General features: G+C 49.7%; 105 protein-coding genes, 1 tRNA gene and 1 pseudogene (2 of these 107 only partly in view). 49 read left to right on the top strand and 58 right to left on the bottom strand.

What is annotated here, in order from left to right; genetic code table 11:
* Both OSH01_RS04215 and OSH01_RS04210 read right to left on the bottom strand, forming a co-directional pair.
* Nucleotides 1-360 carry the beginning of an ABC transporter permease gene (locus OSH01_RS04215; protein WP_266122795.1) on the bottom strand. Its footprint begins 627 nt before the window's first position, so only the first 360 of its 987 coding nucleotides appear in the window; its start codon is at nt 358-360; its stop codon lies off the left edge, out of view.
* A gap of 57 nt (nt 361-417) precedes the next feature.
* Entirely contained in the window at nt 418-1,992 is a 1,575-nt protein-coding gene (locus OSH01_RS04210; protein WP_266122794.1) for an ABC transporter substrate-binding protein, read from the bottom strand.
* 622 nt (nt 1,993-2,614) lie between these two features.
* Here OSH01_RS04210 and dinB point away from each other — a divergent pair.
* Nucleotides 2,615-3,751: a DNA polymerase IV gene (gene dinB / locus OSH01_RS04205; RefSeq protein ID WP_266122793.1), complete on the top strand. Its 1,137-nt coding sequence runs from the start codon at nt 2,615-2,617 to the stop codon at nt 3,749-3,751.
* Nucleotides 3,752-3,907: 156 nt separating this feature from the next.
* On the top strand, nt 3,908-5,098 hold the full coding sequence (locus tag OSH01_RS04200; RefSeq protein WP_266122792.1) for an acetylornithine transaminase: 1,191 nt from the start codon (nt 3,908-3,910) through the stop codon (nt 5,096-5,098).
* Nucleotides 5,099-5,134: 36 nt separating this feature from the next.
* Here the strand turns inward: OSH01_RS04200 and modD are convergent, their stop codons facing one another.
* The 3 genes from modD to OSH01_RS04185 form a co-directional block, all read right to left on the bottom strand.
* Nucleotides 5,135-5,992: a ModD protein gene (gene modD, locus OSH01_RS04195; protein ID WP_266122791.1), complete on the bottom strand. Its 858-nt coding sequence runs from the start codon at nt 5,990-5,992 to the stop codon at nt 5,135-5,137.
* Nucleotides 5,993-6,152: 160 nt separating this feature from the next.
* Nucleotides 6,153-8,312: a malate synthase G gene (locus OSH01_RS04190; protein ID WP_266122790.1), complete on the bottom strand. Its 2,160-nt coding sequence runs from the start codon at nt 8,310-8,312 to the stop codon at nt 6,153-6,155.
* A gap of 317 nt (nt 8,313-8,629) precedes the next feature.
* Nucleotides 8,630-9,562 carry an AEC family transporter gene (locus OSH01_RS04185; RefSeq protein WP_266122789.1) on the bottom strand — a complete coding sequence of 311 codons (933 nt, stop codon included), beginning with the start codon at nt 9,560-9,562 and terminating at the stop codon, nt 8,630-8,632.
* Between the two features lie 204 nt (nt 9,563-9,766).
* Here OSH01_RS04185 and OSH01_RS04180 point away from each other — a divergent pair, with 204 nt between their 5' ends.
* Entirely contained in the window at nt 9,767-11,269 is a 1,503-nt protein-coding gene (locus tag OSH01_RS04180) for an AMP nucleosidase (RefSeq protein WP_266122788.1), read from the top strand.
* A gap of 7 nt (nt 11,270-11,276) precedes the next feature.
* Here the strand turns inward: OSH01_RS04180 and OSH01_RS04175 are convergent, their stop codons facing one another.
* The 7 genes from OSH01_RS04175 to OSH01_RS04145 all read right to left on the bottom strand — a co-directional run bounded on the left by OSH01_RS04175 (nt 11,277) and on the right by OSH01_RS04145 (nt 17,679).
* Nucleotides 11,277-12,758, bottom strand: coding sequence for a class I adenylate-forming enzyme family protein (locus OSH01_RS04175; protein WP_266122787.1), 1,482 nt, complete (start codon nt 12,756-12,758; stop codon nt 11,277-11,279).
* A gap of 89 nt (nt 12,759-12,847) precedes the next feature.
* A complete protein-coding gene (locus OSH01_RS04170; protein ID WP_266122786.1) occupies nt 12,848-13,837 on the bottom strand; it encodes a Bug family tripartite tricarboxylate transporter substrate binding protein in 990 nt (329 codons plus the stop codon).
* Between the two features lie 20 nt (nt 13,838-13,857).
* On the bottom strand, nt 13,858-14,454 hold the full coding sequence (locus OSH01_RS04165) for a flavin reductase family protein (protein WP_266122785.1): 597 nt from the start codon (nt 14,452-14,454) through the stop codon (nt 13,858-13,860).
* A gap of 45 nt (nt 14,455-14,499) precedes the next feature.
* Nucleotides 14,500-15,312 carry an SDR family NAD(P)-dependent oxidoreductase gene (locus OSH01_RS04160; RefSeq protein ID WP_266122784.1) on the bottom strand — a complete coding sequence of 271 codons (813 nt, stop codon included), beginning with the start codon at nt 15,310-15,312 and terminating at the stop codon, nt 14,500-14,502.
* Nucleotides 15,313-15,320: 8 nt separating this feature from the next.
* Nucleotides 15,321-16,121 (bottom strand): enoyl-CoA hydratase/isomerase family protein, encoded by an 801-nt coding sequence (locus tag OSH01_RS04155; RefSeq protein ID WP_266122783.1) that lies wholly within the window; start codon nt 16,119-16,121, stop codon nt 15,321-15,323.
* On the bottom strand, nt 16,118-17,275 hold the full coding sequence (locus OSH01_RS04150; protein ID WP_266122782.1) for a thiolase family protein: 1,158 nt from the start codon (nt 17,273-17,275) through the stop codon (nt 16,118-16,120). The genes OSH01_RS04155 and OSH01_RS04150 overlap by 4 nt, the downstream gene beginning before the upstream one ends.
* Complete coding sequence (locus OSH01_RS04145; RefSeq protein ID WP_266122781.1) at nt 17,272-17,679, bottom strand: PhlB family protein; 408 nt, start codon at nt 17,677-17,679, stop codon at nt 17,272-17,274. Before OSH01_RS04145 ends, OSH01_RS04150 begins: the two co-directional genes overlap by 4 nt.
* 148 nt (nt 17,680-17,827) lie before the next feature.
* Here OSH01_RS04145 and OSH01_RS04140 point away from each other — a divergent pair, with 148 nt between their 5' ends.
* Nucleotides 17,828-18,568, top strand: coding sequence for an IclR family transcriptional regulator (locus OSH01_RS04140; protein WP_266122780.1), 741 nt, complete (start codon nt 17,828-17,830; stop codon nt 18,566-18,568).
* Nucleotides 18,569-18,781: 213 nt separating this feature from the next.
* Here OSH01_RS04140 and OSH01_RS04135 read toward each other — a convergent pair.
* Nucleotides 18,782-19,276 (bottom strand): annotated as a pseudogene (locus tag OSH01_RS04135) (SET domain-containing protein); the annotation flags it as partial.
* A 64-nt stretch (nt 19,277-19,340) separates the two neighbouring features.
* Here OSH01_RS04135 and ilvB point away from each other — a divergent pair.
* The 4 genes from ilvB to OSH01_RS04115 all read left to right on the top strand — a co-directional run bounded on the left by ilvB (nt 19,341) and on the right by OSH01_RS04115 (nt 23,949).
* Nucleotides 19,341-21,086 (top strand): biosynthetic-type acetolactate synthase large subunit, encoded by a 1,746-nt coding sequence (gene ilvB / locus OSH01_RS04130; protein WP_266122778.1) that lies wholly within the window; start codon nt 19,341-19,343, stop codon nt 21,084-21,086.
* Nucleotides 21,087-21,176: 90 nt separating this feature from the next.
* Nucleotides 21,177-22,142, top strand: coding sequence for a TRAP transporter substrate-binding protein (locus tag OSH01_RS04125; RefSeq protein ID WP_266122777.1), 966 nt, complete (start codon nt 21,177-21,179; stop codon nt 22,140-22,142).
* 13 nt (nt 22,143-22,155) lie between these two features.
* On the top strand, nt 22,156-22,650 hold the full coding sequence (locus OSH01_RS04120; protein WP_266122776.1) for a TRAP transporter small permease: 495 nt from the start codon (nt 22,156-22,158) through the stop codon (nt 22,648-22,650).
* Between the two features lie 21 nt (nt 22,651-22,671).
* A complete protein-coding gene (locus OSH01_RS04115; protein WP_266122775.1) occupies nt 22,672-23,949 on the top strand; it encodes a TRAP transporter large permease in 1,278 nt (425 codons plus the stop codon).
* 59 nt (nt 23,950-24,008) lie between these two features.
* Here OSH01_RS04115 and OSH01_RS04110 read toward each other — a convergent pair whose 3' ends face one another.
* Nucleotides 24,009-26,597, bottom strand: a complete 2,589-nt coding sequence (locus OSH01_RS04110) for a DNA topoisomerase III (RefSeq protein WP_266122774.1) — start codon at nt 26,595-26,597, stop codon at nt 24,009-24,011.
* Nucleotides 26,598-27,055: 458 nt separating this feature from the next.
* Here OSH01_RS04110 and OSH01_RS04105 point away from each other — a divergent pair, with 458 nt between their 5' ends.
* Nucleotides 27,056-29,581: a GDYXXLXY domain-containing protein gene (locus tag OSH01_RS04105; protein WP_266122773.1), complete on the top strand. Its 2,526-nt coding sequence runs from the start codon at nt 27,056-27,058 to the stop codon at nt 29,579-29,581.
* A gap of 51 nt (nt 29,582-29,632) precedes the next feature.
* Here OSH01_RS04105 and OSH01_RS04100 read toward each other — a convergent pair whose 3' ends face one another.
* From OSH01_RS04100 to OSH01_RS04070, 7 genes are all read right to left on the bottom strand, one after another.
* Complete coding sequence (locus tag OSH01_RS04100) at nt 29,633-30,094, bottom strand: DUF494 family protein (RefSeq protein WP_266122772.1); 462 nt, start codon at nt 30,092-30,094, stop codon at nt 29,633-29,635.
* Between the two features lie 240 nt (nt 30,095-30,334).
* Nucleotides 30,335-32,329, bottom strand: a complete 1,995-nt coding sequence (locus OSH01_RS04095; protein ID WP_266122771.1) for an acetyl/propionyl/methylcrotonyl-CoA carboxylase subunit alpha — start codon at nt 32,327-32,329, stop codon at nt 30,335-30,337.
* A 15-nt stretch (nt 32,330-32,344) separates the two neighbouring features.
* On the bottom strand, nt 32,345-33,952 hold the full coding sequence (locus tag OSH01_RS04090) for a carboxyl transferase domain-containing protein (RefSeq protein ID WP_266122770.1): 1,608 nt from the start codon (nt 33,950-33,952) through the stop codon (nt 32,345-32,347).
* A gap of 95 nt (nt 33,953-34,047) precedes the next feature.
* A complete protein-coding gene (locus tag OSH01_RS04085) occupies nt 34,048-35,229 on the bottom strand; it encodes an acetyl-CoA C-acyltransferase (protein ID WP_266122769.1) in 1,182 nt (393 codons plus the stop codon).
* Entirely contained in the window at nt 35,222-37,093 is a 1,872-nt protein-coding gene (gene aceK / locus OSH01_RS04080; protein ID WP_266122768.1) for a bifunctional isocitrate dehydrogenase kinase/phosphatase, read from the bottom strand. Before aceK ends, OSH01_RS04085 begins: the two co-directional genes overlap by 8 nt.
* A gap of 23 nt (nt 37,094-37,116) precedes the next feature.
* Nucleotides 37,117-38,295 carry an isovaleryl-CoA dehydrogenase gene (locus OSH01_RS04075; RefSeq protein WP_266122767.1) on the bottom strand — a complete coding sequence of 393 codons (1,179 nt, stop codon included), beginning with the start codon at nt 38,293-38,295 and terminating at the stop codon, nt 37,117-37,119.
* Nucleotides 38,296-38,374: 79 nt separating this feature from the next.
* The gene (locus OSH01_RS04070) at nt 38,375-38,767 is read right to left on the bottom strand and encodes a MerR family transcriptional regulator (RefSeq protein WP_266122766.1); all 393 of its coding nucleotides are present in this window, start codon (nt 38,765-38,767) and stop codon (nt 38,375-38,377) included.
* Nucleotides 38,768-38,857: 90 nt separating this feature from the next.
* Between OSH01_RS04070 and OSH01_RS04065 the strand changes: the two genes are divergently transcribed.
* A complete protein-coding gene (locus tag OSH01_RS04065; protein WP_266122765.1) occupies nt 38,858-39,925 on the top strand; it encodes an MBL fold metallo-hydrolase in 1,068 nt (355 codons plus the stop codon).
* A gap of 68 nt (nt 39,926-39,993) precedes the next feature.
* The gene (locus tag OSH01_RS04060) at nt 39,994-41,196 is read left to right on the top strand and encodes a trans-sulfuration enzyme family protein (RefSeq protein ID WP_266122764.1); all 1,203 of its coding nucleotides are present in this window, start codon (nt 39,994-39,996) and stop codon (nt 41,194-41,196) included.
* 50 nt (nt 41,197-41,246) lie between these two features.
* Here OSH01_RS04060 and OSH01_RS04055 read toward each other — a convergent pair whose 3' ends face one another.
* From OSH01_RS04055 to OSH01_RS04040, 4 genes are all read right to left on the bottom strand, one after another.
* Nucleotides 41,247-41,873, bottom strand: a complete 627-nt coding sequence (locus OSH01_RS04055; RefSeq protein WP_266122763.1) for a thiol:disulfide interchange protein DsbA/DsbL — start codon at nt 41,871-41,873, stop codon at nt 41,247-41,249.
* A 62-nt stretch (nt 41,874-41,935) separates the two neighbouring features.
* On the bottom strand, nt 41,936-42,583 hold the full coding sequence (locus OSH01_RS04050; RefSeq protein WP_266122762.1) for an SPOR domain-containing protein: 648 nt from the start codon (nt 42,581-42,583) through the stop codon (nt 41,936-41,938).
* A 15-nt stretch (nt 42,584-42,598) separates the two neighbouring features.
* Entirely contained in the window at nt 42,599-44,284 is a 1,686-nt protein-coding gene (gene argS / locus OSH01_RS04045) for an arginine--tRNA ligase (protein WP_266122761.1), read from the bottom strand.
* 136 nt (nt 44,285-44,420) lie between these two features.
* The gene (locus OSH01_RS04040; RefSeq protein ID WP_266122760.1) at nt 44,421-47,906 is read right to left on the bottom strand and encodes a phospholipase effector Tle1 domain-containing protein; all 3,486 of its coding nucleotides are present in this window, start codon (nt 47,904-47,906) and stop codon (nt 44,421-44,423) included.
* A gap of 97 nt (nt 47,907-48,003) precedes the next feature.
* Between OSH01_RS04040 and OSH01_RS04035 the strand changes: the two genes are divergently transcribed.
* The 4 genes from OSH01_RS04035 to OSH01_RS04020 all read left to right on the top strand — a co-directional run bounded on the left by OSH01_RS04035 (nt 48,004) and on the right by OSH01_RS04020 (nt 50,413).
* On the top strand, nt 48,004-48,360 hold the full coding sequence (locus tag OSH01_RS04035; RefSeq protein WP_266122759.1) for a DUF1840 domain-containing protein: 357 nt from the start codon (nt 48,004-48,006) through the stop codon (nt 48,358-48,360).
* 88 nt (nt 48,361-48,448) lie between these two features.
* Nucleotides 48,449-48,766, top strand: coding sequence for a hypothetical protein (locus tag OSH01_RS04030; protein ID WP_266122758.1), 318 nt, complete (start codon nt 48,449-48,451; stop codon nt 48,764-48,766).
* Between the two features lie 151 nt (nt 48,767-48,917).
* Nucleotides 48,918-49,628 carry a hypothetical protein gene (locus tag OSH01_RS04025; RefSeq protein WP_266122757.1) on the top strand — a complete coding sequence of 237 codons (711 nt, stop codon included), beginning with the start codon at nt 48,918-48,920 and terminating at the stop codon, nt 49,626-49,628.
* A gap of 14 nt (nt 49,629-49,642) precedes the next feature.
* On the top strand, nt 49,643-50,413 hold the full coding sequence (locus OSH01_RS04020; RefSeq protein ID WP_266122756.1) for a hypothetical protein: 771 nt from the start codon (nt 49,643-49,645) through the stop codon (nt 50,411-50,413).
* Between the two features lie 110 nt (nt 50,414-50,523).
* Here OSH01_RS04020 and leuA read toward each other — a convergent pair whose 3' ends face one another.
* Nucleotides 50,524-52,218, bottom strand: a complete 1,695-nt coding sequence (leuA, locus tag OSH01_RS04015) for a 2-isopropylmalate synthase (RefSeq protein ID WP_266122755.1) — start codon at nt 52,216-52,218, stop codon at nt 50,524-50,526.
* A 303-nt stretch (nt 52,219-52,521) separates the two neighbouring features.
* Nucleotides 52,522-53,085, bottom strand: a complete 564-nt coding sequence (locus tag OSH01_RS04010; RefSeq protein ID WP_266122754.1) for a hypothetical protein — start codon at nt 53,083-53,085, stop codon at nt 52,522-52,524.
* Nucleotides 53,086-53,093: 8 nt separating this feature from the next.
* Between OSH01_RS04010 and rpoN the strand changes: the two genes are divergently transcribed.
* The 3 genes from rpoN to bfr all read left to right on the top strand — a co-directional run bounded on the left by rpoN (nt 53,094) and on the right by bfr (nt 55,547).
* Nucleotides 53,094-54,488 carry an RNA polymerase factor sigma-54 gene (rpoN, locus tag OSH01_RS04005; protein WP_266122753.1) on the top strand — a complete coding sequence of 465 codons (1,395 nt, stop codon included), beginning with the start codon at nt 53,094-53,096 and terminating at the stop codon, nt 54,486-54,488.
* Nucleotides 54,489-54,597: 109 nt separating this feature from the next.
* Complete coding sequence (locus OSH01_RS04000; protein ID WP_376918079.1) at nt 54,598-54,867, top strand: (2Fe-2S)-binding protein; 270 nt, start codon at nt 54,598-54,600, stop codon at nt 54,865-54,867.
* A gap of 203 nt (nt 54,868-55,070) precedes the next feature.
* Nucleotides 55,071-55,547 (top strand): bacterioferritin, encoded by a 477-nt coding sequence (gene bfr / locus OSH01_RS03995; RefSeq protein ID WP_266122751.1) that lies wholly within the window; start codon nt 55,071-55,073, stop codon nt 55,545-55,547.
* Nucleotides 55,548-55,635: 88 nt separating this feature from the next.
* Here the strand turns inward: bfr and OSH01_RS03990 are convergent, their stop codons facing one another.
* From OSH01_RS03990 to OSH01_RS03980, 3 genes are all read right to left on the bottom strand, one after another.
* Entirely contained in the window at nt 55,636-56,256 is a 621-nt protein-coding gene (locus OSH01_RS03990; protein WP_266122750.1) for a hypothetical protein, read from the bottom strand.
* A gap of 115 nt (nt 56,257-56,371) precedes the next feature.
* Complete coding sequence (locus OSH01_RS03985) at nt 56,372-57,991, bottom strand: peptide chain release factor 3 (RefSeq protein WP_266122749.1); 1,620 nt, start codon at nt 57,989-57,991, stop codon at nt 56,372-56,374.
* Nucleotides 57,992-58,121: 130 nt separating this feature from the next.
* The gene (locus tag OSH01_RS03980; protein ID WP_266122748.1) at nt 58,122-59,588 is read right to left on the bottom strand and encodes a DEAD/DEAH box helicase; all 1,467 of its coding nucleotides are present in this window, start codon (nt 59,586-59,588) and stop codon (nt 58,122-58,124) included.
* 348 nt (nt 59,589-59,936) lie between these two features.
* On the opposite strand from OSH01_RS03980, the gene OSH01_RS03975 reads away from it, so the two are divergent.
* The 11 genes from OSH01_RS03975 (at nt 59,937) to OSH01_RS03925 (ending at nt 69,584) form a co-directional block, all read left to right on the top strand.
* The gene (locus OSH01_RS03975) at nt 59,937-60,545 is read left to right on the top strand and encodes a LemA family protein (RefSeq protein ID WP_266122747.1); all 609 of its coding nucleotides are present in this window, start codon (nt 59,937-59,939) and stop codon (nt 60,543-60,545) included.
* A gap of 96 nt (nt 60,546-60,641) precedes the next feature.
* The gene (locus OSH01_RS03970) at nt 60,642-61,589 is read left to right on the top strand and encodes a TPM domain-containing protein (RefSeq protein WP_266122746.1); all 948 of its coding nucleotides are present in this window, start codon (nt 60,642-60,644) and stop codon (nt 61,587-61,589) included.
* 14 nt (nt 61,590-61,603) lie between these two features.
* Nucleotides 61,604-62,104, top strand: a complete 501-nt coding sequence (locus OSH01_RS03965; protein WP_266122745.1) for a TPM domain-containing protein — start codon at nt 61,604-61,606, stop codon at nt 62,102-62,104.
* A gap of 12 nt (nt 62,105-62,116) precedes the next feature.
* Nucleotides 62,117-63,520: a DUF2868 domain-containing protein gene (locus OSH01_RS03960; protein WP_266122744.1), complete on the top strand. Its 1,404-nt coding sequence runs from the start codon at nt 62,117-62,119 to the stop codon at nt 63,518-63,520.
* A 2-nt stretch (nt 63,521-63,522) separates the two neighbouring features.
* Nucleotides 63,523-64,935, top strand: a complete 1,413-nt coding sequence (locus tag OSH01_RS03955) for a DUF3482 domain-containing protein (RefSeq protein ID WP_266122743.1) — start codon at nt 63,523-63,525, stop codon at nt 64,933-64,935.
* Between the two features lie 125 nt (nt 64,936-65,060).
* The gene (gene thpR, locus OSH01_RS03950; protein WP_266122742.1) at nt 65,061-65,651 is read left to right on the top strand and encodes an RNA 2',3'-cyclic phosphodiesterase; all 591 of its coding nucleotides are present in this window, start codon (nt 65,061-65,063) and stop codon (nt 65,649-65,651) included.
* A gap of 55 nt (nt 65,652-65,706) precedes the next feature.
* On the top strand, nt 65,707-66,849 hold the full coding sequence (locus OSH01_RS03945) for an MlaE family ABC transporter permease (protein WP_266122741.1): 1,143 nt from the start codon (nt 65,707-65,709) through the stop codon (nt 66,847-66,849).
* Nucleotides 66,850-67,647: an ABC transporter ATP-binding protein gene (locus tag OSH01_RS03940; protein WP_266122740.1), complete on the top strand. Its 798-nt coding sequence runs from the start codon at nt 66,850-66,852 to the stop codon at nt 67,645-67,647. It abuts the gene before it with no gap.
* A complete protein-coding gene (locus OSH01_RS03935) occupies nt 67,647-68,564 on the top strand; it encodes an MlaD family protein (protein ID WP_266122739.1) in 918 nt (305 codons plus the stop codon). The genes OSH01_RS03940 and OSH01_RS03935 overlap by 1 nt, the downstream gene beginning before the upstream one ends.
* Complete coding sequence (locus OSH01_RS03930; RefSeq protein ID WP_266122738.1) at nt 68,561-69,187, top strand: ABC-type transport auxiliary lipoprotein family protein; 627 nt, start codon at nt 68,561-68,563, stop codon at nt 69,185-69,187. The genes OSH01_RS03935 and OSH01_RS03930 overlap by 4 nt, the downstream gene beginning before the upstream one ends.
* A gap of 28 nt (nt 69,188-69,215) precedes the next feature.
* Complete coding sequence (locus OSH01_RS03925; protein ID WP_266122737.1) at nt 69,216-69,584, top strand: hypothetical protein; 369 nt, start codon at nt 69,216-69,218, stop codon at nt 69,582-69,584.
* Nucleotides 69,585-69,586: 2 nt separating this feature from the next.
* On the opposite strand, the gene OSH01_RS03920 is transcribed toward OSH01_RS03925, so the two are convergent.
* Both OSH01_RS03920 and OSH01_RS03915 read right to left on the bottom strand, forming a co-directional pair.
* Entirely contained in the window at nt 69,587-70,279 is a 693-nt protein-coding gene (locus tag OSH01_RS03920; RefSeq protein ID WP_266122736.1) for an HAD family hydrolase, read from the bottom strand.
* Between the two features lie 90 nt (nt 70,280-70,369).
* Nucleotides 70,370-71,374: an acyltransferase gene (locus OSH01_RS03915; RefSeq protein WP_266122735.1), complete on the bottom strand. Its 1,005-nt coding sequence runs from the start codon at nt 71,372-71,374 to the stop codon at nt 70,370-70,372.
* Nucleotides 71,375-71,638: 264 nt separating this feature from the next.
* Between OSH01_RS03915 and OSH01_RS03910 the strand changes: the two genes are divergently transcribed.
* Entirely contained in the window at nt 71,639-72,415 is a 777-nt protein-coding gene (locus tag OSH01_RS03910) for a MurR/RpiR family transcriptional regulator (RefSeq protein ID WP_266122734.1), read from the top strand.
* Between the two features lies 1 nt (nt 72,416).
* On the opposite strand, the gene OSH01_RS03905 is transcribed toward OSH01_RS03910, so the two are convergent.
* Nucleotides 72,417-72,998 carry a helix-turn-helix domain-containing protein gene (locus OSH01_RS03905; RefSeq protein ID WP_266122733.1) on the bottom strand — a complete coding sequence of 194 codons (582 nt, stop codon included), beginning with the start codon at nt 72,996-72,998 and terminating at the stop codon, nt 72,417-72,419.
* 159 nt (nt 72,999-73,157) lie between these two features.
* Here OSH01_RS03905 and OSH01_RS03900 point away from each other — a divergent pair, with 159 nt between their 5' ends.
* From OSH01_RS03900 to OSH01_RS03880, 5 genes are all read left to right on the top strand, one after another.
* Nucleotides 73,158-74,360 (top strand): glycine C-acetyltransferase, encoded by a 1,203-nt coding sequence (locus tag OSH01_RS03900; RefSeq protein WP_266122732.1) that lies wholly within the window; start codon nt 73,158-73,160, stop codon nt 74,358-74,360.
* A gap of 57 nt (nt 74,361-74,417) precedes the next feature.
* Nucleotides 74,418-75,395 carry a TRAP transporter substrate-binding protein gene (locus OSH01_RS03895; protein WP_266122731.1) on the top strand — a complete coding sequence of 326 codons (978 nt, stop codon included), beginning with the start codon at nt 74,418-74,420 and terminating at the stop codon, nt 75,393-75,395.
* A gap of 64 nt (nt 75,396-75,459) precedes the next feature.
* A complete protein-coding gene (locus OSH01_RS03890; RefSeq protein ID WP_266122730.1) occupies nt 75,460-75,981 on the top strand; it encodes a TRAP transporter small permease in 522 nt (173 codons plus the stop codon).
* A gap of 24 nt (nt 75,982-76,005) precedes the next feature.
* Nucleotides 76,006-77,307 carry a TRAP transporter large permease gene (locus tag OSH01_RS03885; protein ID WP_266122729.1) on the top strand — a complete coding sequence of 434 codons (1,302 nt, stop codon included), beginning with the start codon at nt 76,006-76,008 and terminating at the stop codon, nt 77,305-77,307.
* A gap of 56 nt (nt 77,308-77,363) precedes the next feature.
* Nucleotides 77,364-78,188: a creatininase family protein gene (locus OSH01_RS03880; RefSeq protein ID WP_266122728.1), complete on the top strand. Its 825-nt coding sequence runs from the start codon at nt 77,364-77,366 to the stop codon at nt 78,186-78,188.
* Between the two features lie 27 nt (nt 78,189-78,215).
* Here the strand turns inward: OSH01_RS03880 and OSH01_RS03875 are convergent, their stop codons facing one another.
* The 5 genes from OSH01_RS03875 to OSH01_RS03855 form a co-directional block, all read right to left on the bottom strand.
* A complete protein-coding gene (locus tag OSH01_RS03875; RefSeq protein ID WP_266122727.1) occupies nt 78,216-79,169 on the bottom strand; it encodes an NAD-dependent epimerase/dehydratase family protein in 954 nt (317 codons plus the stop codon).
* A gap of 169 nt (nt 79,170-79,338) precedes the next feature.
* Nucleotides 79,339-79,632: an antibiotic biosynthesis monooxygenase family protein gene (locus OSH01_RS03870; RefSeq protein ID WP_266122726.1), complete on the bottom strand. Its 294-nt coding sequence runs from the start codon at nt 79,630-79,632 to the stop codon at nt 79,339-79,341.
* Nucleotides 79,633-79,827: 195 nt separating this feature from the next.
* Nucleotides 79,828-80,646: a MetQ/NlpA family ABC transporter substrate-binding protein gene (locus OSH01_RS03865; RefSeq protein WP_266122725.1), complete on the bottom strand. Its 819-nt coding sequence runs from the start codon at nt 80,644-80,646 to the stop codon at nt 79,828-79,830.
* Nucleotides 80,647-80,672: 26 nt separating this feature from the next.
* Nucleotides 80,673-81,335, bottom strand: a complete 663-nt coding sequence (locus tag OSH01_RS03860; RefSeq protein WP_266122724.1) for a methionine ABC transporter permease — start codon at nt 81,333-81,335, stop codon at nt 80,673-80,675.
* Nucleotides 81,328-82,149 carry a methionine ABC transporter ATP-binding protein gene (locus OSH01_RS03855; protein ID WP_266122723.1) on the bottom strand — a complete coding sequence of 274 codons (822 nt, stop codon included), beginning with the start codon at nt 82,147-82,149 and terminating at the stop codon, nt 81,328-81,330. The genes OSH01_RS03860 and OSH01_RS03855 overlap by 8 nt, the downstream gene beginning before the upstream one ends.
* Nucleotides 82,150-83,275: 1,126 nt before the next feature.
* Between OSH01_RS03855 and OSH01_RS03850 the strand changes: the two genes are divergently transcribed.
* From OSH01_RS03850 to OSH01_RS03835, 4 genes are all read left to right on the top strand, one after another.
* A complete protein-coding gene (locus OSH01_RS03850) occupies nt 83,276-84,520 on the top strand; it encodes a CaiB/BaiF CoA transferase family protein (RefSeq protein ID WP_266122722.1) in 1,245 nt (414 codons plus the stop codon).
* A gap of 54 nt (nt 84,521-84,574) precedes the next feature.
* Entirely contained in the window at nt 84,575-84,796 is a 222-nt protein-coding gene (locus OSH01_RS03845) for an acetyl-CoA carboxylase biotin carboxyl carrier protein subunit (RefSeq protein WP_266122721.1), read from the top strand.
* Nucleotides 84,793-86,367, top strand: coding sequence for an acyl-CoA carboxylase subunit beta (locus OSH01_RS03840; RefSeq protein ID WP_266122720.1), 1,575 nt, complete (start codon nt 84,793-84,795; stop codon nt 86,365-86,367). Before OSH01_RS03845 ends, OSH01_RS03840 begins: the two co-directional genes overlap by 4 nt.
* A 79-nt stretch (nt 86,368-86,446) precedes the next feature.
* Nucleotides 86,447-87,412, top strand: a complete 966-nt coding sequence (locus OSH01_RS03835) for a Bug family tripartite tricarboxylate transporter substrate binding protein (RefSeq protein WP_266122719.1) — start codon at nt 86,447-86,449, stop codon at nt 87,410-87,412.
* Between the two features lie 39 nt (nt 87,413-87,451).
* Here OSH01_RS03835 and OSH01_RS03830 read toward each other — a convergent pair whose 3' ends face one another.
* Nucleotides 87,452-88,138: a GntR family transcriptional regulator gene (locus tag OSH01_RS03830; RefSeq protein WP_266122718.1), complete on the bottom strand. Its 687-nt coding sequence runs from the start codon at nt 88,136-88,138 to the stop codon at nt 87,452-87,454.
* 638 nt (nt 88,139-88,776) lie between these two features.
* On the opposite strand from OSH01_RS03830, the gene OSH01_RS03825 reads away from it, so the two are divergent.
* On the top strand, nt 88,777-90,156 hold the full coding sequence (locus OSH01_RS03825; RefSeq protein ID WP_266122717.1) for an acetyl-CoA carboxylase biotin carboxylase subunit: 1,380 nt from the start codon (nt 88,777-88,779) through the stop codon (nt 90,154-90,156).
* A 773-nt stretch (nt 90,157-90,929) separates the two neighbouring features.
* Here the strand turns inward: OSH01_RS03825 and OSH01_RS03820 are convergent.
* A tRNA-Thr gene (locus OSH01_RS03820) sits at nt 90,930-91,005 on the bottom strand.
* Nucleotides 91,006-91,079: 74 nt separating this feature from the next.
* On the bottom strand, nt 91,080-93,089 hold the full coding sequence (locus OSH01_RS03815) for a BCCT family transporter (protein ID WP_266122716.1): 2,010 nt from the start codon (nt 93,087-93,089) through the stop codon (nt 91,080-91,082).
* 242 nt (nt 93,090-93,331) lie between these two features.
* Here OSH01_RS03815 and cysP point away from each other — a divergent pair, with 242 nt between their 5' ends.
* From cysP to OSH01_RS03800, 3 genes are read left to right on the top strand one after another with little or no spacing between them, the layout of a single operon-like run.
* Nucleotides 93,332-94,330, top strand: a complete 999-nt coding sequence (gene cysP, locus OSH01_RS03810) for a thiosulfate ABC transporter substrate-binding protein CysP (protein WP_266122715.1) — start codon at nt 93,332-93,334, stop codon at nt 94,328-94,330.
* Between the two features lie 4 nt (nt 94,331-94,334).
* Entirely contained in the window at nt 94,335-95,228 is an 894-nt protein-coding gene (cysT, locus tag OSH01_RS03805) for a sulfate ABC transporter permease subunit CysT (RefSeq protein WP_266122714.1), read from the top strand.
* Nucleotides 95,225-96,049, top strand: a complete 825-nt coding sequence (locus OSH01_RS03800; RefSeq protein WP_266122713.1) for a sulfate ABC transporter permease — start codon at nt 95,225-95,227, stop codon at nt 96,047-96,049. The genes cysT and OSH01_RS03800 overlap by 4 nt, the downstream gene beginning before the upstream one ends.
* Before the next feature lie 74 nt (nt 96,050-96,123).
* On the opposite strand, the gene OSH01_RS03795 is transcribed toward OSH01_RS03800, so the two are convergent.
* The 5 genes from OSH01_RS03795 to petA form a co-directional block, all read right to left on the bottom strand.
* Nucleotides 96,124-96,543, bottom strand: a complete 420-nt coding sequence (locus OSH01_RS03795) for a ClpXP protease specificity-enhancing factor (protein ID WP_266122712.1) — start codon at nt 96,541-96,543, stop codon at nt 96,124-96,126.
* A gap of 6 nt (nt 96,544-96,549) precedes the next feature.
* A complete protein-coding gene (locus OSH01_RS03790; protein WP_266122711.1) occupies nt 96,550-97,158 on the bottom strand; it encodes a glutathione S-transferase N-terminal domain-containing protein in 609 nt (202 codons plus the stop codon).
* Nucleotides 97,159-97,301: 143 nt separating this feature from the next.
* Nucleotides 97,302-98,156, bottom strand: a complete 855-nt coding sequence (locus OSH01_RS03785) for a cytochrome c1 (protein ID WP_266122710.1) — start codon at nt 98,154-98,156, stop codon at nt 97,302-97,304.
* A gap of 14 nt (nt 98,157-98,170) precedes the next feature.
* Nucleotides 98,171-99,559 (bottom strand): cytochrome b, encoded by a 1,389-nt coding sequence (locus tag OSH01_RS03780; protein WP_266122709.1) that lies wholly within the window; start codon nt 99,557-99,559, stop codon nt 98,171-98,173.
* Between the two features lie 50 nt (nt 99,560-99,609).
* Nucleotides 99,610-100,251: a ubiquinol-cytochrome c reductase iron-sulfur subunit gene (gene petA, locus OSH01_RS03775; protein ID WP_266122708.1), complete on the bottom strand. Its 642-nt coding sequence runs from the start codon at nt 100,249-100,251 to the stop codon at nt 99,610-99,612.
* Between the two features lie 722 nt (nt 100,252-100,973).
* On the opposite strand from petA, the gene mscL reads away from it, so the two are divergent.
* The 3 genes from mscL (at nt 100,974) to OSH01_RS03760 (ending at nt 103,423) form a co-directional block, all read left to right on the top strand.
* Nucleotides 100,974-101,438 (top strand): large conductance mechanosensitive channel protein MscL, encoded by a 465-nt coding sequence (gene mscL, locus OSH01_RS03770; protein WP_266122707.1) that lies wholly within the window; start codon nt 100,974-100,976, stop codon nt 101,436-101,438.
* A gap of 169 nt (nt 101,439-101,607) precedes the next feature.
* Nucleotides 101,608-102,612, top strand: a complete 1,005-nt coding sequence (locus tag OSH01_RS03765) for a 3-hydroxyacyl-CoA dehydrogenase family protein (RefSeq protein WP_266122706.1) — start codon at nt 101,608-101,610, stop codon at nt 102,610-102,612.
* Nucleotides 102,605-103,423 carry a BKACE family enzyme gene (locus OSH01_RS03760; RefSeq protein WP_266122705.1) on the top strand — a complete coding sequence of 273 codons (819 nt, stop codon included), beginning with the start codon at nt 102,605-102,607 and terminating at the stop codon, nt 103,421-103,423. The genes OSH01_RS03765 and OSH01_RS03760 overlap by 8 nt, the downstream gene beginning before the upstream one ends.
* Here OSH01_RS03760 and OSH01_RS03755 read toward each other — a convergent pair.
* Together OSH01_RS03755 and OSH01_RS03750 are read right to left on the bottom strand one after the other, a co-directional pair.
* Nucleotides 103,413-104,090: a GntR family transcriptional regulator gene (locus OSH01_RS03755; protein WP_266122704.1), complete on the bottom strand. Its 678-nt coding sequence runs from the start codon at nt 104,088-104,090 to the stop codon at nt 103,413-103,415. The genes OSH01_RS03760 and OSH01_RS03755 overlap by 11 nt on opposite strands.
* A gap of 23 nt (nt 104,091-104,113) precedes the next feature.
* Nucleotides 104,114-105,874: an IlvD/Edd family dehydratase gene (locus OSH01_RS03750; RefSeq protein WP_266122703.1), complete on the bottom strand. Its 1,761-nt coding sequence runs from the start codon at nt 105,872-105,874 to the stop codon at nt 104,114-104,116.
* A 117-nt stretch (nt 105,875-105,991) separates the two neighbouring features.
* Between OSH01_RS03750 and OSH01_RS03745 the strand changes: the two genes are divergently transcribed.
* Nucleotides 105,992-106,999 (top strand): Bug family tripartite tricarboxylate transporter substrate binding protein, encoded by a 1,008-nt coding sequence (locus tag OSH01_RS03745; RefSeq protein ID WP_266122702.1) that lies wholly within the window; start codon nt 105,992-105,994, stop codon nt 106,997-106,999.
* 51 nt (nt 107,000-107,050) lie between these two features.
* On the top strand, nt 107,051-107,983 hold the full coding sequence (locus OSH01_RS03740) for a LysR family transcriptional regulator (protein WP_266122701.1): 933 nt from the start codon (nt 107,051-107,053) through the stop codon (nt 107,981-107,983).
* Here the strand turns inward: OSH01_RS03740 and OSH01_RS03735 are convergent.
* Entirely contained in the window at nt 107,980-108,756 is a 777-nt protein-coding gene (locus OSH01_RS03735) for a Nif3-like dinuclear metal center hexameric protein (RefSeq protein ID WP_266122700.1), read from the bottom strand. The two genes, OSH01_RS03740 and OSH01_RS03735, sit on opposite strands and share 4 nt — an antisense overlap.
* Before the next feature lie 24 nt (nt 108,757-108,780).
* On the opposite strand from OSH01_RS03735, the gene OSH01_RS03730 reads away from it, so the two are divergent.
* Nucleotides 108,781-109,902, top strand: a complete 1,122-nt coding sequence (locus OSH01_RS03730) for a S1C family serine protease (RefSeq protein WP_266122699.1) — start codon at nt 108,781-108,783, stop codon at nt 109,900-109,902.
* Nucleotides 109,903-109,958: 56 nt separating this feature from the next.
* Here OSH01_RS03730 and tatC read toward each other — a convergent pair whose 3' ends face one another.
* The 9 genes from tatC to hisH form a co-directional block, all read right to left on the bottom strand.
* Nucleotides 109,959-110,723, bottom strand: coding sequence for a twin-arginine translocase subunit TatC (gene tatC, locus OSH01_RS03725; RefSeq protein ID WP_290459105.1), 765 nt, complete (start codon nt 110,721-110,723; stop codon nt 109,959-109,961).
* Between the two features lies 1 nt (nt 110,724).
* The gene (gene tatB, locus OSH01_RS03720; protein ID WP_266122697.1) at nt 110,725-111,219 is read right to left on the bottom strand and encodes a Sec-independent protein translocase protein TatB; all 495 of its coding nucleotides are present in this window, start codon (nt 111,217-111,219) and stop codon (nt 110,725-110,727) included.
* Nucleotides 111,220-111,240: 21 nt separating this feature from the next.
* Nucleotides 111,241-111,474 carry a Sec-independent protein translocase subunit TatA gene (gene tatA / locus OSH01_RS03715; RefSeq protein ID WP_266122696.1) on the bottom strand — a complete coding sequence of 78 codons (234 nt, stop codon included), beginning with the start codon at nt 111,472-111,474 and terminating at the stop codon, nt 111,241-111,243.
* Between the two features lie 12 nt (nt 111,475-111,486).
* Nucleotides 111,487-111,855 (bottom strand): histidine triad nucleotide-binding protein, encoded by a 369-nt coding sequence (locus OSH01_RS03710; RefSeq protein WP_266122695.1) that lies wholly within the window; start codon nt 111,853-111,855, stop codon nt 111,487-111,489.
* 46 nt (nt 111,856-111,901) lie between these two features.
* The gene (locus OSH01_RS03705) at nt 111,902-112,252 is read right to left on the bottom strand and encodes a phosphoribosyl-ATP diphosphatase (protein WP_266122694.1); all 351 of its coding nucleotides are present in this window, start codon (nt 112,250-112,252) and stop codon (nt 111,902-111,904) included.
* Entirely contained in the window at nt 112,249-112,656 is a 408-nt protein-coding gene (hisI, locus tag OSH01_RS03700; protein ID WP_266122693.1) for a phosphoribosyl-AMP cyclohydrolase, read from the bottom strand. The genes OSH01_RS03705 and hisI overlap by 4 nt, the downstream gene beginning before the upstream one ends.
* Nucleotides 112,656-113,459, bottom strand: a complete 804-nt coding sequence (gene hisF, locus OSH01_RS03695; RefSeq protein ID WP_266122692.1) for an imidazole glycerol phosphate synthase subunit HisF — start codon at nt 113,457-113,459, stop codon at nt 112,656-112,658. The genes hisI and hisF overlap by 1 nt, the downstream gene beginning before the upstream one ends.
* A complete protein-coding gene (gene hisA / locus OSH01_RS03690) occupies nt 113,456-114,196 on the bottom strand; it encodes a 1-(5-phosphoribosyl)-5-[(5-phosphoribosylamino)methylideneamino]imidazole-4-carboxamide isomerase (protein WP_266122691.1) in 741 nt (246 codons plus the stop codon). Before hisA ends, hisF begins: the two co-directional genes overlap by 4 nt.
* Before the next feature lie 70 nt (nt 114,197-114,266).
* Nucleotides 114,267-114,476 carry the 3' portion of an imidazole glycerol phosphate synthase subunit HisH gene (gene hisH / locus OSH01_RS03685; protein ID WP_266122690.1) on the bottom strand. Its footprint extends 435 nt past the window's final position, so the window shows 210 of its 645 coding nt (coding positions 436-645); the start codon falls outside the window, past its right edge; its stop codon occupies nt 114,267-114,269.

Here is a 114,476-nt window from a genome sequence, read left to right as displayed (position 1 = left end):
CGCCGTGTAAACCCCCAAGGGTAAGCCGATAAGTAAAGCCAATAGGGCGGCGGCGACAGACAGTTCCACTGTGGCGGGAAGTCGCTCTTTGAGCAATTGGGAGACCGGTTGGGCTTGGCGCAAAGATAGGCCAAACTGCCCTTGTACGGCCTGCTCAACAAAGCGGACAAATTGTACGGGGGCAGGTTGATCCAAACCGAGGCTGGCGCGTAAATGGATACGGTCTTGCTCGGTGGCGTCTTGCCCTAGCATGATAGTGACGGGGTCGCCGATATAACGAAATAAGACAAAGGCCAGCAAGCTGACCGTTAACATGACAAGAACGGCCTGAATAAGGCGTCGGATGATAAATACCAGCATAGGTGGGGGGCTGTAGCCTTACCGCTATAAATAGGCGGTAAGGCAGTAGAGGTTAGTTTAGTTGACGGTGACCCATTCGGCGGTCAGGCGGTTGTCGGCGCGGTGAATCACGTCGATATTTTTACGCATCGCCCATGGGATGACCTGGTCATGTAAAGGAATATGTCCGAATTCCTGTGCATGAATTTCCAGTGCTTTATGAATGGCAGCATCGCGTTTAGCTTCATCGGTCTCGACTTTGACAATCTCGATGAGCTCATCGACCTCGGGGTTGCTGTAGTTACCAAAGTTAAATGATCCATCCGCCCCCTCTCCTTTGCTATGGAGCAAGCTTTGTAAGGTGTAGAGAGCATCGAAGGTGGGTACACCCCAGCCAAACATATAGGCGCTGCTGTCGTAGGACTGTACTTTGGGGAAGTAGGTCGCGCGTGGCATTGTATTGAGCGAGGCTTTGACCCCTATACGTGCCCACATGCCGACGATCGCTTGGCAGATGGCCTCATCGTTAATGTAGCGGTTGTTAGGACAATCTAACGTAAAGTCGAGCTCATTTGGACCATAGCCAGCCTCTTGTAGCAATGCTTTGGCTTTTTCAGGGTCGTGCGGCAAACGCTTCGCTAACTCTTGCGTCCAACCGTGTACCTGAGGGGCGACCATGGTGCCTGTGGGCAGTGATGAACCGCGCATAACCGCTTTTTTTATCGCTTCGGTATCAATGCCTAGGTATAGGGCTTCGCGCACACGGGGGTCAGCAAAGGGGTTTTTACCTTTTACAGAGCTATATTTAAGCTCAGGACTTTTTTGGTCCAGACCTAAATAAATGGTACGGTACTCGTTACCTTCTAGCACTTTTGCCTGTTGTTTTAGGCGTTGCAGATCTTGTGCCGGAGGATCCAGTACAAAATCAATCTCACCTGATAACAAGGCGGCGGTACGCGTGGCATTTTGCTTGATGGGGCTGTATTCGATGCGCGTGACATTACCGACCTTATCGGCCTTGTTCCACCAGTTCTCGTTTTCATCAAATACGGTGCGGATGTCGATTTCACGTGAAACAAGCTTATAAGGTCCGGTGCCGTTGGTGTTGCGAGCCGAATAGGTTTCTTGATTCGCCGAAAAGTCTTGAGGTTGTGTCGCATTATTAGCCTCAGACCACGCTTTGTTCATAATGAATAAGTTGGTTAGCTGACGTAGTAACACGGGGTTAGGCTTGTCTGTGATGATATCCACGGTCAGGTCATCGACCTTTTCTACTTTTTCTATGCCGTTGGCATAGGCTTTAAAGTGTGACGTGGGTGCCATTGCTCGGCCGATAGAGAAGATGACATCTTCGGCGGTAAAGGGAGCACCATCATGAAACTTGACGTTCTCACGTAATTTTAAACGTAAGCGAGTAGGCTCGATCAGTTCCCAACTAGTCGCCAAGGCTGGCTCAAGGTTGAAGTCTTTATCGTAGGCCACAAGAGGCTCATAGACATAGCTGGAGGCGGCAATGGTCATGCCTTCATTTTGGGCATGTGGGTCTAGCGTCAGGATATCGCCTTGACTGGCCCATTTAAATGTCTTGGCCTGAAGCGCCAAGGGCATCATCATTAGCCCCGCCAAAGCGGTAGCGAGCATAGTTTTTTTCATGCAACAAAACTCCTCGGAGATGTGGAATTGTTCAGAGCACAAAATAGTGCCTGAATAGAGGTATTGGCGTCAATATTAGAATTTTATTTTTAAAATGTGGTGAGCTATATTCTATGTCTTTTAGTAGGTTGGTACATCTCAGTGATTATCATAATGCCTAGATTTAAATTATGTGTGTATCTGTACAGTGTCAGTTAAGATCCAGCCAATACCATTTTTTTATAACGATACGTGAGTACAGCACTTGATTTCCTACTCATGCTGGCATGCCGATTAGGCCCGTGCAGTAAACAGTGTGATGGGTAAGCCTGTTGTAAGCATAAGGTATTACACCGCTCATTCTTTATCTTAATAAACTTAAGTGTAGAAGTAATAAGTGGTTGAGATAAGGCGTTCGTTTTATACGGTTTATTTCATGATTTATTTAGCAGCTTCATTGTTTTTCTCAAATTTGATAATTAGAAAGTGGGCATAGCGTATGGAATACGCTTGTATTCCACATCCGCTCTACTTTTGTTGTGTATGGCTATTGTGTGAGCAAGCAGAGGCGAGCAAGAAAAACCCCAGCTACTAGAATGTTAAGTATGATGGTGGCTGTGTAAATAAACAGTGTTATAAGCGTATGAATCGTCGAATTGCACATGTCGATATGGATGCGTTCTATGCCTCGGTGGAGCTGCTTAAGTATCCTCAGTTGCGTGGGCAGGCGGTGGTTATTGGGGGGCGCAGCACCCCTGCTCCGGTCATCCACTCTGATGGCCGCTGGGAGGCGGCTCGTTTGGCCGATTACGTAGGACGTGGAGTGGTCACCACATCAACTTATGAAGCTAGGCAATTAGGGGTGTTTTCCGCGATGGGCTTGATGAAGGCAGCTCAATTGGCTCCCGATGCCCTACTGTTGCCTGCTGATTTCAATGCTTACAGGCATTATTCACGCTTATTTAAGCAGGCAGTGGCCAGTATTTCTGCAGCCATAGAGGACCGCGGCATAGATGAAATCTATGTGGATGTCTCGTCGTTGCCAGAGGAAAGTTATTTATTAGGCCAAGGTATACAGCAGGCAGTATGGGATGCTACCGGGATGACCTGCTCGGTGGGCATTACGCCCAATAAGCTATTGTCTAAAATTGCCTCTGAACTTCATAAGCCAAATGGGGTTTGCGTGCTCACGCTAGACGATGTCGCCACACGTATTTGGCCTTTAGCAGTAAGTAAAATAAATGGTATAGGGCCCAAGTCACAACAAAAGCTGTACGCCATGGGGATCCATACTATCGGGCAGTTGGCCGCAACACCAGCCCATGTATTACAGAATAGCTTTGGCTTACGTTATGCTTTGTGGTTGAGCCAAGCAGCTCAGGGTGAGGACGACAGGCCAGTTAATACATACTCTGAGCCGAAGTCATTAAGCCGTGAGACAACGTTCGAGCGCGATTTGCACGTACGCCACGATAAAGCACAGTTATCCGCTACTTTTAGGCGCTTATGTAGGCAGCTTGAAGATGACCTGCATAAGAAGCAGTTATGCGCTCAAAGCATAGGCATTAAACTTAAATTTGCTGACTTTAACGTGGTGACGCGCGATAGCAGTTTGCAGCATCCGGTGGTATCGGCCAGTGACATACATCATGCAGCAGGTCAAAACTTGAAGCGTGTTGCACTGAACCGACGCATACGTTTGTTGGGGGTGAAAGCCAGTGGTTTATTGCCATTAGAGCAAATGGCCGGTTCTGGACAAGAACAATTGAGTCTTTTGTGAGTTGTGCAACGGTAAACTTGCCCTGAAAGTAGTATAAAAGGGATAGTCAGAACTTATCATCTGCTGAAAAGGATGTAGCACCAGTTGCTGCGTTAAAATTGCTCTATGTCCAGCCTAGGCTGGTGTTTTCTTTTTTTATCATCAGGGTTTGCCATTATGGAATTTGATCGGGCCGGGGTGCGTGCCTTAATGGAGATTACTCAGCGTCCAGAGCTGGTATTTGTGCGTGGACAAGGATCTTGGTTAGAGGATCATAGCGGTAAGCGATACTTGGATATGATCCAAGGTTGGGCCGTCAATTCGCTAGGTCATAGTCCGTTAAGTGTGGTGAAGGCCATGGCCGAGCAGTCGGCCACCCTTATGAATCCATCGCCCGCTTTTTACAATCAGCCCTCCATTGAGCTGGCCAAACGCATTGTTCAGAACTCGTGTTTTGATCGCGTATTCTTTGCTAACAGTGGTGCTGAGGCGAACGAAGGGGCGATTAAGCTAGCGCGTAAATGGGGGCAAATTCACAAAGAAGGTGCTTATAAAATCATCACCTTCAACCATAGCTTCCATGGCCGTACGTTAGCCACTATGTCCGCATCGGGTAAGCCTGGTTGGGATCGCCTGTTTGCTCCTCAGGTTGAAGGGTTCCCTAAAGCCGAGCTCAACGATCTAGATTCTGTTGCGGCCTTAATTGACAATAGTACGGTTGCCATTATGCTTGAGCCCGTACAAGGTGAAGCAGGGGTAATTCCTGCCACCGATGAGTTCATGCAAGGCCTGCGCGAATTAGCCGATCAGCACAAATTGTTGCTTATCGTCGATGAAGTGCAAACCGGCATGGGACGCACAGGTACTTTGTTTGCGTATGAGCATTCCGGTATACGTCCTGACATCATGACCTTGGGTAAAGGCATTGGTGCTGGGGTACCGTTAGCGGCTTTGTGTGCCCGTGAAGAAGTCTCGTGTTTTCAGCATGGTGATCAAGGTGGCACGTATAACGGCAACCCCGTCATGGCTGCTGCAGGTGTAGCGGTATTTGATGAGCTTACTTCCCCGGGTTTTCTTACCGCTGTTAATGCGCGGGCACAGCAATTGTCCGAAGGGCTAGAAGCGATTAGCGCTAAGTGGGGTATGCATGGCGAACGTGGAACAGGCTTGTTACGCGCTTTGATGCTTGATCAGGATGACGGCCCAGCGCTTGTTAACGCTGCGCGTGAACGCTCACCTGAGGGCTTGTTGCTGAATGCTCCGCGTCCTAACTTATTGCGCTTTATGCCTGCCCTGAACGTTACGGCAGAAGAAGTTGATTTGCTCTTGGCCTGGTTAGATGAGCTACTAACACAAGTGCGTGGTTAGGTTTCGCCGGTACTGCTTAGGAAAAAAGGCGATGCCCTATTGGGCGTCGCCTTTTTCTATGCGTACACCGATGTCAGCGGGTGGCGCATAGTACAAGCTGCTGGTGACCAAAGCATCTACCCCGCTGCAAGCATAGGCAACTGCGTTGTCTAACCGGATGCCCCCAGCCGCCAGGAAGCGTAGGTGAGGATGTAATGGGCGCAGTTGGCTGACCCACTCAGTTAGCTGCGCTGCGGGTACTTTATCAAACTGTAAGGCATCTGCCCCGGCTTGAATGGCCTGCTTTGCCTGCTCCAATGTTTCCACTTCTATAACCACGGTTTTTTCGGCTAACTCGCCTTGGCGTGCCTGCAGGGCTGCTTGTATGTTCTGCCAGTCACCTAATAAGGCACGATGTTGAGGAAAAATTAATACGGTTTCGCTAAGCCCTAGGCGATGGGGCATAGCGCCCCCAGCTAAGGTTGCCTTGAGCGCTAGCTTGCGTAAGCCTGGAGCGTGTTTACGTGTTGTGAGCACAGCGGCTTTGGAGTTGTGATGCTTAACCGTTGTGACCAAAGCATGTGTTTGAGTAGCAATACCGCAAGCGAATTCGAATATGTTTTGACTGACCTTCCATGCGCGCAGTAGAGCATGGGCTGGCCCTGTGCAATGCAAAATAGCCTGTCCCGCATGGCATGAGGTCCCGCTGGGTAGATAGTCAGTGACCTGCCCTTGGCAGTTCGTGATCACACGCATTACCTCTTCGCTACCTGCGACAATATAATTGCCACGAGCAATAAAAGTCATTTGACTTGCTTGGTGGTGTAAGCCCATTACCTGACTAGTTAGGTCTAGTAACGGAGCATCCTCGTTAATCCAGCTATCAATTAAGTTTTGCTCAAAGAATACAGGCATGAGAGAAGGCTATTTAAAAAAATAATGGGTATATGCTTGAGTATATAGCGGTAGGTAATTGTATAGGGCCTAGAAGCGGGTAAAAGTGAAGAATCAAGATAAAAAAAGCTCCTAGTTAGTAGGCTAACTAGGAGCTTTACAGCCAGTTTACGTCAAGCTATTAATGTGCTTTAACGTGCAAACGCCATTGGTGTAACAGTGGCTCAGTATAGCCGTTGGGCTGTTCTAGGCCTTTGAAAACCAAATCGGCTGCAGCTTTGTAGGCCTCAGAGGTTTCCCAGTTACCCGCCATGTTTTTGTACAACGGGTCTCCAGCATTTTGCTGATCAACAATAGCGGCCATGCGGTGTAAGCTAGCTTCCACTTGCTCACGGCTGACTACACCATGCAATAACCAGTTAGCGATATGCTGGCTAGAAATACGCAGGGTAGCGCGATCTTCCATGAGTCCGACGTCGTGAATATCAGGCACTTTGGAGCAGCCCACGCCTTGATCGATCCAGCGTACGACGTAGCCAAGGATACCTTGCGCATTGTTATCAATTTCTTGCTGAATTTCTTCTGCTGTCCACTCTGGCTTGCTTACGACTGGAATAGTGAGAATGTCATCGAGCAGGTTCAGGTTTTGCCCTTCTAGGCTAGCTTGGACTGCTTTTACATCCACTTTGTGGTAGTGCACAGCGTGTAAGGTGGCCGCCGTAGGAGAAGGTACCCAAGCCGTATTGCCACCCGCTTCTAGGTGAGCAATTTTTTGCTCTAGCATTTCAGCCATTAAATCGGGCATGGCCCACATACCCTTACCAATCTGGGCACGGCCTTTCAAACCACATTGCAATCCAACTTGAACGTTATTCCGCTCGTAAGCGGAAAGCCAAGGTTGGTTTTTCATTTCGCCTTTGCGCACGACAGGGCCCGCTTGCATGCAAGTATGAATTTCGTCACCAGTGCGGTCTAAGAAGCCCGTGTTAATGAACACCACTCGCTCCAGAGCCTGAGCAATACATGCTTTCAGATTGACACTGGTACGACGCTCTTCGTCCATGATGCCTAACTTAACGGTATTGGCAGGCAGACCAAGGAACTGTTCGACACGGCTAAAGGTTTCGCTAGCAAATGCAACCTCGGCGGGGCCGTGCATTTTTGGCTTAACTACATAAATGGAACCCGTGCGGGAGTTCTTTTTCAGCTTTAGGTCGTGCATTCCGATCAGCGCAGTGATGGTTGCGTCGAGTAGACCTTCAGGGATTTCCTGGCCATTTTCATCCAATATGGCTGGGTTGGTCATCAAGTGGCCAACGTTTCGGATGAACATCATGGAGCGGCCAGGTAGGGTTTTCTCTTGACCATCTAAACCAGTATAGGTTCTGTCAGCATGCAAGCGACGGACAAATGTTTTGTCGCCTTTTTGTATGGTTTCTTCGAGATCACCAGTGATCAAACCTAACCAGTTGCGGTAGGCCAGAACTTTGTCACTGGCATCAACCGCTGCAACGGAGTCTTCGCAATCCATGATCGTTGTCAGTGCGGACTCAAGCAGGACATCTTTAATGCCTGCTGCATCGGTTTTGCCGATAGGGCTGGTGGGATCAATTTGCAGCTCAAAGCGTAGGCCGTTGTGATCAAACACAATGGCTTCAGGTGCATCTGGCTGACCACGGTAACCGATTAAGGTGCTGGGATCTTGTAGGCTAGCCACTTCGCCGTTATCTAAGATAACGCGCAATGCTCCGTCGGCAATGGTGTAGGACGTGGCTTGTGTGTGTGAGCCCGTGCTTAGCGGTAAGGTGTCATTGAGAAACTGGCGAGCAAAAGCAATGACCTTGGCGCCGCGTACGGGGTTGTACGCACCACCACGCTCTGCACCACCTTCGTCGGAGATAGCGTTCGTGCCATACAAGGCATCGTACAAGCTACCCCAACGGGCGTTGACTGCATTCAAAGCATAACGCGCATTCATTACTGGCACGACCAGCTGCGGGCCACCTTGCTCAGTAATTTCAGTGTCTACATTGCTGGTATTAACTGTGGCCGAGCTGGGAGCATCAACGAGGTAGCCGATGCTACGCAGAAAGCTTTTGTAGGCTTCCATATCGGTGATAGGACCTGGGTGACTGCTATGCCATTTATCTAGCTCGGCTTGCAAGCGATCACGCTCAGCCAGCAGGGCGCGATTCTTGGGGGCTAGGTCATGTATCAGTTGGTCGAAGCCTGTCCAGAAAGTTTCGGATGAAACACCTGTACCGGGTAGGGCTTCTTGTTCGATGAACTGATGAAGCACCTCGGCGACTTGCAATCGCTGGCAGGAGATTCTGTTAGTCATGGTTACCCTTGCTGAAAGTTAAAAAAGTTGAACAGCGGTAAGGGAGCCGGCAGTGTGCATATGCTGAGCGCAGCGGGCACTCTCTCGCTGTTTGAGCTCGGGTACGGTCTATTGTGTTTGTCTGGAGCCGGCTACATGGCCTGACTGATAAAGTGTTTTATCAGCAGGACAAAACAATGGGCGCAAAAGTCCCGAGCTGCTTATCCAATAATTATGAAGTACACAGAGAAACAACATCATATACTTTAAATAATAAGTATACATACTTTTTGTATCTGGTGTTTTGGGGATGTCTTGTATAAGACATATGACGTGACTTACAGCCATTTAGCAATGACGGAGACGCTCAAAATAGAGACTAAGGTTGAGTACAAAATTGCCTTAGATACAACAGCTGCATCCCGCTCAAACAAGGTCGCTAACATGAAGGGGCCGGTTCCTATAGGTAAGGCGGCCAGTAAAACGGCCACTTTTGCCCACAATGGATCCATATCAAAAACCCAGAACACGAGTATTGCGGTCACCATGGGGTGAAGTATTAACTTAAGCGCCAAAATACGCACCAAGATTTTATTTGGCACTTGCCCTGCTTGCTGTGGCTGGGCCAGAAACAAGCCTATGCACACTAAGGCGCAGGGGCTAGCGGCTAAGCTGAGCAGTTCGGCTGTACGATCAATGGCTGTAGGCAACTTTAGGCCTAGTAGTGCGTAGAGCCCCCCAGCAATCGGCGCAATCACCAAAGGATTTTTTGCTAGCGAGAGCCCTACCTTTTGTGCTGTGCTCCAAATAGAACCATGCCGATTACGAGAAAACTCCATAATCGCCAAGGTGCAGGCAAAGAGTAAACAGGCTGTCATTAGTATTGCTAAAGCCACCGCCGGGATACTGTCAGGCCCTAAAAGCATGACACACAAGGGCAAGCCCATATAGCCTGAGTTGGCATATGAGGCACTGAGCGCTTCTAGCGCAATAGTATTGATATCTTTGTTTTGCCTTCGAGCAAATACCCATGCTACGAGGTAAACAATGGCAATCGCCAATACTGAAGCATATAAATAGCCATGTTGGCTGGCTTGTTCTGGTGTAATGGCAGCCATGGAACGAAACAGTACCGCGGGTAAGGCCAGATACACCACGAATCGATTCAGGGAATCAATCGCATGGGGACCTAGTACGCCCAGTCGAGAGACGCCAAAGCCTAAAAAAATCAGAGCAAAAACAGGGAAAACAGCGCTAAGAGTGTGACTCACTGAATAACCTATACCGATAAGTAGCGGAGTTGCACATTATGCGATAGCCCTGAGATGCTGGATAGGTGTAAATGACGCACGAGTAAGGGGCAGGCTGATCTTTTACTGTGGTTAATTGGAACTGCTTTTCTAGACCGATGTAGTAACTATTGTCGTATCTTGTGCGTAGAATAAAGGCCAGCTTTGTTTATCCAGGATCTGTGCATGTTTGAATTACCCAGCTCTACACGTACTATCAATCAGCCTGAGGCCATTGCATTTAAAGGTTATTTGAATGCCACCGAAGCGGTTGAGCAATTAGTGGCGATTTACGATCGCAACATTGCTTATTTGCGTGAGGCGTTTGCGCAATGTCTGACTCAGGGTTACCCAAAAGGGCAACGTTATCGCGCTTGTTATCCTGCCATACGGGTTGCCGTCGATACCTACCAAGAAGTAGATAGCCGTTTATCGTACGGTCATGTGGTGGAGCCTGGGCTATATATGACCACGGTGACCGCCCCTACGCTGTATTACGATTATTTTCGTGATCAAATTGAGTTGCTTTTGCGCAATCATGGCGTACCCGTCGAAATTGGTGAATCAGAGGTACCTATCCCGCTGCATTTTGCGTTAATTAGTGATCAGCAGATAGCCACTGGGATTATTCCTGAGTCGCCAGGAGATACCTTACGGGACCACTTCGATGTACCCGATTTAGCGGTTATGGATGATGCCATTGTGAATGGCACCTGGGAGCGTAAAGGCAACGAGCCCTTACCCTTAGCACCGTTCACCGCCCCGCGTGTGGATTACTCTTTGTATCGCTTACAGCATTATTCGGCAACACGGCCCGAGCACTTTCAGAACTTTGTGTTATTTACTAACTATCAGTTTTATGTCGATGAGTTCTGTCAATGGGCCCGCGACGTGTTGGCAGAGGATCAGCAAGGCTATATAGATTTAGTAGAACCAGGCAACATTATTACTCCTGCTGGCCCGAACGCCGTTACCCAAGGCACCCCACTGAGGCGGGCGCCGCAGATGCCGTCTTATCATTTGCGACGCGATAACCATAGTGGCATTACCTTGATCAATATCGGTGTAGGGCCTTCTAATGCCAAAACCATTACTGATCACGTTGCTGTGTTACGTCCCTCGGCTTGGCTAATGCTCGGGCATTGTGCTGGCTTACGTACTACGCAGCGCTTGGGCGACTATGTTCTGGCGCATGGCTATGTGCGTGAAGACCACGTCTTAGATGCCGACTTACCTACGTGGGTACCGATTCCTCCTTTAGCCGAGATTCAAGTGGCGCTTGAGCAAGCGGTTGCCCAAGTGGCGGGCTTAAACGGCTGGGAGTTAAAGCGCATTATGCGTACTGGAACGGTGGCCTCCATCGATAACCGCAACTGGGAGCTACGCGATCATCATGAGCCGGTGCGGCGATTGTCCCAATCGCGGGCGATCGCCTTAGATATGGAGTCTGCCACTATCGCCGCTAATGGGTTTCGTTTCCGGGTTCCCTACGGCACCTTGCTCTGCGTATCTGATAAGCCTTTACATGGTGAGTTGAAGCTACCAGGTATGGCCAGTGATTTTTATAGCAAGCAGGTGGGGCAACACTTGCATATAGGTATCCGTGCGCTAGAGCTGTTACGTGATATGCCACGTGAGCGCCTGCACTCGCGTAAGCTACGCAGCTTTCTGGAGACGGCGTTTCAGTAGGCGTTTATTACGTTTTATTAAGCTTTTGCAAGACGACGCTTTTGATCTCTTTTTTAAGCACTTTGCCGACTGCGCTTTTGGGTAGATGACTCCAAAAGTCTACCGACTTAGGGCTCTTCACCGAGCCTAAGTGCGCACGGCAGAGTTCAATGATCTGCTCTTCGCTGACCGAGTGCCTTGGCTTGAGTTGGACAATGGCTTTAACCGACTCCCCCCATTTGTCATCGGGCACACCGATAACGGCGCAGTCTTGTACCGCAGGATGGCTCAAAATGACTTGCTCTACATCGGCCGGAAATACGTTGAAGCCCCCAGTAATAATTAAGTCGCGTATGCGATCAACGATATAAACGAAGCCCTCGGAGTCTTTGTAGCCTACATCGCCGGTGTGATGCCAACCAAATTTTTTTGGGTTCTCTAGGCTATCATCGTTCATATAACCTTGCATCACCATGCCGCTGCGGACGACGATCTCCCCCCGTTCTTCTATAGGTAAAAGGTTGCCCTCGCTGTCCATGATTTCAATGCGGGCAAAAGGGGTAGCGCGTCCACAACTGAGTAAGCGATGTTGTAAAGAGGGGGTGTTTTTGATCTCCACATAATCTTGCGGCAGCATACACGTTAATGCGGTCGGGGCTTCTGTTTGCCCATAGCTTTGCGTGATGATAGGACCAAATGTATCCAGAGCGAAGGAGAGCTTATCAGCGGACAAGGGCGCTGCACCAATGAACAAATAGTTTAAGGAAGAAAAGTCGCGCTCATGAATGTCAGGTCGTGCTAAGAGGGTATAAAGGGAAGTGGGGGTCAGGGCTAAAAAATGAATCGTTTCGCGTTCAATAATTTCTAGCATGATGTCCAGATCAGGCTTGGCCATGATATGGATGGTGCCCCCTAAAGCCAGAATAGGAAAGCTCATACTACCCGCCGAGTGTGTCATCGGCATGCAAAGTAAGTAGTTTGGCAGTCCAGTGTATTTATAAAGGGACAGAAAGGTGGCGACGTTGGTGGTGCAGCCTACTTGACTGTGAATAATGGCTTTAGGTGTGCCTGTGGTGCCCCCGCTGGAGGTAATACGGAATATTTCATTACTGGGGTCGTGTTCAGGCAAAGGAAAAGGCTTTAGACATTCCTGATCTACCCAGTTTATTAAGTGGGTTGGGGGAACGTGTGCATCGCTTATGGCTATTGCGCCTTTTAGGGTAGGAACTTGCGCAAAAAACTCGTCAATCTCATGACGATAGTCCGTATGATAGAACAGCCAAGAGCTTCCAGTTCGATTGAGATGGGCAATGGTATCGGCAACAGAGGCACGTGCATTTAACGGCACCCAAATACACCCGGCGCGCTGTATGCCTAACATCGCGACATAACACCAGATATTGTTCGGTGAATAGGTGGCTATGGTGCTTTGCCGGTTGATGCATGAGGCGTTGAGTGCCCAAGCGATCTGATGACTCCATTGCGCTACTTGTGTATAAGTCAACGCCAAGGGGCCTTCTTTTAGGCAGTTTGTACCTTTGGAGATGCTCAGGCCTCGATCAAAGAAATCAATAAGTGTCATAGTGAGAAAAGAGGAAATTAGTTGAAGAACTGAATTTGAGTTTTTTCTATAAGCTCTTTCCAAACCTTGGTTTGCTTGTGTTGCCAAGCAGCTAGTTCATCGGGCGAGCTGCTGACAACTAGGCCAGCACTATTGTTGACTAGTTCAATAATGTCTGGGCTGCCCATTATTTCTTTAATTTCTTTGTTTAATCTTTGAATGACTTCTGGAGCGGTGCCAGCAGGCGCGTATAACGAATTGATGCCGATAGCCTCAAAACCAGGGTAACCCATTTCGGATATGGTTTGAGTATTCTTAAGAAAGGGAAGGCGCTCTAAAGAGCCAACAGCTAGTATTTTTAGGTCTCCACTTTTATCATGTGGAGCAACAGCCATACCGGTATCGAGTACCGCATCTATATGACCACCAATAGCATCAGTGACCGATTGTGCAGGTCCGCTATATGGCACTATTTGAAAAGAAGCGCCTGTCACTTCTGCTAAGTGGGCGATAGTGATATGGTGTGCATTGCTGGGTGCAGCGATGGTTATGGGTGCGTCTGGGCTGCGATTTTTGGCTAACTCGATAAACTCAGCAAAGGTTACGACATTTAGTTGGGGATTGATTGCTAGTACCAGCGGTACAGTTTGTACCAAACTAATAGGCTCGAAATCCCTCACTGAGTCATAGCTCAAATCTTTCAATACTAGGGGGTTAACCACATGGGTTCCAGTCGTACCTGCCGCAAGTGTATAGCCGTCGGGCTTAGCGTTGGCCACTAAAGTTGTCCCTATTGCTCCCCCTGCTCCAGGTCGATTTTCAATAATGACTGATTGCTTAAGAGATTGACTCAGTTTCATGCCCAAGGCGCGCATCATGATGTCTACTGAGCCGCCTGTGGTGAATGGTACGATGATTCGTATAGGTTTTTGTGGCCATTCTTCTTTATTCAGGGTGCTCGCGCTTGCTGTTATTGCCATGGTTAAGGCGGTTATTCCCATCACGACAGTTCTTAAACATCTTTTCATCTTGTCTCTCCGGATTTAATTCATCTAATTTTGAATCTATCTTCTGTCCTGATGTACCATCCTGGACTTTCCATTCGACCAATTAACTTAAGTTTTTCAGTGTTTATATACAGCTTTTCTGGATCGGTAATTGCTTCGTCATTGATGTGTATTCCAACTACATGACCTATTATTAATTTTGCAGTTGTGTCTATACTAATTATTTCTTTTTTTATACACTCTATAGCCACGGGGCTTTCAGATATAAATGGCAGTTTTATTTTTATTCCTTGTTTCGTGTCCAGTCCTGTTTTTCTTAACTCATCTACATCCGAAGAAAATGGATAGGCTGTTTCATTCATTTTTTCAGCTAGGTTTTCAGTAACCATATTAATTATGAATTCTCCTGAATTCATTATGTTAAACAGAGTGTCCTTAGGCTTGCCGTCTTTATAACCAACTCCTAAACAAATAACAGGTGGAAATCCAGAGAAAAAGTTAAAAAAAGAAAAAGGGGCAGCGTTAATTACCCCATTTTTATCTGAGCTGATTACCCAGGCAATAGGTCTAGGAACTACTGTGGAGGCAAGTAGTTTGTAACACTTTTTATAATCTAGTTGAGCGATATCAAAATACATAATAGGTAGTTCCGATTTAAATTAATTGGTAACGAATAAGGTAATTCAAATCATTGTGAACCCACCTGAAATTCCTATGGTTTGTCCTGTGATAAATAGTGATCTGTCAGAGGCTAAAAAAGCGATGAGGCCAGAGATGTCTTCTGGACGAGAAACACGTCCTAGTCCTTTTGCTAAGGGGTAAAAATTTAGCATTCGTTTTAGAACCTCATTGTTTTCTGGTGTTGCATCTGGATGTAAAGGCCCATTGATAATGCCTTCGTGTGACACAGCCCCCAATGCAACGGAGTTCACTGTTATACAGTCTCTACCGTGCTCTTTGGCTAAGGCTTTTCCGAAAGCTGCAATAGCTCCCTTAGCGGCTGAGTACACAGCCAAGTTAGCCTCTCCTACTCGGCCAGCTTCGGAGATAATATTTATAATTTTTCCGTCTTTGTGCTCTACCATTCTGGGTAGTACTGACTTACTACAATACAGCGAACCGTACAGATTTAGATCAATGACCTTGGACCAGTCAGTGATTGGCATTTCTAAAAACCGTGGAGTTTTTCCACCCTTTTCTCTACGCTCTGGCACTATTCCTGCATTATTGACTAGCACATTGATATAGCCGAACGTCTTTTCTGCGTTTTGAACCATGGTCTCAACCTGATCCATGTTGGTAATGTCTGCCGGTGCAGCAATGGCTCTTCCGCCATTTTCAATGATTAGTTGTGCAACTTCATCACAGCGCTCCGAAAATAAGTCGTTCACGATAACAGCCGCACCATCTTGTGCTAACTCGAGAGAAATTGCCCGTCCTACCCCTTGCCCAGCCCCAGTGACAAGGGCCACTTTATTTTGTAATCGTTGATTCATCTTTTTCTCTATTTTCCAATGAAATTGGGTTCGCGCTTTTCGACAAAAGCATTGATACCTTCTTTTCTATCTTCCGTCACCATGAGAATACTTGCTGCATAGCGCTCATAATCTAGACCAGAATTCAAATCTACTTGCAGTCCTGTATTCACACATTTTTTACCTAGGCTAATAGCCATAGATGGCATGCTTGCAATCTTTGTAGCCATTTCCATAGATACCTTCATAAGATTTTCTTTTTTGCTTATTTTGCTAATCAAACCCAGCTTTAGAGCTTCTTCTGCACTAATCATCTCTGCTAAAAAAAGCATTTGTTTCGCTCTGGATGCCCCAATAACCCGTGGTAATCTTTGCGTTCCACCTGCTGCAGGAACCATATTAATTTTTGCTTCAGGTAAACCGAATTTGGCATGCTCAGCGGCGATACGAATGTCACAACAAAGAGCTATTTCGAGTCCGCCACCTAATGCAACCCCATTAATGGCTGCAATCACAGGCTTTTCAAAATTCTCTATTTTTTGCATCAACTCATGAGTTGATTTTTGAGAAAAAAAGAATTGATGAGAGGTTGTTTTTTCTCCCACTCTTTCTTTTAAGTCAGCACCTGCACAGAATGCACGATCTCCGGTTCCTGTAATAACAACAACTTTTACATTTCTGTTATTTCTGGCTCGGTTAAAAAATACTTCGGCTAGATCGGCTTTCATGGTTGAGCCAATAGCGTTTAATCGCTCAGGTCTATTGAGATGAATTACTCCTACGCTGTTTTTTACTTGCCAGGTCAGTGTGCCAATGGTTTCGATATTCATGTGTTTCCTGATTTGCTAAGAATGTGTGCAATGCCCACTGAGCCCAATCCAATCATGTGAGCCATACCTATACGGGGATTAGGGTGTTGTCGTGGTCCTGCCTCACCCCTTAGCTGACGAGTTATTTCAGCGATTTGGCCGATACCTGTGGGTCCAAGGGGGTGCCCCATTCCAATCAAACCACCGGATGCGTTAATGGCGCATTGGCCGCCAATCGCAGAATGACCCTGTTCTAGGTAATGCGAGCCCATGCCGATATCACATAGACCCATAGCCTCGCTATAAATGAGCTCTTCCACTGAAAAAGCATCGTGTAGCTCAAGTAAGTCCAGCTCCTTTGGTTCAATGCCGGCTTGCTTGTAGGCATCGAATGCTGTTTGCTTGACGAGCTCTGTGATGGAGCACTCGACATTCGGGTTGATTTGTTCGCTAGCCGCGACTGAGGCGCGTACGCATATAGCACGTTCCGGGCAAATTCCCATACGTTCTATTGCTTTGCCTGACATGAGAATGACGGCCGATGCGCCTTCGCCGCGCGGGCAGCATTGCTGTGCCGTGAGAGCGCCTGCAACGGATGTTGAGCTCATCACCTCTGCTAAGGTTTTTTCACGTCGATGTTGTGCATAAGGGTTAAGGGCGGCATTTTTGCGGTTCTTTACGGCGACCTTAGCCATGGCTTCCACGGGTAAGTTATGCTGTTTCAGATACTTTTGGGCGAGCAAAGCAAAATGTACAGCCGGTATGGTTTCTGTACTACTTAAGTGCTCGAGCCCATCATAGTCAGCCGCCCGCCTTACATTTCCATGCTTATCTATCCCCGTAACTAAAACGGTGTCATGGGCGCCGGAAATAATGGCGAGACAGGCTTGTCGAAAGGCGTAGGAGCCTGAGGCAGACGCATTTTCTATTTGTACGACCTCAAGGTTGCTAGGTCCTAAGTGTTGCAACATGACTTTGCCGGCCGCCATACCTAAAGAGGTGGTACCCACATAGGCGGCCTGTATGTCACTCCACTTCAGTGCGGCATCCTGTAAGGCTTGGCGTACGGCGGTGAGTCCCAAGACTGTGTAGGGCGTATCGCTTGGAAATTGATAAGCATGCATACCAATTCCGACTACGTAAATACCACCCTGGGCGGTTAAGTCTAGGCTCATGATTCTTCCTTATTCGACGTTCTGAAAACGCAGTCGTAATGATCCGGCTCGTTGCTAGGTACACCGATCGCTTGTAAGGCTTGATCAGGGTACAGAAGGTTGGGATCTATCACGTCTAAGACCGCTTGCCGTGTTATGCCAGGTGCCAGCTCAAGTTCACCAATCAATACAGGAGTCTGGAGCCCAGTGGTCAGAGGGAGGTTCAAACGTATGAATCCTTTAAGTATTCCGACGCCTGAGTGCGGCTCAATTGGACTGTTGGCAAGACAGGTGCCGCACATTGCGCAACCTGGAGCATTAGCAGGGAAGCTGAGTTGCTCGCATTGAGGGCAGCGTTTCATCAGTAGGTTCATAACGGGAGGTGTTTTCGATAAGCCGAAAAGGGTAGGTTTACTCGGTTTCATGGTTCCTAGTAATGATTTTTATATACGGTATGCTGTAGTCTACTTCGGTATATCGTTTATTTGGGCGGGGGTTTTCCCTTGTTTTCAGTGTTTTATAGCAATGCATGCAAAGAAAAGCATAAAATCTCTACGATATTTCGGAGAGCGTATGTCTACTAATTTAGTTCCAGCTGCTGCGCGAGCGATGGCTTTATTTGAGGTGTTTGCCCGTGAGAAGCGGCCTTTGTCAAATTCGGAGCTGGCACGTTTATTGAGTTTGCCCGAAAGCAGTTGCTCGGACTTGGTTCACACCTTATTGCAATGCGGCTTTTTAAGACGTACTGTGAAGTCTCGGAAGCTTTATCCCACCGAGCGTTTGCAAACGATTGCTAGACAGATCGGTGCAACAGATCCTGTGCTGAGTTCTTTGCAAGAGGCCTGTGAGTTGTTGCGTGACCGTACTGGGGAAAGCATCTTGTGTGGTCGTGTGCTTAATGGTGTTGTGCAAGTTATTGTTTTTAGCGATGGGCGACACCCATTACGGTATACAGGGGCTGGAAGCGACAAGTTGAGCTTGCATGTCTCGGCTCTGGGCAAGGCAATTTTGGCGTACGGTAGTCCGGAGGAAGCGCTTCGGCAATTACAACTCAGGCCGTTGCGAAAGGTGGCCTCAGGTACTCGGACGGATTTGGGCCAGTTGCAAGAGCAAATAGCCTTGTTTCGACGACAGGGGTGGGCTTGGGTTGAAAACGAGGGGGGGGAAGACTTGGCTGCTTTAGCGGTTGCTGGTGCAATAGGTGATGAGGTACTAGCGTTGGCTATTGTCGGCCCAGTGGGGCGTTTGAGCCTGCATCAGAGTGAGTACGTCCAAGCATTAAAGTTGATGCAAGCCCAAATTTTTGATGTTTGAACAGGTGAGTTTAGTAGTTCCTAAGCGTGGGCTTTATTGTTTACCCTTCTTCCTTTTTGTCTTTTTATCCTTATCTTTTTTGTTTTTTTTCTCTTTCTTCTTAGTCTTAGCTTTGTCGCCTGGCTTATCCTTGGTGGTGTTTAAGGGGGCATGGCTGGCTTGAGCCATGGCAGCATCCAGTTCCGCTTGTAGCTCGGCAGCGGCGGCTCGAAGTTCCTGAGCGGCCGCCTCCCGTTTATTATCAGGCTCGGGTACAGCGATCATGGTGCCGCGACAACTAGGCACGCCACATAGGCATCGGTAATTTTGCTTGAGCTCTGCGGTGATATCTTCATCAATCACCAGACCGTAGTCATAGAGCAACTCTTCCCCGGCAGCAATGTCCCGCATCGCGACGATATAGACCCGCGTCCCATCGCTGTTCTCATGGCCTTCGCAGTTGGGTTCACAGCAATGGTTAATCCAGCGAGAATCGTTTCCACGCTGGCCGCCATCAATAATTTTCCCCGAGCTTAAGGCAAAAAAGAAGGTGTGAAATGGATCGTCGGGATTCACGGGATGTAATGCATCTGCTTGTTCGGACGTTAGGCGACGGCCTGCATATTGCAGGATGCGTGTCCCAGCAGGAATATCACGCAGGGCAAAAACGCCCTTACCATGAAGAGTCGAGGCTTTTACTAGATGCCAAGGTTGGCGACGTGTGACCATTGGAGTGCCTGTAAAAAGGGATAGAATGTAGATGGTTACCCACAAACATTGAGTGTACAAACATATGTTAGACGATTCGACGGCTCGTAACGGAGCCCAAGTGTTCTTGGATACCCTCCTGGAACTTGGGGTAGACACGATCTTTGGTTATCCCGGAGGGGCTGTGCTGCCTTTGTATGATGCGCTTTATTCTGAATCTCGCCTACGCCATATATTAGTGCGTCACGAGCAAGCCGCGGTGCATGCTGCCGAAGGTTATGCGCGTAGCACAGGCAAGCCGGGTGTCGTGTTAGTGACCTCTGGCCCAGGCATGGCAAACACCACCTCAGGCCTATTGGATGCCTTGTGCGACTCTATTCCAGTACTGTGTATTAGTGGCCAAGTGGCTACAACAGCTATCGGTACGGACGCTTTTCAAGAGTGTGACGCGATCGGTATTTCGCGTCCCGTCACCAAGTGGAATGCCCAGATTCGCCGGGTAGAAGACGTTGCCGCGCTAGCAGCGAAAGGGTATAGGCTGTGTACTGAAGGCAGGCCAGGACCTGTTTTATTGGATTTTCCCAAAGACATACAAATTGCCGCCGTACCCGCTACGGTGAGCCGTGAGCCAGCCGATAGTATTGAAAACGGTGGCGATGTACAAAGCGCTCCTGTTTTAGAAACGGCAGTCAAACGTGCCGCTGCATTGATTGCCAAAGCGAAGCGTCCTGTATTTTACGGGGGGGGCGGCTTAATTAACTCAGGGCTAGATGCTTGCCATGCTTTTACCAGTCTGGTTCAGGATATCGGGGCGCCGTGCACACTGACCTTAATGGGATTAGGGGCCTACCCAGCTAGCGACGACTTGTTTGTAGGAATGTTGGGCATGCATGGCACGCTGGAAGCCAATCTTGCGATGCACCATGCCGATTTAATCATCTGTGTAGGGGCTCGTTTTGATGACAGGATTACCGGGCGTTTGTCCGATTTTTGTCCTCATGCCAGCAAAATACATATTGATATTGACCCGGGCTCAATTGATAAGGTTGTGCGCGCTGATGTTGCTTTAGTAGGCGATTGCTACCCTTTATTGCGGGCGCTGCGTAAAGAACTTAGCACTCATACCATAGTGGCTGGCGCGCTGAGCGATTGGTGGCAACGGATTGAGGTGTGGCGCGCTCAGCAGTGTCTGCGAGTGCAACCTTCTAACGAGTATATTTTGCCGCAACACTTACTGTGGGAACTGAATGCACAGTTGCAAGGCAAAGATGCCATTGTGTCTACCGATGTGGGGCAGCATCAAATGTGGGCAGCACAATATATAAAATTTGATCGTCCACGGCGTTGGTTAACCTCAGGCGGTGCTGGCACCATGGGCTATGGTTTACCTGCCGCCCTAGGAGCGCAGATTGCCCATCCCGGTAAAACAGTGGTGTGTGTGAGCGGCGATGCTTCGGTATTGATGAACATACAAGAACTTGCAACCGCCGTGCAGCATCGCACCCCAGTGAAAGTGGTGCTGTGTAATAACGAACATATGGGTATGGTGCGACAGTGGCAGGAGCTCATTCATGATGGCCGCTATAGTCATAGCTATAACGAGGCCCTACCAGACTTTGTCGCCTTGGCGCGCGCCTTCGGCTGGGGTGCAGCACAAGTGGTTGATCCCGCGCAGTTAAGCGCAGCCTTGCAAGAGTGCTTGGCTTACGATGGGCCTTACTTCCTGGATGTACGAGTGCAGGCGCAAGAAAACTGTTTCCCCATGATGCCTGCAGGCTATGGTCATCAACAAGTGATGTTGTCGGAAGACACCTGGTACGTGGAGGAGTAATTAGGCGAGACAGGCGAAAACCCCTATATGGCTGCCATGCAGGCTGTTTTACAGTGTTTTAGGTCTTATAACGGTCACAAAGGAGACATTATGCGCCTACGACATGGTTTGTTTGCTTTATTGGCAGCTTCCCTATTCACCACTACGACAGCCTTGGCGCAAACGCCACTTAAGCTTGCCTATGCTTTGTCTACCAGTTCACATTACGGTGCTGGTGCAGATGCCTTTGCAGCTAGTATAGAAGACGGCGGACAGTACAAGATCGAAGCTTTTCCTAATAGTGCCTTAGGGGGAGAGCGCGAGGTGATTGAGGGTTTGCAACTGGGCACCATCGATTTAGCGATTGTATCCACAGGGGCGACGTTAAACTTTGTACCTAAAACGGGGGTATTCGATATCCCCTTCTTGTTTCGCGACTTATCGCACGCACGTGCCGTGCTGGATGGCGAGATTGGTCAAGAATTGCTGGCAGAGTTCCCTAAACGCGGTCTAGTGGCCTTGGCGTGGGGTGAGCAAGGTTTCCGTCACTTAACGAATAATAGCCGTCCCGTGGTGACTCCTTCGGATGCTAAAGGCCTAAAAATTCGCACGACGGAAAACCCCATTCATATCGCTGCTTTCCGAGAAATGGGTGTACTGGCTACCCCTATGGCGTGGCCCGAGGTGGCTACCGCCCTACAGCAAGGGACGATTGATGGGCAGGAAAATCCGTTGTCAGTGATCGTGTCTGCTAAGTTACCGCAGTTACAAAAGTACTTGTCGCTCACCTCACATGTGTATGGCCCAGCCCTAGTGTTAATGTCACCCATGGTGTTTGACGGCTTATCCGAGGAAGAAAAAAACCGTTTTTTGAAAGCCGGTCATGATGCCGCCCAGGCCATGCGTGGCTATGTCGATAATATTGAGCAAAGTGGTGTTGAATCCGTAAAAGCCGATGGTATGCAGGTCAATGCGGTAGATCATGCCGCTTTTGCGCAAGCCGTGGAGCCTGTTTACCCACAGTATTACAAACAGTTTGGCCAAGAACTGGTTGAGTCAATACGCAATACACCATAAAGGAGTGTAGCGGATGTGGTTTCTACGCTTTCTGGATCAGGGGCTGTTGCGTGTCGTGTCGGGGCTGGCCCAATTGCTATTGGTCTCTGCTGTTGGGGCGGCTTTCTACCAAGTCATCGCTCGTTTTGTGCTGCAATCGCCGGCAGATTGGAGCGAAGCTTGGTCAAGGGCAGCATTGATTTGGACGGTGATGCTGGGCTTGTGTTTGGCTTTTAGACAAGGAGCTATGTTAAGCGTAGATGCGGTGCGCGGTGTATTAACGCGCCGCCAGCAACGTTGGTTGGATCATACGGTGCTGGTATTGACGGTACTTTTTTTTGGCATCCTTACTTGGGCGGGCATACAAATGGGCTGGCGCGTGCGCTTTCAGACTATGCCTAGCCTCGGGTGGTCTATTTCTTGGATTTATATTGCAATTCCTATTGGCTCTGTCTTAGCCATAGTAGGAGTTATCGCCCGCTGGCTAGAGAATCCTGAGCCTGTAGTGGTTGATGACACTCAATTATAAGTTTCTGGCGGAGCCTAATTCATGTCTCAGTTAATGTTGCTGGCAATGCTATTGTTCTTTGTTATTACCGTGCCGGTGGCGGTGTCGGTAGGCTTGGCCAATATCGTGGGAATTAACTGGGATGGTCGTATGACCATGCTAGTGCTAGCGCAGCAAATGTATGCGTCCATGGATAAATACCCTCTGGTTGCAGTGCCATTTTTTATATTGGCCGGTAACCTGATGGAGGCTGGCGGCATTTCTGAACGCATGGTGGAATTTGCCAAAAGCGTTGTGGGCGGTATGCAAGGGGGATTGGCATGCAGTTGCGTTTTAACCTGCATGATTTTTGCCGCGGTCGCGGGCTCTAGCGTTGCGACCACCTTTGCCGTTGGGGCGATTTTGATTCCCGCTATGGTCAAGCACGGCTATCCGCGCCCTTTTGCCGCCTCTTTACAGGCAACCAGTGCCGAGCTGGGGGTAATTATCCCCCCTTCTATTCCCCTTATTTTATTTGCGGTCTCCACCGACACCTCGGTAGGTGAGTTGTTTATTGCGGGTATTGGTCCCGGTTTGTTAATCGGTGGTGCCTTGATGCTCTACGTGTGGTTATATGCGCGGCGTCATCAACTTGGTACGCTAGACGCTCAACATCGCATGCCTTTATGGCCAGCATTTAAGCAGGCATGGCTCGCTTTATTGATGCCCGTTATTATTCTAGGGGGTATATACGGGGGCGTATTTACGCCCACAGAAGCCTCTGCGATTGCCGTGGTGTATGCGTGGCTAGTGGGCACTTTTGTATATCGACGTTTAGATCACAAGGTCTTAAGGCGTACCCTGCACCGCTCTGTGATCTCTACCGCGGTCATTATGTTTATTATTGCCAATGCCTCTATTTTTGGCTTTTTACTCAATCGGGCGGGTATTCCTAGTGCATTAGGTCATTGGTTAGGGGGCTTGTTTGATAGTCAATTAACCTTCTTGCTGGGGGTGAATGCCGCCCTGTTCGTAGTAGGCATGTTTATCGAGACCTCTGCCTCTATTGTGGTGCTGGCGCCTTTATTACTGCCTGTGGCGATGCAGTTTGGCGTGGATCCTGTGCACTTTGGCATCATTATGGTGGTGAATTTGGCCTTGGGAATGGTGACGCCGCCGTTTGGGGTCAACTTGTTTGCTGCTTGCTCGGTTGCGGGCATTTCCCTTGAGCGTTTGATACGGCCGCTGATACCGTTTGTATTGGTAGTGGTGGCGTGCTTACTGTTAATTAGCTATGTGCCTAGCATTAGCTTATTGGTGCGCGATTGGGTGTATCGTTAGTGAAGCCCACCAGCCCGACAGCTATTAAGTAGCCTGTCGGGCTGGTGGGCTTACTTTTTTCAAGAGGCTGTTTTAGCGACGGCCTTTTTTGCTGCTTTTTTTGCCGCCTTTTTCGCGGCGGTTTTCTTACTAGCCACTTTTTTAGCAGCCGTTTTGGTACTACTTTTTTTCGCTGCTGTTTTGCGCCCTGTTTTTTCCGGTCTAGGCTCAAACTCGAAGCCTACTTTGCCGTCAGCGCCACGAACCAAGAAAGCCTTGAATTTACGGTTAGTACGAGCCGAGACAAAGCCATCAAGTAAGTCAGTTTTACCCTCGTTGAGCAGTTTAGTCATTTGTTCGCGGCTAATATCTTGCTGCAAGATGACCTTGTTGCTGCGGAAGTCACAACTTTTGTTCGCCCCCACTGATTTTTCACATATATAACGCATGCCATGTTCGAACACAGAAGCTTGGCATTTTGGACATGGCCCTAACGTAACGCTGTTGCTAAAGTCTATATCTTCGTCACTGTCATCGTCATTTTGACCGAAATCGAATTCAAGTTTGAACTCATCGGTAATGCGTAAAATAGCGGAAAAAGGGCGGCCCATTTTGCTGATGAAGCCGGGCAAGGGGCCTAGCTCACGTTTTTGCAACAACTCTTCGACTTCGGGTAGTTCAAAGGTGCGACCACCGGGGTGTTTACCAATAGAAAAATCGCAAGCGGTACAAGCATAGCGGCGGTAGTTTTCTTTCACTACGGCGCCACAGTTGGGGCACGGCGTATTTAAGGTGGCGTAGTCGCCAGGTACCGTATCGCGTTCGTATTCTTTGGCGCGCTTGACGATGACTTGAGTCATTTGTTCAATTTCACGCATGAATACGGTGCGATCTAATTGGCCTTGTTCGATTTGTTTGAGTTGATGCTCCCAGCCTCCTGTCAGTTCCGGAGAGGTGAGCTCATTGACTCCCAAGCCAGAAAGCAAGGTCATGAGTTGGCGTGCTTTCGCGCTAGGTACCAGTTCGCGGCCTTCACGACGTAAGTAGCCTTCGTTAAGTAGACCTTCGATAATCGCCGCTCGGGTTGCTGGCGTGCCTAAACCGCGCTCAGACATCGCTTCTCGCAGCGCTTCGTCGTCGACCAGTTTGCCAGCGCCTTCCATGGCTGACAGCAAGGTGGCCTCGGTAAAGCGTGCTGGGGGCTTAGTAGCCAGTTGCTGCAGCTCTATATCCTCGGTACGCACACGCTCCCCTTCTTGCACGGGAATCAGTGAACCTTCCTCATTTTGAGCTTCACGGCCATAAATAGCTAACCAACCGGGTTTGACCAGTACTTTACCTTCGGTTTTAAAGTGATGCCCAGAGACTTCGGTAATGCGGGTAGTAACACGGAATTCCGCTGCAGGGAAAAAGACGGCAAGAAAGCGGCGTGTAACCAGCTCATAAATCTTACCTTCAGCCTCGCTGAGCTCACGTGGAATTTGTAAGGTAGGAATAATCGCAAAGTGATCAGAGACTTTTTTATTGTCAAAGACACGGCGGTTTGGTTTGACCCAACCTTCTTCGCAAACGGTTTGGGCAAAGCTTTGCACTGATGCGGAGGCGGGTGTGGTGCTCTGGGCAAGTGCCTGCATGGTGTCTTTCACCGTGCCAACGTAATCTTCGGGCAAATAGCGCGAATCGGTACGTGGGTAAGTCAGTGCTTTGTGACGCTCGTATAAGGTTTGGGCTAGTGCTAAGGTGGTTTTGGCAGAAAACCCAAAGCGCGAGTTAGCCTCGCGTTGTAACGAAGTTAAATCAAACAGGGCTGGAGAGATTTGAGTACTGGGCTTGGACTCTTCGCTAACGATGCCGGGCTTGTCGCGGCAGGCGGCGACTATTGTTTGAGCAGCGGTCGCGGACCAGAGACGAGAGTCACGCTTTTCGGCGTCTTTTTCGTCTTTTTTGAACTCCGGATCGAACCAACGGCCGTTGTAAAGGCCGGCTGCGGCAACAAATGTAGCGTGGACTTCCCAGTAGTCACGTGAGACAAAGCGACGGATTTTATCCTCTCGCTCGCTGACAATAGCAAGGGTCGGGGTCTGTACACGGCCCACCGGAGTTTTGAAAAAACCGCCGTCTTTACTATTAAAGGCGGTCATTGCTCGTGTGCCGTTAATACCTACCAACCAGTCTGCCTCGGCTCGAGAGCGAGCCGCTGCCTCTAGGGGTTTGAGCTCGGCATCGTCACGCAAGTTTGCAAACGCCTCACGAATCGCGGTTTGCGTCATCGAGCGCAACCACAAGCGTTGTACTGGCTTTTTAGAGCCTGCATATTGCATGATGTAGCGGAAAATGAGTTCGCCTTCGCGTCCCGCGTCACAGGCGTTGATCACTTGGCCAACATCTTTGCGCTTGATCAGTTTAATGAGTAGCTTAAGCCGCTCAGTGGATTTTTTGTCTGTGGGCTGTAGCTCAAACTGGGGCGGAATCACGGGTAAATGGGTGAAACTCCACTTGCCGCGTACGGGATCGTTGGGCGCGATCAGCCCCAGTAAGTGGCCAATACTGGATGCCAGTACATATTGGTCGCTTTCAAAGTAATCCCCGTCGCGCGTGAAACCGCCTAAGGCACGTGATATGTCCAAAGCGACAGAGGGTTTCTCGGCAATAATGAGTGTTTTTTCCATGTGGTTCCAATGACAGCAATTCTGCGGCAGTAGCGCGGATGATACGAGTAGGGTATCAGTCGTTGCAAGTCGTCAGTTGGCATAAGCCTACCTGATGCCCCGCTGGCTGGCGAGTGTTGTGATTAAAAATGCGATGCTCGCGCCAAAAAAATGGAGCTACACCGTCGGATATTAGCAAATATGGCTGCGTTCGGGCTAAGCGATGGCATCTTGCCGCATAAAAGGGGCTGTTTTTGTTTTTTCGATGCGGCCGCTGGCGGGAGTCAGTTTTTGTCAGCGCAGATCGCGTAGTTGTCTTGTTAGCGACCAGCAGTCGCTGTATTGAATGCTCTTGCTGACCGTGTCTGTATAAGTTCAGTTACGTTGTCGTGGCAGATGTTGGGTAAACTTAACAGGCTGGTAAGCAAACTCATCAATTCGAAAAATTCTGCTTGTTACTTTTATGGATTCCTTCCTATATGCCGTTAACCCCCCATTCTTGGCCTAGATTTCTCTGTCGTTGTGCCGGTGGTTTAGGAACATTATTGTTGTCTAGCGGGCTTATTACGTGGATTGCTGCTAACTGGTGGCATTGGCCAGTTTGGTTGCGGTTAGGTTTGGTACAGGCGGTCGTATTGATCTGTTTGGTTCTGGCTTGGCGCTTGCAGTCTTGGCAGAATAAATTTCACGCCGACCTATCCGTCTCTAGCCTATTAAGTAGTCTGGCTGCTGTGGCTGTGGGGGGCTTGCTGGCCTTAATTGGACAAATTTATCAAACGGGTGCAGATCCTTGGCAATTGTTTGCCTTATGGGCGCTGTTAATCATGCCTTTGGTCGTGACGGTACGCAGTCTGTTTTTAGGTCTTTTACAGATTGTGGTGCTCAATCTTGCTTTGTTGTTATACGGTTCGATGCAGGCGGGAGACTGGGTAGAGGGAGCGAGCCTATTTGCTTGCTTAGTATTGAACTTATCACTGTGGGTGCTGGTTAATACGGTGTATTGCGCACGTGAAGATAACTGGCGTGTGTTATCTCGAGTCAGTGCGTTGTGCATCTTTGGCGTGGGTTTAGGTCTGCTGGTCGACTACCCTGCATCGGCAGTAACGCTTGGTTTTGTAGCGTGGTTTTTTGTACAGCGCTATTGGCGCTACGACCCGTTTGTTGCCATTTTGAGTTTAGCAGGAGCGCATATCGCTCTTTTTGTGCTGTTTTTTATGCATATAGACGCATTGCTAAGCTTGTTTTTAGTCTTAGGCATGATGGTGTTTTGGCTTTTGCGATGGCGTGCGATGTTGCCGTATTTGCGTTCCCCTACACATCGTATCCCCCAGACTGAGCAAGTACCCAACCCTATTTCATCCGCTCAGCCTGCCGTCATTGATACTGAAAAGCGCGCTGAAGTAAGCTCAGATTTAACCGACAGTTGGTATGTTCGGCTATTTAAATTAGGCTTTATTTTGGTGTTAGTCGTGGTTGCAGTGGCCTATTTAGCGCTCAGCCTAGGGTTGGATGAGACTGCCTTTGGTTGGCTGGGGCTATTGCTGCTCGCCGCCTCGCCGTTTCTTGTCTCCCGAGCATCGAAACAGAGTGGTGTGGGGGCTGACTTGCTAAGCGTCGTGCAAGTTTTAGGTTTGGTGTTATACAGTGGTGTTAGTTTATACGGCGATGTCTATCCATTTTCTTTGTGGCTCGCATGCGCCTTGGCGTTAGTATGGTCAGTCGTGCTATATCGCTTACCCGGACAAACTTTTTTACTGCGTTGTATTTTGGCTGTATGGGGGATTGGAGCGTCCTTGGTGTGGCTAGGGGAACATGATCCCTCTTGGTTAGAAATCTGGTCGTGGCGTGGAATGGGCACTTTTTGTCTGGTATCCGCCTTAGTGCTGGGCCATGGAATTTATCGCCGAGGTTGGCATCTGGCCCTGTGGAGCCCCTTATGTTGGGTGCTTTTATTGCTGGGCTTGTATTGGCAACATATCTACACAACAGGCTTCCCAGGGCTCAGTGAGAGCCTAGACGGGGGGCTTTCTCTATATCACGTCATGCCGTTCTTGCCGGCTGCTGTGCTTCTGTTCTATTGGCCCCTGCATCGATCCGCTTCGCTGGGGCAATGGATCGCTATTGGCGGTGTGCTGGCTCTATGTTTCTTCTGGAGCTATTACTGGTTGGTTACTGCGGCGCTAACCTGCTTGCTGGTGGGGCATGCGTGGCGTAAGCCGAGCATGGTAGTGCTAGGCTTATTTTCATTGTTGTATGGCTTAGGCAGGTTGTACTACTACATGCCGATTAGCTTGAACTATAAAGCCTATGTGTTATTGAGTACCGGTTTAGGGTTAGTGTTAATGGCTGCCCTAGGAGGCTATGTGCGCTTGGCTGTCAGCCAACGCTCAGAGCCTAGTGTTCCGAAAAAGGCTCACACAGCGACCACGATTGGCGTCGTGCTGTGTTTAGTGGCGAGTTTAGCCACTGCAAATACGTTAATTTATCAAAAAGAAAGTGTCTTACGCAGTGGTAAAAGTGTGGTGCTCGAACTCATGCCCGTGGATCCTCGCTCGTTAATGCAGGGTGACTACATGGCGTTACGGTTTCATGTTCAGCAACAAGTGCAAGATATCCTCAGGGACATGCCTACAGAGCAAAGTATGGCGATACACAAAGCTGGGCAAACGCTTATTATGCTGACCCCCAACGAGGGCGGTGTATTTGGTTTGCGAGCCATACAGGTCCCTGATGCACAGGCGGAACGTTATTTTGCACGCGATGCGCGCTATGAAAACAAAGATAACTGGCCTGATGAAGCAGTGGTGATGCGGGTGAAAAGCACCGGCGGCGCTTGGGGCCTAGGTACCGATGCGTGGTTTTTCCCTGAAGGGCGTGCGTACGACTTTGATCAAGCGCGTTATGGCCTGTTTAAAGTCAATGCTAGGGGTGTGAGTGTCTTGACAGAGATGTTGAATGACAACTTACAGGCTATAGGTCGCCTGCAGAACGTCACGCCGCAATAAAAAGCAATAAGGCAGCCGGTTAGGCTGCCTTATGATCGATTGTGCTGCATTTTAATGGGCAGGCTTGTCTGAATCGTTGCTGAGCAATTCTTCAAAAATTAAATGGTCGATTTCTGCCTCATGACTCCAAAGTACCATGAGAGCGACGATTTTTATTTTTTCCAGTGATACGGGGCTTTCATCGATAGCAATCGCACTTTCGATGAGGATTTCGCGTAAATGCGGAGGGAGTACCCCTGAGTTCTGCAAAAAGGTAATAAAGCCAATGGCTTCTGCGCCTAATAGGTGGTGTTCGTGATCAGCGAAAATACGCCGACTATCGGTGTGTTCTTTTAGCTGTAGTGGCTGACATTGCGAGGAAGTTTCCGACAAGACATGCAACCAGCTCAAGGCTTCGTTAATGTCGTCATCTTCAAAGCCAACAGCGGCCAGTTTATGTGCTAGAACCTCGGCTTTTGGGCAAGCTTGGGGGTTGTAGTACGTTTCAAATAAATAAACTAGGATGTCAAACATGGGTCTAGGTTTGCCGTCCGCATAAGGATTGAAAGCAGGTGACGGGGTAAGCGTCGTTAAAGACTTTACGCTTATTTGCTGGCTGGGGCAAATGCCCAGATGAATGTATAGGCCTAAAACCAATGTTTAGGAGATAGACCCGCTATGTGCAAAGGCGCATATTCTATGCCTTTATTGTGACATAGCGAGTTTTTCGTTTAAATAAGTGTGGTTTATACGCTAGTAAAGAAGGGGCTTAACTTAGTCGGCTGAGCCAATAGTGAGCAAGGGGACTCCATCACTGACTTGATCACCAAGAGCGAAAAAGATTTCTTCGATGACACCATCTTGTGGCGCATAAATACTATGCTCCATTTTCATGGCCTCCATGATGACAACTAAGTCGCCTGCTTTGACCGCTGTTCCGACAGCATGTGGCAAGGCAATAATCTTACCTGGCATTGGTGCAGTCAGACCGCCGCCTTGCTCTTGTTCATCGCTAATGGTGAGCAACATGGGATCTTGGCGTTGGAATATACGCAGGCCGTGATGGCCGAATACATACACCTGCTGTTGATCTAGAATGACGCGCTCTTGTTGGCGCTCCTGATCTAGTTGCACACTGATATTGCCGTTAGGTAGGCATTCCCAAGCGTAAAGAAAGCGGGTTGAGCCGATTTCTAGGTGGAGTTGCTCATGATCAAGGCAAAGGTAAAGTTGATAGTCGTGATCGCCAACAGTAAAGCGGAACTCGCGCCGATAACTACCGCTGAGGCGCCACATGTCAGCTTGTGCCCAGGTGTCTGTGCCGCTGTTTTGTTGCTCGTGGTGCAAAATGCCTGCCACTGCAAGTGCTAGCTCTGCTTCTGATGCCGTATTAGAAGCGGGGAACAGGTGTGTGTGGCGACGTTCTATCAGGCCAGTGTCGAGGTCGGCCTGAGCAAAGGCCTCATCGGCCAGCAGGCGAATTAGGAAGGCAATATTCGTGTGTACGCCCACGCTATAGGTGCCGCGCAAGGCCTGAATGAGCTTTGTGCGAGCTTGCTCTCGGTCTGCGCCATGCACAATAAGCTTAGCAATCATGGGGTCGTAAAAGGGGGAGATAGTATCTCCTGCTTGAACACCTCTGTCGACACGCACACCGTTAGGTGCATGGTCAAACTCGCTATGGGTAGGAAATACTAAATGGCGTAAGGTACCAATAGACGGTAAAAAGTCATTGTCTGGATTTTCGGCGTAGACACGCACCTCTATCGAATGGCCAGTGATTTGCAACTGTTCTTGCGTGACGGGTAGCGCTTGTCCTGCTGCTACTTTCAGTTGCCATTCAACTAGGTCATGGCCGGTAATCATTTCGGTAACGGGGTGCTCTACTTGTAGACGTGTATTCATCTCCATGAAGTAGAACGTGCCATCTTGCTCGGTAATAAACTCGACCGTGCCGGCGCCTACATAAGACACGGCTTTAGCCGCCGCCACAGCGGCTTCACCCATGGCTTGGCGGCGATCAGCCGTCATGCCGGGCGCAGGCGCCTCTTCAATGACTTTTTGGTGGCGTCGTTGGACGGAGCAGTCGCGTTCAAACAGATAGACACAATTGCCGTGGGTATCGGCAAAAACTTGGATTTCTATGTGACGAGGCTTGACGATATAACGCTCTAACAGCACTTTGTCGTCACCAAAACTATTACTGGCTTCGCGTTTGCAAGAGCTGAGTGCATCCATGAACTCAGCCCCGCTGGACACGATACGCATCCCTTTACCGCCCCCCCCTGCACTCGCTTTAATGAGCACCGGATAACCGATGGCATCGGCTTGAGCTTTGAGGAAGTCAGCATCCTGTTCATCCCCATGGTAGCCGGGGACCAACGGGACACCGGCTTTTTCCATTAGGGTTTTAGCGGCAGACTTACTGCCCATCGCCGCGATAGCACTGGCTGGTGGGCCAATAAACTGAATGTTGGCAGCTGCGCAGGCTTGAGCAAAATGCTCGTTCTCAGCGAGAAAACCATAGCCAGGGTGGATGGCTTGGGCTCCGGTAGCTTGAGCGGCTTGGATGATTTTTTGCGCTTGTAAATAGCTTGCTTTAGGTTCCGATGCTCCGATATGCACTGCCATGTCACAGGCTTGTAAGTGACGTGCCTGAGCATCTGCATCGGAATACACGGCAACAGTTTTAATACCCATACGGTGGGCGGTGGCCGCGATGCGGCAAGCAATTTCGCCTCGGTTGGCGATTAGAATCGTATCAAACACCTTCTCTCCTTGTCCTTACATGCGGAACACGCCGAAACGAGTTTCTTTGATGGGTGCATTCAGGGCAGCGGCTAACGCCAGTGCCAGTACGCGTCGAGTATCAGCGGGCTGAATAATGCCGTCGTCCCACAACCTAGCAGTGGCGTAATAGGGGTGACCTTCATGTTCGTATTGGGCTCGAATAGGCGCCTTAAAGGCCTCTTCCTGCTCGGTGCTCCATGTTTCGCCCTGGGCTTCTATGTTGTCGCGGCGTACCGTCGCCAGCACACTAGCGGCTTGCTCGCCTCCCATAACGGAGATACGGGCGTTGGGCCACATAAATAGCATACGGGGCGCAAAGGCGCGACCACACATGCCATAATTACCGGCACCAAACGAGCCCCCTAAAATGATGGTGAATTTAGGGACGGCCGCGGTAGAGACGGCGGTAACCATTTTGGCCCCGTGGCGCGCAATCCCTTCATTTTCGTATTTGCGCCCGACCATAAAGCCGGTAATGTTCTGTAGAAAAACGAGGGGGATTTTTCGTTGGCAACACAGTTCAATAAAGTGTGTGCCTTTTTGTGCTGCCTCGGAAAATAAAATACCGTTGTTGGCGATGATCCCCACAGGCATGCCGTGTATATGGGCAAAGCCAGTGACCAAAGTAGTACCAAAACGAGCTTTAAACTCTTCAAACTCGGAGCCGTCTACAATGCGCGCGATGACTTCGCGGATATCGTACGGCTTACGGGTGTCGACAGGAATAATGCCGTTAAGTTCTTGTGTGTCATACAACGGTTCGGCAAATGGTCGAATTGGCCATGGAGTGGTTTTTTGACGCTTGAGTCGCCCCACCGCTTCGCGCGCTAGTTGTAGGGCATGGATATCGTTTTCAGCTAAATGGTCTGCCACGCCTGATAAGCGGGTATGTACGTCGCCTCCCCCTAAGTCTTCTGCACTGACGACTTCGCCGGTTGCCGCTTTGACCAAAGGTGGGCCACCTAAAAATATCGTGCCCTGGTTGCGGACAATAATGGATTCGTCGCTCATGGCAGGAACGTAGGCCCCACCTGCCGTACACGAACCCATGACTACAGCTATTTGCGAGATACCTTGGGCCGACATTTGCGCCTGGTTAAAGAAAATTCGACCAAAGTGATCGCGGTCAGGAAACACCTCGTCTTGGTTGGGTAGGTTCGCACCGCCTGAGTCGACTAGGTAAATACAAGGCAAGTTATTTTGCTCTGCAATTTCCTGTGCGCGCAAATGCTTTTTGACGGTTAAGGGGTAATACGTTCCGCCTTTGACGGTGGCATCGTTGCAGACGATCATGCATTCTATGCCATTGACGCGGCCTATTCCTGTAATCAACCCTGCGCTGGGCGCCTCATTGTTATAGACGTCGTAGGCCGCTAAAGGTGAGAGTTCTAGGAAAGGGGTGCCTGGGTCGAGTAGTAACTCGACACGGTCACGTGGTAAGAGTTTGCCTCGCCCTACATGGCGCTGACGTGCAGACTCTGACCCACCCTGGGCGACTTTTAATAGTTTTTCTCGCAAGTCTTGGATTAGGCCTTGCATGACGCTTGCATTGTCCGCAAACGCTTGGGAACGGGGATTGATCCTGGATTCAATAATAGACATAGCAGACCGACAGGATAAGAGTGAAGGACTGTCCCAACTACCTCCTTGGTGAGACAGAAGAAGTGCCAGTTGCTTAGCAACTGGCACAAAAGGGCTTAGACGATTTCTACTGCCAGAGCAACCGCTTCTCCGCCACCAATGCACAATGTAGCAATACCGCGCTTACCGCCGGTTTTGCGTAACGCTGCTACTAAGGTAGTGAGCAAACGAGCGCCTGAGGCGCCGATTGGATGGCCCAAGGCGGTAGCGCCACCATGTATATTGACCTTATCGTGAGGAATGTTCAGGTCTTTCATGGCAGCCATCGTGACGACGGCGAAGGCCTCGTTAATTTCATATAGATCAACGTCGTCGGCACTCCAACCGGTTTTCTTCAATAGTTTTTCTATTGCGCCTATAGGTGCTGTAGTAAACCACGCAGGCTCTTGGGCGTGCTCTGTGTGGGCCACGATGCGTGCTAGGGGCGTTACGCCTAGCTCTTTGGCTTTGGATTCGCTCGTGATAACCAAGGCGGCGGCACCGTCGGAAATGGAGGAAGCGTTAGCGGCGGTGATGGTACCGTCTTTTTTGAAAGCGGGCCGCAGAGTAGGTATTTTCTCGGGCATAGCTTTGCTAGGCGCTTCGTCTTTGTCGATAGTGATGTCACCTTTACGCCCAGCAATCACAACGGGGGTGATTTCGTAGTCAAAGCTACCATCTTCACTGGCCTGACGCGCGCGTCGTAGTGACTCTAGGGCAAAGTCGTCTTGCTCTTGGCGCGTGAACGCATATTTGCTCACACACTCTTCGGCGAAAACACCCATCGCGGTACCGCGTTGGTAGGCATCCTCTAGGCCGTCCAGAGCCATGTGATCGTAGACGGTGTTGTGACCATAACGGTACCCTTGGCGCCCTTTGAGGAGCAGGTAAGGGGCATTACTCATGCTTTCTTGGCCACCTGCTACGACAACCTCGGCCGTGCCGGCTTTAATTAAGTCGTGGGCGAACATCGCTGCTTTAAGGCCTGATCCACATACCTTATGGATAGTGGTGCATGAAACGCCCTGAGGTAGGCCCGCACCAAGTGCCGCTTGGCGCGCAGGAGCTTGCCCCTGACCGGCCTGCAGCACGTTGCCCATAATGACCTGATCAACGGCCTCGGGGGGGATGCCTGAGCGCTCGACAGCAGCGCGTATGGCGATGGTTCCTAGCTCGTGCGCGGCCAGATCTGACAAGCTGCCCAGCATGCCACCCATAGGGGTGCGGGCTAATGAAACAATGACAACGGGGTCAGACATGCGATACTCCTGGTAAAGAATGAAGGTGAGTAGACTCTGTATTATTGTCGCTATACAGGCGTCTAGTCATATCGTACGGGAAAATGTTTTCAATTCGACCTTGGCTTACACGGTGGCGGCAAGCTGCCCACCACTGGGGGTCTAATAAGTCTGCATGGTAGTGCATAAAAGCCTTCCTAATGCGTAGATCGCCAAGCAGGAAATAGCCAAACTCTTCGGGGAATACATCGTTTTTGGCAACAGGATACCAAGGCTCGCTGGCCATTTCAGCTTCCTCGTTAGGGGCAGGAGGAATACGCCGAAAATGCATCTCAGTCATCCGTTGAATTTCGTCATAGTCGTAAAAAACAATACGCCGCAGACGTGTGACGCCAAAGTTTTTATACAACATATCGCCAGGGAAGATATTCGCACCCGCCAGCTCCCGAATGGCATCACCGTATTGTTTAATAGCGGCACTCAAAGCATGGTCACTGGCTTTGCTCAGGTAAATATTCAACGGCGTCATGCGGCGTTCAATATAAACATGGCGCAAAATCAAACTGTCCTCATTTTCTTCCAACAAACTAGGGACTTCAGCGCGTAAATGTGCGAGCAAAGAAGGTGAAAACCGAGCCTTAGGTAAAGCGACCTGGGAGTACTCTAGCGTGTCGGCCATGCGCCCTACCCGGTCATGCTTTTTGACCAAACGATATTTGCTCCGCACGGTTTGGTGATCCATATCGGCTTTACGGATGCGATCACGTATCAGCTTGAATACATAAGGGTACGAGGGCAAGGTAAACACGGTCATCACCAGACCCTCGATTCCAGGCGCCAAATCAAACTTGTCATGAGAATGGGAGAGGTGATGCAGGAAGTCTCGGTAGAACAGAGTTTTGCCTTGCTTTTGCAGTCCAATGGCGGTGTAGAGTTCGGCCTTAGGTTTGCGGGGTAATAAACTGCTTAAAAAGTCCACATAGGCGGAAGGGGACTCCATATCCACCAAAAAATACGCCCGCGTAAAACTGAATAAAGTACTTAAATCATCACTGCTTTCTAGCACCGCATCAATATAAATATGTCCAGAGGGCGTGTGTAATAAAGCCAGTGCAAAGGGGTATATGACCCCTTGATTGACGAGCCGCCCTACTGCATAAGCGCCTTTGTTGCGAAAGAACAAAGAGCTCAGCACATGTATTTGGCAGTCACTACTGATACGTTGGCTGGTTTCGCGGGAGACATGGCGATTAAGTAGCCGAATGGCTCGACGGCTAATCTTATGGACATCCCGGGGCAGGTTGTCAAAGGGGGCGGCGAGGCCGAAATCGGCTAGGAGTCGAGTTAAGCTTTTCTGGATACCGTCGCTAGCGGGGTAATACACCCGATAGGCCGGGAGGGCTCCTTCTAGGTATTCGGTCGCGATAGCGGGACGCACAAAAATAAAATCATTGCGAAAATAGTTTCTATGCAGCACCCGGCAGGAGACGGAGTTAAAAAAAGTTTCGGCACACTCTGGCTGCATATGGCCAGGGAGTAAGCTGACAAAGCAGGCTTTAACTGCTAGCCAAAAACTGATTTGAGCTTGACTAAGATTGCAGGTAGGGGCATCGTCCGGTGCTTGGACTACGTCGCGTAACTGTTTGGAAATAAGGGTGGCGCACTCCCGTACCCGAATATCGTAATATTCGATACGTTCGCGCGACAGTTGTTGGATCGCGTGCCAGTTACCTGATTCGTATAATGCCTTAGCGCGTTGGGCACTATAGCGAAACAAAGCGTAATGTCGATTAAAACCGTCCAGCATGGCGTGCGCTACGGCATCTGGCGCCATGCTGTTTTTGGAGGCTGGAATAATTCGCTGAGTGTCGCTAAAGTAGCTCATGGCGCGCCTTACACAGAAAGGAGTTAGGCTGTTTCGTTAAATAGCTCACGGCCTATCAGCATACGGCGGATTTCACTGGTGCCGGCTCCAATTTCATAAAGTTTGGCATCGCGCCACAGACGGCCCGTGGCAAATTCATTGATATACCCATTACCACCTAAAATTTGTATACCTTCGCCTGCCATCCACGTTGCTTTTTCAGCACTGTACAAAATAGCGGCGGCACAGTCTTTGCGTACCGAGCGGGCATGAGCACTGCCTAGCTGATCGAGGTTTTTACCGACGGTGTAGCACAGAGCACGGCTAGCTTGTAATGTGGTGTACAGGTCAGCCATTTTGCCCTGAATGAGCTGAAACTCACCAATGGCTTGCCCAAACTGTTTGCGATCGTGGATGTAGGGCACGACGATATCCATGACGGCTTGCATAATGCCTAGCGGCCCGCCAGCTAAAACGGCTCGTTCATAATCTAGGCCACTCATCAGCACTTTGACGCCTCCGTTCTCGGCACCCAAAATGTTTTCTACAGGTACGAGACAGTCTTGGAAAACCAATTCCCCTGTGTGACTGCCACGCATTCCCAGCTTGTCCAGCTTCTGCGCAACCGAGAAGCCAGGAAAGTCTTTTTCGATGATAAACGCCGTAATTCCACGTGCGTGTGCTTGGGGGTCAGTTTTGGCGTAAACCACTAAGGTGTCCGCATCCGGGCCATTCGTAATCCACATTTTGTGCCCGTTAAGGACAAAATGATCACCTTTGCGCTCAGCACGTAGGCTCATGCTTACCACATCGGAGCCCGCTCCGGTTTCGCTCATGGCTAAAGCGCCTACTTGCTCCCCGCTAATCAGGCCGGGCAAATACTTCTGTTTTTGTGCCTCGCTGCCATTGCGGTGTATCTGGTTCACGCATAAATTGGAATGCGCACCGTAAGAAAGAGCCAAAGAGGCGCTCGCGCGCGATAGCTCTTCCATGGCCAGCATGTGTGCTAGATAACCCATATTACTGCCGCCGTATTCCTCGCTAACGGTGATGCCTAATAAGCCGAGATCCCCCATTTTTTTCCATAAATGCATGGGGAATTGGTCATCTTTGTCCATTTGTGCCGCTAAGGGCGCAACTTCGGATTGGGCAAAATCGTGTACGCTAGCGCGTAGCATGTCTAGGTCAGAACCTAATTCAAAATTTAGGCCGGGTAGGCTCATGGCATCCTCCGCAAGGTGATGGAGCAGCAATAGTAAAGTAGTAAGGATATTACGTTTACGTTAACGTAAACACTAATATTTACCCTAATTTTGCCCGCTTACCGGACAGTAAGGTAGAGCAATGGACAAATTGTTGTTCTATATCACTTAAGGTTTGGTTCAGATCGTGGAGTTGGTGTTCAAGCATGGTTTTGTGTTGCTGTAACACCTCTAAGTAACGCTCTAATTGTGGAATGGTATCGCCTGGAGACTCATATAAATTAATCAGGCTTAGGATTTCCGATAAGGTTAACCCTAGTCGTTTTCCCCGTAGAGCGAGCTTCAGACGCGTTCTATCGCGAGGATGATAAATGCGCTGTTTGCCCTGCCGCTGAGGGCTAACGATGCCGTGGTCCTCGTAAAAACGCAGGGTTCGCGGTGTGATGGCAAACTCTTGGGCTAAATCTGAAATGGTCCAGGTGGTGGTACTCATGATAGGTGACAGTTAACGTTAACGTAAACTATCATGCCACAGGCTAAGATTAAACCAAAGCCTGCTTGGCGCAGGCAGCATGGAGACACTATGAATGCGAACGAGTTGAAGTTGGAGTATCCCTGGCAAGACAGCCTACCTGAGGCAGGTAAAACCATAGCTGTGGCTGATGGTGTGCGTTGGTTGCGCATGCCCCTGCCCTTTGCCTTAGACCATATCAATTTGTGGTTACTACGAGACGAGATCGATGGTCGCCAAGGGTGGACGGTGGTAGACACGGGCGTAGCACGACCCGAAGTAAAAGAGCTTTGGAATCAGATTTTTGAGCGTGAACTGGAGGGCTTACCAGTGCTGCGTGTGTTAGTGACGCATATGCACCCTGATCATGTGGGCTTGGCCGATTGGATATGCAAACGTTGGCAGGCACCTTTATGGATGAGCATGACCGACTATGTGTTGGCGCGCTTATGGTCGGAACCTAGTACGGATGAGTCCGGCCAGGGGGCCAATGGTTTGGCGGCTGAAGCACACTTTGTTCGACATGGCTTACAAGATGAAACGGCCAGACAGCAAATTCGCGCTCGGGGTAATTATTTCCCTACTTTAGTGCCTAGTGTACCAACGCGATTTCGACGTTTGATGCACGGCGATCGTATTGATATAGGTGGCCGTGATTGGCAGATTATTGTGGGTTATGGCCATGCCCCTGAACACTTATCTTTATATTCTGAAAGTTTGCGAGTGCTGATTTCTGGCGACATGTTGCTGCCACGCATTTCTACCAATATTAGTGTGTTTGAGCATGAGCCTGAGGCTAATCCTTTGCCTCTGTATTTGAACTCCTTGCGTGAGTATGACCCTTTGGAAACCGACACCTTAGTGTTGCCTTCGCATGGCAAACCCTTTAAAGGTATGCATGAGCGGGTACGTCAGCAATGGGAGCATCATGCAGAGCGATTGGAGGAGGTGCTCGCCGCCTGTCACCAGCCGCAAACAGCGGCAGACATCTTGCCGGTACTGTTCCGGCGCCAACTAGATACCCACCAACTTACCTTTGCGATGGGCGAGGCGTTAGCGCACTTACATGCTTTGTATTTTGACGGTAAGCTAAAACGCTTATTGGGTGAGGATGGTGTTTACCGCTTCGTGCAGGCCTAAGCGACGTTTTACGCTTGGCTTGTGTTAGCGTATATGTTTTTCTGATACGTGGGCATGGACCGCATACTATGAGCTCTCCTGATACAAAAAAGTTAGATACCTTTCTGCAGCACGCAGGCTTGGCTGACTTTGATCCTATTACCGGATCTGCGCCCGTCGCCCTGCCCTCTGTGCGTACTAGTACGGTACGCTTTAAAAACTTGGCGGCCTTAGATAAAGCCCAGGCCGCTAAGGCAGACTTACGCTTACGTTCTACCACCTATGGACGTAGTGGCATGCAAACGCATGCTGCGCTGGAACAGGTGTTTTGTACGTTGGAGGGCGCCAGCCAAGCCTTATTATCCTCCTCAGGCATGGCGGCGATTTCACATGCCATGCTAGCGTTGCTTAGTAAGGGCGACCATGTGTTGGTCGCAGACTCCGTCTATGGGCCAGTGCGTTACTTAGAGAAAACAGTACTACAGCGCATGGGCATCACGTGTACGTATAGTCAAGCTAGCCCTGATGCGCTGCGGCAGCATCTACGCCCGTCCACGCGCATGCTGTATGTGGAGTCTCCCGGCTCGCTATTGATGGAAATGCTCGATCTGCCCTTGCTGGCGGAGTTCGCCCGCGAGCATCAACTACTATTGGTGACGGATAATACATGGGGGTCAGGGTATATTTATCGTCCGTTGGAGTTGGGGGCACAAGTATCCATTGTGGCGGGCACCAAGTATGTGGGGGGGCACTCCGACCTGATGCTGGGGGCTGTGATGTCAGCCGATCCTCAGATAGATCGGGTATTGTTTGATAATCATTATGCCCTAGGCCACTCGGTCAGCGCTGACGACGTATGGTTGGCGATGCGAGGGGTTCGTACCCTGCCATTACGGATGCGTGAAAGTGCCGCCAATGCGTTGCAGATATGCGAGTTTTTAACACAACGTCCTGAGGTAGTGCGTTTGTACCATCCTGCTTGGCCACAGGACACTGGGCACGCTTTATGGCAGCGAGACTGTACGGGCTCCAACGGTATGTTGTCGGTGCAGCTAGGTGTCACACCTCAGCAAGCGCGTGCCATGGTAGATGCCTTACAGTTATTTGGTATTGGTTACTCGTGGGGTGGATTCGAAAGCTTGGTGCAGTATGTAGACCCTAGCGTATTGGCTGGGCATAGCTACTGGGCAGATCAGCAAAATAGCTTGTTACGTTTGCATATAGGGGTAGAGTCAGCGGCAGACTTGATCGCTGATTTGGAGCAAGCCTTAAATATTGCCGTGGCGTCCTAAAAGGCTGTTTCCTAGGCATGTGATCCTAAGGAAACAGCGTGCCACCAATATTACTTACCTAGCTTTTTGAGTAATGCTTGAGCTTGGGTGATGGTTTGGTCATAGCCTTTGGCCATCGAGGGCGAGGTTACATATTGTCCGCCTATTGCCAAGCTAGGGGTGCCTTGAATCATATAAGCTTGGGTGAGCTGATTGGCTTTATTGACGCGAGTGGCAACCCCAAACGAATTGAACGTTTGTTCAAAACGGGTTTTATCCAGCCCTTGCTTTTCGGCCCAAGCACTCATGTTTTTTAGGTCGAATAAGGGTTTTTTTTCTTGGTGTATAGCTTTAAAGACTTCTGGGTGTAGGTCGGTGCGATCTAAGGCAACCAAGGTGTAATACAGTTTTTGCATATCGGTCATGCCTGCATTAAAACCTACAGGTACTGGATGTAGGACGACATCATCAGGAAGGGTTTTGGCCCAAGCGGCTACCTTAGGCTCAAGTACGGCGCAGTGTGAGCAGCCATAAGAAAAGAATTCCAGCACCTCTGTTTTACCGCTGGTATCGGAGGGCAGCACTTGCGATAAAGTGGTATAGCCGTCTTGGGCTTGTGCCGACGTGGCGGGCAGCAATGTGGCAGCACTTAACGCGGCAATACTAAAAATAGAGGTAAGCAGGCTTTTGAGCGTCATGGTATGTCCTTGTTAATACCTTAATGCGTTTGAGACTAACAGTCTGGCACTAAGTTCCTTTCCTATTGAGAGCGCACAACCGAGGTGTCAATTTTTTCGTCCGACAGCTTGCTGCGGACGCGATTCATTTCATCTAGCCCCTGAAAGGGTCCTAAGCGTACTCGGTGGATACTGGCGCCATTTAGCTCGCCTTTTTGTATGTGGGCATTAAGCCCTAGCATCAGTAAGCGGGCTGCCATGGCATCTGCATCCTGAGTTTTGCTAAAAGCACCTGCCTGCAGGTAATACGTTAAGGTAGGCGCTTTAGCGGCTGGCGCCGGTTTAGGCGGTGCAGGGCTAGCCATAGGAGGCGGTAAGTTAGCGATGAGCTTATTGAGTTCATCGGTGTCTGCTTTGCTAGGTGCACCCGATGGGGGGGGCGCGACTGGCGTAGTGATGGTTGGTGGTGTGACGCTGGGGAGTGTCGTGCCTGGAACAATAGCCGGAGGAGTTTGACTATATAGACTTTGGTTAGGGTCTGGGGCCTGTTGCGCGGGAGGTAGAGTCACCTTTTCGGGTTCGCGACTGAAACGATCCACGAAAGGCAAAGGCGCTTTGGTGACAAATAGCGCTACCAATAAGGCGGCAGCTAGGCCAAGGATTAGGCCTATGAATACCCCAGAAAAGGTGTTGCCTTTAGAGCCGCTAGTTGTTTTACGGGCACGAGCCATGAGTGAGTTCCCTACCTACATACGCTCTGGTGCGGAAACGCCCAGCAGCTCCAAGCCTTGTTTGATGACTTGCGCGCTAGCTTGGGCTAAGCGCAAACGAGCTAACTTAAGCGCTTCATCATCGACGGAGATACGTTCCGCGTTATACCAAGCATGAAAATCGGCAGCGCAGTCACGCAGCCAGAAAGCGATGTGGTGGGGGGCTAGTTCACGAGCCGCTTGCGCCAAAATGGTGGGGTACTCGGCTAAGCGTTGCAGCAAGGTGATTTCACTAGGAGCTATTAAGCGGCTGATATCAGCTTGATTGATATGTTCCAGTAAAGCCGCTTGCTGGCTGAGAATGGAGCAGATGCGGGCATGTGCGTACTGTATGTAGTACACAGGGTTTTCTTCGCTTTTTGAAAGCGCTAAATCGATATCAAAAACGAACTCTGAGTCGGCTCGACGCTGAATCAGGAAAAAACGTACTGCATCTTGCCCAACCCAGTCGATCAGGTCGCGCATGGTAACGTAGCTACCCGCACGCTTAGAGATTTTTACCTCTTGGCCATCGCGTACTACTTTCACCATTTTGTGCAGAATGTATGCGGGGTAATCGGCAGGTATACCGATATCAAGCGCTTGTAAACCGGCTCGAACACGGGCGATGGTGCCGTGGTGGTCTGAGCCTTGAATATTGATGGCATGGTGAAAGCCTCGTTCCCACTTGGCCACGTGGTAGGCCACGTCAGGCACAAAATAGGTGTAGCCCCCTTCCGATTTACGCATCACGCGATCTTTATCGTCGCCGGTATTGAGCTCGGTCGTGCGCAGCCAAAGCGCCCCCCCTTCTTCGTAAGTATGTCCGCTAGCGATAAGGGCCTGTACGGTGTTTTCAACCCGACCAGAGGTATATAACGAGCTTTCTAGGTAGAAATTATCAAATTTCAAATTGAACGCTTGCAAATCTAAGTCTTGTTCTCGGCGTAGGTAAGCGACGGCAAACAGTCGTATATCGTTTAAGGCATTAATGTCGCCGCTCGCCGTCACACTTTCGCCATCCGCTGCTTGTACAGATTTTTTGGCGAGAAACTCTTGAGCGATATCCATAATGTAATCGCCCTTGTAGCCATCACTAGGAAACTCAGGGGCGTCAGGATTAATGCCGCGCGCGCGCGCCTGCACACTGATGGCTAGGTTATCAATTTGATTACCCGCATCGTTATAGTAGAACTCTCGTGTAACTTGATAGCCTTGCGAGGCAAAGACCCGGCATAGGGAATCGCCTAAAGCAGCTTGACGAGCATGTCCTACATGCAAAGGGCCGGTAGGGTTGGCGGATACAAACTCCACCATTAATTTATGGTCGCTGCGGGGAGCATGACCAAAGCCTACGCCTTGGGCTTGTATGGTATGCAACACTGCTTGGTGAGTGGCCGCAGTTAGCCTGAAATTAATAAACCCGGGGCCGGCGATTTCTGCGCTAGCAATGAGTTGGCACGCCTGTTCATTGCTGAGCAGAGTATCGACAATTTCCTGGGCTAGTTCGCGCGGGTTACGTTTGGCTGGTTTGGCCAGTTGCATGGCAATATTGCAAGCAACGTCGCCATGGGCAGCGACCTTGGGTCGTTCTAGTTGAACCTTGGCTTGGGCTTGGGGCAGGCTTTTGATTACAGCGGCCTGTATATGTGCGATTAACTGATTTTCTTGCTCAGGAAGCATAGTGTATACGTTGTGGGGTTAAAGCCGATGACAGGCTTCGCAGCCTGTCATGGATGTCATTGGCGCCATCACGTCATGCGGCGGGTTTAGTACAACATGATAGCTTGATTTTAAGTCAAAGTATGAATTCGAACGTTTATGGTGTCCAGCCATGGGTCTCATCGAGCCATCGCTCATAGGCTTGCTTATCAATCTCACCGACCATTGGGTCAGTGCGGGTTCGCCAGTCTAGGTAGCGTTGGATAATCGGCTCCACCTGTTCTCGGCTCTTGCGTCCGAGGTGCGGATGCAGGTCTTGGTAAGCCAAGTCTTGACCGTGGCCATGGTAGAGCAATTGCCGGTCACCATTTTGCAGATAACGTAGAAAAGCGGGCCTAGAGTCGTGCAAGATAAGTTGGTTCAGGTCTTGCTCTTTCTCGGGCAGGTCATGCAAAGAAAGGCCAGCGGCTTTGGCTTGCCAGTGCATCCACGCTAACGCCACTTTATCCAGATCTGACACGGGTAGGTCATCGGCTAGCGCTCCCCCTCCGATGTCGCCATGGGCTCCGATAAAGGGAGCTTGCACGGTGTTGTGTGCGGCATTGATTGCGCTCAGAGGGAAAAGATGGCGATGTTCATGTAAGGCGACTGCATGAGCGACCCAATGCCAGGCATTGGCCACACCTAGTCTATATAAGTAATTATGCGAACCGTGCAGACCAAATTGCGCGACAGTGTCAAACAACCCTATAAAGCGCAGATCTACACAAGCGCGCAACCAACCGCGCTGGGGATGATGAAATTCAAAGAGCCCAGCATGTGAGTGTTCAAGTATACGATTAGCGAATTCGCGAGCTAAGGCCGCGCCGCGCGAGTAGCCTAATATGTCGATAGCTAAAGGTGAGTTGGTTTGCCCACGGCGTTCTACTGCATTGAGTAAGGACTGCCAATGGTTTTCTAGAATCTGGCGGGCATTCCACGCTACGATGGCATCCCAGTCTAGATAATAGCTATTACCCGGCCCGCGTTGGTAATGAGAGGGCCCGTCGGCATAGAGTTGAGCCAGCTTCCATACATTACTGTTTGAGCTAGAGCTCATGCGGGTGCCATCAAAGGCAAAGAGAATTAACCCGAGCGGATCGACATAGCGTAAAGGTTGTTGTTGGGCATAGCCATATGCTTGTGAACCAGATAAAGGTAGTGGGCCTAGTGGGTCCGCCTCAAGGTAGTGGCCGTGATCAGGCAGGTAGGTGCGCAGTAAATTATCGTGCCAAGTGCTTTCTGTATCGAAGTATTGGCCGGGTAAGCGTAACGGAAAGTCTAGCTTTTCCAGCAGCACCTGAGCTCGGCCCCACGCAGTGTAATCGGCTAACCATACCGTTTGTGCATGGGTATCAGTGAGCAGGCGTGGCGCCCCCATAAGATCGCTATGAATAAAATACAGGCGTGCTGTGTGGTCGGCCTCATAGACTAGCATCGCCACGGGTACATGATGGGCGTAGATATAGCGGCGATCTAGCGCTAGCCGATCGGTTTGAGGGGTGAGCAATGAGTATTCGGCGACTAGTTTATGGTCATGATAAAGGTAGCCGACTTGTGCTTGCTGTGTGTGTTTATAGATACGCTGGCCGAAAGCATCGTGACGATATTGTGCAATTGCTACCTGGTTAGACCATATGCTTTGCAAGCGACGTTGGGCGCCGTAATACAATTGCCAGTCTCCTACGTGGCTGGGTAATTCGGCCTGCTCTGGTTTGGTGGTGCCCTGGTTGGTATTACTTGCGCCCGTAGTTTGCCATTGCCACCAGTGCTCTTGTTGAGTGTTTTTTTCTACAATCAAGCGTAGATCATCGTTATAGCCATAGCGTTTTTCTAGGCTGGGAAACTCGGCATGCCAATAGCGCTCGCGCAGTACCTGACCTTGTTCGCCATAGTGCCTTTCTTGCTCCCATAAAGGGTGGTGGGGGCTATAAATGCTGTGTCGTGCGGCTTGTGCCTGAGCCGATAGCTGCGTGACTGCAGCAACACCGTTACCCCAACGATAACCGGCTTGGTGCCGGCTGCCTTGTATAACAAGTTCTTTTTTTCCTGACGTGCCAGTCCAGTGAATGGCGAGCAACTGCTGATGTGTGCCCCAGGTGTAGTGCAAACTGCCGCCTTCCGGCAAAGAATGCTCTACTAAGCGCTGCTGCTCGTCATAGCGAAAACTTTCTTGATAGTGCAGCGCATGGCGCGCCCGTTCTATTTGGCGTACACGTACATGTTGGTGATCTGGACTGAGCCAAAGCTTTTGAGTTTCCTCGGGGTGCGATATGGTTAAGAGCGTAGCGCCCGCCCAGTGTAGCTTGACCTGCAAGGATTGATCGTCGTGGGCGTAATCAAGTACGCTAGGACGTTGTGCCTGATATTTTATTTTCAGCCAGCTTTGCTGGGAGTAGTGGTGCTCGAGTAGCCTACCTTGACTGTCATAGTGGCGCCGATGCAGACCCAGTGGGGTGTGCCAGCGACTGAGCTGTCCTTGGGGGGTGAAATGTAAACGTAGCTTACCCCAGCCAGAGTCTTCAGCTTTCGCCTGTTGCAAGCTGCCGTCGGCGGCGCGGTCTAGTTGCCAGCCTTGCGCTTGTACCAGTTGGCCAACTGAGTTGTGCGTTTGTGTGCTTTGTTTTAGGGGACAGCTAGGACAGGGTTGTAGTGTGTAGTGCTGTAGCGTACCGGGACTAGAAAACCGCCAGGTTTGCTGCGTTGAGTTCTGGGTAATAGTGCTTTGATTGGCGTCACGATCCAAATGCCAAAATTGTTGCTGTGTACCGGCTCGGCCCGCAATGACTTTGCCATTGGCATATGTCCATTCGTATAGCGGTAGTAATAAGTGGCCTTGGCGCAGACTGATTGCACTAAGAGCGTAATCATGACCCGCTTGTTGTGCAGGGGCATAGGTGTAGGTTCGTTGCATGCCGTCTGGACGCTCGACCGTTTGTAAGCGTCCTTGCGCATCGTACTCATATGAGAAGCGCCCCAATGGGCTTGCTACTTCTGAAAGACGCTGGTGTTGAGTGTCATAATGCAGGCTTAAAGCGGCTGCGTGGCCTACGTAGCGAATTTGCTTAATGGCATGTTGCAAAGGGGGCTGTTTGTGCCGGCTTACGTGAATTTTTGGATGATGGGGTTGGCCCAGATAAATCAGCCAGCCGTCTTGATCAAAGTCTAAGATGGCCCCTTGTGGCGATTGCCACCGCCAGCGTACATCAGTGGTGGGTCGATCGATGAGTTCGTGTGCCGCTACCCAGGAGGTGCTACCGTCCGCATGGTTGATTTGCCAGCTTTGGCCTTGTGGCTGCAACTGTACATCGTAAGATAAATGCCAAAATTCGGAATGCATGCTGGGGCTGGCTGGGCTGGCACGGCTAAGGTAATGGCGGCTGAGCCCGGGCCATAACGTATGCATGGGAAGGTCTATGTCGTGCTGCCATTTGTCACCCGTTTGTAGATGTACTGGATTGCCCCATCCCAAATATGGGCTGCCTGCAGTATGCTGATCGCAGGGGGCGGTGATGGCGGGGGCACGGCAGGTATAGGCGTGACTACAGAGCGGCCATAGCGTAAGAACTATCCCCAGCGATGCCGTTTTAAGCAAAGACCTCATCTGTTTTACTCCAGAGTTTGTCAAACCCTGTTATCTTGTAATACCGTTATGTGGAGAAGGGCGATAAAACGGTTTATTGTCCTAGAGGAGAAACACCATGCTAATTACTTTTAAGACAAAGTCGGCTTCCAGTGTCATGATGTTCGTAGAACATGCCCTGCCACTCTTTACAGCAGGGGGGCGCGTATTTCCAGAGGGTTTTCCCAAGCGTGGCGTGATTACGGCAGAACAGTTATCGACGATGATTCACGGCATAGAGCAAGAGATCGAGGCCAAAGAGCAGCATGAAAATAGCTACCATGAAGAAGACGATGATGATAACGACGATAAGTTGCATCCTATGACGCGGCCTGTCAGTTTGCGCCAGCGTGCTTACCCGTTGCTAGAGTTGCTGCGTAAAGCAGAAAAAGAACAGCATGATGTGCTCTGGGAAGAGACCGACACCTCGTGGTAAGTTGGCGGTAAATGTCTTTATGCTGACAAACTTTAATACGCATACTGAGTAGGCTGTTCTGTCTTATCTACATTCTTGGAGGTTTGCGATGCGTGGTGTGGTTACTGTTATTTTTCCGTCAGGTCAGTCTTTGGAAATTGACACTTCGTTGGACGAGCCTGGGATGTCCGAAGCTCAGGCGCGCGAGTGGTTTGATCAGCAATGGCTAGAGCATGGCTGTGAGCCATTGCGCGCCAGTGGCAAGGTGCTGTTATTAGACAAAATTATGGGTGTGGCCGATGCATTGGGTTACCACGGGTTGCAGTCGAACTCTGATCTTGCACAGCGCTTTGCGCAAGCGTGCGTCAGTGCTGTGCATGCGAATCGGGTTACGGTTGATCTACCCGGTTTGAGTGTGAATTATTAAGCACGGACTGAGTGCTGTGTGCGCACAGACTCAGCAAATCATTTTAAGCTTTAAGGATTTATGTATTGTCTATACCCCATTTAGGGTAGGCTAGCGATCGTCACTTCATAGAATAATTAATCGTCAGAAAGAGGGATGATCAGGGGGCGGTATGCGCACTATTTTATACACCTTGCGTATAGGATGTGTGGCCTTGCTGCTAGGGCAGACAAGCCAGGCTATGGCTGTGGATTGCGATTGCACGCAGCTAGCAGGCAGTTGCAGCGCGAGTTATGAATTGCGTGATATTCGTAACCAGCCTAAGAACAGTGCGGCGACCTTAGTTCTGCGTAGCTCTCATGCCACGTGTTCCAAAATTACTTTCTTCATCGATAACACACCTCATATTACGGTGTTAAAGAGCGGTAACAGCAGCACCGAAAGCTTATTTGGCACAAGCGCGATTGAGCAAAATACGGTGTCGATTGAGTCGTGTCGGGTGTGTGCAAAAAGCGGTCAGGCTAAGCGTGAGGCACGCCCGCCAGACTTGTCTCCAGAGACAGCGCATTTTCAGAACGCGATGCGTGATCCCACGTTTGACTCCACGCATACTGATGTGGCTTTTCAAAACGCCAGTGCTCAGGGGCGCGGTTCGGATCAGTTTTTTAATAGCGTGACCCAAGGGCTGAGCAGCGCGATCAGTGAACTCGGGAAAATGAGTGCTCAGCAGCAGGCGGAGCAGTCACAAATACAACCGCAGGGCAAGTCACAGTGTTGGTACTCCTACTCTCCAGAGGGTAAAAGACGGTACTCTCATTTCCCCTGTCATACCGGCTGGTATGGGTGTGAAGGGGGGCCTGGGCCTAACGACAAGATGTGCTAAATAAAGGAGGCCTTATGAGTAAAACAACGTGGCTGGGTAGTGTGCTGGTGGGTATAGCCATCATGTTGACCGGGTGTGCAACGGCAGAGCCGCCCGCGACGGTGGGTGTAGAGGTGGACTTGCCTCCCGAGTCTGTGCAGGCATCGGTCTGGCATGCTTTGCCCACAGGGCCGGATGTGTCGTTGGGTGTGGTGCTGAGTCAAAATACAAAAAATAATTTACGCTATTTGCAGCAGTATCAGCACGAGGCGCGGGGAGGGTTTGGAAATCCGATGATGGACCCGTCTTTACGTGCTGCAGCGGTGGCGTATTCGGACCCAGACTTCATACCAGGCTGGATGGGGCGCAGCTTTAACAAGCACTTTCCCAATTGGCAGATGTACGAATCGCTGGAGCAATGGCAGCAAGACGCGCCGGATCTTTTGGCTGTGGTGAATGTCCGGTATGAGGTCAGCGCGCAAGAGACGGTAGCCTTGGTGGAAACATATTTTTATGACGCTCAGTTGCGCCCTATAGGGCTGGCAAAAGGAGAGGGGGAAGGACGTTTGAATTTTTGGGCCCGGGCTCCTAACAAAGAAGGCTTAATCCAAGAGGAGTACACGCAGCGTCACCTAGCACGAGTGACTGCTTTGCAGCGCTGGGAGCAGTCGGTGGAGCGTATGCTGGCCAAGCCGGCAATGGCCGCAGCAGGGGCTTTACCCACGGATGACTGTGTACGCGCTGCTTTGCATGTACAGGATCTTGCCTTACGTCAGCAGGCGATACAGGGATGTGGCCCACAATAGAATCAGCCCCTGTGATACAGGGGCTGCTGTGGTCAGCTCAGATCATGAGACTGCTAGGGTGAGCGGCTGAGCTGGCAGGATCACCGCCCGTCGCCGCTAGAGTTAATGGCTTAAGCGGTTGCGGCCTCTTGTTTTTTGCTGGCTTCGTGACGATTCAAGGCACTCAAGATAGCCAAGAAAGAAGACGTTACGATATCGCGATGCACCCCAACACCAAAGCCCGTGGGGCTGTCGCCAATACGCATCTCCACATACGAGGCAGCGCGTGTTTCAGCTCCGGAGCCTATGGCGTGCTCGTTGTAGTCCATAATCGTAATAGACTGGCCCAACGCAGCGACAAAGGCCGAAATAGCACCTTCGCCCTGCCCTTGTAAGCTCACGCGCTCACCGTCACGCTCTATTTCTAATTCAATATTGAACTGTTGATCGCTTTGCTCATGCGGCTGGCTCACAATGCGGTGATTAATCAGTTTCCAGTGCGTGGGAACGTCTAAGTATTCTTCTTTGAAAATGTCGTATACGTTTTCAGGCGTCACTTCTTTTCCTGTGCTGTCGGTGACGCGCTGAATGGCGCGGCTAAACTCAATTTGCAAACGACGTGGCAAGCTCAAACCGTGTTCTTGCTCCAACAAGTACGATACACCGCCTTTACCTGACTGGCTGTTGACGCGAATGACGGCATCATAGCTACGGCCCAAGTCGGCTGGGTCGATAGGCAAGTACGGAACTTCCCAGAGGGCGTCAGCCTGTTGTTGAGTCAGCCCCTTTTTAATGGCATCTTGGTGCGAGCCTGAAAACGCCGTAAAGACTAAGTCGCCAGCATAAGGATGACGTGGGTGTACAGGTAGCTGATTGCAGTACTCCGCACAACGGCGAATTTCATCAATATCAGAAAAATCCAACTCAGGATTCACGCCTTGGGTGTACAAGTTCAGGGCCAGTGTGACCAAGCAAACGTTTCCTGTGCGCTCGCCGCTACCAAATAAACAACCCTCGATACGATCAGCACCCGCCATTACCGCTAATTCGGCTGCCGCCACGGCGGTGCCGCGGTCATTGTGAGGGTGGACGCTGAGGATGATTTTGTCACGTTGCTGTAAATGGGTATGCATCCATTCAATTTGGTCAGCATACATATTGGGTGTGGTGGCTTCTACTGTTGCGGGCAAGTTTAAAATGATTGGCTGCTCGACAGTGGGCGCCCAAGCTTGAACGACGGCATTACAGACATCCAGAGCGAATTCGGGTTCAGTGGTACTGAATACTTCTGGGGAGTACTCATAGCGCCAAGAGGTTTGGGGGTATTTAGCGACCTCAGCTTTAACCAAACGCGTACCGCTCAGGGCTATTTCTTTGATTTGGTCTTTACTCATATTAAAGACGATCTTACGAAATGCGGGTGCACACGCGTTATACAGGTGAATAATGGCTTGCTTGGCGCCTGCTGCCGCTTGCACCGTACGCTCAATCAGGTCTTGGCGTGATTGGGTCAGGACGATGATGGTGACGTCGTCAGGGATGCGATTTTCTTCAATCAGCTTTCGAACAAAATCGAAGTCGGTTTGAGAGGCAGAAGGGAAACCGACTTCGATTTCTTTGAAGCCGATTTTGATCAACTGTTCAAAGAAGCGCAGTTTACGGGCAACACTCATGGGCTCAATTAAAGCCTGGTTGCCATCACGTAAGTCTGTACTCATCCAGATAGGCGCTTTGCTAATGCGCTTAGAGGGCCAAGTACGTTCGGAATAGTCGTGTTCGAACGCCACAAAAGGACGGTATTTTTGAGAGGGGTCGGTCAACATCATGAGGGCACCTGTTGGACAAAAAGAATATTAACTTTTTGCCGCCACTAAGCGTTCAGCTACACGTTTTGTGTTTGCCAGTGACGGCGTAAAACGGGATGTGGCTGAGTATGGCTGCCGGACTACCACGGAGCGCTAGGCCCGGCAACCGATGCTTAGTAGTAGTGCTAGTGCTAAGGTAGTGCGGTAGTGAGCACGCGCGACAACGTTGTCAGCCGAGAACTGGCTGGCGGTCACGTTGTAAGGGAGGGTGGCGTGCTGACTAATCATTATTCTAGTCGAACATAAAATTTGCATCATTGCAAGTTAAATTTCTGGGTCTACGCGTTTGTACTCTTTCTTTAAAAGCTCGATATGTAGTTGAGCTAAATGAATTTTTTCGAATCTACCCGTTTTTATTTCTTCTAGGCTACGTTGCAAAACGCCTACAGTGATAGGATGCATAGGATCTTGCCAGATCCAAAAGATCACCTTTTTTGCCGCTGGGCTAAGTGCTCGGCTAAGGTTGGCGATAGTGGTTTCATCCACAATTTTTTGCCGATTACGCAAAAATACATTAGTGCAAAACTGATAGAGCATGTACACAATAAGTAGGCTAATAAGTGCGACAATCGTCCACCAAAAAAAGGGATTGTATTGTTTCAGACGGGCGATATTCTGCACCCCAAGGCCCTCTAGGCCAGAGTAATCAAGGCTAGTGCCAAAACTGATCAAGCGATTAAGTAATCCCCACCAAATGACGGCAACTACTACAATGGTCACCACAGAAATGATAATGGCTGTTGCATTGAGCTTATGTAAAGCTTGCTTTAATACTTGCGTGTCCTGGCGTAGCTGATGGTCGGGATAGTCGCTTTTCATGGTGTTCATACCTATCTATGCTTGCGCGCCAAATCTTGGATTTACGCCAGCAGCAAAAGCTGGCTCTTACGCCACAGCTACAGCAATCAATTAAATTGCTACAGTTGTCGGGTGCCGAACTGGATCAAGAAATCTTGCAAGCTCTGCTGGATAATCCAATGTTGGAGCGTGTTGACGATCCGCTAGAGTATGGCATTAAAGAGGCGGAGCCATTAAGTCAGAGCGAACCGGAAGTTTTGTCTGTGTTGGATTTTACCAACTTAGGAGCCTCCAGTGGTGCCGAGGATGACCTGGATTGGTTGCAAAATATGGCCCAAAGTGAGGGGCTTAGCGCTTACCTCGAGCGCCAGTTGGCGGCAAAGCACATTGATCAGCGAGAGCGTGCGCTAGCTCAACTGATTATTGCTGAGCTGGATGATAACGCCTATTTAGAAACCAGCTTGGAGGAGCTCTTGCTGTACCTGCCAGACGAGCTAGAGGTGGAGTTATCAGAGCTTGAGGAGGCACTCTATTTGGTCCAGTCGTTAGATCCCGCAGGGGTCGGAGCTCGTGACTTAGCGGAGTGCTTGACGCTGCAATTGCAGCGCGTCCAAGCAAAACACGTGGATCCGATACTGGCGTGTGCTTACGTGTTGATACAAGAGCATTTAAACAGTTTGTCGTCCATGCATAAATTAAAGCACGCGCTGGGTACACGCTACGGGGCTAACGTTTTGCAGGCTGCACATAAACGGGTGTTAGCGTTGGACCCTAAGCCAGGGCGCGCATGGACTCAAAATACCGCCGATTTCATTACGCCGGACGTACTTTTACGTGAGGTGTCTGGGCGATGGCAGGTGCGTTTAAACCCTTGGGCGGTACCTCGTTTACGCTTAGCGCAGATGGATGAACATGCCTTGTTGCAAAGCCCTAGTTTGCAGCAAGCGCGACAAAAAGCGAGCGGGTTTATACGCGGCGTTAGTCAACGTTTTGCCACTGTTTTACGGGTGGCCAATGCCATTGTTGAGCGGCAGCAAGCTTTTTTTTCTGAGGGTCAAACCGCGATGCAGCCTTTGCAGTTGCGTGATATTGCATTGGCTACTGAATTACATGAGTCCACAGTGTCACGTGCCACCCGGCTTAAATATATGCAGACGCCTCTTGGTATGTTTGAGTTAAAGTATTTTTTCTCTACCGCAGTGGCAGGCTTTGGTGCCCAAGCACCCCTCTCAGCGCTGGCCATACGTGCTCACATTGTGCGTTTGATTCAATCTGAACCCGCTCACAAGCCCTACTCTGATCAACGTCTGAGCGATATGCTGTGTCGTCAAGGCATTGATGTAGCACGCCGTACGGTGGCTAAATATCGTGAGTTAGAGGGTATTGAGTCGGCAGTACAACGTAGAATGCGTGCCCACTTAGGGCATTCATAAGTTGATGGCTGGCGGTTCGTGGCGCTTCCTTCGTGGTGTTTATCCATATTTCTTTATTGTGATCAAAAACAACTTGCTTCTTTTATGAATCTTGTTGATAATTGTTCTCATGTATATTTGCATATGTAATGCGATTACCGAGCGTCAGGTTCAGGAAGCTGTTAGCAACGGTGCCAAGAGTCTTTGCGATTTGCAGGGGCAGTTAGGTGTTGCGTCGTGTTGTGGATGTTGTGCTGATACCGCTAAAGAGTATTTGCCGGGCGGTGCGTACCAGGATCAACCCATGATAGCAGCGCCACTGACTCCTATCGTAGAGCCAGCGGCCAACGATACAGTCATTCCTGCTATACCTTTTGAACGCGTTGTGTGTCGCGCTTAATCATTTAGCCCTACTCAAAGGGCGTTTTGCGAATGCTTATTATTTGGTGTGTCACTAACCCAAATAAGCAACGTAAGAGCGCGTGTATTCAGGGGCTTAGGGTCTTTTTCTAATCCTTCATGGTAGTCTTTCTGTTTTAGCGTAGTAGGGAACGCAGCGTAAGCTTGCGTCCGACATGAACAGTCGTACCACAGGAGAGGATTATGGTCCGCGATAAAATCGTTATACAACACCTGAACGCTCAGCTAAAAAATGAGCTGACCGCGATAAACCAGTATTTCCTTCACGCCCGTATGCTGAACCATTGGGGGTTTGAGAAGCTGGGTAAGCACGAATATGAAGAGTCTATTGGCGAGATGAAGCACGCCGATTTACTGATTGAGCGCATTTTTATGCTGGATGGTTTACCCAACCTTCAGGATATGCACAAAATCATGATAGGTGAAAATGTGCCTGAGCTATTGGGCTGCGACTTGAAGTTGGAACAAGCCGCTCACAAAACCGTGGTGGAGGCGATCGCCTACTGTGAATCGGTACGTGATTACGTATCGCGTGACTTGTTTTTGAAGATTTTGGACGATACCGAAGAGCATATCGACTGGGTAGAAACCCAACTTGAGTTGATTGAAAAGGTCGGTTTACCAAACTACTTACAGTCCCAAATGGGCGACCACGACTAATCCGTCATATTTTCAGCTTCATTTATCGATTAAAAAACCTCCGTAACTAATTAAAGTACGGAGGTTTTTTGTATGTGCTGGAAAGCGTTTAAAATGCTTTGCTAGGACAGCCCTCTACGCGGCCCCAAGCATTATTAGGCGCACAATATTTATTTCTGGCCTCCCATGAGCAACTGGGGCGATCAAAGAAGCCCTTATTGCTGCAAGCACGTAGTTCTTGCTGCAATTGCGCTTGCCAATTGCCGTTGTTGTTATAAGGCACTTGTACCTCTTGCGAGGGGGGCGGAGGCTGTGGAATATCGATGACAGAGTCGACATTGTTATTGGTTAAATCCACTTGAGCAATGCCTTGTAGTGATGCGCTTTGCTCTTTCATGGCGATGCTAATGGCTTCCTCTAAAGAGATAGAGGTAGTCGCTAACGAGATAGGGGGATTTTCTTGCTCGAGAGCCGAAGTGCTAATCTGCCAATCCATACTTTCTACGGCTTGTGGCACACCTAAACGCCCGTCAGCCAGAGGCTGAGGAGGTTGTGCGGTATAAGGCCGGCCATCGGCATTTAACAGCGGTATATCGTCTGGGTCGGGTGGTAGCACGACCAGAGATTTTTGTGGTCCGTGTGCAATCAGCCAATTGCCCAGCTCCATGCCGCCCCAAACCGAGGCACCTGCAGCGAGTAAAAGAATGGCAATAATCAAACGCCAAGACATAGATTTCTGGTCTCTAGAAAAAATGACGCTGCCAATGAGAAGCGCCCCATCGTTCTAAAAATACGCGTCCAAGCCCTTATTGTAGCGAATTACGGGCTTGGAGCTTGTGACAGAATTAGACTGCTTCTCCAAATACATGTCCACTATGTTCGCGCATCGCGTGAAACTCTATACCTGGATTGAGGTCTTGAGCAACGCGTAACTGCGCAGGTGAACTGGCTAAAAAAGCGACAGCCTCGACGACATCGTAAGCAATATTGCCCGCATTAGTTTCGATGAATTTTTTTAAGTCTTTGGGGTCTTTAGCGGTTACCCAACGGGCCATGTTAAAGCGCGATGAGGATAGCCGGGCGTCTACCCCATACTCTGTTTTTAGCCTATGAGCGACCACTTCGAACTGTAGTTGGCCTACGGCACCCAACAGCATGACGCCACCAGCCATATGGGGGCGGAACACTTGGATAGCACCCTCTTCACCTAATTGGGTCAGCCCGACGCGCAGTTGTTTAGTGCGCAGGGGGTCTTTTACCTCAACGGTTTGAAACAATTCAGGCGCAAAAAAGGGCAAGCCGGTGAACTGTAGGTTCTCGCCCTCGGTAAGTACATCACCTAGTTGCAGGACGCCATGGTTCGGAATACCAATAATATCGCCGGCGTAGGCATCATCCAGCAGTTCTCGTCGCTGCGACAAGAAAGAAACCACGTTATTAGGGCGGATTTCTTTGTTGGAGCGCGATACTTTTAAGCGCATGCCGCGTTTGAAATAACCGGACGCAATGCGGACAAAGGCAACACGATCTCGGTGGGCCGGGTCCATATTGGCTTGCACCTTAAACACTACGCCACTGAATTTGCTTTCTTCTGGCAGCACTTCACGTTGCAGGGCTTCGCGGGGGCCAGGTGCTGGGGCCAACTCAACCAGAGCATCCAAGACTTCTTGGACACCAAAGTTGTTGATAGCAGAACCAAAAAACACCGGAGTTTGTTTACCTTGTAAGAAGGCCTCCTGGTCGAATTCAGGTACAGCCGCCGAGATGAGTTCGATTTCTTCATGCGCTTTGGCAAAGGTCTCGCCAAAACGTTCAGCAATCACGGGATTGTCCAGACCAGGAATGATTTCGTCTTGATCTTGGCTGTGGCGTTCCTCACCAGCACGGAATACCCGCATATGGTCGTGGCGTAAATCGAATACGCCAGCAAAACGTCGTGCCATACCTATAGGCCATGAAAAAGGAATTGCTTCCATGCCTAGGTGCGATTCGATCTCGGCTAAGAGGTCTAGCGGCTCCTGCACTTCCCGGTCTAATTTATTAACGAAAGTAATAATGGGGGTATTGCGGGCCCGGCAAACTTGGAGCAGGCGTATCGTTTGTGGCTCTACACCATTGGCAGCGTCAATCACCATCAATGCCGCATCTACAGCGGTTAATACGCGGTAGGTGTCTTCTGAGAAGTCTTGGTGACCGGGGGTATCCAAAAGATTGATAACGCAATCCCGATATTCCATTTGCATCACTGAAGAGGCGACAGAAATACCGCGTTGTTTTTCGATTTCCATCCAGTCAGATGAGGCATGACGGCTGGCTTTGCGCGCTTTCACGCTACCGGCAATTTGAATCGCCCCTGCAAAGAGCAAGAGTTTTTCGGTAAGCGTTGTTTTACCGGCATCTGGGTGGGAAATTATCGCAAAGGTTCTGCGTTTTTTAACTTCTGAGCGTATGTCAGGCGCTGACATAAAGTGTCCTCATCTGTGCAGCCTTCATGTAGCTGCCTATCGTTTTTAAACGGTTAATGGTTCTGAAACAGCACCGCCTCAAGACAAGAATTTGACCTGAGGCGGAGTCAGACAAGCACTATAAGCGTTTTTAGTTGCCTATAGCACTATTAGGGCGGCTTTTGCGACCGTCATTACCACCGGAGCGGCGCGCGCCACCACCGTTGTTGGCTTGAGGCCCTTTAGCACTGCCTGCCTGTGGGCGAGCTTTGGCGGGACGACGTGGACGGGTGTCAGCGGCGGCAGCAGTAGTAGCTGCAGGGCGACGGGGCCGCGTGTCTGCTTGACCGCCGCGGTTATCCTTGTGGCCACGCATAGGTCTAGCGCTACGCTGTTTAGGGGCTGCGGCTTCAGCCAGCCTATGTGCCTCGCGGTCAGCGGCTGCTTGAGCACTGAGGGCTTCGGCGCTAGGAGGAGTCCAGCCATCGATCGCGATGCGTTCAACATTGTTGCGTGTTAAACGCTCAATTTGCTTGAGTAAGCGCATTTCGCTGCGATCAACCAGCGATAGGGCAACACCTTCGCTACCTGCACGACCAGTGCGACCAATACGATGCACGTAGTCTTCAGGTACGTTAGGCAGTTCAAAGTTAACCACATATGGGAGCTGGTCGATATCTAAGCCGCGAGCGGCAATATCTGTTGCTACCAGTACGACAACCTTGCCGCTTTTAAAGCCAGCCAGTGCACGAGTACGAGCAGCTTGGCTTTTATTGCCATGTAATGCTTCGGCCGTTAAACCATCGCGTGCCAATTTGTCCGCTAAGCGGTTTGCACCATGTTTCGTGCGGCAGAAAACCAAAACCTGGTTCCAGCCGCTTTCGCGAATGATGTAGCTAAGGAGGTCGCGCTTATGGCTTTGCTCGGTAAGCACCACTTGTTGAGTGATGAGCTCGTTGGTGGTGTTGCGGGCGGCGACGGCAATTTCTTCGGGTGCACGTAGTGAACCACGAGCCAAGTCGCGAATCTCATCCGAGAAGGTGGCCGAGAACAGCAATGTTTGACGTTCAACGGGCATTAAGCTCAGAATTTTGCGAATATCGCGGATAAAGCCCATGTCTAGCATACGGTCGGCTTCGTCGAGAACGAGAATTTCTACGCCGCTAAGGTCGACAGTGCGCTGGCGCACGTGGTCGAGCAAGCGTCCAGGCGTGGCGACCAGTATGTCTACTGGTTTACGCAGTGCATTAAATTGGGGGTTAATATTTACCCCGCCGTACATCACTATCGAGCGTAAGCGCGTGTGTTTGGCATAAAGGCGCACAGATTCTTCGACCTGCGCAGCCAGTTCGCGTGTTGGGGCGAGTATTAAGGCGCGAGGGCGACCTGGTTTGCGATTTTGAGGTGCCTCGTTAAGCAACCTGTGCAAAATTGGCAGGGTGAAACCGGCTGTTTTTCCAGTGCCTGTCTGAGCCGCAGCAAGAAGATCGCCCCCTTGCATGACTTTGGGGATGGCTTGCGCTTGAATAGGGGTGGGGTGTTGGTAACCTGCGTCAGTGATAGCACGCAGCAAGGGCTCTGCCAGTCCAAGAGAGGCAAAAGTAAGATGAGAGTCCAAGAAGAATTCCAGTGTCTAGCCAATTGCTTTTGAGCAATTCCAATCCAGGCTAACGTAAAGGAGGTTGATGGCAACAATGCCTGAGGCAGGACTAGTAAGATATAGCCTGCTGCACCTGACGCAAATGATTGGAGTTTTGCGTGACAAAAGAAACATTATAACGTGAAATAGAGGCTTATCCCTAATTGACGCAACTAAAATACAAAATAAGCATGATCGTTTTGTTGTGCGAAAATAACTAAGCTTACTTACCTGCCCATATTTGATGGGAAACGGTGCGTACAATCGGCCATTGGCGTTCGCTAATGTGCAGTGTTGTGTGTGGCATTGTATGAAGAGAGATACCTTATGACTCGGTGGTTACGTATATGTCTGGCAATGCTAATAGCCTCTATGTTGAGCGCTTGCGGCTATAACGAAATTCAACGCCTAGACGAGCAGGTGAATGCGGCGTGGTCGCAGACCTTGAACCAGTACGAACGACGTGCTGAACTAGTGCCAAAATTAGTCAACTCGGTCAATGCTTATATGGTCAATGAACGGACGGTACTGACACAGGTTACCGAGGCGCGGGCGAAGGTAGGCAGCATTCAGTTGAACGCGGCAGATTTAGATAATCCAGAACTCATGGCACGCTTCCAAGATGCACAAGATCAATTGTCTTCGTCGCTGTCTCGTTTATTGGCCGTGTCAGAAAATTATCCGCAGTTGAAAAGTGATGGCTTGTTTCGCGACTTGATGACTCAGCTAGAGGGCACAGAAAATCGTATTGCTACTGAACGCGGGCGTTATGTAGAGGCCGTGCAGCACTACAACTTATACATTCGCCAGTTTCCTAACTTAATTACCGCGAAAATTTTTGGTTATCAGCCTAAGCAAAATTATGGCGTTGCACGCCAAGGCGAAATTATGCGTGATCCCGAGGTGCGCTTTGATGTGCCTGCTAGTGCCCAATAAGTACTCTTAAAGGGCCTGTAGGTCCTAGGCGGCCGATATTCGCGGATGACTTGATGAAACGGGCGCGCCTGGGTAATAAAGAATTAGGGGTGTGTTATGTACGCTGAGCAACGCTTTGTACCAGCAACTTTGCATCGACGGCAATCCAAGTGGGTATGGATTATTTATTATGGGCTTATAGGGCTGGCTGTCTCTATAGCCATAGGGCTGGCAGCACCCGTGCAGGCGGCGCCAGCGGTACCAGCCGCCACAGCATGGGTCACCGACACAACGGGCACGTTAAGTGCGGCTCAGAGGGAGTCATTGAATCAGCGTCTGGCGGCCCTAGAGAAGGAAAAAGGGGCACAGATTTTTGTCCTTATGGTGCCCAGCACAGGAGAAGACACCATTGAGAGCTATGCTCAGCGTGTTTTTGACGCATGGCGTGTTGGACGTAAGAACATCGATGATGGGGTGTTGGTTTTGGTGGCGAAAGACGATCGCCGCATGCGTATCCAAACAGGTTATGGCCTAGAAGGAGCCATTACTGACTTGCAGGCCGGACGTATTATTCGTGAACAAATGGCCCCAGCGTTTGCGCAGGGTGATTACTTTGCGGGGGTCGAAGCGGCTATCGATAATTTGGTCCTATTAACAGAAGGGGAAGAGCTGCCAGCAGTCGCGTCTTCCGGCAGCACTCAGTATGAAGCTGATGAGCTGACCTGGGAGCCTTTGCTAGCCATACTATTTATGGCGTTTATGATGCCAGCGGGCTTTGCCGCCTTTGCGGGCGCTGTTTTTGCACTGGCGGTGACAGCCAGTATACCCATTGCGCTGGGTGTAGGCATATTGGCTTTTCTAATTAGCAAAATAGGACGAATGTTCGGTGCTGGGGGCCGTGCTAGCTCGGGCCGGGCCTCACGACATGGCAGCGCTATGGGTGGGTTAGGCGGGGGGATCGGTGGCTTCCGTGGTGGTGGCGGTGGATTTGGCGGCGGTGGAGGTGGATTTGGCGGCGGTGGAGGTGGTAGTAGCGGCGGCGGTGGCGCTTCTGGCAGTTGGTAAACCGGAGGACACAAATGAGCAAGCATTGGAAGGTAGTAACGGGATGGTCCACCATTGAGGGACAGTGGTTAAAACGGCGGTATTTCAACACCGAGGTGTTAGCACATCTTGCTGAGCAAATCGGGCAATCGGAAGCAGGCCATACCGGAGAGCTAATGCTGGCGGTAGAGGCTGTTATGCCTGCGCATGAACACGATAGTTATCAGCGCGCTCTAGAGGTATTTGGACGGTTGCGGGTATGGGATACCCCCTTGAACAGCGGCGTATTGTTGTATTTAGCGCTTGATCAACGTCGTATCGAAATTATCGCTGATCGCGGGATACGCGTGGAGGACGCCGAGTGGCAGCAAGTGTGTAATCGTTTACGGCAGGCCTTGGGGCAGCAGCAGTATTTGTCTGGCTTAGTCGATGCTGTACAGCAAATTCAAGAGTTATTGCGGCAGGGCGCACCAAGCGCCAGTCAGGCGTCTGATACCGAGCAGGACCATTTGTCTAACGCTCCTGTTTTGCTCTAGGGGACATTGGGAATGTCTGTGGCAAACTTGTTGGGCGTAGAGCGTTGGCGTTTATTTACCCTGCTAGAGGCTTTGCGCTTACGTGAAACCCTATGGGGGCCGCTGGATGATCTTAGCGAGTCCCGACGCGCTCAGGCCGCGGGAGGCACTTTTGCTCAGCGGCTATTGCATCGTGCCCAGTACGTAGCGCAGCGTGAATCTTGGTGTCAGCTTTGGGATCGTTGGCTTCGAGTGATGGCAGGGCTTAGCTTGCTCTTTGCCCTTGTCGCGGCATTCACCGGTAGTGCGGCAGCTTTAGGCGCGTTGGGTAATGGTACTCGGCCAGTGAATGTGGTGTTGGTATTGCTCGCCTTATTGGGTTTGCACAGTCTTACCTTTTTATTTTGGTTGTTGAGCGTCTGCTGGCCGCGAGCTAAGGTGGCGGCGGCAAGTTGGGTCACAGACTTATGTTTTTATCTTAGCCAACGATTGGTACGCGGCCCTGACGCTGCCTTGATACCCCAAGCTTTAGGTTCGGTATTGGCACGTGCTCAGGCTCGTGTCTGGTGTTTTGGGGTAATGAGCCATTTCTTATGGTTAGTGGCTTTGATAGCAGCTTTTGGAACCACGTTGGCGTTGCTAATGGCGCGCAGCTATCAATTTAATTGGGAAACCACACTGCTTGACCCCACGAGTTTCGTGTGGTGGGCTGAAACCCTTGGCGCCCTGCCCCGTCTACTGGGTTTTGCTATGCCTGATGCCTCGGCTATTCGTTTGAGCGATGGCACTCATGCGCTGGATGCCTCAGTACAGACGCTATGGTCTAGTTGGCTGCTGGGTGTGCTGTTGGTGTATGGCATCTTGCCGCGTCTTCTGGCCTTAGTGCTGAGCATCTGGCGGGTGCGTCGCTTAGCGGTGCAGTTAACGGTGGACGAAAGCCTTCCAGGCTTGGCGACGTTGCGAAGCCGGCTTTTCCCAGCAGTAGAGCCTGCAGGGGTAGATGGGGCTGCAGGGGCAGATTACAGGGTTCACTGGCAGCCAGACGTCCCGAGGATGCTGATGTCCGGCTCACGTGCTATGGTTGGCCTAGAGTGGCCCGTTGATCAAACATGGCCGCCGCCATCCGCTCCCCTAGATGTCTACGATTTAGGACGAGTAGACTCTCGGGCTGAGCGCCTGCAGGTGGTGGCCGCTTTGCAGGCCCAGTCTCCTGCTTTATTGATTATGGTTTGTAATGCCAGCTTGACCCCCGATCGAGGAACGATAGCTACGTTATTGGAGTGGGCGCAATTGGCCCAACAGAGCAAACTGGTTTTATTGGCGGACCGCGTCGCCACGGCGCCCGAACGCTTGAGTAGTTGGCGTAGTCGCCTATTGCAGGCAGGTTTTAGTACCGAGCAAATTCAGACTGAGTTTCACGGACTAGATAGGGAGTAGGCATGAGCGAACAGATGTTAAATTTAGCGGTCGTGGGACACACGAATACCGGTAAAACATCGTTGTTACGCACGCTAACACGAGACCCTACGTTTGGTGAGGTGCGCGATAGTCCTGGTACTACCCGCCATGTAGAGGGTGCCCGTTTACGGGTTGACGGACAGCCATTGCTGGCTTTATATGACACCCCTGGGTTGGAAGATAGCATGGCGTTGCTTGATTATCTCGAGCAGCATAGTGCGAGTGGCGAGCGCCTAGATGGGCCCGAACGAATCGCTCGATTTTTGGCCTCCCCCGTTGCCCAGACAAGGTTCGAGCAAGAGGCTCGGGTTCTGCAAAAGCTATTAGCCAGCGATGCGGGCTTGTATGTGATCGACGTTCGTGATCCCGTCCTGAGTAAGCACAAAGATGAACTGTTTTTATTATCACTGTGTGGTCGCCCCCTTCTGCCGGTATTAAACTTCATGCACAGTGAGCAGGCACGTACTCAAGAGTGGCGTCAGGCACTAGCACGCTTAGGGCTACATGCGTTGGCAGAGTTTGACACGGTGGCTCCTGCTCTAGATGGTGAGGCAGTGTTATATGACAAGTTGGCAGTGCTCTTGGAGACGCATGCGGGGCTACTGAAAACCGTCAAGCTGGACTTGCAGCAGCAAGCCACTCAACGGCGTCATGCCGCCATGCGTTTACTTGCTGAGTTATTGATTGACGCCGCGGCGCTATGCTTGCGTTGTGAAGATGATGAGGGGGCCAGAAACGCTGCGACGGTGTTGCTACAAGAGCGCTTAGTGGCACGAGAAAACACCTGTGTACGGGCGATGTTGCAGTGCTATAACTTTGGTCCGCGTGACGTGTTGACTGAGCTGCCCCATTTTGACGGTCAACACTGGGGCATGGATCTCTTTGATCCAGAGGCGGTGAAAGAGTTTGGTGTGCGTGTTGGCAAGGGAATGGCCGCAGGAGCGGTAGCTGGTGCTACGGTGGATGTGCTGACGGGCGGCTTGAGCTTGGGAATGGGTACGATGTTGGGCGCCGTGGCGGGTGGCATGTGGCAAGGGGCCGAGAGCTGGGGTGGGCGCTTATTGGGTAAATTGCGCGGTGAGGTTGAGTTAAGGGCAGATGAGTCCGTATTGCGCTTATTAGCCGTGCGACAGTTGCGTTTGGTACACGCCTTAGAGCGTCGTGGCCATGCTGCGCAACAGCCTATACAGTTAAGCACAGCTCAAGCAACGTACGACCAGGCTGAACAACTGGGTGAACAAGTAGCATGGCGCGAGCGAACTTTGCCTGAGGCGTTGCGCCAAGCACGTGCTCATCCAGCTTGGTCCACCTTAGATCCTCAGTATGTCGTGGGCGCTGATGAACGTCGTGAACAGGCTATACAGCGTTTATTGGCGCAGTTGTTAACGCCTTAAGTTCGTTTCCTCCTAGCTTAGGCGCTTGAACAGATCAGGTGTAAATGGCTACAACCGCTCGATGAAGGGAATATGAAACAAAGACTGACTAAAATCATAGATGGCTTTAAATAGCCGTTATGCCCATGAGTATGGATACTTATTTGTGGCAGACCTTGCCGCTACATGTGCAACTGCGTTGTTTTATAGGTTTATGGCCCGAACCCAGCGCACTTGGGCATTTAGAACGCTTAGCGGCACAAGCCCAGGGGAAGTATGGGGGGCGAGCTATGTTGGCAGAACATATGCATTTGACCTTAGCCTTTATGGGGGCCTCACCGGTGGGGCGTTTAAAGCAATTGTTGCCAGCACTGCAAACGATTAGTTGGGAGCCCTTGGCGTTACGGTTAAATCGCGTTGGCTTGTTTGAGCGGGCTGCAGTGTTATGGTTAGGGCCAGATGCGGCACAAAGCGATGCGCTCAAGCAGTTGCGTGAACGTCATGAGTTTTTGTGGCAATTACTCCAAGAGCGAGGGTGGAAACGCACAGAGCGTGATTTTATTCCTCATGTCTCGTTGTTGCGCCATTGTCAGGCCGTGACGATTGAGTCCGAACAGGTAGAGCCCGAGGTGCCCATTTATTGTCGGCAGGCCTATTTAATTGCTTCGGTGCCCACCCACCAAGGTAGCCAATATAGGGTGCTATGTCAGTTGGGAACCGCTGTTAATGTCGTCTAATGCGTAGGGGTGTAAATTAAATGCGTAGCGTTATAAATTCCTTTAGACTACTGCCATGCCAAGCGTAACCAATAATTTTCTTCGTTGTAGTGCTCAGTCGCCTTCTTATATTTATGTGCAGGGTGATTGGATTCTTGCTCATTATGAAGAACTAAAAAAAGTGCTTCAGCAGCAAACTTATTCTCCAGAAGCGGGCAGTCAGCTCGATTTTTCTAGTCTTAACACGATAGATACTAGTGGCGCACAATTGTTGTGTGAGTGGTTAGGCAGCGAGCGTGCTGTCCAGGTGTTAAAACAAGCGGTGGGTTTATCACCTGAGCGTCAACGTTTGGTTGACACCGTTGCGCAAGCGGCGATCGACTCCCCAGCACCACCGCCCCCCACTAAATCGCCAGCCACCTTGTATACAGTGGTGGGTCATATTGGTATAGCGACCTTACGCTTTTTTTCCAATGTGCGTGAGCTATTGGGTTTTGTCGGCTTAACACTAGAAACGTGGTTTCTTAACTTTCTTCGTCCGGCGCAGTGGCGCGTTACCTCTATCGTTGCTCAACTAGAACAAACCGGTTTAAATGCCGTGCCCATTATTGCGTTGCTGACCTTTATGGTAGGCGCGGTGGTGGCATTTTTAGGTGCAACGATACTCAGTGATTTTGGCGCCACGATTTATACCGTCGATTTGGTTGCTTTCTCCTTCTTACGAGAATTCGCCGTGCTGTTAACCGCCATTCTTATGGCGGGACGTACCGCAAGTGCTTTCACGGCACAAATTGGTTCCATGAATATTAACGAGGAGATCGACGCCTTACGTGCCTTGGGTTTGAATCCGATTTTATTGCTCGTGGTGCCGCGCGTTTGTGCCTTGCTTATTGCTTTGCCTTTGCTTACTTTCGTGGGCATGGTGTCGGGAATTTTTGGAGGCATGATGGTGTGCGCTCTTACATTGGGAATTTCTCCCACTATGTTTCTGAGCGTATTTAAAGCGGACGTAGGCTTGACTCAGTTTTTCTTGGGTATGAGTAAAGCGCCCATTTTTGCCTTTTTAATCGCTATTATTGGCTGTATGCAAGGGTTTAAAGTTACAGGCAGTGCTCAGTCGCTGGGCGAGCGTACGACCATGGCGGTGGTTCACTCCATTTTTACAGTGATTTTAATAGATGCTATTGCCGCACTATTTTTTATGGAAATGGGGTGGTAAATGAGCCTAGAAAATAGTAGCGACGACATTATTCGTGTACGCGGTTTGCGCAACCAGTTCGGGACCCATGTGGTGCACGAAAACCTAGATTTAGATGTGCATAAAGGAGAGATCCTCGGTGTAGTGGGCGGGTCGGGTACGGGCAAGTCGGTACTGTTGCGCGCTATTATTGGTTTATTGCCTCCCGCTGCGGGCGATATCACGGTGTTTGGTCAAGAGCTGCGGCAACTTCCCACTGCCGAGCGCTCATTGTTAGAGCGCCGCATGGGCGTCCTGTTTCAAGCAGGCGCTTTATTTTCTTCCTTAACGGTGACAGAAAATATTGCCTTGCCGTTGATTGAGCATTTGGGTTTGTCTCGAACCGATGCCGAGCATATTGCCGCGATGAAAATAGGTATTTCGGGTCTACCGACCAATGCAGGAGCGAAGTATCCGGCTGAGTTATCAGGAGGCATGATTAAGCGTGCTGCTCTGGCACGTGCTTTAGCACTAGATCCTGAAATCTTATTTTTGGATGAGCCAACGGCCGGCTTAGACCCAATTGGTGCGGCTGAGTTTGATCAGTTAATTTTGACGTTACGGGCGGCCTTAGGCTTGACGGTGTTTTTAGTGACGCATGATCTAGATACGCTGTATACGATCTGTGATCGAGTCGCGGTATTGTCCGATAAGCGAGTGTTGGTGAATGACACCTTAGCCAGCGTGGAAAAATTTGATAATCCATGGGTTCAGGCATATTTTCAAGGGCCTCGGGGGCGAGCTGCTGCTCGGGCTCAGACTAGACGGGAGAAACAATAATGGAACCGCGTGCTCATCATGTATTGATTGGGCTCTTTACTTTGATTGTGGCCGGTGCTGCCATTTTGTTTGCATTGTGGCTGTCTAAGTCGGGTAATGACGATCAGGTTAAAGACTACGAGGTTGTATTCACCGAGGCTGTGCGCGGCTTATCTCGTGGCAGTGCTGTGCAATATAACGGCATTCGTGTGGGCGAAGTGCGTAGCTTGCATTTGGATCCGCAAGACCTACGTCGCGTCAAAGCGCTGATTAGCGTCCAGACGATGATACCCATCAAGCAAGATACTCGTGCCCGTCTGGCACTAACCAGTATTACGGGGCAGTCCGTCATTGAGTTAAGTGGCGGGTCGCCGGATAGCCCCACTTTAATGGGCAGCGGTGATAACTTGCCCGTCATTATGGCCACACCCTCTCCGATCGCTCAGTTAATGGCCGGTGGCGAAGGTCTTATGACAGATATTTCTACCTTGCTCAATCGGGCCAATGCCATTTTGTCGCCAGAAAATGCCACGCATATTAATGCCAGTCTTGAGCAGTTGCAACAGTTGTTAGCCAAGCTTTCACAAGCCAGCGATGATATTCCAGGGCTGGTAAATCAATTAAATAATGCTAGTGGACAAGCTTCCGAACTTTTTGCTCAGACTCAAGGGCTAGTCGATCAGCAAGGTAAGCAAGTAATGAATGCGATGCAAAGCACCTTAACGAGCTTTAAACAGTTAAGCAGCCAGTTAGATCAATTAGTGCAGGACAACGCAGCCATGATTGGCCGTGGTGCGCAGGGTTTTGCTGAGTTGGAGCCTACAATGCGCGAGTTGCGTCGTACCTTGGCGACGTTGCGCCAAGTGGGTACTAGGCTTGAGGATAACCCCAGTGGTTTTCTTTTAGGTCGTGAACAGATTCAGGAGTTTCAACCATGAACGGTGTGAAGAATTGGCGTGCTGCACTGGGAGCGGCGATAGTGTTGCTGGGGCTGAGTGCATGCTCTATTTTGCCCGAGACGGTCACCTTAACTCAATACCAGTTGCCTGAAAAAACCTTGCCTGCGACGCGTCAGACAGGGCCAGCGCGCGAACTGGTTCTGCGCGTCTCAGCTCCCTATACCGATCAGGCTCACGGTAGTACTCGGATAATCGTACTGCCGGATGGTAATCAAGTGAGCTCTTATGCTGGTGCACGGTGGATGGATACAGCCCCTGTCTTATTACGAAATCGTATTGCCAGCGGCTTTCGAGATTTATCCCAGTTCAGAGGCGTGGTATTGGATGCGGATAATGCTCAAGCCGACATAGAGCTAGATGGCAATCTAGAGGCCTTTCAGGTGCAATATCAACATGGCCAGCCTGTTGTACAGCTACGTTTTGTGGCGCGTTTGAATAGTGATCGTAATGGTAAGATACGCCTCATCGATACTCAGCGCTTTCTGGTAGAGCAAGAAGTAGACGGAACTTCCGTCGAGGCCGTCGTGAAGGCATTTGGTGTGGCTGCCGATACATTAACTCGTGAGTTGGCGCAGTGGGTCTTGGCCCAAGACTTACCTTAATATTGTTATTTACAGTGCAGGACTGTGTATGTACGAAAAAAAGACTCAAGCCATGTTGGGTAAAAAGGCATTTTGGTTTAGAGCCTTTACCCATTTGCTTATGGCTTTAGGGTTTATTACGCTTACTTTGATTATCGGTGCGCTGGGCCATTGGTTCTTCGAGGATGATATCCATTGGCACGAAGCGGCAATTGATGCCGCACTGGTGATTGGGGGGATAGGGGTTAGTAAGCTACCCGCCACGATAGGCGGGCGCTTGTTTTATGCGATGTATGGTGTGTATGTCAGCTTAGCCTATGCGGTTGCTGTCAGTATTGTGGTGCTGCCATTCGCACATCGTATTTTGCATAAATTTCATCAAGACGATGAAAGAGAAAATGATAAGGACGATGAGTAGGTCTAGTTTACTGCATTGTTGTCTTGGACTTGGGTTTGCTCTATTTTTTCGAGCAAGTCCGCTAACTCATCCATACGTCTAAATGTATAGGCGGCTCCCGCTGCACGTAGCTGCGTTTCTTGGCCAGCTGGGCAATAAGCAATAACGGTAGCTCCGGCTGCGACGCCAGCGCGTGTTCCTATGGTACTGTCTTCAATAACGGCACATTGTGTAGCGGATACGCCTAAACCTTGGGCGGCGGCAAGGTATACGTCTGGGTAGGGTTTGTTGCGCGCTGTTTCTGCTCCGCTATAAATATGTCCTTGAAAAAACTCCAGTAAGCCGGTTTGGCCCAACTGTAAATTAAGTTTCGGACGATCAGCACCCGAGGCGCAGGCGATACCATTAGGATAGCGTTGTTGAATGATGGGTAACGCTTCGCGTATGCCGGGAATAGGCATCACCGTACCACTCAAGGCTTGATTGCGACGTTGTCTAAATTGGAGTATCCAGTCCATTCCCAAGTCTTTGCCCGTGCGTTCTCGTATAAGGGCTAACTCATCAATGGTGGCTTTGCCGATAAATAGGTCATAGCATTGGTCATAGCTCATGTTCCAGCCTTGTTCGGCGAGCATGTCGCGCAATACAGTAATCGTAATGGGTTCGCTGTCTACTAATACACCATCACAATCAAACAATATAGCTGCAAACTGCATGAAAACTCCCTCACTCGATTAAACGTACGCGATGAAGTTAATAGGGTAACAGGAATTTTTGATGCTGTTCTTACAGTAGGTGGTTTAGGCCTAAAGGGTGTGGCGCAATGGGGTGCGCTGTAAGCCAGCGACTAAACCTAGGCTAATTCCGTAAGTAAGTAGGCTGAGCACAGGGATGCTCCATAAAGGGTTGAAAGTAATGGCATTGATATCAAAGTAATAAGCGATATCCAGTACTATCGGGTGCAGGAGGTACACGCCCAAAGTCAGCTTACTGAGGGTGTGGGTGAACTGGCTGGTGATAAGGGAGTGATTCCAGTCGCGTAGCAATAAGATAATGCAGGCTGACATGGGAATCACGGTAATGCTTAAGTTATCGTAAAAATAAGTGCCGGTGCTTAGATCCGTGCGCATGGCCAGCGCATAGACGCCGCTGGCCGTGGCGACAATGCAGCTCATAAGGCCTAGCCATAGCCAACGACGCGGAATATTCAATGTCATGTGACGGATGACATGGCCAAGTAAAAAATACGGTATATACAATAAAAACCAGTTAAAAAACCAACTTGAACTGGTGTCCTCCATCTTGGTCAGTGCCGCGTTCAGCGCTGCTAAGGCGAAGCCACAAAGCACCACCCAGTGTAGGTGTTTGGGTTTGCAGCTTTGAATCATCTTTTGAAAAAATGGCGCAAACAAGTACAAAAACACCAACATGTACAGAAACCAAAGGTGAAAATAAGGTTTGCCTGCACTGAGACGCTCCCAGATGTCTATCTCGCTGGGGTCATTGCCATACGCTCCGTGCTTGAGCTTGGCCCAGAGTAGATAAAAGGCGCTCCAAAATAGCAGCGGTAACAGTACACGGGCTGCTCGTTTACGATAAAAGCTGCTTAGCCCCTCTTGACGTGGCTCCAGCAAGAGCGCACCGCTAATCATGACGAATATAGGTACGCACCAGCGCAGGGCAGAATCGTAAATGTTGGCTACCCACCATGTGTTGGAGCCCAGCTCTGCATTGAGCACTGGGTAGGCGGCCACATGCAGCATAACCACCGCAAAAATGGCCACAATCCTAGCATTATTCATCCATTTCATAGGCGTTCCAGCAAAGGTATTTCCCCTAGCGTAGTAGAGAAACTTTACTCAATTGACACAAAAGTACATGCAAAAGGCAGCAAATATTGCAAAGTGTGTAGGGAGTGGGTGGTGCCAATGGTTGCGGAGCGGATACTCGTTTCAAGTTTTAACGGTATAAGGATGAACGCTTGACTTGCTATTTAGTGTTAAGACGGATATTGTTTTTGCCGGCGCTGGTTGGCTTGCCGCATTGGTTGGTAAGGTGGCGTTAAGGAATTATCTATGAACGTAACGACGTCCTCGTTTATACAGCGAGTGATTGAAATTTTGCCGCAGTTACATCCGGCAGAAAAACGCTTAGCGGAATTTATTCGCGATTTTCCAGGTGAGTTAGCCAGTTACTCCTCATTGGAGTTGGCGCAATTGTCGGAGGTATCGACCGCCACGGTGTCACGCTTTATTCGCAGGTTGGGATATGAGGGCTTCGAGGAAGCAAAGCGGCACATGCGGGCTAATCAAGACTCGGCGCTTGTTCGGCCTTTGTTGCGAGGGCGGTCGGCCACATTAAGCCCAGTATTAGCTGAGCATGCGGGATCTTTGCAGCAGCATGTGTACGATAGTTATAAAGATATCACCCCGCAACAGTTGCAGACCATGGTGGCTGCAGTGAGTGAAGCGCGTAAAATTTGGGTGGCTGCTGTCGGACTGGAACAGCCTTTAGCGCACTACTTGGTAGGTAAGTTGTTCGCAGTGCAGGAAAATGTGCAGCTATTACCTGCAGACGACTGTGGCGTAGCCTTGTATTTACCACGCTTACAGGCGTCGGATGTGGTGCTCGTGGTGGCGGCCGGTTCTAGTATGTCGGCGTTGCCCGCTTATTTGGGCAAGCTACTAGGCACCGCCGCCCAAGTTGTGTGTATTTCTGAGTTAACAGTCTTACCTATGACGCTGCATAGCCATTGGCAAGCTCAGGCGGTTGCAGATACTTCTCTACCTTTGCCGGTTTTGGCATTGTGCGACGTGTTGCTGCAGCAACTAAGTGCGGTGTGCAAACAATAAGCTACGCATGCACGACCACTAACAACGCCTTGGCAATTTCTTTCGATTTATTCCGTAACGTGTGCGCTTGATCTGCCGGATAACGAGCGGTTTGGCCCTTTTGTAGCAGTCGACTTTGGGTCTCGGTTTCGATTTCTATGCTGCCGCGCAATAGCGTGATGTGTTCCATCGTGCCGGGGTCATGGGCATCCGATACCAAAGCCCCTTGTGGCGCAAGTTGGAGCTCATACCATTCGAAGCGCCCGGCTAAATCGATAGGGCCCCATACCTTAAGTTGATAACCTTTTTCTTGACTGCCTAAGGTAGGACATTCTTCAGCGTTAAGGATTTTTATGGGCTCTGCTTGATTATCCGTAGAAAACAACTCGTCTAGGCTAATGCCCAAGGCTGTAGTTAGCCGCCAGATCACAGCGATAGTAGGATTGGCGCGATTACGCTCAATCTCGGACAGCATGGATTTTGACACCCCTGCTAAGCGCGATAAATCTTCTAAAGTGAGTTTGCGCTCATTGCGCAAACGTTGTATTTCTTGCCCTACTTTTGGGGGCACCATATTCGTTGCAGCGGCATTAGGGCTGGGCATGAGGGGAGTGTTGTGAATGGTAGTTAGCAAAATATAGGTGTTTGTGCGCAGTATCTTAATTCGATATATTGGAATATAGTCTGTTATTTAGGAATGGCAGAACTAAACCAAGCTTAACTATAGCAGACACTATTGCCATTATTGAGATAGGAATACACCGTGCATAAAAGTCAATTTCAAACCCATTTACAAGCTCAACTGGATGATATTCGTCAAGCTGGATTTTATAAATCTGAACGCGTGATTACCGCAGCACAATCGACAGCCGTGAACTTGCAAGAAGGCAGTCAAGTGTTGAACTTTTGCGCTAATAATTATCTAGGTTTGGCAGATGACGCCAGAATAGTGGAAGCGGCCAAGAACAGCTTGGATAATGTTGGTTTTGGCATGGCTTCCGTGCGTTTCATCTGTGGTACGCAATCCATTCATACTAAGCTTGAACAGCAACTGGCGCAGTACTTAGAAAAAGAAGCAGCAATTTTGTATTCCAGTTGCTTTGATGCGAACGTGGGGTTGTTCGAGGCCCTGCTGACAGAGCAAGACGCGATTATTAGCGACGAGCTCAACCACGCCAGCATCATCGATGGGATACGTTTGTGTAAGGCGAAACGCTTTCGCTACAAAAACAATAATTTGCACGATCTAGAGCAAAAACTGATTGAAGCGGATCAAGCGGGTGCGCGCTTTAAGCTTATTGCTACTGATGGCGTGTTCTCGATGGACGGCATTATTGCTGATTTGTGTGGTATTTGTGATCTAGCCGATCGTTACGGTGCGTTGGTCATGGTGGACGACTCTCATGCAGTAGGCTTCATGGGGGCTCAGGGGCGAGGCACGCCATACTTATGTGGGGTGCAAGACCGGGTTGATATTCTCACCGGAACGTTCGGCAAAGCACTGGGTGGAGCATCGGGCGGATATGTCGCCGCTAGCGACACCATTGTTCAGATCTTGCGTCAGCGCAGCCGTCCTTACCTTTTCTCTAATGCCCTAGCCCCTAGCATTGCCGCCGCTACGCTGCGCGTACTGGAACTGCTGCAAAGCGATGAAGGTGAACAGCGCCGTGAGCAGCTTCATGCAAATAGCCAGTACTTTAGGGAGGCGATGACCAAACTGGGCTTTGAGCTTATTCCAGGCCAGCATCCGATTATCCCTGTCATGCTGGGTGATGCGCGAGTGGCCGCAGAAATGGCTGAGCGCTTATTGCTACGTCAGGTATATGTTGTAAGCTTTTCTTTTCCTGTCGTGCCCCAAGGCTTGGCGCGAATTCGTACTCAAATGAGTGCGACGCACACGCGTGCTCAGTTGGATCAGGCCATTGAGGCATTTGGTATTGTTGGTAAAGAACTAAACCTTATTTGAGAATAACGCTAATATACTTACGTTCGTTACTATTTAAGGTTAAAAGGAGACTCTCACATGCGTATGATTATGACCCCCCTTATGGTGTCGCTCGCCTTGTCTGCTTGGGCAAGCCAAGCGCAAGCAGAAAAATGGGATATGCCTTTGGCATATCCTGCGAACAACTTTCACTCGGAAAATGCAGCCGATTTCGCGGTATGTGTTAAAGATAAGACCGGTGGAGCACTGGAAATTGTGACTCACCCGAATGGCTCTTTGTTTGCTGGTAATGATATTAAGCGTGCCGTGCAAACGGGCCAAGTGAGTATCGGCGAACGGGTAACTTCTGCTCACGAAAACGAAAACCCTATCTATGGTATCGAGGCAATTCCGTTCTTGGCTACGTCTTTCGAAGCTTCGGATCGTTTGTGGAAAACCGCTCTTCCAGAAATGAAAAAGGTCATGGACTCACAGAACCTAGTGTATGTGTATTCCGTACCTTGGCCTGCTAGCGGCTTTTATACCAAAAAAGAGATTAATACGGTCGATGATCTGAAAGGTATTAAGTTTCGTGCTTACAACGCTGCTACTGCCCGCATTGCAGAGCTGGCTGGCATGATTCCTATGCAAATTGAAGCGGCTGAATTGAGCCAGGCCTTGGCTACTGGTGTGGTCGACAGCATCATGACCTCTAGCACCACTGGGGTGGACTCCAAAGTGTGGGAACAAGACGTGAAGTATTTCTATAACGTACAAGCGTGGTTGCCGCGTAACGCAGTTTTTGTGAACAAACGTGCGTGGAATAAGTTGGATGATGCGACACGTGCTGCCATCACCGAGTGCGGTGATAAAACCTACGAAGAAGGTTTGGCAAAAGTGATGGCCTTGTCTGAGCAGTACATGAAGACCTTGAATGAAAACGGTGTTGCCGTGACCGAACCCAGCCCAGAGCTAGAAGCTGGTTTGGCTAAACTTGGTGAAGTAATGACTGCTGAGTGGCTCAAAAAAGCAGGGGATAACGGGAAAGTGATTATTGAGGCTTATCAGGCTCAATAACACCCTGCGAGGGGGAGAGTCATGTGGCCCCCTCCCTTTCCCCTATTAACTTAGGTATACATTTGTGACTTCACTGCTTTGTAAATTGCGTCGTGTGCTCGACGCGCTCTATACCGTGGCCGGTGGGCTAGCAGCCGTTTGTCTATTTGCGCTATTGCTGCTTATTGTGGCGCAAATGGGGGCACGTGCAGCAGGCATTAATTTTCCTGGCTCGACTGATTATGCTGGCTACTTGATGGCGGCCAGTTCTTTTTTGGCTTTTGCCTACACCTTGAATCGAGGTGGACATGTACGAGTTTCTTTGCTTATTGGTCGCTTAACAGGCTCTGCTCGCTACGTCGCGGAACTGCTATGTCATACCTTAGCGCTCATCATGACGAGTATTTTGGCCTGGTATGCGGTAACGATGGTGTATTGGTCTTATGAACTGGGTGATGTCAGTCAAGGTCAAGACGCTTCTCCCTTGTGGATCGTGCAAAGTCCATTAGCAATAGGAGCCGTTATTTTGGCTATTTGCTTCTTGGATAATTTGGTCAGTCTGCTGGTGCGTAAACAGGACAATATCGCTGCTGATGTTGTGGGTTAACAATCGATAACAATACTGCTGACCATGGAATCTTTTTATATTATTGGCACGTTTCTTTTCGTGCTGGCCTTATTGCTAGGTAGTGGCTTATGGGTGGGTCTGGCCCTGTTAGGCTGCGCCTATGTTGGCATGGAGTTGTTTACGACTCGCCCAACCGGCGATGCGATGATGACCATATTGTGGCGTTCGTCTTCGTCGTGGTCATTAACCGCCCTCCCCCTATTTATTTGGATGGGAGAGATCCTATATAGAACTCGCTTGTCAGAAGACATGTTTAAAGGCTTAGCGCCTTGGTTGTCACGTTTGCCGGGCGGTTTATTGCATACCAATATTGTAGGCAGCACAGTTTTTGCGGCGGTATCAGGGTCTTCTGCAGCCACGTGTTCCACCATTGGACGCATGTCTATCCCCGAGCTGCGTAAGCGTAACTATCCTGAGTCCATGATTATGGGCACCTTGGCGGGTGCAGCCACGCTGGGTTTATTAATCCCCCCATCATTGATTTTGATTGTTTATGGGGTGACGATTAACGAGTCTATCAGCAAGCTATTTCTAGCGGGAATTATTCCCGGCTTAGTCCTGGCTTTGCTTTTTATGCTGTACACCGGCATTGCGGCACGTTTTTCCCGCACTTGGAAGCCAGAACAAGAACCCACGATTTCATTTAAAGAAAAGCTTTGGCGTTCACGTAGTTTGTTTCCTGTCATTGCTCTGATTGGCATGGTGATCGGCTCTATGTATGCGGGTATTGCTACGGCAACCGAAGCGGCGGCTGTTGGGGTGGTGGGTGCTTTAATCATTGCAGCGCTACAGGGCTCACTTCGTTGGGGCACTTTTATTGATAGCTTATTGGGGGCGACGCGTACCTCGGCCATGATCGCTTTACTGTTGGCGGGGGCAGCGTTCTTGACACTGGCTATGGGCTTTATTGGTTTGCCGCGCACACTTGCTACCTGGATTGGCACTTTAGGCTTGTCTCAGCTAGAGTTGCTGTTTGTGTTGCTGCTGTTTTATATCGTCATTGGTATGTTTTTAGACGGTATTTCAGCTGTGGTATTGACGATTTCTATCGTAGAACCCATTATTCGCCAGGCTGGTATTGATCCCATTTGGTTTGGGGTTTTTGTGGTTATCACGGTAGAAATGGCTCAAATTACTCCCCCTGTTGGGTTTAACCTGTTTATCTTGCAAGGTATGACGGGGCACGATTTAGGCTACCTTGCTAAAGCTGCTTTCCCCATGTTCTTGGTCATGATTCTGATGGTGACGCTACTCATCATTTGGCCTGAAATGGCAACGTGGTTACCACAACAAATACGCCAGTAAGTCGTGCTGATGCGTTTAGTTCTTCATCTTTTGTTTACACAATTTGTTTATTTATTATGAAATTAGAAACCAGCCCCTGGTTGCATGAGCTTAGCTGGCCAGCCATTGAAAGCTACTTGCAGCATGACGATATCGTGATTATTCCGGTCGGAGCCACTGAGCAACACGGCCGTCACACCTCTATGTCGGTGGATACCGAGTGGTCCATCGCCGTAGCAGAAGGTGCCGCGCTACAAGCGAAAGTATTAACTGTCCCACCGATACATTTTGGTTGGTCCCCTCATCATTTGGCATACCCAGGCGCGATTACCTTGCGTCCAGAGACCTTGATTGATGTATTGGTCGACGTAGGCCAGAGCTTGGTGTATCACGGCTTTAAGAAGTTAATTTTTATCAACGGTAACCGTTTGGCGAACCATGCGCCGATGGAAATTGCCGCGACGAAACTCCGTTTTCAAACGGGCGCTTTTGCCTCCGTGGTTGACGTAGGTTTGGTCGCTAGGCGTGAAATTGCAGAAATTTGCCCCACAGGACAAACCGGTCATGCAGGGGATATTGAAACCTCCTTCATGCTGCATTGGAGGCCTGAACTGGTGGACATGAGCAAAGCGGCGGCTGGCAGTGTACATGGTGGCGGCCCTATCGCTGGGCACCCCATGATGCTGGAGCCACCTTTTGATTTGAATGCGGTGACGATTCGCTCTACCGATGTAGAACTACGTGCTGCGTCGGCACCTACCGGAATTGCGGGCGATGCTCGCATAGCAACGGCAGAAAAAGGTAAGGCGGGGCTTGAGGCCATTATCCGTAACACCGTGATGCATATTGATCAGGTGCGTAAGATTAAGGTGGAACTCAAGCCTACGACGATTCCTATCTGATCGTCGTGTAGGCTGTGTTAAGGCGGCTTAGGCCGCCTTTTTTGTGGTGTCGATGTTCGCTAACATCGTTTGCACCAAAGTACGTAGATCAAACTTAGCCTGCCATTGCCAGTCTTGGTGTGCCACAGAGTCGTCTATGCTAGCAGGCCAACTGGCAGCAATCTGTTGGCGGTAGTCAGGCTCATAGTGCATGGCTAAGGCTACGCCCTGGCGTTCAATTTCAGCGGCTATTTCGGCGGGGGTAAAGCTTATGCCGGCAACGTTGTAGCTGCCACGCTCACGAATACACTCTGCAGGGGCATTCATCAGCTCTATGGTGGCGCGTACGGCATCATCCATGTACATCATGGGGAGTGCTTCATGGGCGTCAATAAAGCATGTGTAGGTATGTTGCGTCAGGGCAGCAGAAAAGATTTCTACGGCGTAGTCGGTCGTGCCTCCACCCGGGGCTGTTTTGTAGGAAATAAGCCCAGGGTAGCGCAAGCTACGTACATCTACCCCATACTTTTGGTGATACCAGCGGCACCAGCCTTCCCCTGCTTGCTTAGCAATGCCGTATAGGGTGCTGGGTTCCATTATGGTGTGTTGTGGTGTTTCGTGGGCGGGAGTGTTAGCACCAAATACCGCAATTGAACTAGGCCAAAACACGCGTAGCTGATAGTGGCGGGCTGCCTCTAACACATTCAGCAAACCAGTAATATTAAGATTCCACGCGGCCTGAGGGTTTTTTTCCGCCGTAGCAGATAACGAGGCGGCCAAGTGATATACCTGCGTGACGTGGTATTGTTGGATCACTGCGTTAAGCATGTCCGCGTCGAGAACACTGAAGCTTTCGTGTTTTGTGCCCGCGCCATGTGTGGCGGGGCCTAAATCTGCCGTGATGACATTATTGTTGCCGTAGTCTTGGCATAGACGCAGGCTTAGCTCCGTGCCAACTTGGCCGTTTGCTCCGATTATTAGTATGACTTCTTGCTTGCTCATCGCTATGTAATCCAATATATCGAATATTTTATTTCGTATATTGAATATAATATAAGACGAGGCGATTGTCCAATATATGGTTTATTTGTTCTTTATATTGGAATTTATGCGTGTGTTGAGAAAGTAAAAAGCCACCGAAAGGTGGCTTGCTGAGTCGATCACTGTGATATTAAGCGCGCACAAAGTGCTCGATGACAGGCGGTTGTGCAAAAAACGGCCCTACAATGGCGCGCCACTGGGGAAACAGTTCAGACTCGCGAAAGCCAACAGTGTGGTCTTCTAAGGTTTTCCAACAGATCGTGAGCAAGTAGCGCTCAGGAGACTCTATGCTGTGTTGCAAGCTGTATCCCATGAAGCCCTTCGCTTGACCGATAACGGTGGTGACGCCACGGTGCACGGCCTCTTCAAAGGCTTGTTGTTGCCCAGCAGAAATACGGATATCTACAATTTCTTCAACGTTCATGATGTTTCCAAATCGGGGTTATATAACCGCATGGGCATACTGCCACAGCGTCCGTAGTCAGTATTGTGCATGAGTGCCGACAGTTGTAAAAGGGCATTCTCTTTGTGCTGTTGAGCGTCTAATGAATAATCCCCGGCAGCGTAAGCTGTTCCGGGGAAGTAGTACCACTGAGCCGTGAGGCTTGATGGTTACTTTTTACTTGAGGCCAGCAGGCTGAACGTAGCCAGGAAAGTGCTTGTCTAGTGCTGCTTTGAATTGTGTTGATTTAAAGCTGGCGGCCAAGTCTTGCGCCCAAGGCTTCTCAGCGTCAGCAGCTTTCACTGCAACCACTTGTTGGTACTCTATAGGGGGGACTTCTAAAGTGACGGCGCTGGTTAAGTCCAAGCCCGAGGCAATAGCAAAGTTACCGGGCACGATCGCGAACTCGGCATCACCAATAGTGCGTGGCAATTGTGCAGCTTCAACAGGTTGGAAACGGATCTTTTTGGGGTTTTCAACGATATCTTTTTCAGTGACGCGCAATGGGTCTATATCTTGCTTCATGGTGATGACACCATTGTTTTGCAGTAATTGCAGCGCACGAGCCAAGTTGCTGGGGTCGTTAGGAACGGTGAAACGATCACCCTCTTGAATATCGTTTAGACTTTGGCGCTTGGAGGCATAAATGCCCATCGGCGCCGTAGTGCTTTGTACTAGGTCGATTAAATCCAGTTTTTGATCGGTTTTAAAGCGATTTAAGTATGCGATGTGCTGGAATAGGTTGGCGTCCAATGAGCCTTGAGCCAAGGCCATATTAGGCTGCACATAGTCGTTAAACTCGACCAGCTTTACTTTATAGCCTTGGTCTTGCAGTTGGGGAACGATGGCTAGTTTCAGCACGTCGTAGTTATAGCCGGCCGTAGCGCCAAACACGAGTTCGGTTTTATTAGGATCAGCTGCTTGTACGGTAGCTGTGCTGAGGCTAAATAAAACGGCTGCGGTGCCTAGCAAGAGCTGGCGACGAAGTGTCAGCATAGTGATTCCTTCAAAATAAGTAAAAGTTAGCGTTTATCCAAACGGTGGGCTAAGGTGTTGCCGCCAAATTGAATAATTTGCACCAGTACAATCAAAATTGCTACGGTTAAAAGCATGATGTCGGTTTGAAAGCGGTAGTAGCCATAGCGTATTGCTAAGTCACCAATGCCACCACCACCCACGACCCCTGCAATGGCCGAATAGGATAGAAAACTAACGGCCAATACAGTAAGGGCCAAAATAAGGCCGGAGCGCGCTTCACGAGCTAATACACGCCATACGATTTGCAACTCTGAGGCGCCCATGGCTTGGGCTGCTTCGATCACGCCTTTCGGCACTTCCCGTACACTTTGCTCGACCAAACGGGCAAGGTAAGGAATGGCGGCTACAGATAACGGCACGGATGCGGCCAAAGGCCCTATCGACGTACCGACCAAGACGCGAGTGATGGGGACTAGCGCCACTAATAAAATGATAAATGGAAATGAACGTACCGTATTCACCACCCAGCTAACGATGAGGTAAGCAGGTTTATTAGCCAACGATTGGCCTGGGCTCATTAAAAATAATAAGATCCCTAATGGCCCACCCAGGAGGATAGCCGCGGTGAGGCCTATGCCTAACATCAGAAAAGTTTGAGCGATGGATAGCCAAAGCTCGGGCAAAATAGCGACAATATTTTCAAACATGGCTGCTCTGCTGATAGAGAGATTTTAAAAGCTCGTGACGTTTGTGTTCTTCGGCGAGTTCTCGACCCAGCATACTGGTGCGCGGTGTACTTTGGTCGTGTACGTCGAACTGTTCAATTAAATGGCCCTGCTCTAGCACGGCTACACGCGTACATAGGCTTAATACGACGGGTAGTTCATGGGTCACGATAACAATGGTGACACCTAACTGTTGGTTGATATCACGCAGCGTATCGAGCACGGATCGGGTCGTTTCTGTATCCAGGGCGGAGGTAGGTTCGTCACAGAGCATGACCTTAGGGCGCGGTGCTAAGGCACGGGCAATGGCTACTCTTTGTTTCTGTCCGCCCGACAGTTGTGCAGGGTAATGATGCAATTTATCGCTCAACCCTACTAGTTCAAGGCACTCATGGACGCGAGCCTGGACTTCAGTGGCGTGGAACTTGCCGTGTAGCGTTAAGGGAAAGGCAACGTTCTCATAGACGGTGGCATTTTGCAGCAAATTAAATTGCTGAAAGATCATCCCTAAGTCTTGACGCGCCAGCCGTAGGGCTTTTTTATTCAAACCCGTTAAGTCTTGCCCAGCTAATAACACCTGCCCTGAGTCGGGGCGCTCGAGCAGGTTAATCATGCGCAGCAGCGTAGATTTGCCCGCGCCACTTTTACCGATCAACCCAAATATCTCACCCGCTGGGATATCTAGAGATAGGGCATGCACAGCGTCAAACTGCTTCCCATCGGGAAGCGTAAAAGTTTTACTGACGTTACTGAGCCGAATTAAAGGCGGTGAACTAGGAGCAGAGTGAGTGTGCATGGTAGCTGTATTTGGGAGGTTAGCGCTGGTAAAGATAGTCGCTCTAACCAAATCAAGGCAGTGATTGTCACATGTGTTAACAGAACTGGTTAAGCTGATTTCCAATAACTATATTTCTTTTTTATATTAAGAGTATGGTCAGGAAAACCCCAGCGCTGATGGACTTCTATCTTAGCAGACCCTGTCGGCTTCTTATGCCTATAAGGGCTATGTTAGGTTTTTAGACTGAGCTTATGACCTAGACTAATTTTTTTATTTCTGTGTATAAGCCACGTTGTATACCAAGGGAGTTTATATCAGCCATAGGAATGCATGAACGCTTATCAGCATACCGTGACGGACAGATAGTGCTGGTTTTTTACTAAAGCTGACGGAGTACTCGGATGAAAGGCTAATCCAGTGTGGTGATCGCCTGCTTGCTCAGTGTTGGGAGGGATTGGGTAGACAATAGCGCATGGTGCTGGCGATTGGTGATCTGGAGGCAGAAAAGTTTTATCGCCGTGCTTCTGAGCCAAATAACCGCTTGTTAAATTTAGGCGATCGCTACTATCTGAAACAATAGCTCCGACGTTGCCCAAGCAAGGGTTAAAACCCGTTCTCAGAAATTTCTAAACACGCTAGCAGGGGCTCGCTAAGACTCGGCGCTTAGTCGTACCAAAGACTAGGCGTAACAAGAAGGCGTAAGCCCTCTATCATCAATATGACGGTCTTACCCGATTGTTGCCAGACCTACACATCGTAGGCTCCGTCTTAAGACAGTCTCCTCCAACTCCATGTTGAAACGCATACTAGGACGACTGTCTCCAGCCACGGCTATCGTACCGCATCGCAGTCGCTTTGCATAAACTTATCCGCCCGTCAAATATGCATCCACGTTATCCCTGTTCACTGGGCCATTGTACTCAGCAGGCAATGCACATTTTCGCAACGGGTTTGAAGCACTCCAGAGGCGTAAGCGCATATACCTGTGTGTCTATTGTTCTCATACTTTTTCAGAGTATAAAAAACAGGAGAACAATAGGAGAGTCTTTTTGGTTTACATAATGGTATGCAAAATTGTTGACAATAATATTTTCAAACATGTATATTTGACATGTCTACCAAAGTATTCAAAGGAGGCTTTGCCATGGGTAGCAGAAAGATGAGTTCAAGCTCAAAGGATGGACCGCTGGAGGGCTACAAAGTCATTGAGTTAGGGTCGACCGTTGCAGGACCATTTTGTGCCCGGCTACTTGCTGATTTTGGTGCAAACGTGATTAAAGTAGAACAAAAGGAAGGGGATGCGGTTCGGTATATGGGACGCCAAAAAAAGGGCCGCTCTTTATATGGCGCATCGATACTGCGCAATAAAAAAATTATTTCCGTAGATTTGCGTAAAGATGAAGGGCGTCACATTATTCGCCGTTTATGTGAGACAGCCGATATCGTGATTGAAAATTTTCGCCCCGGAACCCTAGAGCGCTGGGGGCTTGGTTACGAGGAGCTATCGCTCTCTAACCCAGGTTTAATCATGGTTCGTATAAGTGGTTATGGCCAAGATGGTCCTTACAGTCAACAGCCGGGTTATGGCGTTGTGTGTGAGGCATTCAGTGGTATTCGCGAAATTACTGGATACCCAGACCGTCCACCAGCACGCGTTGCCGTTTCGATGACGGACTATATCACTGGCTTATATGGAGCCTTCGGGGCGGTTATGGCTGCCCTTGAGCGTAAGCGAACTGGCCATGGGCAAGTCGTCGATGCGGCCTTATACGAAGCTGCTTTTAGCTTTATGGAACCACATATCCCTGCCTTCCAACAACTAGGAGAAATAGCGCAAAGGTGTGGGTCTCGGCTTCCGGGTCATACACCCAATACGTTGTTTGAAACGTCGGATGGTCAGTACATCCACATTACAGCCGGTTCTCAAAGTATCTTCAAACGGTTGGCCAAGCTGATGAAGCGTTCCGATCTTCTTGCAGATCCGCGATATGCGACTCCCACAGCAAGATCCGAACACGAAGACAGTATTGAATTAATAGTATCTGAATGGACCCGAGCTCACACTCTTGTAGAGCTTGAAAGCATTTTAAGTAATGCGGCAGTCCCAGCATCACGTATCTACAATCTGAAAGATATTTTCCAAGACAAGCACTACCAAAGCCGCAATATGATTGTCACACCTGAAGACAGTGAGTTGGGGCCAATTGCTATGGCCAATGTTGTACCAAGACTCTCTCGCACTCCGGGCGTAGTGCGCTGGGCGGGACACAATATTGGCGCAGACACTCACTCAGTATTGGCTCAAGAGCTTGGTTTTAGTGCTGAAGAGTTAAAAAAATTGATCGTAGCAGATGTTATTTACGCTGCCCATGTTTCAGAAAACGACTAGCAACAGAATTAAAGCGTGCCTTCTATTGCGCGCAATATCTAAGGAGATAAAAGGGTGTCTAAAGTTGAAATTAACTCCCCGGTTACCGGGACAGTATGGAAGATTGACGTCACAGTTGGCAGCTTCGTGAATCAGGGAGACGTAATCATGATTCTTGAGTCTATGAAAATGGAAATTCCCGTCGAAGCAAGCATCAGTGGAGTGGTCAAAGCCCTGTATGTACAAGCTAATGATACTGTTGAAGATGAGCAAGTACTTTGTGTGGTGGAGCCATGAACACAGTCAGTGAGCGAGACAGATTTGCAGAACTTGCCTTTAGGCGTGCTGAAGCAAAAAAAATGGGCGGCCCGCAAGCCATTGCCCGCCAACGGAAAAACGGTCGTCAAACCATACGTGAACGTATTGCTATTATTTCGGACGCAGGCAGCTTTTACGAAATTGGCACTTTAGCGGGGACAGGCGTTTATGATGAAAATCAAAATTTAGTATCAGTGACGCCAGCTCCGTATGTGGGCGGTTTAGCTCGTATTGATGGGCGACCTATCGCTTTAGGTGGGGAGGATTTCACAGTGCGCGGCGGAACGACATTCGGTAGCGCGCGACGCAAAGGCGGTCAAGGTGGTTTCATTGAAGATTTGGCCCATCACTACCGCATACCTTTAGTTAATTTAATTGATGGAGCTGGTGGCAGCGTAGCCTCCATCAAACGTCGGGGGCATAGCGTTTTTCCTGGAGTACATGGGTTTGAACGCTCGGTAGAGCTACTTGGTGAAGTTCCCGTCGTGTCAGCAGTGCTAGGAACCGCAGCAGGAGGACCTGCCGGTCGCGCCATACTTTCGCATTTTTCCGTTATGGTTGAAAACACCAGCCAAATTTTCGCAGCAGGTCCTCCTGTGGTTAAACGGTCCTTAGGTCAGATCATCGATAAAAATGATTTAGGAGGCACTAAAGTTTCAGTCAATAAAGCAGGGACCATACATAACAGCGCCTCCTCAGAAAAAGATGCCCTAGAGCAAGTCCGCAGATTCTTAAGTTTTATGCCTAGTAATGTATGGGAGCTTCCCCCCGTATCCGTTTGTTCTGATCCTGTGGACCGATGTGATGAGCGACTAGCTAACATCATTCCCGAGAAACGAACACAAGCCTATAGTATGCATCGGCTTGTTCAAATGGTTGTTGACGAAAACTCAAGCTTTGAAATTCAACCGTCATACGGTAAATCGGTAATTACGATGCTGGCCCGACTTAACGGGCGTGTTGTCGGAGTTATTGCGAACAATCCTATGGTTTACGGAGGTGCTATGGATGCGCATTCTGCACGAAAGCAGATACATTTCATGGAGTTATGTGACACCTTTCATATTCCGCTGGTGTTTTTTGTCGATGTGCCTGGCTTTATGGTCGGCCTTAAAGCTGAACAAGAAGGCACACTACGCGAAGGGATGCGTGCAGTATTCATCGCTGGTAAGCTGAAAGTTCCTACCATTACACTCGTAATTCGCAAGTGCTATGGGATGGCAGGTATGGCTACATGCAATAAGAACGACGTCGATTTAAAAATAGCTTGGCCATCAGCTGAATGGGGCTCACTTCCTGTGGAGGGTGGAGTGGCTGCAGCTTTTCGGAAAGAGATTATGAGTGCCTCCGATCCTATAGCCAAAGAACGCGAATTGGAGGCAGAGCTTAAGCCTTATGCTTCACCCTTCCGCACTGCAGAAGCCTTCGCCGTTGAGGAGATTATTGATCCTCGCGAGACGCGTCCAATACTTTGCGAGCTTATACACCTAGCCGAAAAACGCCTACAGGCAGAGGTCGGGCAAAAATTACGATGCGGAGTCCAGCCATAAGTCATTACCCCCTGCGTAAAGGCTCTTACCCTTTACGCTTTTTTTAGAATCATAAAAAATGACACTTCCGGAGACATGTATGTTAAGAATTATTAGTCGGTTTGTAAGCGCTGTCTGCTTCATTGTTAGCGGCTCAGCATACGCAGCAGATTATCCTTCTAAACCTATCAAAATGAATATAGGTTTTTCTGCTGGAAGCGCCACTGATCTTATTGGACGAATTCTTTCAGAGCAACTTAGTAAGCGCCTAGATCAACCTATTATCGTTGAAAACAAAGTCGGAGCTGGCGGTTCTATTGCTGCTCAAGATACCGCCAGATCATCTGCTGACGGCTACCATATACTATTAGTGTCTAGCGCAATTGCCGTTAACTCTGCCGTGTATCAGGCGGCTGATGCCGTACTTGATGAGTTGGCCCCAATTGCACTCATTGGTTATTTGCCTACCGTGCTAATGGTATCTAATGACCTCCCCGTCAGCACCATGAGCGAATTTATTGAGTACACAAAAACAAACCCGGGTAAAGTTAATTTTGGCAGCTCAGGCATAGGAGGCTCTACGCATATGGCCATGGAAGCATTTGCGGGTTATACGGATACAGAGCTGATGCACATTCCTTACAAAGGTAATGGACAGGCTAGCGTTGCATTACTAGGCAATGAAATTGATGCGATGATGGAAACTTTACTGCTTGCCGCACCGGTAATTAATACAGGGCGCGCTAAAGGGCTTGCAATTTCAACCGAACAACGCTCAACGCTTATTCCCGATGTGCCTACATTCACCGAGGCGGGCGTATCTGATTACGATCACAGTTTATTTTTTGGCGTCATGGGGCCAAAAAATATGCCACCAGCACTGATCGAAAAACTAAATAGTGAAATAAATGCAGTATTACAAAGCCCCGCTACACGAGATAGATTAGTACAGACAGCAGGCCTTACTATCGCGAATAGTACGGCGCAGGAATTTAAAGAAATCTTAGTAGACGAAGTTGAGTTATGGAAAAAAGTCGCTTCTTCTGCAGGCATCGCACCTCAATAGGTGACAGAATCAATATAAATCATGTACGCGGCTTTTTGATCACATTAAATATTTTTGATATTGACGAAATGTCTCAAATGAGCCGCGTATATTAGCGCGTTTCAATTGCTCTGCTTTTTCCGCATCCCCTGCAGCCATCGCTCGCAAAAGCTCTTGATGTTCTTTTAGACCTTGTTTTGCCCGCCCTGGTACTAACATCAGGCGGCGTATTAATACTTTAGTACGGTCGTAAAAACCTTCCATCTGAGCTGCTAAGATCGGATTGTCTGCTGCGGTAAGTGTCTTTTCACGGAACAGATTTACGCAGCTAATGTAGTAATCTAAATTATCTTCAGCAAGTGCCTTAACAGCTGGCTCGCCCATACGCTCAATTAGGTCGGTCCACGAATCGGATGTCGCTTTCTCAGTGGCTAGCCGGACTGCTAACGCCTCAAGTACTTCTCGTACTTCAAAAAGGGCATACACTTCTTCTACGTTCAGGCGAGTAACGACAGCTCCCCTATTGGGTATACGTTCAATGAGCCCTCGGTCTTCAAGTACCCCGAAAGCCTCCCTTATTCGAGGTCGTGAAACGTTAAACTCCTCCGTGAGAACTGCTTCGCTCAACTTAGAGCCAGGGGGCAACTCATGATTTACGATACGTTCTCTAAGGATTTCGACAACGTCCTCCATGCTAAGTTTGGTAGCAGAAAGCCCTTCTCGTACTTTTACTGTGTTTTTCGTCACGTAAGTTTCACCTCAATCTATGAGCGCTAAGTATACGATATTGTGGCAAGCATCTGGATTCCAGAAGGCGGCTTGTGTTGTGGGAAATGTAATGCTACTGGCTGGCCAGAAAACTCTCAATGAAACTTTTTGCCTCGTGAGCCAACAGGCTCTCTGCGTTAAGTTATAAAGCAAACTTATTGTCAGCCGCGCGACAAACGAATAATAGGGCTCACGCCTGACTGATCTATCCTCCCTTAAAAGCATAACGGGCGCTGCCCCCGTTGGTGCATTATCTGTAAACGTCTTACATACCGACTCACCGGCTACAACTACTCTATTGAGCGTAAAAAAATGATGACAATTTTGTCTACATTTTAGTATACTTATATGAGGCCAAAAATAGTAACTATATTATTGTTAAAAAAATTCTATTAGCCTCATAAATATAAAAGGAAGTGTGGAGGCGGAGACTACGCAACAGGAAGTTAAAAACGTGTTGCTCCATTCAGTATCGTAGATGAACTTGATCATGACATTTACCTACTTAGTGACTCCAGTGTATGTACTGATGCCACACGCTCTTTGGTGTAAATGCTTACTCCGGAACACAAACCTTACGTAACACCCAACTTAGAACATTATTATGGAGTGCACCCATGATCGCAGCCGCTCAGCATAAATTACTGATTGCCAATCGAGGAGAAATCGCCTGCCGCATTATTCGAACTGCTAAAGAGCTTCAAATCCCAACGGTCGCGGTGTATTCGGAAGCCGATAAGCATGCCATGCATGTAAAAATGGCTGATGAAGCGGTTGCCGTTGGGCCTGCACCCGCACGTGAAAGTTATCTACGTATAGATGCGTTACTGGAGGTGGCTCGTCAAACTGGAGCCACAGCAGTTCATCCCGGCTATGGCTTTCTAGCTGAGAGTGCTGAGTTCGCTCAAGCGGTGATGAGTGCAGGCTTGGCATGGGTGGGGCCCGCTGCACAATCGATTACTGACATGGGAGACAAAGAGCGGGCGCGCAAAATGGCCAAACAGGCCGGTCTTCCCGTCTTGCCAGGCAGCTCACGGTTCTATCCGGGTGAGACGGCCGGGCTAGTTCGGGCAGGACAAGAAATCGGCTACCCTTTATTGGTCAAAGCGGCGGGTGGGGGCGGCGGGATTGGTATGCAGATGGTAGAAAACCCTGAAGATCTACTTGCGGTGGTTTCAGCTACACAATCCATGGCAGAAAAGGCATTCAATAATGCTGGGGTGTATCTTGAGCGGCTCGTACGCACGGCACGTCACATTGAAGTGCAGGTGTTTGGATTTGGTAACGGTGTGGCTGTACATCTTTACGACCGAGAATGCTCAATACAGCGTCGATTTCAGAAGGTGCTTGAGGAAGCACCAGTCCCTAATTTATCAGACGAGGTCCGTAAAACCTTGCACAGCTCCGCCATCGCGTTAACTCAAGCACAAAATTATAGCGGAGCGGGGACTGTGGAGTTTATCTACGATTGCGATCGCCAGGAAGCTTATTTCTTGGAAATGAATACACGCATACAAGTGGAGCACCCCATAACCGAAGCTATTACCGGTATTGACATCGTCAAGTGGCAGATTCTACACGCACTCAATCATTTACCGATTCAGCATCAAGAAGACATTCCTTTGCATGGACATGCGGTAGAGGTCAGACTGTATGCCGAGCGCCCAGATAAAAACTTTCTTCCATCACCTGGAGTTATCAATGCATTGACCTGGCCCGCATCGGTAGATGGACTACGTATCGATACTGGGGTACGCGTCGGTGATCGCATAACGCCATTTTACGACCCGATGATTGCTAAGTTTATTGCACATAAAGATAACCGTGACGATGCTATTGACTTGCTTACACGCGCTATTGAGCAACTTGTGATAGATGGACTACATACAAATGCCTATTTCCTTCATGAACTATTGCAGGATCCTAGTTACCGTGCCTTCAAGATAAATACCAATTTCATTGGAGAATATTTTATGAAGCGAGGCGACAAGACGTAAGTCTGGCTATCATATCTAATATATACGTGCTAAATAAACGTGAACAAACTTGCTTGGCTGATTTGCATTCGAATGCTCACCGCTCCGATTTTTTATCAGCAGTTGTTATGATTTTGCCCTCAAGCTTGAGGGCTCGGCTTTCCATAATAAATAGGGATGATGGAATTTTTTACACTAACTTTTGTAAAGAAATACGTGCAAAAAGAGCTTTTTATATCCCTACCTAGAGTGGCCCGATTTTGTTGCTGAAAGCACCGCTGGCTCTGTTGGGACTTTAGTTTAGAGTGAGCTTTTGAGAGTGTGATTACCCCCTAGCCGATTTCAACAATGGTTAAAAGGGTAAAGAGCAAGTTTTCCACCAGAAGCCTTCTCTATGGTCACTAGTAAGAAGCTAGGCTTGGGCCCTCTTTATATATACTTAAAAAATCATTCAACTCATCTTGCAGGTTCTCAGGACCTATAGGTAGGAACGACATTTTCTGTCTTGCGCAGGCTGCCTGATATTCCAGAATTCGATCACATCATAGTGAAACCTTTTTGAATTGTGTGGGTTATCACTCTAGAAAAATGATTGATAAACAGCGTTGAAGCTAATGTCTTGTCAGATAAATGTATTTGAATCCCTGATTTTAGATATTTTGAGATTCAAACTTGTATTGCAGGCTTAGTGCAGTTCAGGTGGCGTCATTAATCATATATAAAAACTACCCCCTGTACAGTATAGAGCCAAAAAACAAAACGCCAATCCATAAGGATTGGCGTTTTGAGTATCTTGGTGCCGGCTAAAGGAGTTGAACCCTCGACCTTCGCATTACAAGTGCGCTGCTCTACCAACTGAGCTAAGCCGGCGAAGAATTTAAAATTATACAACAATATTTTAAAAAGCAAAGCGTTTTTTAAAATATTTCTCGTGCGCTTAGTAGTTATGTGCCATTCGGCGTGCTAGCGGCCTCTGTATCATGCACTAAATGAAGGAAATGGCGGTGACGTTCGTACTGATCTAGTAGATCGCCGATGACATCATCTTGGCTCCATCCCATGATGTCGTAGTCTTGGCCACCTTCAGTTAAAAACACTTCAGCCCGATAGTAGAAACGTGTTTCGTCCTTGTCGGCATCGTTAGGATGCAAAGAGGGGCGAATGTGGCTGATGGGCTTGACGGTATAGTAAAAGTCTTGATATTCCCCGTGGTGCTCTACATGCAAGCTTAATGCTGGGATGTGGTCTGCATCTTCCCCGTGTTCGACTACAACATCGAACCCCGCTTTTTTTAGCTCGGTTGCTACGGCGTTCATGGCGGGCTCTACGGTTTGGTGAATAAAGTTATTCACCTGACGTTGATTCGGCATCACCACTAAGTTACGCAAACGCTTCTGCCAAGGCTGACCTGCCACGATAGGCTGGCTGCGAGCAACCGTTTGGTATCGTATTGTGCGTTTGGTGGCGTCCAGTTTCAAGGCGCGGAACAGGCCCCAGATCGAGGCTAACAAAATGATAGAAAACGGCAGTGCGCTGGCGATGGTAGCCGTTTGTAGGGCAGTGAGACCGTCTGTTAATAAGAGCGCGATGGCCACTAAACCTGTCAGGCTAGACCAAAATACTCGCTGCCATACGGGTGAAGGCATGTCTTCTTTAGAGGCGAGCAAGTCTATGACTAGGGCGCCTGAGTCGGCGGAAGTCACGAAAAACACCACCACCATGCAAATAGCAATAAAGGAGGTAATGCTTGATAAAGGCAGCTCTTCAAGGAAAACAAATAAGGCTTGAGAAGTATTCGCCTGCACGACAGCGCCAAAATCACGCATGCCGTCTACCAAGATATAGTGAATCGCGGTGTCGCCAAACACTGTCATCCAGAAGAGGGTAAAACCAGCGGGTACAAGAAGCACCCCACGCACGAATTCACGGATGGTGCGCCCACGGGAAATGCGGGCGATAAACAAGCCTACAAATGGCGACCATGCGATCCACCAGCCCCAATAAAACAGTGTCCAACCACCGATCCACTCGTTAGGTTCATAGGCGTATAAATTAAAGGTCTTATAAACCAGATCAGAAAGGTAAGCGCCCGTATTTTGTACGAAGGTTTGTAATAAGAAAACAGTAGGCCCTAGCGCGAGTACGAACACTAAAAGCAGGACAGCTAGTACTAGGTTGATCTCAGACAAGATTTTAATGCCTCGATCTAGCCCGCTGGCCACAGATAGAGTCGCTAAGCCGCAAGCAATAACAATCAGAGTAATTTGGGTCTCGGTGTTTTCGCTCAGGCCAAATAAATAATTAAGGCCGCTATTAATTTGCTCGACGCCAAACCCCAACGAGGTGGCCACCCCAAATACCGTGCCCAGTATGGCAAAGGTATCCACGGCATTACCGATGGGGCCATAGATGCGGTCACCGATCAGGGGGTACAGGGCAGAGCGTAACTTCAGTGGCAGGCCGTGACGGTAGCTAAAGAAGGCGAGGACTAAGGCCACAATGGCATAAATAGCCCAAGCGTGTAGCCCCCAATGGAAGAAGGTGATCTTCATGGCCTCGTGGGCAGCATAAATGGTGCCCCCTGCCCCGACAGGCGGATCTAAAAAGTGCATGACGGGTTCGGCTACACCAAAAAACATCAGGCCTATGCCCATGCCGGTCGAGAACAACATGGCAAACCACGTCACATCTCGGTACTCCGGTTGAGAATGGTCAGGGCCGAGTTTGATGTTGCCGTAGCTGCTCACGGCAAGAAAGATAACGGACAGAAGAATGATTGCTACGGTAACTATGTAGAACCAGCTTACATTCTCCAGTATCCAGCCTTGAGTGGCGGAGAAAATAGTTTGGGTGAACTCTGGCGCAACCCCTGCCAGTATCACAATCAACAGTATTAATGCTGCTGCACTGAAAAATACGGGTGGGTGCAGACTCGTCGCAGTCTTGGTTTGCATTGCTGTTCCTTGTACGGTTTCGCAGTAGCAATTGAGTGTAACTAATTTCGTTTGACAATGAAATGATTGCGCCCCTATTCATTTCAATTCTTTAAGGTTTGAAAAAGGGGGCTATATATCTTTTGGGTATATAAGAATAAGTAGAAGGTCGTTCGGTTTGATATTTCGTTTACCCATAATAAACAGCATCCTTACAAATAAACTACGGGTTAATACCCTTGGATCGCTACTCAGGTGTAACAATGAAAATCAAACAGTTCGTGCTTGCCGCCAGCGTGGCATTAGGATCTTTTACTGCCTCTGCGCAAACCACGCTGCTCAATGCCTCGTTCGACGTGGCCCGGGAAACATTTGCCGCGATTAATCCCAAATTTGTTGAGTATTGGAAGCAAGCGAAAGGCGAGGACATTAAAATTGATCAGTCCTTTGCAGGGACTTCACGTCAGGCCCAAGATATTGCTCAAGGAAAAAAAGTAGATACCGTTACCTTTAACCAGGTAACTGACATTGAGTTTTTGGCGGATCGCGGTTTTGTGGCGAAAGATTGGGCTGGTAAGCTGCCAAACAATAGTTCTCCTTACTACAGCACTATCGCTTTTTTAGTCCGTAAGGGTAACCCTAAAAACATTCAAAACTGGGATGACTTGATCCGTGAGGATGTAAAACTGGTCTTTCCTAACCCTAAAACATCTGGGAATGCACGTTACACGTATTTAGCGTCGTGGCTGTACGCAGATGACAAGTTTGGTGGTGATGAGGCCGCTACCAAGGATTTCGTGCGTAAGGTATTACACAACGTAGAAAATTTCCCTACCGGTGGACGTGGGGCGACAGTGGCATTTGCGCAGAACGGTCAAGGTGACGTGCTGCTAACGTTCGAGTCTGAGGTAATCAATATTGCTGGCAGCGATGAGTTTAAAGACAGCGAGCTAGAAATTATTGTCCCACCTGTGAGCGTATTGGCCGAGTTTCCCGTGGCGGTGGTGGATAAAGTCGTTGACCAAAAAGGAACGCGCGAGCAAGCAACGGAATACTTGAAGTTTCAATATACGCCTGATGTACAACGTATACTGGCTGACTTTAATTATCGGGTGACCGATCCCGAGGTGGCGAAAGAGTACTCCTCTAAGTTTGCACCGGTGAAATTACTCAACCCTACCGACACCTTGGGTAGCTGGAAAGATATTCAAGCTCGTCATTTTGCTTCTGGCGCCCAGTTGGATCAATTGCTAGCCCGCTAACTTCATGAGCCTTGCCATTTCTGTGTTTAACCGTGCATCACTGACAACTTTTTTGCAGCGAGTAGGGTTTTTTCGTCAACGCCCGGTTTTGCCGGGCTTTTTCCTTAGCTTCGGTTTTAGTGTTCTTTTTCTATCACTCATCGTCTTGTTGCCTCTGTCTGCCTTGATGATGTATGTCAGTGAAATGAGCTGGGCGCAATACTGGCATGCGATTAGCGATAGACGAGTGCTTAGCGCCTATAGCGTTACCTTACAAGCCGCGCTGTACTCCACGCTCATTGCTACCGTGGTGGGCTTTATTATCGCGTGGATGATCAGTCGGTACGAATTTCCTGGTCGACGCCTGATTGATGCGTTGGTCGATTTACCATTTGCCTTACCTACCTCGGTGGCCGGCCTAACATTGGCCACCCTATTTGTGTCAAATGGTTGGTTAGGGCAATGGCTAGAGCCTCTGGGGATCAAGATAGCCTATCAGTTCCCGGGTATTGTGGTGGCCATGATTTTCACTAGTCTGCCGTTTGTGGTACGGATTGTGCAACCCGTGATGGAAGAGCTGGGTGCGGAATATGAGGAAGTTGCACAGACGTTAGGTTCTAGCCCGTGGCAAACGTTTTGGAAAGTGATTTTTCCTCCTTTGATTCCTGCCGTGGTAACGGGCTCCTCGCAGGCGTTTATTCGAAGTCTGGGGGAGTTTGGAGCGGTCATTATGATTGCAGGCAATACACCTTATAAAACCGAAGTCGCGTCGTTGATGATTTATGTACGTTTGCAAGAGTTTGAGTATCCTGCCGCCGCAGCGATTGCCTCTGTGGTGTTGATGGCTTCCTTGGTTTTGCTATTTACCTTGCAATGGGCTCAAACCCGCTTATTAGGTTGGCAAAGGCAAGTAGCATGAGAAAGAGTCCAAAAACGCTGGGGTCACGTCTGGTCTTGTTGGTGGGGCTGATGCTCGTTGCCCTATTGCTGCTGGTGCCGTTGAGCCTCATTTTTGTTAAAGCATTGAGCGAAGGCTTACCTGCCTTATGGGAAAATCTGCAAGCGGATTATATGCAGCATGCCATAGGGCTCACCTTGTTTGTGGCGGTGATTACCGTGCCGCTAAACATGCTCTTGGGGATGGCTCTTGCGTGGTGTATGACGCACTATGACTTTGTGGGTAAACGTGTGCTCAGTATCATTATTGATATCCCTTATGCCGTATCGCCGGTAGTGGCCGGTCTTTGTTATCTAGTGGTGTACGGGGTAGAAGGAATCGTGGGGCATTGGTTTGCCGAGCATGATATACAGTTGATGTTTGCGTGGCCAGGTATATTGCTCGTCACCATTTTTGTCACCACCCCCTATGTCGCCCGTATTTTAATGCCCTTGATGCAAGCACAAGGGTCTGACGCGGAAAGTGCGGCATTAAGTCTGGGTGCTAATGGCTGGCAAATTTTTTGGCATGTGAGCCTGCCTAACATTAAGTGGGGCTTAATGTATGGTGTCGTACTGACCAATGCACGTGCTATTGGTGAGTTTGGTGCCGTCTCCATTGTCTCGGGTACCATCATGAACCAAACCCTTACACTGTCTTTGTTAGTGGATCAATTGAATAACGATAATAAAGCGGCAGCCGCTTTTACCGCTGCCGCCCTGTTGGCAGTGATAGCGATTGCAAGTGTGGCAATTAAAAGCGTGTTGGAATGGCGTTTGGATGCGGCGGAGCGCGCGGGCTAAACGTTAGGCACAAGAAAAAGCCGACCTCGCTTAAGCGACATCGGCTTTTTTTACGCACTAGCAAAGGCGCTACTTTATTTCACGATACTTAAATGTGAAGGTTTCGCATCGTCTGATTTTTTCGTTTCCGAGCTTGAGCTGCTTGCCTGGGCAGGCTGATCGGATTCGGCGTAAGGAGCAGACTCAACGACTTCAAACCCCATTCCGGCTCCCGTTTCGCGTGCGTAAATAGCAGAAACAGCAGCAATCGGTACGAAAATATCTTCGGTAATTCCACCAAAACGAGCTTGAAACTCGATGTAGTCATTGCCGATACGCAATCCGTTAGTGGCCAAATGCCCAACGTTGAGCGTGATTTGGCCATCTTGGATGTGAGCCCGAGGAACGACGGTATTTTCGTCTATGGTCACAACAATGTGTGGTGTATAGCCGTTATCCGTGCACCATTCGTGTAAAGCGCGTAATAGATAGGGTTTAGTAGAGCTTTCTTGCATAGGCGTTTAGCGACGCATCACTTTTTCAGACGGAGTTAGTGCCTCAATATAAGCAGGACGTGAGAAGACTCGTTCAGCATATTTTTGCACAGGTGCGGCGCTTTTGGGTAATTCAATACCGTAGTGATCCAGACGCCAGAGCAAGGGTGCTACGGCAACATCGAGCATGGTGAACTCTTCACCCAGCATGTAGCGATTTTTCAGCAAAATGGGCGCTAACATGGAAAGGTGATTACGAATGCTTGCGCGTGCAGCATCTTGCGATTTGGTATCGGTATTACGGCGGTCTTCCAGCGTGTTGACATGTACAAACAGCTCTTTTTCAAAGTTGTACAAGAACAGGCGCGTGCGAGCACGCATGGTAGGGTCCGCAGGCATCAATTGAGGGTGTGGAAAACGCTCATCGATGTACTCGTTGATGATGTTGGACTCGTAAAGAACCAGGTCACGTTCCACCAAAATGGGAACTTGGCCATAAGGGTTCATGACGGCGATATCTTCGGGCTTGTTGTACAAGTCGATGTCGCGGATCTCGAAGTCCATGCCTTTTTCAAACAGCACGAAACGGCAGCGCTGTGAAAACGGGCAGGTTGTTCCAGAATAGAGCACCATCATGGTATGGGATTCCAATCGTAGAAATGAAAATAAGAGCCAAAAAGGGGCTCAGGAAACAATGACCAGTTATAGCTCTGGCCATGTAGATCTGGCGCGAGGAACTAGCATGAAAGCAGTTCCCCGACTCAGGATAGGATAACGCTTTATTTAACGTCTTTCCAGAAGACGCGGTTTAGACGCCAAGCAACACCGAAAAACACCAGTAAGAATAGCACTACACCCGCACCGATTTTCTTACGTGTTAGCTGCGCGGGTTCTGCCATCCACCCTAAGAAGTTAGCTAGATCGGCGACGTCGTTGTCGTAGGCTGCCGCTTGTTTGGCGTTAACAGGGGTAAGGGTGACGTTGTCGACCGCTTTGCCACTGTAGTTGGCTAAGGTTTCGGTATTTATGACAGAGAAGCCCTCGGGGTCGTAGCTAGCTGTGGTGCGCACCCATTCTTTGGTACCGTCGTCGTTAGTGACTTGAGCGATAGTTTCGCGCTTAACACTGTTCCCACCTTGACGCTCCCACATAGCGTGGGGCATGCCTACGCTTGGAAAAGCGAGGTTGTTCCAGCCTGTTGGGCTGGCTGCATCACGGTAAAAAGTACGCAAGTAGGTATAGATATAGTCTGTACCAGAAGGGCCTAAGTTAGTAGATTTGGCACGTGCAATAACAGATAAGTCAGGGGGGGCCGCACCAAACCATTTGGCTCCCATTTCACGTGTCATGGCGATTTTCATTAAGTCGCCAACCTTATCAGCCGAAAATAGCAGGTTTTTTCTGATTTCGTCGTCAGTAAGGCCAATTTGTGTCAGGGTGTTGTAACGCACAGCATTGGCGCTGTGGCAGTTCAAACAGTAGTTCACAAACAATTTGGCACCATTTTGCAACGAAGCCATATTGTTGATTCGGTTGGGCGCAGACTCTATGGGATAGCCAGCTTCGGCGGCAAAGCCTACCGAGCAGCTTAAAGATAATGCCAGAGCGCCAAGCAGTTTTTTAATCATGGTCATTCCGTAAATGTTATCTAGTGAGGGCGGAAGGTCACGCGCTCGGGCACAGGTTTAAATGTACCCAGACGGCTCCAGACAGGCATCAGGAAGAAGAACGCCAAGTAGATCACGGTACCAATCTGGCTAAGCAGGTTGTAGAGATCATTTGGTGCTTGTGTGCCCAAGTAGCCCAGGATCACGAAGTTGACGATGAAAATCGCATAAAAGAATTTGTGCCAGGTAGGACGGTAACGGATTGACTTGACAGGGCTGTGATCCAGCCATGGCAAGAAGAATAGAATTACCACAGCGCCGCCCATGGCCACCACACCCCAGAATTTGGCATCGATAACGCGGAAAGCAACGGCAACGGCCAACAAAATGAAAGGAATGGCGATACGCAGCATACCTTGCAGATTACCACGCAGGAACAGGGCTACGGCTCCGAATACGGAAGCGCCAGTCAAGATCCAGGTGAAGTCGTCGGTAGTGGCACGCAGCATAGAGTAAAACGGCGTGAAGTACCACACAGGAGCAATATGCGGAGGAGTCTTTAAGGCATCAGCAGGAATAAAGTTGTTGTATTCCAAGAAGTAGCCGCCCATTTCTGGGGCAAAGAACATAATGGCCGCGAAAATGATCAGAAAGCCTGCCACACCAAGGATGTCGTGCACCGAGTAGTAAGGATGGAAAGGAATGCCATCTAAGGGGCGACCTTGCGCATCTTTGGGGCCTTCTTTGATTTCGATACCATCTGGGTTGTTGGACCCTACTTCGTGCAAAGCGATAAGGTGTGCGACGACTAAGCCCAAGATAACCAGCGGGATAGCGATAACGTGCAATGCAAAGAAGCGGTTCAATGTGGCATCAGAAACAACGTAGTCACCACGAATGAAAATGGCCAGGTCAGGTCCGATGAGAGGAATGGCAGCAAACAGGTTCACAATAACCTGAGCACCCCAGAAAGACATTTGGCCCCAGGGCAAGAGGTAGCCAAAGAAGGCCTCGCCCATTAAGCATAAGAAGATAGCAACGCCAAAAATCCACACCAGTTCGCGCGGTTTACGGTATGAGCCGTAGAACAAGCCGCGCAGCATGTGCAGATACACCACCACGAAGAACATGGAGGCGCCAGTGGAGTGCATGTAGCGGATCATCCAGCCGCCCGGCACTTCACGCATAATGTATTCCACAGACTCAAACGCTAATTTGGCGTCGGGTTTGTAGTTCATAACCAGGAAAATCCCGGTGACGATTTGGATAACTAGCACTAATAGTGCTAAGGAACCGAAGAAATACCAAAAATTGAAGTTCTTCGGAGCATAGTATTCAGACATATGCTCTTTGTACATGGATGTCAGGGGGAAACGCCTGTCAATCCATCCCAAGAGTCCTGTCGTTTCGACGGTTTTCTCGCCAGCCATGAAACGGCTCCTTCTATCTTTATTGAATACGGTGTTAGGTCACAGCCGATTTAGGCTGGGTGAGTTTCATCTACGCCAATAATGACGCGCGAGCCATCCGCTGAGAATTCGTAAGGGGGAATCTCAAGGTTGTCGGGGGCAGGCTTATTGCGAAAGACGCGACCAGCCAAATCAAAGGTAGAGCCGTGGCATGGGCACAAAAAGCCACCTTCCCAGTTGGCTGGTAGGCCTGGGCCACCAACGGCTGCTAGGTGAGGGGTAGGTGAGCAGCCCAAGTGGGTGCAAATGCCGACACAGACGAAGATTTCTGGGCGACGTGAACGGTAATTATTTTTTGCGTAGGCAGGGGTGTAGCCCGGGCGATCCGAATCGGGGTCGGCCAGTTGGCTATCTAGTTTAGGTAGCTCAACAATTTGCGCCTCGGTTCGGTGCATAACCCAGACGGGCTTGCCGCGCCACTCTACGGTGCGCAGTTCTCCGGGAGCCAGCGAAGAAATATCAACCTCGACAGGGGCTCCGGCAGCCTTTGCCTTCTCGGAAGGCGCAAAAGAGCTGACGAACGGAACGGCAGTACCCACACCGGCGACACCGCCTAAAGCACAGGCAGTAGCGACCCAGGTGCGGCGCGCTGGATCAGGCGGCAGATTGGGGTCAATCGCGCCAGCATCAGTAGATAACTTATCGTGACTCATTCAAGTGCATCCTTGTCGACGCCCGTCAAAACAGGCTGATTACCCTTTTGACAGCAAGGGTATGTAATTCATTAGCGCCACATTATAGCGTTCCCCGCCAGTTCAGGGATAGTCCATGCTGGGAAACGTGCGGCAGGCTTTGATTTACCTTAATTAAAAACGGGTTGGCACTTAATTAGTACGTTGAGCTGGATTACTGGCTTTTTGGCCTTAAGACTCTGTGCACCTTAAATTCTTCACTAGCCTAGTTCGTAGCGCAAGCGTAGAAAAAATAACGTACTTCTGGCAAAGACAAGTGCAACATGCACTATGTACAGTGTCAAATTTGTGCCAATTTATAAGTATACGAAACTTCTGCCTATGCTGTCATACAGTTTGCATAAAAGAAGCGCAAGTATATAGTCAGCACCCTAGGGTAAGAGGCGGTAATTTCTTTTATCACCCCGTGTCCTTAGCGAGACTTACGCAGCAAGCCTGTCAGGCTCTTACCATATTGAAAGCGGCGTCTTTTATACACCACAAGATCATGTCAGGTCTTCTTGAATACAAAAAAGCTCGCTTAACGTAGCGAGTCATGGTGAGTGAAACAGAGCGCAAAAAGCGGTGTGCTTTCTGTATGCCTTCGAGTATTCTTACAACTGTCCGCTAGGACCCAGTAGAAGGTGGCAAAATATTGCCTCAGGGGATACTTGGTTTAGTTTGATTATTAAAAAGGTGAATGTATGAATAAAGCGCGGGGGTTTCTGCAAGAGTTCCGAGAGTTTGCTGTAAAAGGCAACATGATGGATCTGGCTGTAGGGGTCATTGTTGGGGCTGCTTTTGGTAAAATCATCGATTCGTTGGTGAAAGATATCGTGATGCCCTTGATCAGTTTTATTCTGGGGGGCGAGGTTGATTTCACGAATCAGTTCCTCGTGCTGCGTTTGCCAGAGGGGTATAGTGGTCCGGAAACCTATGAAGCGTTAAATAGTGCGGGTGCAGTGATCTTGTCGTGGGGAAGCTTTTTAACCATTTTGATCAACTTCATCTTGCTCGCCTTTGTGGTTTTCTGCATGGTGAAAGCCTTAAATCGCATGCGTGATGCGGTGCATAAAAAAGAAGTGGCAGCAGAAGCCGAAGCGCCGCCCGCTCCTACTCCCGAAGACGTGCTCTTGTTGCGTGAAATTCGTGATGCTCTAAAGAAATAAAGTAGTCGTCAACTAGGCACACAAGACAGAACCCGATGAGTCACATCGGGTTTTTTTCGGCCATCTTATTTATTGAAAAAACCGCATAATTAAGTAAATAAATTTGTTTTACAAATTTTTATGTCCTAGGCAAACTAGATCTATCTTTCTACTTATTTGGAGCAATACAGTGAAGCCTACTGCTTTCCACGCACCAGCACACTTTTTTCGCCCCTCCCGCTCACACGCTGTAGTGGTTGGTGGTGGGACGATGGGGGCTGGGGTCGCTGTTGTACTTTGCCGTGCCGGCTGTAAAGTGACCGTGTTAGAAACACAATCGGAACGTGCAGCGCTGGTACCTGGCTTAGTGCAGGAATTTTTAGAGCAACAAGAGGCCGCCGGGCAGCTTCATTTGTTACAGGTGAAGCAGAGCTTGGCTGATGTGCCGTGGTCCGAGGTGGACGTTGTGATTGAATGCATACCTGAGCGTTTAGATATCAAGCAAGCACTGTTTGCTCAGTTAGAAAAGTATGCCCGGCCAGACACGTTGTTGGCGAGTAATAGCTCAAGCTTTCCTATATCCGATATTGCACGGGGGCTTAACAGCGCCGAACGTATGATAGGGCTGCACTTTTTCATGCCGGCTCATCTTATCCCCTTGGTTGAGGTGGTTTGTGGGCAAGCGACAGCTAGGGATGCGGCTGACAATTTGCATGCCTTTATGTATCAGTGTGGGATGGTTCCTGTTTTAGTTAAAAAAGATTTGCCAGGGTTTTTGGCTAATCGTTTGCAGCATGCGTTGGCACGCGAAGCATTTTCCATGATAGACGCGGGTATTGCCTCGCCTGAGGATGTTGACGCGGCGGTACGTTATGGCTTTGGTTTCCGTTTTTTGGCGGCTGGCCCCGTCTTACAACGAGAACACGCCGGCCTAGAAGTGCACTGCGCAGCAGGAGCTATGATTTACCCCTCCTTAGCCAGTAACACTGAGCCGAGCGCTTGCTTAGCCGATAAAGTGGCTGCTGGTCATTTTGGGCTTAAAACCGGACAGGGGTTCTATACTTGGACGGATGAAGAGGTGGCACAAGAAAGAAAGCGTTATCAGTCAGCGCTGTTAGATGGTTTAAACATTATAAAAGCCGATTTACCTGTTATTGCTGATGCCGCTTATGCCGAGGAGAGAGGAAATGAATAAAACGCCATTGATTGTGACGGTAGCCCCTAATGGAGCCTACAAAACTAAAGAGCAGCATCCACAAGTACCTCTGACCGCCGTAGAGTTAGCGCAGACAGCTAAGCAGTGTTTGGATGCAGGTGCCGCGATGATACATATGCATATTCGTAAGGCGGATGGAAGCCATTTGTTGGATGCGCACGGGTACAAAGAAGCTACTCAAGCAGTGCGTAAGGCTGTGGGTCATGAACTGGTGGTTCAGATCACATCTGAGGCGGCGCAGGTTTATACTCCGCATGTACAAATGCAGGTAGTGCGTGATACGCAGCCTGAGGCGGTTTCTATAGGCCTGCGTGAAATTGTTCGTCCCGAGGTACCCGAAGCCGATGTGGCGGACTTCTTTTCCTGGTTAGCGCGGAACCAGGTGATGACTCAGGTTATTTTGTATGATGCTGCCGATGTGCAGACTTGGCAAGACTTACGTGCGCGAGACGTTATTGGCGAAGCGCCATGGTTCTTGTTATTCGTGCTAGGGCGTTATAGTGCAGGCCAGGTTTCAGCTCCAACAGATTTGTTGCCATTTTTACAAGTCCATGACAATGCCTATCCTTGGGCCATGTGTGCATTTGGTCCCCAAGAGCATGCCTGTGCAACGGCAGCCGCTGCGCTAGGTGGACATGTACGGGTAGGTTTTGAAAACAACTTGTATTTGAAAAGTGGAAAGCTGGCTCCGGACAATGCCGCATTAGTACGTCAGGTGGCAGAAGCCGCAGAGTGTCTTGTTCAACCGTTGGCGACGGCAGATCAAGTGCGTCAGTTGTTTACGGTCTAATGTCAGATAGTAGGCCTAAGGCATTGCGAGTTCGTAGATAATAATCGCGAGACGGTATCAGGTGGGCTTGTGTGAGTGCCAGTAAAGTCTCGCGATCGCCTACCTCTAAGAGTTCTAGCAACTGATGATGTTCTTTTTGAGATTTCAGTTGCTGTTCCCGTGAAAGCAAAGCTTGAAAGCGGATGGCGTGCGTGCGGCGTGCAAAGTCTTCGATGGCTTGGGCTAAGTGGGGATTGCCACAGTACCCAAATAAGCCTCGATGAAACTCTTGGTTGCTGTGAAAGATCAGCCGCACGTCGGCTAGCTGGACGGCTTCATCATGCTTTGCCTGAATAAGATGTAAATGGCGTAGCATTTCTTCTGGTGCGGGTAAGGGTACCAGCCGCATAGCTTCCGTTTCTAGCAACCTGCGTATCTCGTACAATTGATAGACGTCAGTGTCAGCGAAGCTGCGTACCATGGCACCTACATTACGCTTACGTTCCACCAGCCCAGCCTTCTCTAATAAGTCGCAGGCAGCTCGTACTACATGCCTTTTGGCTTGAAATCGGGCCATAAGGTCGTCTTCAATAAGGCGTACCTGAGGCGCTAGTAGACCTAAAACGATGTCTTCTTCAAGCCTTGCGGCAATATCCTCTGCTCCGCTTTGAGCAGTCTGTGTAAACATAGGTATATGGGTGCCCGGCATTCTCATTCGCTCCTAGGAATAACTCCCTTGCGGGTTGTGGCAGTGAGGAAGTCAAAGTCAGCTCCTTGGTCTGCCTGCAGTACTGTTTGTCGAAAGAGTTTTGCATAGCCGCGCTCTGCCTCGGGTATTTGTACCGGCTGCCTGGCTTGGCGAGCCGCCAGCTCTGCGTCATCAATTAACCATTCTATCCGGCGTTGGCTGACGGATAAACGTATTTTATCGCCATTCTGTACCCAGGCTAACGGCCCTCCTAAAGCGGCTTCTGGGGTGACGTGGAGAACGATCGTGCCAAAGGCGGTGCCACTCATACGCCCATCAGAGATACGCACCATGTCTTTGACTCCCTGTCGAGCAAGCTTTTGGGGGATCGGTAAGTAGCCAGCTTCGGGCATGGCTGCTGCCTTGGGGCCAATGTTTTTCAACACTAAAATATCTTCAGCTTTGACGTCTAATTCAGGGTCGTCAATTCGGGCTGCCATATCCTCAGGATTCTCGAACACGATTGCTCGCCCCTCATGCTCCATCAATGTGGGGTCCGCAGCAGATTGTTTAATGATGGCCCCATCTGGGGCCAGGTTTCCGTAGAGTACGGCAATCCCCCCTTGCGGGTACAGTGGTGTACTGAATGGCCTTACTACCTCTTGAGAAAAAGGTGCAGGGCCTGTGTCTAGCTCCTCGCCGAGGGTGCGCCCAGTTACCGTTAATGCATCTAAATTCAGGAGTGGCCGTAGTTCACGTAATAGTGTCCTCATACCGCCTGCCGCGTGGAAATCCTCCATGTAATGTTTGCCGGACGGTTTTAAGTCTAGCAATACAGGGGTTTCTCGGCTCATTACATCTAAAGCCCGCAAGTCCATGTTGTAGCCTGCACGTCCAGCAATGGCAGTCATATGGACAATAGCATTGGTGGATCCCCCCATTGCAAACAAGACTCGCATGGCATTTTCAAACGCTGCTGGAGTTAATATGTCGTTGATGCCTATGCCTTGTCGTGCAAGGTTGACGGCGGCCTGGCCGCTTAGCTCTGCAATGCGCATACGGTCTGCTGTTACCGCTGGGGGGGAAGCGCTGCCTGGTACGCCAATACCTAATGCTTCAACTAAGCAGGCCATCGTGCTTGCTGTGCCTGCCACGGAACAGGTCCCTACACTAGCAACTAATTGATCGTTAACCGCTGCAATTTCTTCACTATCGATTTCTTCCGCCCTGAATTGGGCCCAATACCGACGACAGTCGGTACAAGCTCCCACACGTGTTCCCCGATGTGAGCCTGCTAACATGGAACCTGTCACCAATTGGACAGCAGGTAAACCTACCGATGTTGCCCCCATGAGCTGTGCGGGTACTGTTTTATCGCAGCCCCCGATCAATACCACTGCATCCATAGGTTGAGCGCGCAACATTTCCTCGGTATCTATAGACATCAGGTTACGCAGATACATGCTAGTAGGATGCGAAAAGCTTTCATGTATAGAAATAGTGGGAAACTCCATAGGCAAGCCGCCTGCCAGTAACACCCCACGTTTTACTGCCTCGAGCAATTGAGGCAGGTTGCCATGGCAGGGGTTATAGGCACTACCTGTGTTCACAATGCCAATCACCGGTCGCTCTAATGCGTTGTCTGTGTACCCGGCTCCTTTGATGAATGCTTTACGTAAGAACATGGAAAAACCACTATCGCCATAGTTGCTAAGGCCTTGGGCCAGACCTTGGCGCATATTTTCCGGGTGGACAGCGTGCTGGGGAGAGGTTTTTTTAGTCATACGAGGGTTAACCATATTTGCGGTGGATGGATTATTAATAATATTATTAATTTATTGTTCAGTCGAGCTTTTGCCGTGAAAAGCTGATTTGTAAATTTCTTCAAGTAAGGAGGCTTCATGAAGCTCACCGCCTTAACACTTACTCGCCGCCAAGCCTTGACAGGGCTTCTTGCGCTGAGTGCATTAACCATCAGTGCTTTGTCTCCCGTCCATGCTGAAAGCGATTATCCCAAGCGCAGTGTGCGCCTCATCGTCCCTTATGCTCCAGGCGGAGCGACGGATGTAATCGGACGGGTGTTAGGCAAAGAGCTAGGCGAAGCCTTAGGCCAAACCTTTGTCGTTGAGAACCGGGCAGGGGCTGGAGGCAGCTTAGGAGCAGGTCAGGTCGCTAAGTCCAACCCAGATGGTTATACCTTGTTGATGGGAGCTTTCACGAGCCATACGATTAACGCGGCTCTGACGCCTGAATTGGTCAATTTTGAAATTGATAAGAGTTTTGATTATGTTTCAGTAGTAGGTACTGTGCCTTTGGTCTTTGCAGTCAATAAGAAAGTGCCGGTGCAAAATGTGATGGAACTGGTTGAGCTTAGCAAACAGAACCCTGGCGATGTCAGCTTTGCCTCCGCAGGCACAGGTTCACCACAACATTTAGCGATTGAAATGTTCAAGCAACAAGCAGGCGCCGACGTCATTCATGTGCCCTATCGAGGGAGTGGCCCAGCGTTAGCTGACCTATTGGGCGGACAGGTGAATGTCATGATAGACACTGTGCCTGCGGCTTTGGGCATGATCAAGTCGGGGGATATACGTGCGCTCGCAACGACGACAAAAGAGCGCGTTCCTTCGTTACCTGATGTGCCTACGGTAGTTGAGGCGGGCATGCCAGACATGCAAATTAGCTCAATGTTTGCCATCGCCGCGCCAGCAGGAACACCCAAGGAAATTACTGACAAACTGAATGGGGCACTAGAGAAAATCTTGTCAAACCCCGAGGTGCAGGCTTCGATGTTGGCTCAAGGTACCTTATCTACTCATGCCACGCCTGAAGAGAGTGCCAAAATGATCAATGAAGAGTTTGCCAAATGGCAAAAGCTTATTAAGGACAATGACATCAAAGTAGAATAGTCGTTTGTACTTTTTTGGCGGGCCGAATGCCGGCCTGCCTTCAGTTGTGATATGAGCCTTGAGCCCAATTTTTCTACTAGAGACTTACGTGCTATTTTAGCTTTAAGCCAGACGCGTAACTTTGGCCAAGCTGCGGTGCGTATGCATTTATCACAGTCGGCCTTATCAGCATTGATTGCGCGTGTAGAGAAACAATTGGGGGCAAAGCTATTTGAGCGTAGCACCCGAGCCGTTGAGCTCACTGATGCTGGCCAAGTATTTTTACTCTACGCGCAAGACCTGCTCCGCGATACTCAACTGGCATGGCAAGCCGTGAGTGATGTCGTGCAGTTACATAGCGGTACGGTGACGGTGGCCGCCCTCCCCTCGTTGGCGGCCTCTGTGGTACCCACATTATTTGCGGAGTACGCTAAACAATATCCTGCGGTGAGATTGTCTTTACTGGATACCTTATCCGGAGAGGCTTTTGATTTAGTTCGTCAAGGTAAAGTGGACTTTGCCTTAACGGCAGCCAATCCACAGCAGGAGGATTTGCGTTATACCCAGTTAGCGACCGACCAATTCGTCTTGTTGTGTCCTGAGGGGCACCCCTTAGCGGCATCTAGTGCACCTATTTTGCTCGAAGACACCCTTCATTACCCACACGTTTCCATGGGAAGTGGCGCGAGTGTGCGTCAGTACCTTGATGTATACCTATGGGGCAAAGGTCATAAGTTCACGCCTGCCTATGAGTTGGATCATATTGCCACGATAGGGGCTTTAGTGAGCGCGGGGCAAGGCATTAGTGCTTTGCCGGGGGCGGCAGTAAGCCTATTGCGTGATCCGCGCTTACAGCAGTTGCCCTTGGCGTTGGATATTGAGCGCCCTTTAGGTGTGGTGGCCAGACGTCATTTCCCATTGAGTTCGGCCGCGCAAGCGATGTATCAAATGCTTGTCGGCCATACTGAGATGTATTTTTCTCGCTCTTTTAGCCCAAGTGCTTAAATCGGATTATCCACATCAATAAACTCCACCTCGACACCAAACTGCTTGGCGATTGCCTGACCTAAAGCCAGGACACCGTAACGTTCGGTAGCATGATGGCCGGCAGCAATGAAGCCGACATTATTTTCCAGTGCGAGATGGTAGTTTTGTTCTGAGGCTTCACCGGTAATGTAGAGATCGGCGCCGGCAGCGATGGCGGCCTCCATAAAGCCTTGAGCTCCTCCAGTGCACCACGCCACCCGTTGTACGGGAGCATCAGCGTTACCCACCAGTAAAGGCTCACGCCCTAAACGGGAGCTAATGAGCTGGCTCATTGCTTGACGTGTCATCGCAGCCTTAGGGCGCCCTAGCCACACCAGCCCATCGGGCCCACATCCTATTACTTGGCCTTGTGCATCACGTTCTGGCTCAAGGTCTAGCTGCTGCGCTAACTGTACGTTGTTTCCTAGTGTAGGGTGTGCATCCAGCGGCAGATGGTAGCCATATAGGTTAAGCTCATGTTGCAGAGTGAGGGCGATACGCGCTTTTTTAGGGCCTCGTATACAAGGGTTCTCGTTTTTCCAAAACCAGCCGTGATGCACGATGACGGCATCAGCGTTATGCTTTACGGCAGCCTGTAGCAGGGCCAGCGAGGCCGTGACACCAGTAACAATACGACGGATATCGGTTTTCCCTTCCACTTGCAAGCCATTGGGGCAGTAGTCTTTAAATTTGTGGGCCTCCAAAGTGTGGTCTAGCCAGTGTAGAAGCTCGATATTGTTAACCTGTGTCATTGACGTCCTTTTTTGAAAAATACTATGCGTAGCCTGTGGTTGCTCTTTACGCAGACGATAACGGTCTGCTTAGGTATATGGTTTACTGTATCCACTTTACGGCCTGAGTGGGTGACTGCTGCGGTGCCTGAGCCAGATATTATGCCTACCTATCAGTTAGCACCTGCTGTGGCAGGCTCGTATGCGCAAGCCGTACGACGAGCAGCGCCCGCCGTAGTTAATATTTATACCAGCCAGCGCCTTAAGCCCGCACAAAGACCGTACGAAGGCGGGTGGCAAGGTGCGGAGCCCAACGTTGACGATGCTCCCTCCGAGACTAACTTGGGTTCGGGCGTTATCGTGCATCAGGATGGATTAATCTTAACTAATAATCATGTGTTAAATGCCATTGATAAGGTCGAATTAGCTCTAGCAGATGGGAGACGAGCAAGCGCTGAGCTAGTGGGGCGTGATCCGGATAGTGATATTGCGGTCTTGAGAGTTTCCTTACCAGATCTACCTGTCATTCCCTTATATGCCGCACCAGTGCACGTGGGCGATGTAGTGTTAGCTATAGGAAATCCTTTCGGGGTGGGACAAACGACCACGCAAGGTATTGTGTCAGGTTTAGGGCGTAGCCGCTTAGGGGTGAATTTATATGAAAACTTTATTCAAACGGATGCGGCCATCAACCCGGGTAACTCGGGTGGCGCATTGATTGATGTGCAAGGCCGTTTGGTGGGTATCAATACGGCGATGTATTCAGAAACTGGTGGCTCGTTAGGAATAGGCTTTGCCATTCCGGCACCGATGGCGTTAGCAGTGCTGCATGAACTCGTGAGTACAGGGGTGGTAAGCCGTGGTTGGCTGGGGATAGAGCCGCAAGACTTAAGCCCAGATCTCGTTCAGGCTTTTGGCTTGCCTAGTGCTCAGGGGGCGATTGTTGCAAGGGTGCTACGTCAAAGTCCTGCTGCAGGCGCAGGCTTACAAGTGGGTGATATTGTCCAGACTCTAGATGGCCAAACCGTCGACGACTCGATAGGCTTATTAACGCAGATAGCAGCTCTTAAAGCAGGCAGTCGTACTTCTTTGCAAGTATGGCGTGATGGTAAAAGTCGAACCATAAAGGTAACGGTTGGGCAACGCCCTGCCGCACAGCCAGAGTAAGCCCTATGACCGAGCGGTATAGGGCTGAGTACTACCTTGGTACGAAATGAGCGCGCTTATACGCTTAGGTCGTGGTTATCGAGCTTCTTTTCGCGTTTTTTTACCATTTTTGCTGCAATGATCCCCACTTCATATAGTAGGCATAAAGGGACAGCGAGCAAGAATTGACTAATCACATCAGGAGGTGTGACGATGGCGGCAATAATAAAAGCGCCAACAATGACGTAGCCTCGGATTTCTCGTAGCTTAGCGATATCAACCACACCCGTTTTAACCAGTAGCACAACGGCGACAGGCACTTCGAACGTGATCCCGAAAGCCATAAACATAGTCATGACAAAGTTGACGTAAGCCTCGATGTCGGGCGCAGGGGTGATGGAGTCGGGGGCAAACGAAGCAATGAATTGGAAAACAGTTTTAAACACCACAAAATAACAAAATGCCATACCCGCTATGAACAGCAGGGTGCTGGACAAGATAAGGGGTAAGGCGAGGCTTTTTTCGTGGGAATACAGACCTGGAGCGATAAACGCCCAAGCTTGGTAAAGCACAACCGGCAAAGCTACTACAAAAGACGCCATTAAGGTTACCTTCATGGGAACCATAAAGGGCGTAATGACGCCGGTAGCGATCATGCGTGTTCCTTCGGGTAAGGAAGAGAGCATGGGCTGAGCAAGGACATCGTAGATGGCCGAGGCGCCGGGATAGATAAAAAGAACAACAAACACCAAGAAAACCGCCCCGACGGCACGGAGCAGACGGGTGCGTAATTCAACTAGGTGCGAGATAAAGCTGTCTTCTTGAGGTTCGGCAGTACTCACATTACTTCTCATTAGAGGCAGACGATGCTACCCGGTTTGTTTTACTGTCCGCGGTAGCTTCAGAGGGGGATGGGCTAGCAGGCTCCGTTATACCAGGAGCGATGCGGGACTCGGTTTCGCGTGGGGAGGAGTCGGCGTCCAGCTTAGGCGTTTCTTTTAATGCAGTTTTGGTTGCATTTAAAGCATCTTGGGCAGAACGCGAGGCTTCATTGAGCATATCGCGTGCCTCGTCTAGCGGCTGGCGCACGCTTTTTGTCGTGTCTTCAAAGGAACTGCGCACAGACTGCGCCGCATCTTCCATTTGTTTTTTGAGGTCTTTAACTTCATCCAGATTAATTTCACGCTGTATATCGGTTTTCACCTCGTTCACATAGCGTTGCGCACGCCCCAGCAAGTGACCCATGGTGCGGGCCACTTTAGGGAGGCGTTCTGGGCCAATGACGATCAGCGCCACCACGCCGATCACCATAAGCTCGGTAAAGCTGATATCAAACATGCAGACTCACTAGCGTGAAGGTTAGGACTCTGATTTTTCTTTGGCTTGCACGTCGATGGTTTGTGTGCGCTCGTCTTGGGTGCGCTGCGTTACCCCTTCAGGAGTATCTTCAGCTGTAGCGTCTTTCATGCCTTTTTTGAAGCCTTTCACGGCGCCGCCAAGGTCTTCACCCATATTGCGTAGTTTTTTAGTGCCAAAAATCAGCACGATTGCCAGTAGAACGACCAGCCAATGCCAAATACTTAAGCTACCCATTTTGAATCTCCGTTATGCAGCCGGTGCTGCCCTATTTTGCCATGGGCGCTCGCCGCCGAGCACGTGCATGTGCAAATGATTGATTTCTTGACCACCGTCTAGGCCATTGTTAATGACTACACGGAAGCCACCCTCATGCCCAGGGCGGCAACCACCAAGGCGGGCAATTTCAGGTGCTAATGCCAGCATTTTACCTAACCAAGCTGCATCCTCGGCAGAAATAGTTTGCAGAGAATGGACATGCCGCTTAGGTACGACCAAAATATGTACGGGTGCGGCCGGGTTAATGTCATTAAATGCTAGGAAATCATCATCTTCGTACACTTTGGTACAGGGGATGATTCCCTCAATAATTTTGCAAAATAGACAATTGTCACTCATAGCAATTCCGAATATAAATCTTGATGCATGAAGAAATGAAGGCGTCTCAGGCTGGCTCTGATCGACTTGCTTTTTCCTGTAGGCCAGATACGCCTTCACGACGTACCAGCTCAGAAAGTATATCTTCGTAGCTTAAACTATAGTAGGTTAAAGCTACTAGGGTGTGAAACCACAGGTCGGCCGCTTCACTGATGATGCGTTCGGGACTTTCGTCTTTCGCCGCCATCACCAGCTCGGTGGCCTCTTCCCCAATTTTCTTCAGGAATGCATCTGGGCCTTTGGCATACAGCTTGGCCACATACGACGCACTGGGGTCGCCGTTTTCGTGAGGTAGACGGCTATGTAATGTTTGCTGCAGATGCGCAAGTATGGTGTCGCGGGTGATCGCTTTACTCATCGGTAGATATGCTCCGGGTCTTTCAGCACCGGAGCGACGGTTTCCCATGTAGGAGTATCGCTTGTGCTGTGTTGTAGCTGGCGAAAAAAACAACTTTCTCGACCAGTATGGCAGGCAATGTGACCGACTTGATCAATCATGAGCAGAATCACGTCGCCATCACAGTCTAGGTAAATATCGTGCACATGCTGAATGTGCCCGGACTCTTCACCCTTGCGCCATAAGCGTTGCCGCGAGCGAGACCAGTAGACGGCGCGTTGGCTGTGCACGGTCTCTTGCAGGGACTCTTGATTCATCCAAGCGACCATCAGTATTTTATGACTGATGTGATCTTGGGCAATAACAGGGATCAGTCCGTTAGCATCAAATTTAACGTCGTCTAGCCAAGCAAGAGAGCGATTCATTATTGTCGCACCCTAATACCTTGAGCCGCCATGAACGCTTTGGCTTCTGCGACAGTGTGTTGACCATAGTGAAAAATACTGGCGGCCAGCACGGCACTAGCTCCGCCTTGCAATACGCCGTCGGCCAAGTCTTGTAAGCTACCTACTCCACCCGAAGCGATCACCGGAATGGAGACGGCATCGCTGATGGCACGGGTTAAGGCAAGGTCAAAGCCCGACTTCGTGCCGTCTTTATCCATGCTAGTAAGCAGTAGCTCACCTGCGCCGTACTGGGCCATTTTTTGTGCCCATTCAATGGCATCTAGGCCCGTCGCACGACGTCCACCATGGGTGAACACCTCCCAGCGAAGGGGTTCGCCCGGGGCCGAAACACGACGCGCATCAATGGCGACGACGATGCATTGGGAGCCATGATGTTGGGCGGCTTCACGCACTAACTCAGGGTTGCTAATAGCACTGCTATTGATTGACACCTTATCGGCGCCTGCATTCAGTAAGCGCTGCACGTCCGCCAGCTCACGTACACCACCACCCACGGTAAGGGGTATAAAAATTTGCTTAGCCACGGCTTCAATGATGGGCAAAATTAAGCCATGGTTTTCCGAGGTGGCGGTAATGTCGAGCAAAGTCAGCTCATCGGCGCCTTGCTCGTTATAGCGTTTAGCAATTTCAACTGGGTCGCCAGCGTCTACCAGATCAACAAAGTTGACGCCTTTTACTACGCGGCCAGCGGTGACGTCCAAGCAAGGAATGATACGACAACTGAGTTCGTTACGTGGCGCATCGGGCGCTGTCGAGCTCATAGCTCGTACTCGTCGGCAAGCTCTTGTGCCTGAGCAAAGTCCAGCGTGCCTTCATAGATACTGCGGCCCAAAATAACCCCTTCAATACCTTCATGCTCAACTTCACATAAGGCTTCGATGTCTTTGAGGTCGGTGACACCACCAGAGGCAATGACGGGGATAGTAACGTGTTGGGATAAACGCACGGTGGCTTCGATATTGACGCCGGTGAGCATGCCGTCGCGGCCAATATCGGTATAGATAATGGACTCGCAGCCGTAATCCTCGAACTTCTTGGCTAAGTCTAAAACATCGTGGCGGGTCAGTTTGCTCCAGCCGTCGGTAGCGACTTTACCGTCACGGGCATCTAGGCCAACAATAATGCTGCCTGGAAATGCGCTGCAGGCATCGCGTAGAAAACCGGGGCTTTTTACTGCCGCAGTACCGATAATGACGTAGCTCAAGCCGTTGTCTAGGTATTGCTCGATGGTGTCCAGATCGCGGATGCCACCACCTATTTGCACAGGAATATCGCTGCCTACAGCTTTGATAATGGCACGTATCGCATCAACGTTTTTGGGCTTGCCAGCAAAGGCACCGTTAAGGTCAACTAGATGCAGGCGTCGGGCACCTTGTTCTAGCCATTGGCTTGCGGTGGCAGCTGGATCGTCCGAGAACACGGTTGCATCATCCAGGTCGCCCTGGCGAAGGCGTACGCAACGCCCGTCTTTAAGGTCGATGGCGGGGATCAGAAGCATGATTTATAGCCGTAAAACGTATGAAAATTAATGAGAAAGTGATGAGAAATACGTAATGGAAGGAATGGAATTAAGGTTTCCAGTACGTAAAATTCCGGAAAAGTTGCAAACCATTCTTTGCACTTTTTTCTGGATGAAATTGGACTGCAAAAATATTAGCCTTTGCTATGGCGCTGGTAAAGCCTACACCATAGTAACTGCATGCGGCATTATCTGTAGCGTGAACGGGGTCAGCAAAATAGCTGTGCACAAAATAAAAATAAGCGCCGCTCTCAATATT

This window comes from Alcaligenes endophyticus (assembly GCF_026344035.1).
GTDB lineage: Bacteria > Pseudomonadota > Gammaproteobacteria > Burkholderiales > Burkholderiaceae_B > Alcaligenes > Alcaligenes endophyticus.
The sequence above is the reverse complement of the archived record's forward strand: the minus strand, read 5'-3'. Positions and strand labels throughout refer to the sequence as shown.

What these genes read in the sequence shown, in the direction of transcription:
- OSH01_RS04210 (WP_266122794.1), bottom strand. Translation starts at nt 1,992, where the DNA reads ATGAAAAAAACTATGCTCGCTACCGCTTTGGCGGGGCTAATGATGATG.
- dinB (WP_266122793.1), top strand. Translation starts at nt 2,615, where the DNA reads ATGAATCGTCGAATTGCACATGTCGATATGGATGCGTTCTATGCCTCG.
- OSH01_RS04200 (WP_266122792.1), top strand. Translation starts at nt 3,908, where the DNA reads ATGGAATTTGATCGGGCCGGGGTGCGTGCCTTAATGGAGATTACTCAG.
- modD (WP_266122791.1), bottom strand. Translation starts at nt 5,992, where the DNA reads ATGCCTGTATTCTTTGAGCAAAACTTAATTGATAGCTGGATTAACGAG.
- OSH01_RS04190 (WP_266122790.1), bottom strand. Translation starts at nt 8,312, where the DNA reads ATGACTAACAGAATCTCCTGCCAGCGATTGCAAGTCGCCGAGGTGCTT.
- OSH01_RS04180 (WP_266122788.1), top strand. Translation starts at nt 9,767, where the DNA reads ATGTTTGAATTACCCAGCTCTACACGTACTATCAATCAGCCTGAGGCC.
- OSH01_RS04170 (WP_266122786.1), bottom strand. Translation starts at nt 13,837, where the DNA reads ATGAAAAGATGTTTAAGAACTGTCGTGATGGGAATAACCGCCTTAACC.
- OSH01_RS04165 (WP_266122785.1), bottom strand. Translation starts at nt 14,454, where the DNA reads ATGTATTTTGATATCGCTCAACTAGATTATAAAAAGTGTTACAAACTA.
- OSH01_RS04160 (WP_266122784.1), bottom strand. Translation starts at nt 15,312, where the DNA reads ATGAATCAACGATTACAAAATAAAGTGGCCCTTGTCACTGGGGCTGGG.
- OSH01_RS04155 (WP_266122783.1), bottom strand. Translation starts at nt 16,121, where the DNA reads ATGAATATCGAAACCATTGGCACACTGACCTGGCAAGTAAAAAACAGC.
- OSH01_RS04150 (WP_266122782.1), bottom strand. Translation starts at nt 17,275, where the DNA reads ATGAGCCTAGACTTAACCGCCCAGGGTGGTATTTACGTAGTCGGAATT.
- OSH01_RS04145 (WP_266122781.1), bottom strand. Translation starts at nt 17,679, where the DNA reads ATGAAACCGAGTAAACCTACCCTTTTCGGCTTATCGAAAACACCTCCC.
- OSH01_RS04140 (WP_266122780.1), top strand. Translation starts at nt 17,828, where the DNA reads ATGTCTACTAATTTAGTTCCAGCTGCTGCGCGAGCGATGGCTTTATTT.
- ilvB (WP_266122778.1), top strand. Translation starts at nt 19,341, where the DNA reads ATGTTAGACGATTCGACGGCTCGTAACGGAGCCCAAGTGTTCTTGGAT.
- OSH01_RS04125 (WP_266122777.1), top strand. Translation starts at nt 21,177, where the DNA reads ATGCGCCTACGACATGGTTTGTTTGCTTTATTGGCAGCTTCCCTATTC.
- OSH01_RS04120 (WP_266122776.1), top strand. Translation starts at nt 22,156, where the DNA reads ATGTGGTTTCTACGCTTTCTGGATCAGGGGCTGTTGCGTGTCGTGTCG.
- OSH01_RS04115 (WP_266122775.1), top strand. Translation starts at nt 22,672, where the DNA reads ATGTCTCAGTTAATGTTGCTGGCAATGCTATTGTTCTTTGTTATTACC.
- OSH01_RS04110 (WP_266122774.1), bottom strand. Translation starts at nt 26,597, where the DNA reads ATGGAAAAAACACTCATTATTGCCGAGAAACCCTCTGTCGCTTTGGAC.
- OSH01_RS04105 (WP_266122773.1), top strand. Translation starts at nt 27,056, where the DNA reads ATGCCGTTAACCCCCCATTCTTGGCCTAGATTTCTCTGTCGTTGTGCC.
- OSH01_RS04100 (WP_266122772.1), bottom strand. Translation starts at nt 30,094, where the DNA reads ATGTTTGACATCCTAGTTTATTTATTTGAAACGTACTACAACCCCCAA.
- OSH01_RS04090 (WP_266122770.1), bottom strand. Translation starts at nt 33,952, where the DNA reads ATGTCTATTATTGAATCCAGGATCAATCCCCGTTCCCAAGCGTTTGCG.
- OSH01_RS04085 (WP_266122769.1), bottom strand. Translation starts at nt 35,229, where the DNA reads ATGTCTGACCCCGTTGTCATTGTTTCATTAGCCCGCACCCCTATGGGT.
- aceK (WP_266122768.1), bottom strand. Translation starts at nt 37,093, where the DNA reads ATGAGCTACTTTAGCGACACTCAGCGAATTATTCCAGCCTCCAAAAAC.
- OSH01_RS04075 (WP_266122767.1), bottom strand. Translation starts at nt 38,295, where the DNA reads ATGAGCCTACCCGGCCTAAATTTTGAATTAGGTTCTGACCTAGACATG.
- OSH01_RS04070 (WP_266122766.1), bottom strand. Translation starts at nt 38,767, where the DNA reads ATGAGTACCACCACCTGGACCATTTCAGATTTAGCCCAAGAGTTTGCC.
- OSH01_RS04065 (WP_266122765.1), top strand. Translation starts at nt 38,858, where the DNA reads ATGAATGCGAACGAGTTGAAGTTGGAGTATCCCTGGCAAGACAGCCTA.
- OSH01_RS04060 (WP_266122764.1), top strand. Translation starts at nt 39,994, where the DNA reads ATGAGCTCTCCTGATACAAAAAAGTTAGATACCTTTCTGCAGCACGCA.
- OSH01_RS04055 (WP_266122763.1), bottom strand. Translation starts at nt 41,873, where the DNA reads ATGACGCTCAAAAGCCTGCTTACCTCTATTTTTAGTATTGCCGCGTTA.
- OSH01_RS04050 (WP_266122762.1), bottom strand. Translation starts at nt 42,583, where the DNA reads ATGGCTCGTGCCCGTAAAACAACTAGCGGCTCTAAAGGCAACACCTTT.
- argS (WP_266122761.1), bottom strand. Translation starts at nt 44,284, where the DNA reads ATGCTTCCTGAGCAAGAAAATCAGTTAATCGCACATATACAGGCCGCT.
- OSH01_RS04040 (WP_266122760.1), bottom strand. Translation starts at nt 47,906, where the DNA reads ATGAGGTCTTTGCTTAAAACGGCATCGCTGGGGATAGTTCTTACGCTA.
- OSH01_RS04035 (WP_266122759.1), top strand. Translation starts at nt 48,004, where the DNA reads ATGCTAATTACTTTTAAGACAAAGTCGGCTTCCAGTGTCATGATGTTC.
- OSH01_RS04030 (WP_266122758.1), top strand. Translation starts at nt 48,449, where the DNA reads ATGCGTGGTGTGGTTACTGTTATTTTTCCGTCAGGTCAGTCTTTGGAA.
- OSH01_RS04025 (WP_266122757.1), top strand. Translation starts at nt 48,918, where the DNA reads ATGCGCACTATTTTATACACCTTGCGTATAGGATGTGTGGCCTTGCTG.
- OSH01_RS04020 (WP_266122756.1), top strand. Translation starts at nt 49,643, where the DNA reads ATGAGTAAAACAACGTGGCTGGGTAGTGTGCTGGTGGGTATAGCCATC.
- leuA (WP_266122755.1), bottom strand. Translation starts at nt 52,218, where the DNA reads ATGATGTTGACCGACCCCTCTCAAAAATACCGTCCTTTTGTGGCGTTC.
- OSH01_RS04010 (WP_266122754.1), bottom strand. Translation starts at nt 53,085, where the DNA reads ATGAACACCATGAAAAGCGACTATCCCGACCATCAGCTACGCCAGGAC.
- rpoN (WP_266122753.1), top strand. Translation starts at nt 53,094, where the DNA reads ATGCTTGCGCGCCAAATCTTGGATTTACGCCAGCAGCAAAAGCTGGCT.
- OSH01_RS04000 (WP_376918079.1), top strand. Translation starts at nt 54,598, where the DNA reads ATGTATATTTGCATATGTAATGCGATTACCGAGCGTCAGGTTCAGGAA.
- bfr (WP_266122751.1), top strand. Translation starts at nt 55,071, where the DNA reads ATGGTCCGCGATAAAATCGTTATACAACACCTGAACGCTCAGCTAAAA.
- OSH01_RS03990 (WP_266122750.1), bottom strand. Translation starts at nt 56,256, where the DNA reads ATGTCTTGGCGTTTGATTATTGCCATTCTTTTACTCGCTGCAGGTGCC.
- OSH01_RS03985 (WP_266122749.1), bottom strand. Translation starts at nt 57,991, where the DNA reads ATGTCAGCGCCTGACATACGCTCAGAAGTTAAAAAACGCAGAACCTTT.
- OSH01_RS03975 (WP_266122747.1), top strand. Translation starts at nt 59,937, where the DNA reads ATGACTCGGTGGTTACGTATATGTCTGGCAATGCTAATAGCCTCTATG.
- OSH01_RS03970 (WP_266122746.1), top strand. Translation starts at nt 60,642, where the DNA reads ATGTACGCTGAGCAACGCTTTGTACCAGCAACTTTGCATCGACGGCAA.
- OSH01_RS03965 (WP_266122745.1), top strand. Translation starts at nt 61,604, where the DNA reads ATGAGCAAGCATTGGAAGGTAGTAACGGGATGGTCCACCATTGAGGGA.
- OSH01_RS03960 (WP_266122744.1), top strand. Translation starts at nt 62,117, where the DNA reads ATGTCTGTGGCAAACTTGTTGGGCGTAGAGCGTTGGCGTTTATTTACC.
- OSH01_RS03955 (WP_266122743.1), top strand. Translation starts at nt 63,523, where the DNA reads ATGAGCGAACAGATGTTAAATTTAGCGGTCGTGGGACACACGAATACC.
- thpR (WP_266122742.1), top strand. Translation starts at nt 65,061, where the DNA reads ATGAGTATGGATACTTATTTGTGGCAGACCTTGCCGCTACATGTGCAA.
- OSH01_RS03945 (WP_266122741.1), top strand. Translation starts at nt 65,707, where the DNA reads ATGCCAAGCGTAACCAATAATTTTCTTCGTTGTAGTGCTCAGTCGCCT.
- OSH01_RS03940 (WP_266122740.1), top strand. Translation starts at nt 66,850, where the DNA reads ATGAGCCTAGAAAATAGTAGCGACGACATTATTCGTGTACGCGGTTTG.
- OSH01_RS03935 (WP_266122739.1), top strand. Translation starts at nt 67,647, where the DNA reads ATGGAACCGCGTGCTCATCATGTATTGATTGGGCTCTTTACTTTGATT.
- OSH01_RS03930 (WP_266122738.1), top strand. Translation starts at nt 68,561, where the DNA reads ATGAACGGTGTGAAGAATTGGCGTGCTGCACTGGGAGCGGCGATAGTG.
- OSH01_RS03925 (WP_266122737.1), top strand. Translation starts at nt 69,216, where the DNA reads ATGTACGAAAAAAAGACTCAAGCCATGTTGGGTAAAAAGGCATTTTGG.
- OSH01_RS03920 (WP_266122736.1), bottom strand. Translation starts at nt 70,279, where the DNA reads ATGCAGTTTGCAGCTATATTGTTTGATTGTGATGGTGTATTAGTAGAC.
- OSH01_RS03915 (WP_266122735.1), bottom strand. Translation starts at nt 71,374, where the DNA reads ATGAAATGGATGAATAATGCTAGGATTGTGGCCATTTTTGCGGTGGTT.
- OSH01_RS03910 (WP_266122734.1), top strand. Translation starts at nt 71,639, where the DNA reads ATGAACGTAACGACGTCCTCGTTTATACAGCGAGTGATTGAAATTTTG.
- OSH01_RS03905 (WP_266122733.1), bottom strand. Translation starts at nt 72,998, where the DNA reads ATGCCCAGCCCTAATGCCGCTGCAACGAATATGGTGCCCCCAAAAGTA.
- OSH01_RS03895 (WP_266122731.1), top strand. Translation starts at nt 74,418, where the DNA reads ATGCGTATGATTATGACCCCCCTTATGGTGTCGCTCGCCTTGTCTGCT.
- OSH01_RS03885 (WP_266122729.1), top strand. Translation starts at nt 76,006, where the DNA reads ATGGAATCTTTTTATATTATTGGCACGTTTCTTTTCGTGCTGGCCTTA.
- OSH01_RS03880 (WP_266122728.1), top strand. Translation starts at nt 77,364, where the DNA reads ATGAAATTAGAAACCAGCCCCTGGTTGCATGAGCTTAGCTGGCCAGCC.
- OSH01_RS03875 (WP_266122727.1), bottom strand. Translation starts at nt 79,169, where the DNA reads ATGAGCAAGCAAGAAGTCATACTAATAATCGGAGCAAACGGCCAAGTT.
- OSH01_RS03870 (WP_266122726.1), bottom strand. Translation starts at nt 79,632, where the DNA reads ATGAACGTTGAAGAAATTGTAGATATCCGTATTTCTGCTGGGCAACAA.
- OSH01_RS03865 (WP_266122725.1), bottom strand. Translation starts at nt 80,646, where the DNA reads ATGCTGACACTTCGTCGCCAGCTCTTGCTAGGCACCGCAGCCGTTTTA.
- OSH01_RS03860 (WP_266122724.1), bottom strand. Translation starts at nt 81,335, where the DNA reads ATGTTTGAAAATATTGTCGCTATTTTGCCCGAGCTTTGGCTATCCATC.
- OSH01_RS03855 (WP_266122723.1), bottom strand. Translation starts at nt 82,149, where the DNA reads ATGCACACTCACTCTGCTCCTAGTTCACCGCCTTTAATTCGGCTCAGT.
- OSH01_RS03850 (WP_266122722.1), top strand. Translation starts at nt 83,276, where the DNA reads ATGGGTAGCAGAAAGATGAGTTCAAGCTCAAAGGATGGACCGCTGGAG.
- OSH01_RS03840 (WP_266122720.1), top strand. Translation starts at nt 84,793, where the DNA reads ATGAACACAGTCAGTGAGCGAGACAGATTTGCAGAACTTGCCTTTAGG.
- OSH01_RS03835 (WP_266122719.1), top strand. Translation starts at nt 86,447, where the DNA reads ATGTTAAGAATTATTAGTCGGTTTGTAAGCGCTGTCTGCTTCATTGTT.
- OSH01_RS03825 (WP_266122717.1), top strand. Translation starts at nt 88,777, where the DNA reads ATGATCGCAGCCGCTCAGCATAAATTACTGATTGCCAATCGAGGAGAA.
- OSH01_RS03815 (WP_266122716.1), bottom strand. Translation starts at nt 93,089, where the DNA reads ATGCAAACCAAGACTGCGACGAGTCTGCACCCACCCGTATTTTTCAGT.
- cysP (WP_266122715.1), top strand. Translation starts at nt 93,332, where the DNA reads ATGAAAATCAAACAGTTCGTGCTTGCCGCCAGCGTGGCATTAGGATCT.
- cysT (WP_266122714.1), top strand. Translation starts at nt 94,335, where the DNA reads ATGAGCCTTGCCATTTCTGTGTTTAACCGTGCATCACTGACAACTTTT.
- OSH01_RS03800 (WP_266122713.1), top strand. Translation starts at nt 95,225, where the DNA reads ATGAGAAAGAGTCCAAAAACGCTGGGGTCACGTCTGGTCTTGTTGGTG.
- OSH01_RS03795 (WP_266122712.1), bottom strand. Translation starts at nt 96,543, where the DNA reads ATGCAAGAAAGCTCTACTAAACCCTATCTATTACGCGCTTTACACGAA.
- OSH01_RS03790 (WP_266122711.1), bottom strand. Translation starts at nt 97,158, where the DNA reads ATGATGGTGCTCTATTCTGGAACAACCTGCCCGTTTTCACAGCGCTGC.
- OSH01_RS03785 (WP_266122710.1), bottom strand. Translation starts at nt 98,156, where the DNA reads ATGACCATGATTAAAAAACTGCTTGGCGCTCTGGCATTATCTTTAAGC.
- OSH01_RS03780 (WP_266122709.1), bottom strand. Translation starts at nt 99,559, where the DNA reads ATGGCTGGCGAGAAAACCGTCGAAACGACAGGACTCTTGGGATGGATT.
- petA (WP_266122708.1), bottom strand. Translation starts at nt 100,251, where the DNA reads ATGAGTCACGATAAGTTATCTACTGATGCTGGCGCGATTGACCCCAAT.
- mscL (WP_266122707.1), top strand. Translation starts at nt 100,974, where the DNA reads ATGAATAAAGCGCGGGGGTTTCTGCAAGAGTTCCGAGAGTTTGCTGTA.
- OSH01_RS03760 (WP_266122705.1), top strand. Translation starts at nt 102,605, where the DNA reads ATGAATAAAACGCCATTGATTGTGACGGTAGCCCCTAATGGAGCCTAC.
- OSH01_RS03755 (WP_266122704.1), bottom strand. Translation starts at nt 104,090, where the DNA reads ATGTTTACACAGACTGCTCAAAGCGGAGCAGAGGATATTGCCGCAAGG.
- OSH01_RS03750 (WP_266122703.1), bottom strand. Translation starts at nt 105,874, where the DNA reads ATGACTAAAAAAACCTCTCCCCAGCACGCTGTCCACCCGGAAAATATG.
- OSH01_RS03745 (WP_266122702.1), top strand. Translation starts at nt 105,992, where the DNA reads ATGAAGCTCACCGCCTTAACACTTACTCGCCGCCAAGCCTTGACAGGG.
- OSH01_RS03740 (WP_266122701.1), top strand. Translation starts at nt 107,051, where the DNA reads ATGAGCCTTGAGCCCAATTTTTCTACTAGAGACTTACGTGCTATTTTA.
- OSH01_RS03735 (WP_266122700.1), bottom strand. Translation starts at nt 108,756, where the DNA reads ATGACACAGGTTAACAATATCGAGCTTCTACACTGGCTAGACCACACT.
- OSH01_RS03730 (WP_266122699.1), top strand. Translation starts at nt 108,781, where the DNA reads ATGCGTAGCCTGTGGTTGCTCTTTACGCAGACGATAACGGTCTGCTTA.
- tatB (WP_266122697.1), bottom strand. Translation starts at nt 111,219, where the DNA reads ATGTTTGATATCAGCTTTACCGAGCTTATGGTGATCGGCGTGGTGGCG.
- tatA (WP_266122696.1), bottom strand. Translation starts at nt 111,474, where the DNA reads ATGGGTAGCTTAAGTATTTGGCATTGGCTGGTCGTTCTACTGGCAATC.
- OSH01_RS03710 (WP_266122695.1), bottom strand. Translation starts at nt 111,855, where the DNA reads ATGAGTGACAATTGTCTATTTTGCAAAATTATTGAGGGAATCATCCCC.
- OSH01_RS03705 (WP_266122694.1), bottom strand. Translation starts at nt 112,252, where the DNA reads ATGAGTAAAGCGATCACCCGCGACACCATACTTGCGCATCTGCAGCAA.
- hisI (WP_266122693.1), bottom strand. Translation starts at nt 112,656, where the DNA reads ATGAATCGCTCTCTTGCTTGGCTAGACGACGTTAAATTTGATGCTAAC.
- hisF (WP_266122692.1), bottom strand. Translation starts at nt 113,459, where the DNA reads ATGAGCTCGACAGCGCCCGATGCGCCACGTAACGAACTCAGTTGTCGT.
- hisA (WP_266122691.1), bottom strand. Translation starts at nt 114,196, where the DNA reads ATGCTTCTGATCCCCGCCATCGACCTTAAAGACGGGCGTTGCGTACGC.